The sequence below is a fragment of the Actinophytocola sp. genome (genome assembly GCF_049647105.1).
GTDB lineage: Bacteria > Actinomycetota > Actinomycetes > Mycobacteriales > Pseudonocardiaceae > Actinophytocola.
This window is the reverse complement of the sequence record NZ_JBARWZ010000120.1, coordinates 1-102,056: the sequence shown is the minus strand read 5'-3', so window position 1 is coordinate 102,056 and position 102,056 is coordinate 1. Positions and strand designations below refer to the sequence as shown.

Genomic DNA, 102,056 nt, shown 5'->3' with positions numbered 1-102,056 from the left:
GAACGAGAACCGGCACCTGGTCCGGGGCCTGCCGAGCCACCGGGGCCACCACCCGGGACCGGACCGCCGCCGACCGCGGGCCCACGCGGCACGGGCGTGAGCTGCGGTACCGGCGGTTGCGGAGGCGGAGGTGGTTGCGGCGGCTCGGCGGTCCCGCCGTACAGGTTCTTCCGCAGTGCGGGGGGCGCGAACTGCGGCACGGTCGCGTACACGTCCCGCGAGTTCGACTGGAACTGCTCCATGGTCCGGGCGGCCTGCTCGTGCAGCTCCCGCTCACGCGTCGTGTAGACCATCGGGTCGACCACGAGCGGCCTCGCGGTCACGAAGTCACCGTGGGTGAACGCCGTCAGCTGGGACGGCAGCATCACGTCGTCCAGCATCGGGTACGGCGGTGGCGGCATGTCGTTGCGCGCGTTGTTCACGTTGTCGACCTGGACGGTGACGCAGGCGCACACCTCGGTCGCGCGGATGCCGGTCTCCCGTGACCACTCCGCGAGCGCGGACACGCTCTCCTTCGCGAGCTCCGCCGCGTCACCCTCCCACGCCTGCGCGGTCGCGAGCAGCAGCTTCGCCAGCTCGTCGCCGAGATCGGCCAGCTCGTCGCCCATCCGCGCCCACGTCGCGGACACCGACATGGCGCCGGTCAGGTCGATGCCATCGTGCACCATCCGGTACAGCTCGGGGTGCGACCACGTCATCCACTCGACGCGCTCGTCGAGTGAGTCCGGCTCCGGCTCCGGCACGGGTGGCTTCGGTGGCCTGGGCCAGCTCGGCGGGTAGCAGCCACCGATCGTGATGCCCTCACCATGATGGTTCGCTCCGCTCACGACGCCTCCTCGATGGTCACGCCGAACCGCTCGATCGCGCGGCGCAGGTCGGCGGCCGCCTGCTCGTCGCTGGTCGCGTACATGCCTGCCGCGAACCGGACCGTCGCCTCCAGGTCGTCGAGGACCTGGTGGAACGCGCTCAGCACGGGCGTGACGCCGCCGTCCTGGCCGACGGCGACCGTGCGCAGCCGCTCGGACATGATCTGGCCGACCCAGTTGTCGCCGAACCTCAGCGGAGCGTCGAGCTCCACGCAGCGCTGGACCAGGTCAGCGGCCCGCAGCCGCAGACGGCCCAGGGTGGCGAGGATGACCTGCGCGGCGTCGAGGTCGATCTTCAGCGAGCCGGCGAGCGCCTGCTCCTTGACCTTGCCGACCTTGGTGGCGACCGGCGCGAGCGCGCCGGCGGCCGCACCGGGGAACGCTTCGGGTTCTGGCATGCGGCACCCCCTATGACGGATCAGAACCGGGTGTCACAGTAACGCGTACCGTCCGCGCTCACGGGCTGTTCAGCGAGGCAGCCATGTCGGAAAGCCGCTGCTCGACGCGGGCCGTGTCGCCGGGGGCGATGGTCAGCCACTCGACCCGGTCCCTGTCCACCTCGCTGTGCACGAGGTAGCGGCCGGACTCGGTGTCGAACCAGTTCAGCACCGGTGTCCTGGTGCGACGGCCGACCTGGTCGACGCTGTTCGCGGCGAGCTGCCCGCCCCCGCGCCGCCCCGACTCCAGCAGCGTCACGACGGTCCGCAGGTCGCGGCCGGTGACACCACCGCTGGTGAGCGCTCGTTCCATCCCGGCATACCCGTTCGCGGCGAACTCGTCGACGGCCGCGTCGAACACCGGCTTCGGCATCCGCGCGGCACCGCCCGGCCCCGGCTTGCGGTCCGGCAGCAACACGATCACCGCGGGCACGACCCGCGCGTCCCGCACCCACGCGAGCCGGACCTCGTCGTCGGACTGGGCGGCGAGCACACCTCGGCGGCCGTGCTTCGCCGCCAGCACGCGCAGCGTCTCGCCGACCGACAGCCGCCCGTCGACGCTGAACGTGTGCCTGCCGAGCACCGTGAGCTGTTCCTCCAGCTCGGGCGTGACCTCGGCGCCGTCGTGGAGCCCCTTGTGCAGCAGGGACTGCCGCACCTGATCACGCAGGGCAGCGCGCTCGTCCATGGTGTAACCGAACGAGCGAACGTCGAGCGGGTAGGGCCGCTCGGTGAAGCCGAGGTGCTCCCACAGGAAGTCGAACTCCTGGTGGGACAGCGAGGTCGCGGACACGCGGAGAATTATGGCGTTGTCACCGCAAGTGCGCGTCGAACCAGTTGAGAACCCGCTGCCACGCCTCGACGGCCGTGTCCGGGTAGATGTCGAACCGGTGGTCGGCGGCCGGGTACAGCACGACGTCGTTGGCCGTCTCCGAACGCTTCGCCGCGTCCCGCAGCAGCGCCACCTCGTCGGCCATCTTGTCCCCGTACAGGCCGAGCCACGGGCAGCGCAGCGTGGGTGCCGCGTCCACCAGCGCGGGCAGGCCCGGCGAGAGCGGGTTCAGTATCCCGCCGCCGCCGACGGACACGGCCGCGCCGATCGCCCGGCTCGCGGCCACCACCAGCGACACCGCCCCACCCAGCTCGAACCCGACGACGCCGATCCGGTCGGCGTCGATGCCGTGCTGCGCGAGCCAGCCGAACGCGATGTCGGTGTCGGCCAGCACGGACTCGCCGGACAGCTCACTGATCCGGTCCTGTGCCGTGACGTCGTCCACCTCGGTGGAGTCGCCGTGGTAGATGTGCGGTGCGACCGTCAGCCACCCCTCGGCGGCGAGCCCGGTGATCAGGGCCCGCATGGCGTCGGTCATCCCGCGTTCCTCGTGCAGGACCACGACACCGCCTCTGACGACAGAGTGCGGTTCCGCGAAGGTCATGCGCAGCGCACGACCGTCAGTCAGCTGAACAGGCTCTGTACGGGTGGCTGGAGACATTCCGATACCCAATCACGTCGAGGTGAACATCAGTCAACGAATCCCATCCAAATGGAGTAGTCACCGGATGAGCAACTGCAAGATCGCCACCGTGCCGACCACCACGATGGCCGCTCGTAACCAGAACGGCCTAAGGCGACGGCCGACCCGTGCCCCGATCAGCCCACCGACGATCGAGCCCGCCGCGAGCAACCCGACCACGGCCCAGTCCACTTCGGCCGCGAAGACGAAGACCACACCGGACGTGAGGTTCGCGATCGCGGCCAGCACGTTCTTCACACCGTTGAGCCGCTGCAGCGAGTCGTCCACGAGGATGCCCATGAGCGCCAGCAGGATCACCCCCTGCGCGGCGCCGAAGTAGCCGCCGTACACGGCCGTGCCGAACACGCCGATCAGCAGCGGAACACCACCGTGCGGATGCCGGTCCGGCTTGCGTTCGGCCAGCCGCCGCGCGACCACCGGCTGGAGGACGACCAGCACGAGCGCGACGACGATCAACACAGGCACGACGGCCTCGAACGCACCGGGCGGCAGGGCGAGCAGCAGCAACGCACCCCCGACCGCGCCGACCGCGCTCACCGTCCCGAACCGCACCAGCCGCCCGGTCTGCCCGGCCAGCTCCCTGCGGTAGCCGATGGCCCCGCTCACCGACCCGGGCACGAGCCCGATGCTGTTGGAGACGTTGGCCACCACCGGCGGATACCCGAGCGCGAGCAGCACGGGAAAGGTGATGAGCGTGCCGGACCCGACCACCGAGTTGATGCCCCCGGCGAACAACCCGGCCGCCACGATGATGACGACGTCGAGCGCGGTCAACGCGGTGCGAACACGCAGAACTCGTTGCCCTCTGGATCAGCGAGCACGTCCCACTCGAGCTCGCCGTCCCGGCGGCGCACCACCGTCGCACCGAGGCCCAGCAGTTCCTCGGGATCCCCGAACACGTCGAGGTGAACCCGGTTCTTGACGGTCTTCTCCTCGGGCACCGGCACGATCCAGAACAGCGGCCCGGCTCCATCGGGGTCGACGATCGGCACCGGCCAGTCATCCGGCCGCACCCACCCGTCCTCGGGTGGCTCGTGCACGTCCTTGCGCACGTAACCCATCGCGACGCACCACCAGTCGGCAAGCGAGTGGTGGTCGAGCGCGTCGATGACCATGTCCTTGAAACGTGCGGGCATGACGGCATGGTCGCACGCACCACCGACGCGGCGTTGGAGGACGCTTCGGCGCGGTTCAGACAGCTCTCTCCAGGACCCCTTCGCAGAGCGCCGCCAACGCGTCGCGCGCACGGCAAGGCACCAACGTGGACAGTGCCGACCGAGCCAGCTCCGCGTGCCGCCGAGCGTCAGCCCGGGTCAGCCAGGGCCCGGGCCCCTCCCGAAGCAGCGAAAGAGCCTCGGCATGCAGATCCGGATCAGTGACGGCACCCGCGACGAGCAGCACACGCAACCGATCAGCGGCGGCGTCACCGGCGGCCAGCGCATGCAGCACCGGCACGGTCACCACTCCGGCACGCAGATCTGTCCCGGGTGTCTTCCCCGACTCGGCACCCACGATGTCCAGCACGTCGTCCACCAGCTGGAACGCGATCCCAAGATGCTCGCCGTAGGCGGAAAGCGCAGCACACACCGCGTCGTCCGCCTCGGCGACCCTGGCCCCCAGTTCGGCGGCCATGGCGAACAGGGAAGCCGACTTGTCGGCCATGACCTCCAGACAGAACGCCATCGGATCGGCCGTCCTGGGACGCACCGTCTCCATCAGCTGACCACGTACCAGCCGGGCCAGGGTCGCGGTCTGCAAACGCAGCGCGGCCATGCCGAGATCGGCCCCCAGCTCGGCGGCACGGGCGAGCATCAGGTCACCGAGCAGAATCGCCCGGTTGTTGCCCCACAACATGTTCGCGGTCGGCACACCGTGACGAACCGGCGCACCGTCCATCACATCGTCGTGGTGCAACGTGCCGACGTGCACCAGCTCGGTCAGCACCGCCGCGTCGACGACCTTGTCCTGGCGTGGCCCGAACTCCGCACCAAGAACGACCAGCTCCGGCCGCAACCGCTTGCCGCCCGCGTCGATCAGATGCGTGGCTCCGTCGAACCCGGCCAGCACCTCGCGCAGCCGATGCTCCACTTCGGACAACACATGGTCCGTGGTGATCCCCATGTCACAGAGCGTCCCGCAGGACACCCCCGCGCCGGATCCCGCGAACGTCTCACCCCACTCACTCCTGGGAGGGAGATTTCTCCAGCCACAACCACTCACCGTCCACAGCGACCCGGTACCCGCCCCGCCGGAACAACGCCAGCGAGGCGCCGTTGTCGCGGTGCACGTTGGCACGGATCACCCCGGGGCCCAGCGCCCGCTCGGCCGCCAGCAGCATCGGCACCGCGAGCCTGCGCCCACGAGCCTCTGGCGCGACCGTGATGCTGACCTCCCACACCGGGCCATCGCGATCGAACCGGACGGTCCCGACCGGACGGCCGTCGTGCTCAGCCACGTACAACAACCGAGCCGGATCGGCCAGAACCCGAGCCAGCCACGCCTTGTGCTCGACCGGCGAGACCGGATCGGAGGTGCGTGACCAGCGGCGAGTCTCGGCGTCGTTGCGCCACGACAGCAGCGACGCTGCGTCGGCCTCGGTGGCAGGCCGGACCGTGGGGTCGAAGCCCATCGCGTCCAGGATCCGGTCGGCTCCCCTGCCATCGACCGTCGTCCTGGCCCGTTCGCCCATGGCGTGCCGGGCGGCTGAGTCCAGCAGCAGCGCACGCAGCGCGGGCACGTGCTCGCGCGGGTCCGTGCCCAGCCCGGCAGCGAGGCCCCGCCCCACCGCCGCCTCGTAACCGGCCGCCTGGTTGTCCGCGATCCGCACCAGCGCGGTCGGCACCCCGATGCAGCACAGCTCCATCAACGTCACCCCGGCCGCGCTCACCACCAGGTCCGCCGAGGCGAACAGGGCGGGCACGTCGGGGGTCGGCGGCGTCACGTCGAACCCGGGCACCGGCGCGGCCGAGATCGCCACCACCTCCGATGGCACACCGGTGTCCCGCAGCGCGGTCAGCGCGGCCGCCACCGACGACGGCGCCGCGCCGCCACCCATCACCACCACGACCCTTGGCGGCACCGAACCACCGCGCCGCGCGGCCCGCGCCGCCCGGATCTCCGCACGCAGCGGCGCGTACGCGGGTCCCCGCAGCACCACCGGTGACCCGTCGTCCTGCCGCGGCACCTCGTACAGGTTCGCGTCCACCACGACGTCCGCCCGCCTGCGCCCGAACGTGCCGTCCTCGATGGACACCACGAGCCCGTCGGCCGCGAACTCGCCGATCCCGTAGTGGTCCACCAGCACCGCGTCGGCGGGCTCCGGATCGGACACGACCGGCAGCGTGCCGATCAGCCACTGGCCGGCGGTGAACGACCCGCACAGCGCCACGTCCCAGCCGCGGGACCGGGCGGCCGTGGCCAGCGCCACGCAGCGGGACAGGTGCCCGACACCCATCGACGGTGCGGCGTCGGCACGCAGCAACAGCGAGGTCATGCCGAGGGCATGGTGTTCTGCTCGACGCCCGCGTTCAGCGCCACCAGGTCGGGCCGCGACCGCAGCAGGGCGACCACCTCGTACCACGACGGCACGCCGTCACCGAGCGCGTCCACGACGGCGTCGAGGAGCTTCGCGTCCTCCTCGGTGTCCAGCGTGACGCGCAGGTCGGAGTTGTCAACACCGGTCACCACGCCCGCGCACCGGTACACGTCGGGCTGTGTGTAGATGTTCGACGTCACGTGCTCGCGGTGCCCGCCGGTCGCCACCCGGTCCTGCTCCTCAAGTACCGCGGCACGCACCAGCTCGGCGTCGAGGCCGCGCGGGAAGCGCCGCACGACGATGTTCGACACGTGGTCGAGTGACGGGTCGGCCGTCCACATGCCGACGAGCTGCGCGATCAGGGCCGGGTCGTGCAGCGGGCAGTCGGCGGTGAGCCGCACCACGGCGTCGCACGGGTGTTCGCGGACGGCCATTGTGTACCTGGCCAGCACGTCGTCCAGTGGCCCCCGCACGACCGAGGCGCCCCAGCGGGCGGCCTCGTCGGCTACCGGGTCGTCATCGGCGTCGTCGGACGTCGCGAGGATCACGGTGTCCACGTTGTGTGTCTCCTGGGCGGCACGGATCACCCAGCTCAGGACGCTTCTGCCGCCCAGCGGCCGGAGCACCTTGCCGGGCAGCCGGGCGGAGGACAACCGTGCCTGGATGACCGCGTTGACTCGCACGGGTGCCATGATGGCGCACTGGCGACGACCCAGACCGCGGAGGTAAGACCATGGCGCTGCTCGAGGGGGCGGGCATCCTGCTCACGGGCGGGACGGGGTCCTTCGGCAAGGCGTTCATCGACTACGCCCTGAAGCACCTGGACCCACGGCGTCTGGTGATCCTGTCCCGTGACGAGCTGAAGCAGTACGAGGCACGCCAGCTGTTCGGCGACGATCCCCGGCTGCGCTGGTTCATCGGCGACGTCCGGGACCGGCGCAGGCTGGAGCGCGCCATGCACGATGTGGACTACGTGGTGCACGCTGCGGCGCTCAAGCAGGTCGACACGGCCGAGTACAACCCGTTCGAGTTCGTGCAGACCAACATCACCGGGTCGCAGAACGTGATCGAGGCGGCCATCGACTGCGGCATCAAGAAGGTCGTGGCGCTGTCGACCGACAAGGCGTCCAGCCCGATCAACCTGTACGGCGCGACGAAGCTGTGCGCGGACCGGTTGTTCATCTCCGGCAACCACTACGCGGCAGGCCACCCGACCAGGTTCTCCGTGGTCCGGTACGGCAACGTGATGGGCTCGCGCGGCTCGGTCATCCCGTTCTTCAGGTCGCTGGCCGAGCGCGGCGAGGCACTGCCGATCACCGACCTGCGCATGACCCGGTTCTGGATCACGCTGCCGCAGGCGGTCGAGTTCGTGGTGAACTCGTTCGACCGGATGCACGGCGGTGAGCTGTACGTGCCGAGGATCCCCAGCATGCGGCTGGTGGACCTGGCCCGCGTGATCGCGCCGAACAGCCCCATGAAGGAGGTCGGCATCCGGCCGGGCGAGAAGCTCCACGAGGAGATGATCGCCCCGGACGACTCGCGCCGGACGCTGCTGCTCGACGACCGGTACGTCGTGATGCCGCACATCGCGGGCTGGGGCTACGAGCCGCCCGCCGACGGCAAGCCGGTGCCGGAGGGCTTCGCGTACCGATCGGACACCAACGACCTGTGGCTGTCCGACGATGACCTGCGGACACTGGTGGCGCAGTATGGGTGACCTGCTCCCTTATGGACGTCAGTCCATCGTCGAGGAGGACATCGAGGCGGTCGCGGCGGTCCTGCGTGGTGACTGGCTGACCACCGGGCCTGCCGTGCGCCGGTTCGAGGAGGACCTGTCCGCGCTGATCGGCGGGGTGCCGACGGTCGCCGTGACCTCGGGGACCGCCGCACTGCACGTCGCGTACGCGGCGGCGGGCATCGGCGCCGGTGACGAGGTCGTGTGCGCGCCGATGACGTTCGTCGCGACGGCCGCGACCGCGGTGGCGCAGGGCGCGACCGTGGTGTTCGCGGACGTCTCGGCGGAGACCGGGAACCTGCTGCCCGAGGCGGCCGCGGCGGCGATGACGGCGAAGACCCGGGTGGTGTCCTCGGTGGACTACGCGGGGCACCCGGCGCCGGTGGACGAGCTGTCGAAGATCGCGCACGACGGCGGCGCGCTGCTCCTGGAGGACGCCGCGCACTCGATCGGCGGCACGTGGCAGCGGCGGCCGGTCGGCTCCCTTGCGGACCTGACGACGTTCTCCTTCTTCCCCACCAAGAACCTGACGACCACCGAGGGTGGCGCGGTGGCGTCGCCGAACCCGGACCTCGCGCGGCGGGCCGCACAGTTCCGCAACCACGGGCTGGTGCGCGACAAGAGCCGGATGCGGTTCCCCGACGAGGGCGGCTGGCACCAGGAGGTGCACGAGTTCGGCCTGAACTACCGGCTGCCGGACGTGTTGTGTGCCTTGGGTTCCAGCCAGCTGAAGCGGCTGGCGTGGTTCAAGGAGCGGCGCACGGAGATCCATGCGCGCTACACCGCGGGACTGTCCGATGTGGACGGCGTGCGGACGCCGGTGACACTGCCCGGCGCGGACCCGATGTGGCACCTGTACGCGCTGCGGGTGCTGGACGGGCGGCGGCGCGCGCTGTTCGACCACCTGCGGGCGAACGGGATCGGCGTGCAGGTGAACTACATCCCGGTGTACTGGCACCCGGTGTTCGCCGACCTCGGCTACCAGCGCGGGATGTGCCAGAACGCGGAGCGGTTCTACGCGGAGGAGCTGTCACTGCCGCTGTTCCCGGACCTGTCGGACGACGACGTGGACCGCGTGATCGAGCTGGTGCGCGAGTATTTCTAGTGGATCTCGCACCGTGGGGCTCGCCCAGGGTCCTCGCGCGGCTTGGCGGACACCGCAACGAGGTCTTCCGGCTCGAAGGCGACCTGGTGGCACGCCGGTCCCGCCGTTCGACGGCCTCCCTCGAATGGGAGCTGACGCTCCTCGATCACCTGGGGCGCAACGGTTTCCTCGTGCCCGAGGTGGTCCCGGCGGACGGGCGATCGCACGTGGACGGTGTGGTCGTGCAGCGGTGGCTCCCCGGCCACGAGCCGGTCGACTGGGCACCGGTCGTGGCCGAACTGCGGCGCCTGCACGAGCTGATGGTCGGCTGGCCGCCCAGACCGGACCTTCCCGGCACCCGCGACCTGCTGACCCTCGACCGCGGCGGCGACGTGGACCTGACCGCGATGCCGGACGAAGCGGTCGAAACGTGCCGTGCCGCGTGGCGCGCGCTGGACGGTCCGTCGACGGTCGTCCACGGCGACCCGTGTGCCGCGAACGTCCGCGTCGACGGCGACCGGGTCGGCTTCCTCGACTGGGACGAGGCCCGCCTCGACCACCCGTGGCTGGACCTCGGGGATATCCCGGACATTCCGGACATGGGCCTGCCGCCGGCCGCGCGGGCCGCCGTCGACGCGTGGGAGGCCGCCAACGGATGGCTGGTCGAGCCGCACTACGCACGTGTGCGACTCGCAAGAATCGCCTGTGGATAACCCTGTGGACAACATTCCGCCCGGTGGGCAAGGCGTGAAATGCCAAGCGTTTGCGACGGGTTGTCCTGTGGACAACTAAACGAGATCCCAGGTAAGTGGGGTCCCTTTCACGGCCGAGCTCCGGAAGCGCCTGCCGAGCACGATGGACAGGTCAGCGGGGGCGAGACCACCCGACGGGCGGATCGATCGGACGTTCGCCGCCGTCAACTCGTCACCCTCGGCCACGTCCTCGACGACCCACAGTGAACGGCGGAGCCTGCTGACCTCGCGCTCGCTGTCCTTGGGTCCGATGCGGGTCGTCCCCAGCGCCTGCCAGGCCCGCTCGGTCTCGGTGACCAGCGCGGTCAGCTCGGCGGGCTCGAGCGAGAACTCGCTGTCGACGCCGCCGTCGACACGCTTGAGGGTCACGTGCTTCTCGATCACGCAGGCGCCGAGCGCGACGGCCGCGATGGGCACGCCGATGCCCATGGTGTGGTCGGAGAGGCCCGCGATGACGTCGAAGGCGTCACGGATGAGCGGGATGCCCCGCAGGTTGCTGTCGGCGGGATCAGCCGGGTAGGACGCGGTGCAGCCGAGGACGATCAGCTGGTCGTTGCCAGCGCGGCGGGCGGTGTCGACGGCCGCGTGGATCTCGGCGATGTTCGCCATCCCGGTGGAGATGACCAGCGGCTTGCCGGTCCTCGCGGCCAGCTCGATGAGCGGCAGGTCGACGATCTCCGCGGAGGCGATCTTGTAGGCGGGCGCGTCGAGCGACTCGAGCAGCTCGATGGCGGTCGCGTCGAACGGGCTGGAGAAGACGGTGAGCCCCTGCTGGGCGGCGCGTTCGAAGATCGGCCGGTGCCACTCCCACGGCGTGTGGGCCTTCTCGTACAGCGAGTAGAGGTTCTGCCCGCCCCACAGCTCGTGGTCGTCCGAGATGCGGAAGGCAGGGCTGTCGACGTCGATCGTGATCGTGTCGGCGCGGTAGGTCTGCAGCTTCAGCGCCTGCGCACCGGACCTGGCGACCTCGTCGACGATCGCCAGCGCACGGTCCAGGTCCCCGTTGTGGTTCCCGGACATCTCGGCGATGACGTACGGCCGGTGGTTCTGCCCGACCGTGTGCTTGCCGATGGTTACTTCACGCATGACCCCAAAGTACCGGGCCTACGACGCTCGCCAGGCCGCGTCGCCGTGTATGTCCGCGAGCAGGTCACCGAAGATCAACAAGCAGGCCAGGCACCGTACGCCGTCGTCGGTGCAGGATAGCTTGTCGTTCGGTACGCAGTGCTCGCAGAGAGCCTCACCGAAGTCGCGTCCGGCCTCGTCGTTGCCGAACGCGTGTACTCGGTTGTCGTAAGCCGATAACCACCACTGGACATCTACCATGACCCCGACCTCCGCGCCTGTATACAGCTCAGGGTCCACGAATGGAGTAACACGCAACAGAGTTGACCGGATGAAGACAACAAGTCAACAATTCACATTTGAAGGTTCAACTGTGAATACTGGCAACGGAACGTGATACGTGGACCCTTACGGCTACTCCGCGCGATCTTCGAGCTTGCGGAGCCGATCCTCGTACTGGGCGACCGCCGTCAGGCGCACCCGGATCTGACTGTGCTCCCTGCGGACCTCGTCGATCAGCGTCCGCGCCTCGTCGATCTGCGGCTGGTCCGCGGCGGGCACCGCGGCGATCTTCTCGCGCAGCGACTCGAGCTGCGACTCCTGGGCGGCGACCTGCGGGATGATCCGCTCCAGCTCGTTGGCCGACCAGCGCTGGATCTTCTCGACCTCGTGGAAGCGACGCTCCAGGTCGGCCAGCCGTCTGCGCATGTCCTCGACGACGTCGGAGTGGTCCCGCGCGAGCTGGTCGACGGTCCGGTAGTAGTCCTCGAGGCGATCGTTCGGGATGCGCTCGTTGATCCGGTAGTCGATCAGCCGCTTGATCCGGTCCGACACGACCGGACGGGCCCCGAACAGGTTCCGGAAGCTGTTGTCGTTCAATGTTTGTCCCTCAGCGAAGCAACTTGGTGCGGCCGGTCTTGGTCCACGAGTCGAGCAAACGCCCCTCGGCGGCGATCTGGTGCTCGGGTCCGACGATGCAGGAGTCACCGGCGGCGTGCATCCAGTGCGTCTGGTTCGGGTTGTCGATGAACGAGTACCCGGTCAGCAGGAGTTCAGCCTCCGGATAGCAGGTGCGCGCGATCCACGCCGCCATCGTGCCGGTCGTCGCCCACGTGCCCTCGACCCGCGACGGCAGGCCGAGCGCGTCCGACAGCGGCAGCGTCACCTCGGCGTTGTTGACCGGCACGAGCCCGAGGTCCGCCGGCCACCAGCCCGGCATGTGGTCCGGTTCCCAGTGCAGCCTGCCCGGCTCGACCATCAGGTACAGGCGTCTGCGGTAGTCCTGGAACACGTACTTCGTCGCACGCAGCGCGCGGTTGAACACCACGACATGTGTGCGACTTCCCACAGTTGGCGGGCTACCGGGCTCGTCGGTGACGAAACCGTTGACCCGGAACACCAGGTCGCAGGCGTCGATGGCCTTGGCCCGTTCCACGTCCGGCGGCAGCGGCATGTTGCCGACGACAGCGACGGACCGTGGCTCCGAGTGTTCGGCATAGACGTCAATCAGGGCGCGCATGACGCTCTGTGCAGGGGCGACGTCGACCATGAGCGCAGAAGTTACCAGGAGCGGATGATCTTCTTCCGTGCGCAGGGTCTCGGTGTGACAACACTCTGCGAGCCCCGTCCCCTGCGGCGCCCGCTGTGGCCGCCGGTAGTCTCGACAGCCGTGTCAGTAATGAGCGCTGCCGAGCAGGAGCAGGCACCCCCGCCTCCCCCCTCCACCCGTAGCTGGTCACGGGCGCGGGAGGACATCGTCAAGGGCTTCAAACAGCGGGTGCTGTGGGGGCATCTCGGGTGGCAGGACATCAAGCAGCGTTATCGCAGGTCGGTCATCGGACCACTGTGGATCACGCTCTCGATGGCCATCACCGCGATCGGCCTCGGACTGCTCTACTCCCAGCTGTTCGACGCACACATCCAGACATTCCTCCCGTACATCACCGTCGGGTTCATCGTCTGGAACTTCATCAACGGCTGCATCACCGAGGGCACCGACACCTTCATCCGCAACGAAGGCCTCATCAAGCACCTCCCGGCGCCCCTCACCGTGTACGCACTGCGCACGGTGTGGCGGCTCACGCTGATGTTCGCGCACAACATGCTGGTGTACTTCGTGGTCGTGGCCGTCTTCTGGTCCGACCTGACCGAGCCCTACCAGATCACCGTGCCGGACGGCACCGTGCAGCCAGGCATCGGCTGGAGCGTGCTCCTCGCCATCCCGGCGTTCGTGCTGATCGCGGTCAACGGCGGCTGGGTCACGATCCTCTTCGGCATCATCTCCACGCGGTACCGCGACATCCCGCAGGTCATCAACAGCCTGATCCAGCTCGTGTTCTTCATGACGCCGATCGTGTGGACCACCGACATCCTCACGGCCAACTTCGGCGACGGCGCGAGCGACCGGGCGCTCATCGCCGAGCTGAACCCGATCTACCACTACGTGCAGATCCTGCGCGCGCCGCTGATCGGCAACAGCCAGAGCTGGCACAACTGGGTTGTCGTCGGCGGGTTTACCGTTGTGGGGTGGGCCCTGGCCTTCGTGGCCATGCGTAACTACCGTTCGCGCGTTTCCTACTGGGTCTGAGTGAGGCGACAACGACATGGTCAGCATCAACGTCTGGGACGCCTCGGTCGACTTCCCGATCTTCGACGCGAAGAGCCGTTCCCTGAAGAAGGCCGTCCTCGGCAAGGTCGGCGGCAAGATCGGCACCGCGCAGAAGGTGCCGATCATCGAGGCACTGCACGACATCACGCTGTCGCTGAAGGAAGGCGACCGCATCGGGCTCGTCGGGCACAACGGCGCGGGCAAGTCGACGCTGCTGCGCCTGCTGGCGGGCATCTACGAGCCGACAAGAGGCTCGTCACGGATCGTCGGCAAGGTCGCGCCGGTGTTCGACCTCGGCGTCGGCATGGACCCGGAGATCTCCGGGCTCGAGAACATCATGATCCGCGGCCTGTTCCTCGGCATGACCCGCAAGCAGATGGAGAAGCGGGTCGACGACATCACCGAGTTCACCGAGCTCGGTGACTACCTGCAGATGCCGCTGCGCACGTACTCGACGGGCATGCGGGTCCGGCTCGCGCTCGGTGTGGTCACGTCCATCGACCCGGAGATCCTGATCCTGGACGAGGGCATCGGCGCCGTCGACGCGGCGTTCCTCGCCAAGGCGCGGACCCGGCTGGTGGATCTTGTGAAGCGCTCCGGCATGTTGGTGTTCGCCTCGCACCAGGACGACCTATTGTTCGAGCTGTGTAACACGGCCATCTGGATGGACGAAGGTCACATGAAGCAGCATGGCTCACTGCGCGAGGTCCTCACCGCCTACAAGGGCAAGGACCCGTTCGAGAGCATGAGTTCGGAGACGCTTCAGCGCCTCGGCATCGAGCCGGCACTCACGACGAAGAGCGGCGAGGTCTGATGGCTCTCGATGGGCAGTTGCCGACGAACGCGGTGGTGGCCGTGGTGGTCACCCGCCACCGCCGGGAGCTGCTCGCCGACTCGCTGAAGATGATCGGCGCGCAGACCAGGCCCCCTGACCACCTCGTGGTGGTGGACAACGGCCCGGACGACCCCGTGCGCGACATCGTCGAGAGCTGCCCGGTGCCGTCGACCTACCTGGCGTCGCACCGCAACCTGGGTGGCGCGGGCGGCTTCGCGCTCGGCATGCTGCACGCGCTGTCCCTGGGCGCGGAGTGGGTCTGGTGCGCCGACGACGACGGCCGTCCCGCCGACGAGAACGTGCTCGAGGTCCTGCTGGCGGAGGCCGGGAAGCGGAACCTGGCGGCGATCTCCCCGGTGGTGTCGAACATCGAGACCCCGGCGAAGCTCGCGTTCCCGATGCGCCGTGGCCTCACGTGGAAGCGCAGCGCCGCCGAGCTCGGCACGGACTTCCTGCCGGGCATCGCGTCCCTGTTCAACGGCGCCCTGTTCCGCGCGGCCACGCTGGATGTCATCGGCGTCCCCGACTACCGCCTGTTCTTCCGCGGCGACGAGGTGGAGATCCACCGCCGCATGGTGCGGTCGGGGCTGCCGTTCGGGACGTGCCTCCGGGTGGCGTACCTGCATCCGGACGGCTCGGACGAGTTCAAGCCGATGCTCGGCGGCAGGTTCCACGCGCAGGACCCGGAGAACGAGGTGAAGCGGTACTACACGTACCGCAACCGCGGCTACCTGCTGTCGCAGCCAGGCCTCCGCAGGATCGGCATGCTGGAACTGGCCCGGTTCGGCCTGTACTTCATCGGCACGAAGCGCGACCCGAAGGCGTTCATGCAATGGCTCAAGCTGGTGCGCCAAGGACGCAAGGAACGCTTCTTCCGCTTCTAGTCCGCCTCCCCGGAATTTAAAAGTGTTGGTATTGACCCAGCGACAGCTCGGATCGCAGGTGGTTGGTGGCCGGCTGCCGTCACGTTCCCCTGAGGTCACTGTTGGTCAGGTCAGACTCTCGCACAAAGATCCATGTGGCAGGCCCCGGCGTCCCGCGGTTTTGCTTTCGGTGAACTGGCTTGCCGCTGACCGGCGACAATGCTCATGTTGTGTCATGGCTGACTCGAAACGCGCACTCGTTCTGCACCTCGCGGGCGGCGGCGAACCACTGGTGTTCGCCCTGTCCGACGAGGGTGTGAAGGAACTGGAAAAGAAGCTCCCCGAGCTGCTGTCGGGCGGCGCGGTGGGCACCCCGGCCCTGGCAAACGGTTCGACCGTGGTGGTGAACTTCGCCCACGTGGTGACCGCCCACCTTGACGAGCTACCCCCACTGACGAGGGTCTACGGCAGCGACCTGCCCAAGAAGCACGGCTTCGCGACCTGAGAGAGCTGGACTGCCCCTGAAGGGACCCTGCCCGGGGTGCCCTTCAGGGCGTGTGCCGGGTGCGGAAGACCACGGTGCGGAGCATCACGAAGTTGATCACCGTGGCGGTCCCCTGCGCGACCACCCAGGCCAGCGTGATCCGCCACCCGAACGACGACGGGAGAAGGTGCAGCATCAACGCGTTGATGCCGACGTTCACGAAGAACGTCACCGTGTAGAGCAGGGCGAACCCACCGACCTGCCCGGCCCCACCCCGCCCGGCGGCGAAGGTGAACCGCCGGTTCAGGAAGAACGCGGTGGTGGTCCCGGCGACGAAGCTCAGCGCCTTGGCCAGGTGAACCCAGAGATCGAGCGCCAGCAACGCCTGATAGACCCCGAAGTCCACCAGCGCGCAGAATCCACCGATCAGCACGAACCGCACGAGCTGGCTCACCAGTCGCGGGGATGCGTCCACGGCAGTCACGGAGCCAGTGTAGGAGCCCCCGGACACCCGGTTACCCTCGGTGCGGTGAAGCCAGAAAAGCTCACAGGCTGGGGCCGCACCGCCCCCACGAGCGCGCGGGTGGTCCGGACGGACGACGTGCACGCCATCGCCGACGCCGTGAAGCACGCAGGCCCCCGAGGGGTGATCGCCCGCGGCCTCGGCCGCAGCTACGGCGATCCGGCGCAGAACGCGGGCGGCACCGTCATCGACATGACCGCGCTGCACCGCATCCACCGGGTGGACGCCGAGGCGGGCACGGTCGAGGTCGACGCGGGGGTCTCGCTCGACACCCTGATGCGCGCACTGCTCCCCTTCGGCCTGTGGCTCCCGGTACTCCCGGGTACCAGGCAGGTCACGGTGGGCGGCGCGATCGGTAGCGACATCCACGGCAAGGCGCACCACGTCGAGGGCAGCTTCGGCGACCACGTCCGCTCGCTGGACCTGCTCACCGCCGACGGCGAGATCGCCACCCTGACCCCCGACGACGACCTGTTCTGGGCCACCGTCGGCGGCATGGGGCTCACCGGGATCGTGCTCAGGGCGACCCTGCACCTCAACCACGTCGAGACGGCGTACTTCCTCGTCGACACCGAGCAGATCGGCGGCCTCGACGAGCTGATGGCGCGCCAGAGCGTCGACGACGAGTCCTACGTCGAGTCGGTCTCCTGGTTCGACGCCGTCACCACCGGGCCGCATCTCGGGCGCGGGACCCTCACCCGCGCCAACCACGCGACGATCGAGGACCTGCCGGAGAAGCGCCGGGGGAACCCGCTCAAGTTCGACGCGCCGCAGCTGCTGACCGTCCCCGACGTCTTCCCGCCCGGGATGCTCAACAAGCTGACCGGCCGGATCTTCAGCGAACTCTGGTACCGCAAGTCCCCGACGAGGAAGGGCGCGGTCCAGAACATCACGCAGTTCCTGCACCCGCTGGACATCGTCGGCGAGTGGAACCGCGGCTACGGGCCGCAGGGGTTCCTGCAGTACCAGTACGTGGTCCCGTTCGGCGCGGAGGACGTCATCCGCCACACGGTCCGGCGCATGTCCGAAACCGGGCAGGTCTCCGTGCTGAACGTGCTCAAGCGCTTCGGCGAGGGCAACCGCGCACCGCTCTCCTTCCCGATGAAGGGCTGGACGTTGTGCATCGACCTGCCGGTCCGCGGCGGCGTGCACGAGCTGTGCGAGGAGCTGGACGAGCTGGTGCTCGCCGCGGGCGGGCGGCACTACCTGGCGAAGGAGTCCCGAGCGACGCCAGAGGCCATCAGGCGTGGCTACCCGCGCCTCGACGAGTGGCGCAAGATCCGCGCGGCCGTCGATCCGCAAGGAAAGTTCGCATCGGACATGTCGAGAAGGTTGGAACTGCTGTGATTGATGCGGTGGGAAACCCCCAGTCGCTGCTGCTGCTGGGTGGCACCTCGGAGATCGGCCTCGCGATCGCCATGAAGTACGCGAAGCGCCGCCCGCTGCGGGTCGTGCTCGCAGGCCGTCTGTCCGAGCGCCTCGACAAGGCAGCGGAACAGCTGACCGATGCCGGCGCACTGGTGTCCACTGTGGAGTTCGACGCGCTGGACTTCGACGCGCACGCCGCCGTGCTGGACAAGGCGTTCGGCGATGGCGACATCGACGTCACGGTGGTCGCGTTCGGCCTGCTCGGCGACGCGGAGCAGGCCTGGCAGGACCACGCACGCGCGGTCGAGCTGGCGCAGGTCAACTACACCGCGCCGGTGTCGGTCGGCGTGCTGCTCGCGGAGCGGCTGCGCAGGCAGGGACACGGCAGGGTGGTCGCGCTGTCGTCGGTCGCCGGCGAGCGGGTGCGGCGCTCGAACTTCGTGTACGGCTCGACGAAGGCCGGCATGGACGGCTTCTACCTCGGTCTTGGCGAGGCGCTGCGGGGCGAGGGCATCACGGTCACGGTGGTCCGGCCAGGGTTCGTGCACACGAAGATGACCGAGGGCATGAAGCCCGCGCCGCTGTCGGCGACGGCCGACCAGGTGGCGGACGTGGTCGTCAGCGCGGTGGCCAAGCGCAAGGAGCTGGTGTGGGCGTCCCCGCCGCTGCGCGTGCTGCTCTCGATCATGCGCCACATCCCGAGGCCGATCTTCCGCCGCCTGCCGATCTGACGCGCACAGGGTCGTCCACCGGCAGTTCGCCGCACTCCGGTGGACGGCCCGTTCCGCAACTTGCAGTTCGCAAGTAATTACTCAGCGTACTCTCGGAGCCGTCGCGGCGACACCCCTCTCCCGGGCCAGCGGTTCACTGAGCGTGACCGACATGCCGAACCAGCGTCCTTACTGACACCACGATCCGAAGGAGACGGGAATGACGAAGAACGCGGTGATCTACGGCGGCGGCGGCGCGATCGGCTCGGCGGTGGCGGCGGTCCTGGCGAAGCAGGGCGTGCGGGTCCACCTGCTGGGCCGGACCCTGGAGCGGCTCAAGGCGGCGGCCGCCGGGATCGAGAACGCCGAGGTCGCGGTCGTCGACGCGGTCGACGAGGCGGCCGTGGTCGAGCACGCCGAGTCGGTGGTGGCGCGGTTCGGCAGCCTGGACATCTCGCTGACCGTCATCGCACGCGGTGACGTCCAGGGCACGCCGCTGACCTCGCTGCCCGTCGAGGACTTCGTCGCGCCGGTCACGAACGCGGCACGCGCGGGCTTCATCACCGCCCGCACCGCCGCGCGGCTGATGGCGGCTCAGGGCAGCGGCGTGATCGTGGCGCTGAACAGCGGCTCCGGCCACGCTGGCAGCCCGATGATGGGCGGCACCGGCCCGGCCGACGCCACGATCGACTCGCTGGTCCGCAACCTGGCGATCGAGACCGGCCCAAGCGGGGTGCGCGTGGTGGGCGTGTGGGTCGCCGGCATCCCGGAGACGCTGTCCGCGGAGGCGCTTGGCGCCGTCAACCCGGACCTGGGCACTCCGGAGGCGCTGCAGGGCGTCCTGAACCACCTGGACTCCCTGCGCATGACGAAGCGCTCGCCCCGGCTCGCGGAGGTGGCGGAGACGGTGGCGTTCCTCGCCTCCGACCACGCCCGCGGCATCACCGGCACGTTCGTGAACGTGACCGGCGGGATGTTCAGCTGACCGGCACGTACCGCAGCGAGACCGTGCCCACCCCGCTCGTCGCGCTCCCCGCGAGGGTCCACGACGAGCGCGGCACGCTGTCGAACAGGCGCAGGCCGCCGCCGACGATCTCCGGCATGAGGTTGACCCGCAGGTCGTCGACCAGCCCGGCGGCCAGCAGCTGCCGGATGACGCTGGCGCTGTTGAGCACCATGATGTCGCGGCCGGGTGCCTCCTTCAGCGCACGCACCTCGCCGAGCAGGTCGCGGGCGACGCGGGAGTTGCGCCACGTGGTGGTCTCGAGAGTCCGGGAGACCACGACCTTCTCCACGTCGTCGAGCCAGCGGGCAAGGTCGGCGTCCCTGGGGTCGGCGCCGGGGTCGGCGGCGGGGTCGGCGGCGACGGCGGGCCAGTAGGCCTCGAAGCCGACGAAGTTCGTGCGGCCGATGACCGCGGTGTCGGCGCCGCGCCACAGCCCCTCGAACACTGGGGCCAGCGCGGCGATGTGCGGCCCGAGCCAGCTCATGTCATCGCCGGGACCAGCGCTGAAACCGTCGATGGACACGTTCACGGATGCGATCAGTGTTCTGGTCATGCTCACGCGTCGAACAACGCGCGGTCACTTCGACACGTCAGTCCTCGCCGAGCCAGTCGATGTGCATCTCGCCGAGCGGCGAACACCGACGGCCCCGTCCTCACCTTCCCAGCCGATAGCTGGACCGCCTTCCTCCGCTAGAGCCGGTGATGAACGGGCGAATCAGCTCCACGGTCCGTTCCATGCCATAGCGAACAGCGAGAACATCCAGAACCTCCTCGGCGCTGCGCCGAGGGCCGATCCGGCCCGATCTGGCCACGATTGCCTGGATCGCGGCCACAGCCAGCGACAGCAGGAAGTCACGCTGCAGGCTGGGCCAGAGGACGCACGTGTCGAGGAGAGCCGTGAACATCCCGACATCCTGACAGGACCAGGATCAGCCAGCAGGCTCACCGCGGTGCCGCTTGGCTACCTCTCGACGGGCCGCACGGAGGTTCCGGAGGGTGTCGCCGAGATCGTCATCGACGTCCACAGCGGTGGCCTCGAGCACGAGGTACTGCGCGGTCCTTCGCTCGTCCCGGTAGGCAAGCAGGTCCCGAAGCTGAATGCGCCGATGGCTGCCGACCTTCTCGTGCGGGAGGTGACCCTCATCGATCAGCCGGACCACGGTCGGCCTGCTGACGCCGAGCAACTCCGCGGCCTGCTGGGTCGTCAAGGTCTGCGTGGCCGGTGCGATCGTGACGGCGAGCCCAGCCTGCAACACCTGGACGACTTTCCGCAGCACCCGGTACAGCTCCTCAGGAAGTTCCACACGGTCGCCCGGGTCCTTCCCGCTGAGGAAGTACGGCACGTCGGGCCGCCCACGTCCCGTTTCCTGATGCGCCGTCAGGAAATCGTGTACCTGCGCGACCTGCTCCTCGTCGACATCCGGCAGATAGGTTTCCTGCCGCACTGACACACCCATGACAACCTCCTAGACGAACAAAACGTAACATCTTTCGTTTTGTTCGTCTAGCTGCTCGACGGGTGGGCGACCTCTCCCATGGGGCAACCCAGTAACCATGGGACACGTCTGTACATTCTTATGTACACTTCTCCCATGGTCATCGATGGGGATTTGGCACGGGTCGGCATTCGGGAACTGCGTGACAACCTCAAGGACGTACTGGACAGGGTGGAGCTCGGCGCGACGGTCGAGGTCACCAAGAACGGGAGGACGATCGCCATGATCGTGCCGAGGCCGAGTGGGGACGGGACGGAACGGCTCATCGCCGAGGGCAAGCTGTTGCCGTCGCGCAGCGGCAGCAGCAGCATCCGGCTGCCGAGGCGCGTGCTGCCGTCGCCGGGGAGCCCGTCGAGCGGTGAGGTCCTCGACGACATGCGCGCGGACCGGCAGTGATCTGTCTCGACACGTCCGCGCTGATCAAGCTGGTCATCGAGGAGGCTGAGTCCAGCGCGCTCGAGCACTGGCTGTTGTTACAGCAGGACACCGTCGCGACCAGCGTGATCGGGCGGGTCGAGTTGCTCCGCGTGTGCCGGCGTATCGCACCCGAGGGTGTCGCGTCGGCCGAGTTGCTGCTCGCCGACCTTCCGTCCATCCCGCTGAGCGGCTGGCTCGTGGACGTCGCGGAGAACATCGGGCCGCCCGCGCTGCGCACGCTCGACGCGCTGCACCTGGCGGCCGCCTTCTCGATGAGTGACGTGCTGACCGCGTTCGTCACCTACGACAAACGCCTGCGGGACGCCGCTCTGCTCACCAACCTGCCCGTGATATCCCCTGGCGCGAGCTAGTGTCCCGAACCGGAAATCTGGCACATAATTCGGCGGCCCAGCCTCCCTCTGGCGGCGTTGCCGATCCACCCAAGTACAACCCGGTACGAGAGAGGATCGGCGCCTTGCCAGCAGAACCCTGGATCCACCGACTCACGCACCGCATTCCCGGTTCGGGACACTAGAGAAACGCCGACAGGGCCACGCACACGACCCAGGACACGCCGAGGACCTGCAGAACCCGGTCACGCAGGGCGATCTCCTCCGGCTCACCCGCGTTGCCGCCGTCCACGTCGACCGCGTAGCGCAGCACCGCGACGACCATCGGCACGATCGAGATGACCGCCCACACCGAGTTGGTGCCGGTGCGCTGGCGGATCTCGAACGCCCACAGCGCATAGGTCATGATCATGATGGCCGCGGACGTCGCCCACACGAACCGCAGGTAGCTCGCCGAGTACTTCGACAGCGACGCGCGGATCTTCGCGCCCGTGCGCTCAAACAGCACGATCTCCGCGTACCGCTTGCCCGCCACCATGAACAGCGAACCGAACGCCGTGACCAGCAGGAACCACTGCGACAGCGGCAGCCCGGCGGCGGCGCCACCGGCGATGGCCCGCAGCAGGAAGCCCGACGCGACGATGCACAGGTCGATCACCGGCTGGTGCTTCAGGCCAAGGCAGTAGCCGACCTGCACGGCCGCGTACACACCGATGACCACCAGCAGCCGCCAGCTCGACACCAGCGACACCGCGAACGACGCCAGGAACAGGAACACCGACAGCGCGTACGCCACCCGCACCGGCACGATCCCGGCCGCGATCGGCCGGTTGCGCTTGGTCGGGTGCGCCCGGTCGGCCTCGACGTCGATCGCGTCGTTGATGAGGTACACCGCGGACGCGACCAGGCAGAACGCGACGAACGCGATGCCCGCGTCGATGACCACGTCCATCCGGAACACCGGGTTCGCGGCGTACGCGGCGAACGGCGCCGCCAGCACCAGGACGTTCTTCACCCACTGGCGCGGCCGGGCCGTGCGGATCACGCCCCGCACGAGCCCGCCGCGCGGGGCGCCGGGAGAGGACACCGAGGTGTCGCTCTCCGCCGTGCTGCTCACGACTCCCCCTCGCAGGCTCCGCTCATCGGGCGCGCTTCCTGAGCACGCGGCGGACCATGCCGCCGACGACCGCGCCCAGGGTGGCGCCCGCGATGACGTCGCTCGGGTAGTGCACGCCGAGCACCAGCCTGGACACCAGCATCGGCGGCACCAGCGCGGGGACCAGGTTGCGGCCGGTCAGGCCCGAGTACACGACCGCGGCGGCCGTCGTGGACGTCGCGTGCGACGACGGGAACGACAGCGAGCTTGGCGTCTTGACCAGCACCTCGACCGACTCGTCGATCGGCCGCTGGCGGCGCACGACCCGCTTCACCGCGATCGACGCCGCGTGCGCGGCCACGACCCCGGCCGCGCCCGTGAGCCAGTCCTTGCGGCGGCCACGATCGAGCGCCGCACCGACCAGGCCGAGCGCGAACCAGCCCGCGGCGTGCTCACCGAACAGGGACAGCCCTCTGGCCGCGGCACGCACGACCGGCGGCTTGCCGATCGTGCGCTGGACCGCGGCGAGCGCCCTGATCTCGGCCGACCGCTCCGGCTCTGGAGGCGGGGTGCCGGGTTCGACTACGCGCAGGCGAGCCGGAGCGGTGGTCGTCATCAGCCTTCCAGTGAACCGTCGAGCGGCGCGCCATCGGACAGGTGCGGCGCCACCTTGTTGTCGAACACCGACAGCGCCGACCCGATGGCCATGTGCATGTCGAGGTACTTGTACGTGCCGAGGCGACCACCGAAGATGACGTTGCGCTCCTTGGCCTCCACCGCGGCCAGCTCCCGGTACCGCTCGAGCTTGTCGCGGTTCTCCGGGGTGTTGATCGGGTAGTACGGCTCGTCGTCGTCCTTCGCGAAGCGGGAGAACTCGCGGAAGACGACCGTCTTGTCGGCCGGGTAGTGCTTGCGTTCCGGGTGGAAGTGCCGGAACTCGATGATCCGGGTGTACGGGACCTCTTGGTCGTTGTAGTTGACGACGGAGGTGCCCTGGAAGTCACCCGTCGGCACGACCTCGGACTCGAAGTCGACGGTGCGCCAGGTGAACCGGCCCGCGGAGTAGTCGAAGTAGCGGTCGAGCGGACCCGTGTAGACGGTCGGGGTGCCCGCCGGGATCCGGTCACGCACGTCGAAGTAGTCGACGTTGACCCGGACCTCGATGTTCTCGTGCTCGGCCATCTTCTCGAGCCACGCCGTGTAGCCGTTGAGGGGCAGGCCCTCGTAGGTGTCGTTGAAGTACCGGTTGTCGAACGTGTACCGGACCGGCAGGCGCGTGATGATGTTGGCGCCAAGCTCCTTGGGGTCGTTCTCCCACTGCTTGGCCGTGTACCCCTTGATGAACGCCTCGTAGAGGGGGCGGCCGACCAGCGAGATGGCCTTCTCCTCGAGGTTCTGCGCGTCCTCGGTCCGGTATTCGGCGGCCTGCTTGGCGATCAGCTCGCGCGCCTCGTCCGGGGTGTGCGACTTGCCGAAGAACTGGTTGATGAGACCCAGGTTCATCGGGAACGAGTAGACCTGGTCGGAGACCCTGGCGAACACGCGGTGCTGGTAGTTCGTGAACTCGGTGAACTGGTTCACGTACTCCCACACGCGCTTGTTCGAGGTGTGGAAGAGGTGCGCACCGTACTTGTGCACCTCGATACCCGTCTCGGGCTCCGGCTCGGAGTACGCGTTGCCGCCAAGGTGCGACCTGCGCTCCAGCACGAGGACCCGCTTGTTCAGCTGGGTCGCGACCCGCTCCGCGACGGTCAGACCGAAGAAGCCGGAGCCGACGATGACGAGGTCGTAGCCGGTGTAGTTGTCAGAGTTGTCTGCTGGGACGCTCACGGCGACTCAGGCTACCTGCGTAGGCGGCGCACAACGCAGCCGAGGTCGGTTGGTCACGCCGCGTGCGGCTCGGGCCACGACCCCCGGAACGCCGAAGACCCCCGCATCTCCCCGATACGAGGGTCCTCACCCCTGGCATTCCCTACTCCGGCTCTCGCCTCGCTAGTAATGACGCGCTGGGGCCCCCGTACGTTCCCGTGCCGTGGGTCACGTTCCGGACACTCGTCAACCGCGCATGTGAGGCGCGGTCCGCAGCTCCGGCAGGACGGTGGCCGCGACGGCTTCCAACGTGTCGACGCGGGCCGCGTAGACGCCGTCCTCGCGTGGCCAGTGGCTGACGACGTCGGTGAAGCCGAGCTCGGCGGCGCGGCCCGCCGCCTCCCGGAAGTACGCCACGCTCGACAGGGAGAGCACCGGCGCGGAGTCCAGGCTCAGGTAGCGGTCCTTGCCATCGCTGCCCGGGATGTCGGTGAACTTCGCCGCCAGTTCGGCGACACCCGCCCACCACTCGTCGACGCTGTCCCCGCCCTTGCCGGTGGTCAGCCAGGCCTGCCCGAACCGGGCGGCGATCCGCATCGAGCGGGGACCGTTGCCCGCCACCACGAACGGCGCGCGTGGTTGCTGTGCGCAGCCGGGCGCTGAACGGGCCTCGACCGACGTGTAGTACTCGCCGCCGATCGACGTGCGCTCGGCGGTCAGCAGCGAGTCGAGCTGCTCGACGAACTCGCCGAACCGGTCGACGCGCTCTCGTGGCCCGAGCCCCTCGCCGCCCATGACGACGTTGTCGTACCCGGCCAGGGCGCCCGCGCCGACACCGACCAGCAACCGCCCGCCCGAGATGTCGTCGAGCGAGAGCAGGCTTCGCGCGAACGGCACCGGGTGCCGGAAGTTGGGCGACGCGACCAGCGTGCCGAGGCGGATCCGCGTGGTCACCATGGCCGCGGCGGTCAGCGTCGGCACCGCGTCGAACCACGGGCCGTCGACGAGCGAGCGCCAGCCGATGTGGTCGTAGGTCCAGGCGTGGTCGAAGCCGTACGACTCGGCCGCACGCCACTTCTGTTCGGCCAGCGGCCATCGGTACTCGGGCAGGATCAGGATGCCGAAGCGCACATCCGCACGGTAGCTCAGTACTGCCGCGGGTACCCGGGCTGCGGCGGATACGGCCGAGGCCCGCGCTTACGCATGGCGCGGCCCGTCGCGGGCAGCACGGCGACCACGGTCGCGCCGAGCCACAGGACCCACGACACCAGCGCCATGGCGATGAACTCGCCGCCGTCGTTGGAGAGGATCCAGATGATCGCGTACAGGTAGTACGCGGTCATCAGCGCGCCGATGACCGCGAGGATCCAGCGCACGAACTCCAGGCGCGCGAACATGACCAGGCCGAACACGATCGACGAGCACGCGACCGACATGGTCGCCGAGATCGCGAAGTCCACGTTGCCGGTGAGGTCCTCGGTGAACGCGACCCCCACGAGGCCGGCGATCATCGACCCGTTGTCGGCCGAGCCGTCCCAGCCGACGATCGCGAGCAGGAGCGCGAGCGCACCGCAGATGATGAACGCGATCGCGGTGAGGTAACCCAGTGCGGGACTGGGCGGCCCATACCCATACGGTCCGTAACCGGGTGGCGGCGGCCCGTACGGCTGAATGCCCTGCGGTCCGTAACCCTGTGGTGGGTAGCTCACGAAACGCACCGTAGTCCATTCGGGCCAGGGAAGATGGTGTTGTGCACCGACCCGATCTCGTGGCCTCCGACGTGGATGGCACCCTGCTGGACCCGGCCGAGCGCATCACCGCCCGCACCGGACGGGTGATCTCCCGCGTACTCGCGGCCGACATCCCGTTCGTGCTGGTCACCGGTAGGCCACCCCGATGGATCCCGCGGGTCGCGGAGGCCGCCGGGCTGACCGGGTACGCGGTGTGCGCGAACGGCGGGGTCGTCTACGACATCGGCAACGACGAGGTCCTGCACGTGCGGGACCTGACGCCGCTACAGCTCCAGGACGTGGTGCGGGCCGTCGAGTCCGCCCTGCCGGAGGCCAGGATCGCGGCCGAGCGGACCGCGCTCGGCCGGGACCAGCCTCAGCCGTTCGCGATCGAACCCGGGTTCCTGAACCCGTGGGGCCTCCCGGAGGGCGAGACCGACTCGCCGGACCTCGCACCGAGGGCCGAGGTGGTCGGCAAACCGGCCACGAAGCTGCTCCTGCGGCACGGCGGCATGACCAGCGGGCAGATGGCCGAGGCCGTGACCGCCGTGACCTCGGACATGGACCTCGAGGTCACCTACTCGTCCAACAGCGGGCTGATCGAGATCTCCGCGAGCGGCGTGACCAAGGCGTCCGGGCTCGAATGGGTGTGCAGGAAACTGGCCGTTGACCAGGAACGGGTGATCGCGTTCGGCGACATGCCCAACGACGTGCCGATGGTCGGCTGGGCAGGGCACGGCGTCGCGATGGCCAACGCGCACGACGACCTGCTGGCCGTCGCCGACGAGGTGACCGCCCCCAACTCCGAGGACGGCGTGGCACAGGTGCTGGAGCGCTGGTTCTAGCCTCCCATGGATCTTTGTGCGGGTCTGGGCCTGACCAACAGTGACCTCAGGGGAACGTGACGGCACCCAGCCACCAACCGCCTGCGGGTCCGAGGATGCGCTGGGTCGAACCAACACTTTGAATTCCGGGGAGGCGGACGTGCATAACATCGGGGTATGGACCGAGTTCTGGTTGTCATCCGGCATGCCAAGTCCGACTGGACCAACGATCTGCCCGACGACCAGCGGCCACTCAACCCGCGCGGGCAGCGCGAGGCGCCGCTGATCGGGCCGTGGGTGGCCGAGCACGTCGGCGCCGTCGACCTCGTGATCTGCTCGTCCGCCGTGCGTGCGCGCGAGACCCTCACCAGGTCCGGGCTGACCGCGAAGCAGGTGCGGCACGACGAACGGGTGTACGCGGCAAGCCCCCAGGATCTGATGTCGGTGGTGGACGAGGTGTCCGACGATCTGGGCACGGTCGCGCTGGTCGGGCACAACCCGGGGCTGTCCGAGCTGGTCAGGGCACTGACCACCGAGCCGGTGGAGCTGAAGACCTCGGCGATCGCGGTCCTGGGGTGGCAGGGTGGCTGGCCCGACGTGTGGGCACGCAGCGCGAACCTGGTCAGCCACGCGACTCCGCGCGGCTGACCAGGGGGGACATGGATCAGTCGACCGTCTTGGCCGCGCGCAGCGCGATCGGCGCGCCCGCGAGATCCTCCTCGTTGCAGAGGAGCTTCACGTCGTAGTACGGGCAGTCGCCGCTGTCGTCGTAGTCCAGGTGGATCGCGATGACATCTACCGGTTCGCCCAGCCATTCCTGTGTTCGCCGGAGCCACGCCGCGGAACGTTCGAGCGCGGTCGGCAGATCGTCGTCGCGGAACTCGACGGGCCGGTATGGGACGCCGTAGACCTGGTCCTCCTGGTGGGAGGGCTTGGGGAGGTCGACGGAGACGCCTGCCTCGTCCAGATTCAGTGCGATTGATCGGGGCTGGTCACTAGCGAGCTCGCTCACGTTACGAGCGTCTCCCAGCACGTGAAGAGCCGCAACCCTTCTAGTGCGTTCAGTCTGCTACCTGTGGTTCACTGTCCATGGTCGTAATGGGTGCGTGGCCAGTGCACGAACCCATTGCGGGCGAGCGGTTTGACTCTCCGAGTCGAGTCGTCTCCCAGCACCGGCCAAGGGTTGTCGCGACCGCGGCGGCTTGCACAGCAGTATCAGGAGATATGCAGTGACACAGGGAACTGTGAAGTGGTTCAACTCCGAGAAGGGCTTCGGCTTCATCGCTCCGGACGACGGTAGCGCTGACGTCTTCGTTCACTACTCGGAGATTCAGGGCAGCGGCTTCCGCAGCCTGGACGAGAACCAGCGCGTGGAGTTCGAGATCGGCCAGGGCCAGAAGGGCCCGCAGGCCACCGGCGTGCGCGCCGTCTGATCTCGCCAAGTTGCGAATGATTGAGGCCGCCAGGGTCTGACCCTGGCGGCCTCTCTCGTGTCCGTACTCCCCGTCACGCAAGCTTCGCGTAGACGATCACGTTGTCCCGGTAGCTGTGCGCGGCCCGGTCGAACGAGCCCCCGCAGGTGATCAGCCGCAGCTCAGGGCCCTCGGTGTCGCCGTAGACCGCCTCGGTCGGGAAGTCCGCCTTCGGCACCTGGTCGACCCGGGTCACGGTGAACCGCGCGACGGTGCCGTCGGTGCGCCTGATCCGGATCTCGTCGCCTTCGGCCAGCTCGTGCAGCCGGGCGAAGATGCCCGCCTGGCCACCGCCGTTGACGTGACCGAGGACCACCGCGGGGCCTGGCTCACCGGGCTTCGGGGATCCGGTGAACCACCCGGCCTGCATCGGCTGCTCGACCGGCGGCACCTCGACGCTGCCGTCGGCGGCGAGCCCCAGCCCGACCAGCGAGGACGTCACGTCGATCCGAGGGATGCCGATCCCGGCGGGCTCCGCGACGGCCGAGTTGGCGGTCGCGGTCGTGCTCGGCGGTGGCGTGCCCAGCGGCGGCGCCGAGATGTTGGGCACCGCGCAGCCGGTCAGCAGCGCGGTGGCGGCGAGCACGACCGCCACCGCCGCGGCACCGAGCCGGGTCATCAGGACCGCCCGCGACTGCGGTACGCCGTCACGCCAACGCCACCCGCGAGGAGCAGCGCCGTCGCACCCGCGCCGACGACCACCCCGACATCGCTGTTCCCGGCGGGCGCCGCCTGCTCCAGCGAACCGGTCTCGGGTGCGCCCTTGGGCTTCACCTGGACCTGGGCCTGCGGCTTCGGCTCGGGCAACTTGTCGGCGACCACGGTGAACTCACCGGCCACCTCCCGGTCGACGCACATGAAAGAAATCGGATAGGTGCCTGGCTTCGCGTCGGCGTGAATTCGCCCCATCGACATGAGCACATTGTCCACGGGTGCTCCTTTTTCCCGCACGAAATCGGGTGCGGTCAGGACCGGGGAACTGATTTTCGAACCGACGAATTCCTCGGTCTGGCAACTCGCGGCGACCCGCACCTCCTGCCCGGCAACGATGACGTCGTCGTCGACGCCGATCGCCGCGTACGGCTCCTCGGCCCCGTCGGCCTCCGCCGCCGCCGCGTTGCCCGCGCCGAACGCCGTCAGCGCGAGTCCGGAAGCAACGCATGCCAAAACAAACCGAGCCTTCATGATTTTCTCCCCCAGGAAATGCAATCGCGGGCTTTCAGCTCCGCGTGCTCATTGTTTCTACGCCAAGGAAGACGCCCCGGGGTCGGATGGGTTGCATCGGTGCGAAAAAAAGAACGGGGCCGCATGAAGCGACCCCGTTCTCCTGACGGCCACTAGTCCGAGAACACCTTGCGCCACGACTCCGTCGAGGTCAGCTCCGGCACCGCCGCCTTGTACTGCTCGACCAGCGCGGGCCACTCGGCGATCAGGCGCTTGTAGGTCTGCGTCGCCCGCACCGCCAGCTCGCGGAACACCTTCGGGTCACGGCGGCGGAACGCCACCCCGCTGCCGTCCGGGTTCGAGACGGTCGCGCTGTCCAGGTTGCCGAGCAGGAACCACGGCGCGCTGCTCGCGGACAGGTTGACCTGCGGCCGGTCCGCGGAGTCCGGGTTCGGTGAGCGCAGGTTGTGCACCAGCGCCTTGCCCGCCCGCAGCGCGATCTTCGCCGGGTGGACCGGCGGGTGCATCATCTGCTCGGCGCGCACCATGTCGAAGCTCGGCGGCGGGAACTCCCGCGCGGACGGCGCGAACTGCGCGTCGGTGTACTGCTTGCGGACGGCCTGGACCTCGGACAGCGCGGTGCCGAGCTTGTCGAACAGCTTGTCCGGCCCGGCCATGAAGTCGTCGAGTGCCTTGAGCTCCAGCGCGACGGTCGAGTACTCCATCGACAGCAACCGCCGGACCGCGGACCGCGCCCCCTGCTTGAGCAGCGTCTTGCGCATGTCGTACGGGCTGTGCAGCGCGGCCATGATCAGCCGGTTGCGCAGGTGGAAGTAGACCGTCCAGTCCTTGGTGTCGTTCTTGTCGGTCCACGGCTCGTGCCACACCGCGGAACCCGGCAGGGTCACCGTCGGGATGTCATGCGCCAGCGCGCGCAGCGAGTACTCCGCGTCGTCACACTTGATGAACAGCGGCAGCGGCAGGCCGACCTTCTCCACGACCTCGCGCGGGAACAGGCACATCCACCAGCCGTTGTAGGTGGAGTCGATACGCCGGTGCAGCGGACGGGTCTCCCGCAGCGAGCCGGTGCCGAAGTCGTGGTCGGTGATCGCGCCCGGCGCCGGCCGCCACACGCACGAGGCCAGGTCGACGATCTCGCCCATGGTGTGCAGGCGCGACTTGGCCTGCAGGTTCAGCATGTGGCTGCCGACGATCACCGGCTTGGCCGCCGCGCGGGCGAACGCGTTGGAGCGCAGGATCGAGTCCGGCTCAAGCGCGATGTCGTCGTCCATCAGCAGGATCTGGTCGACGGTGCCCGGCTTGGTGTGCTCGATCGACTCGAACAGCGCACGGGTGAAGCCGCCGGAACCACCGAGGTTGCCCTGCGCGATGACGTTCAGGCGCTCGCCGAGGGCCGCCTTGACCTCGCCGTACCGCGCGTGGTCGACGATCTTCTTCGGGCCCTGGTCTGCGACGTAGACCTTGGCGATCACGTCGAGCACCACGGGGTCCTCGCCAAGCGCGAGCAGCGACTCCACGCAGTCGTCGAGGCGGTTGAACGTGGTGGTGCCGACCGCGAGCTTCTTCATCGGCAGCGGTTCGTCGGACAGCCAGTCCGCCGCACCGACGGTCAGCTCGACGTTCTCGGTGTACACGTCGAACCACAGCCAGCCGCCGTCCTCGAACGGGGCGAGCGTAGTGCGGAACTCGAAGGTGTCCCAGTCCTTCTCCGCGTGCACCGGCGCGCCGGTCAGGTGGACGACGTCGCCGTTTGGCTTCGAGCGGTACAGCTCGATCCGGCCAGCGCCCTTCACCCGCAGCCGCAGGGTGACGTCGGAGATCTTCGTCCAGCGCTTCCAGTAGCTCGCCGGGAAGGCGTTGAAGTAGGAGGCGAACGAGACCCTGGCCGACGCCGGGATGACGACCTCACGGCGGGACGCGACATGGCTGTGCACGTTGTCCGGCTCGTCGAGGTACAGCGGACGGACATCGAGCGGGTCGCGATCCCTCGGCAGGATCACGCGCTGCAGCACGCGATCGCTGTCAGCCGCGCGGTCGGTCGCCTGCTGGGCCACGGTTCTGCTCCTCCAGTGTGGGGACTAGGACGTGCGGTCGGCGACCAGCACGAACTCGTTGTAGGTGAACGCCTTGCCCGCGAACCTGGGCAGGGGGAAGGACTGCCTGTCGGTCTTCTCGAAACCCAGCTGGTAGGCAACGTCCGTCAACGCGTCGAAGTCGGAGAACGCGACGTGCGTGCTGTCGCTGGCGTAGCCGCGCTCCTGCGGGCAGATCAGCACCAGCCGCGCGTCGTCGGCCAGGTACTCGAGGTAGCCGGAGAGGATCTTGATCGCGTCCTCCCTCGGCATGTGCTCGACGAGGTGGGCGGCGAGCATGCCGCCGAAGCGGCCCGGCTTCGCGTACTCGGTCTCGGCGAACTCGTCCGTGGTGAACGCGGTCAGCCCGCGCTCGCGGCACGCCTCGACGGAGGTCTTGTTGTGGTCGACGCCGACCCCGCGCGGGGCGAGATGGGAGAGGCAGCGGCCGATGCCGCAGCCGACGTCGAGCACCTCGCGGTCACCGAACAGCCTGCGGATGTTCCACCGGTAGGGAGCCTGGACGTCCAGGACCCGCTTCCACATCGGCAGCTCGAGCCGCTTGAGCCGGTCGGTGTACTCCTCGCCCTCGGTCGATTCCAGGGAAGCCATGGCGAAAGTCCTATCCGAATAGGGTTGCGCGAAACGAGGATTTTGGGACGCACGGGCATGGTAACCACGCGGGTCCTACGCCCAGAACCCGCGTGGCCACGCGTCAGTCGCGGTTGTAGAGGCGGCGCCAGTTGTCGCGGCTCGTCAGGTCGGGGGCCGCGGCGCGGTACTCCTCGCGCAGGCGGGGCAGCTCGTTGATCAGGCGGCGGGTGAGCCTGCCGCACTGCTTGGCCAGCTTGACCGTCACCTCACGGTCGCGGCGCCGGACCCGCACGCCGCCCTGTGAGCCGTCGGTGACGACGACCGTGTCGAACTGCGAAAGGTGCCACCACGTGGCGTCCTTCTGGGTGACCGCGCCGATCTGGTGCACGGTCTTGCCCATCGCGAAGTGGATGAGCCGCTTGATCAGCACCAGCCGCGCCTTGCTCGGCACGGGACCGGCCTGGACCATCGGCACCGAACCCGGCAGGCCGGGGATCTCGCTGGCCGGGTGCATGACCGTGTCCGGGTAGTCGGCGCGGACGACGTGGATCTGCTTGGCGGCGGCCGCGCCACCGTCGTGCAGGAAGTCAGGCCCCTTGAGGAAGTCCTCGACGGCCTGGATCAGCGTGGCCGCGAGGCCGTACTGCATCGACAGCAGGTAGCGGCTGACCCGCGACACGAAAACCCGCGCGGTCTGCTTGGGGTCGATCTCGGCGTGCAGCGACGTCACGATCATCGCGTTGCGGACCGCGAAGTACTCGTTCCACTTGTCCGCGTCCTTCCAGTCGAAGTCCGCGTGCCACAGCCCGGCGCCGGGCAGCGTGACGGTCGCGAACCCGGCGTGGCGGGCGCGGTAGCCGTACTCGACGTCGTCCCACTGGAAGAACAGCGGCATCGGCAGCCCGATCCGGGCGATCACCTCGGCCGGGATCAGGCAGGACCACCACGCGTTGTAGTCGGCGTCGACGCGGCGGTCGCCCCGGTTGGGCTTGCCGGTCGGCACGCCGTCCTCGTCCTCGGCCTCGGCCGTCAGGTCGACGTCGTCGAGCGCACCCTTCACGACCTTGCCCGGCACCATCTGCGCGAAGTTCGCGTACTCGGCGCCGGCCAGCAGGATCGTGGGGTGCAGCAGCCGCAGCATCTGGCCGCCGACGATGGTCGGCTCCGGGGTGCGGTTGGCGAACGCGGTGAGCCGCACGGCGATCTCCGGCTCGCACAGCACGTCGTCGTCCATCAGCAGCACGTTCGCGTGCTCGGAGCCGTGCTCGGTGACCTCGTACATGCCGCGGCCGAAGCCGCCGGCGCCACCGAGGTTCGGCTGGCGGAGGTAGCGCAGCCGCCCCGTGAGGTCCTTCTCGATCTGCGGGAACGCGTCCCGCGACGCGACGGTGTCGGTGCCCTGGTCGACCACGTACACGGCGTCGAGCACCTCGAGCGCCTCGTCGTCGGCGGCGAGCGACTGGAGCGTCTTCGTGCAGTCGTCGGCCCGGTTGTACGTGCAGATCACCACGGCCGTCGGGCGCAGCAGCTCCGGTGCCTCGACGGTCCAGCGGAGCCGCTCGACGACCAGGTCGGACTCCGGCGCGGCGAACTCCATCCACAGGAAGCCGCCGTCGAGGTACTGGTTGAGCGCCGCGCGCAGCGTGACCTGACCACCTCGCTGACCGGTGACCTCCTTCGCGGCGACCGTGCGGGTCTCACCCTTTGAGTCGGACGCGACGAGTGCGATCCGGCCGGAGCCGGACACGGTCACCTCGACGTGCACCTCGGACACGACGGTCCAGCGCTGCCAGTAGCTCGCCGGGAAACGGCCGAAGTAGGTGTCCATCGACACCTCGGCGCCGGTGTGCACCACCAGCCGCTGCCGCTCCCGCGCCGCGTTGCCGAAGGTGATCTGTGCGTAGAGGTCGTCAGGGCAGACCGGGTCGGGACCGCGGAACAGTCCGCGCTGCGCGACCAAACGGCCGCTGGGCGCGTGCTCCACAAGCCGCTCGTCCGGAGCCGACGCCTCGCTCGTGGTCGGGGTGCTGCCGAGCATTCGAGTTCAGTCCTCCAGGGTCGTCAGGCCGACCAGCGTACCTGTGCAGCCGCACATGATTACCTTTAGGTCACGATGGCACACTGACGCCCATCGACCACCTGTCACCTGCGCCGATGACCGCGGGTAGGCGGTCGGCAGGGGCGACTCTCGTCGCCCCTGGATCACACGGTGTGAGCCGAGCGTAGCGCGCGGACGTGCGCAGAGCCCGGCGCGAGGTCCGTGCTCCCGGCGGGGCAGCGCGCCAACCGGCGGCGTCGCTCGACGCATGGCCGTGTCCTTCCCCGGTTACTTGACGAGGTAGGACGTGCCGCCGCCGCTGCCGACCGCCGTGACGCCGGTCTGGCCGGTGACGGCAGCAGGCACCGCGCTCACCTCAACGTGGCCGACCTGGCCCTGCGGTGACTTACCCCAGCCGTAGGCCACGCCGTCGGAACGCACCGCCAGCACGTAGCCCGCGCCGCCAGCCACCTCGGTGACGCCGGTCAGCAGGCTGACCGGGCCGGGCGTGGTGCCGACGCAGTCGGGCGTCGCCGGGTCAAGGCACTCGGCGGGGTCGGTGCCGTTGCCGAGCTGGCCTTCGCCGTTCCAGCCCCAGGACAGGACGGTGCCGTCGGTCCTGATCGCGTAGGTCGTCCTGATGCTGCCGGACGCGACCTCGGCGACGCCGGTGAGACCGGGGATCTGGACCGGTGCGAGCACGGTGCAGTCCTGGCCACTCGGGTTGTCGAAGCACGCCGGGCCACCCACGGTGCCGATGCCCAGCTCGGCGTGGGCGTTGAAGCCCCACGTCCAGACGGTGCCGTCGGACTTGACGGCGAAGGCGGCGTTGCGGGTGGCGGCGATCGACGCGACACCGGTCAGGCCGGGCACCTGGATCGGCGTGACCGCGCGGCAGCCGGGGCCGACCGGTGTGGTGTCGCAGCCGGTGCCGTACATGCCGTTGCCGAGCGAGCTGCCGTTGGCACCCCACGCCCACACCGTGCCGTCGCTGCGCAGCGCGTACGCCGTGGTGTAGCCAGCCGCGACCTGCGTGATGCCGCTCGGGGTGTTGACCCGCACCGGCGAGTAGCGCGGGCTGACGGTGCCGTCGCCCAGCGATCCGTCACCGTTGTAGCCCCACGCCCACACCTCGCCGTTGCCGCGCAGCGCGTAGCCGTTGTAGACACCGGCCGCGATCTGCGTGACGGCGGTCAGTGCCCCGACCCTGCCCGGCGCGGGGTTCAAGCCGTAGGCCCTGCCGTTGCCGAGGCCGCCCAGGTCGTTGCTGCCCCATGCCCACACCTCGCCGTTGCCGCGCAACGCGTAGCCGTTGATGAAGCTGCCGGTCACCGCCTTCACCCCGGACAGTCCGTCGACCCGGCCGGGAACGGTGGAGAAGCCGCCGGTCGTGCCGACCCCCAGCTGGGCGTCGGCGTTGTCCGCCCAGCTGTGCACACAGCCCGTGGCGCACGCGGCGGGCGCTGGCGCGAAGTAGCCCGCGAGGTCCATCAGGAAGTGCGTGCTGCCCGCGAGGTTGAACACGTCGACCGAGCGGTTGCCGAGGGCAACGGTCACCAGGTTCGCGGCGGTCTGGCCGGGAACCAGGTTGAGGTTCGAGGCGTTCGGGCGCGCCGATGCCGTCGGGTACGCGGTCAGGTACGTCGACGCGGACGGCGCGGTGCCGGTCAGGTTGAACGTGACCGCGGAGGCCGAGGCGGGCAGGTCCGTGTCCAGCGCGATCGTGCCGTTGGACACGGCGGGCAGCGGGTCGCCGTAGCGCGAGTCGACCACGCGGACCGGCGCCAGCTGGTAGTACGGGTCGCCTCGGTCGGTGGCGTAGTAGCCGGCCAGGTCGGCGACGAGGTGCGTGCTGCCCGCGTGGTTGTACAGCGCCACCTTCCGGTCCGCGCTGAGCGAGACCGTCACCTGGTTGGGCGTGACCTGCCCTGGCACCAGGTTGAGCGTCGACGCGGTCGGGCGGGCGGCGCCCGCCGGCCACGCCGTGACGAACGTGGTCGCGGTCGCGGACGCGCCGGTCAGGTTGAACGTGACCGCGGTGGCGGTCGCGGGCACCCTGGACGACAGGTCGAGGACGCGGGTCGCGCCGGCACCGAGCGCGCCGCCCGCGCCACGGGTGTCGAGCACCCGCAACGGCGACCGCGCCGTGAACTTCGAGCCCGTGCCCGCCGTGTAGTAGCCGGCGAGGTCGACGACCACGTTCGTGCTGCCGCTGTTGTTGTAGACGTACAGGTCCCGGACCGGGCCGTTCAGCGCGACGGTCGCCGCGTTCGCCCTGGTCTCACGGGCACGAAGGTTGAGGTTCGACACCTCGGGCCGGTCGGTGCCCGCGGGCCACACGGTCACGAACGTGCCCTGGGTCGGGGAAACACCGGTCACGTTCAGCACGACCGCGGTCGTGCCCGCCGGCACGTGGTGCGTCAGCGGCAGCAGCGTGAACGCACCCGGCCCCAGCGGGGCGCCCGCCCGGGTGTCCAGCACGCGGACCGGGGTCATCGGCACGTACACCGAGCCGCTGCCGTCGACCGCCGTCGCCTGGGTCGCGGCGGTCCTCGCCCCCGGCCGCGTGGCGGGTGCGCCGTCGGTCACCGGGGTCCTGCGCGCGTCCTCGAAGCCGACGGGCGCGACACCCCGCGCGGCCGCCCCGCCGAGATCGACCCGCTCCTGCGCGGCCACCGCCGTGGTGCCCTGTGCGCCGAGCAGTGCGGCCGCGACCACGCAGACCAGCAGCAGGTTTCCCTTGTGTCTCACCATGTTCCCCTTCAGTACCGCCGGTCGGTGACGCGACCGGTAGCCGATTCGTAGAAGACGTAGCCGCCCTGGAAGTCGCTGCGGCGGCCGCCGCTGACCGCGTACTCGCCGCTCTTCGGGAAGCCGAGGTAGGACCGCTCCCAGCCCAGCGCGAAGTAGCGGGCCCGGATGGCGCCGAGGACCTCCCGCGCGCCGGTCGCGGCCGACCAGAGGACGGTGCCGCGCTCGAAGTGCTGGTAGCGGCCCGTTGCGTGCTGGGTGCCGGTCTCGGCGCCGGTCGGGAACCCAAGGCCCGCCGCGCCGCCGAGCGCGTTCCAGCGGCCCAGGATCGCGCCGAACAGCTCCCACGCGCCGTGGTCAGGCGTCCAGTAGAGGGAGCCACGCTGGAAGTGGTTGAACCGGCCCGCCGGGGCGCCGCCCTCGTCGGTGGCCGGGTAGCCGAGCGCGGAACCCTCCGCGCCGATCGCGCGGTAGCGGGTGTGGATCGCCCCGGTCACCAGGTGCGCGCCCGTGGCAGGGAGCCAGTAGAGGCCCTGGTTGCGGTCAAGGAGCTGGTAGCGGCCGCCACCCGCGCCCGCCTGCTCGTCGGCGGCGGGCAGGCCGAGCGTCAGGTGCCCGCCCAGTGCCAGGTACCTGGCGAGCACCGCGCCAGCCATCGCGTGCACACCGGTGGCGGGCGACCAGTACAGGCGGCCGCGCTGGTAGCTGCGCCAGCGGACCTTCGTGTCGCCCTGCTCGACGTCGGTCGGCGCGCCGAGCGCGGTGCGCAGCGCCGTGTCCGAGCCGTACCTCTCGTCGATCGGGGTGGCGTAGAGGACCTCGTACACCTGGTCGGCGTCGGGCAGGACGACCTCGCGGACCCGGTTCGTGCTGCCCTCCGCCCACTGCGCGAACGTGCCGACGCCGTCGAGCGCGTGCTCCGGCGCGGTGATCGTGAGCGGCGTGCCGACCGTGAACAGGCCGGACGACGTCGTCTCCTCGCCGATCGTGAACTCGGCCACCGCCGTGCTGTTGAGCGTCACGCGGTGCTGCATCGGCCGGACCACGAACGTGCCGGTCGTGACCGCGCCCTTCGAGTCGGTCGCGATCGCGGTGACCTCGAGCCTGCTGTCGCCGGGGTGCCCGTCGAAGGTGAGCCGGAACCGAGGGCCCTCCTGGCGGGCGCCCGGGTGCTGGTGGCAGTCGGCGGGGGCGGCGCAGTGGATGATCTGGGTCGCCCAGGTGATGCCCACCTGGCCGTCCTCGGCGTCGGTCGCCGTGGCGTCGGCGGCGACGAGGTCGCCCACCGCGAACGTGACGGCCGGGTCCGGCGCCCGCAACGACAGTGCGGGCGGGTGGTTGCCCGGGTGGACGGTCGCCGTCGTGGTGGTGCTCGCGCCGCCGGGGTCGCGTGCGGTGAGCGTGACCTCGAAGCTCTCCCGGTCCGCCGCGTAGGTGTGGCTGAGAAGCTCACCGGTGCCGGTCTGGCCGTCGCCGAAGTCCCACGCGTAGGTCAGCGGGTCGCCGTTGGGGTCGGTGGACTCGCTGGCGTCGAACGACACCGTGCGGGTCGCGGGTTCCACAGTGGACGTGATGACCGGGTCCGGCGCCACGTTGCCAGGCGCGTAGACGATCCTGCGCAGCTTCCCGGACGCGATGTCGGCGTAGACGATGTCGCCGCCGGTGGGCACGGAGCCGAACTTCACCGGCGCTCCGATGTCGGTGCCGAACCCGCCGGACTCGGGCGGCGTGGTCAGTTCGCCACGCTCGTCCCACCGCAACGTCCACATGATCCGGTCGGCGTAGTCACCGAAGAAGTACTTGCCGTGGTACTCGTGGGGGTAGGTGTGTCCCGTGTAGACCACGCCGCCGGTGACGCTGCTGCCCCCGACGTGCGGGTAGGCGTAGACCGCCCGCGCCGAGGCAACGCCCGCGCACTCCGCGTAGGTCCTCCCCCACGCGGTCTTCACGGTGCCTTCCCAGCACGGCCAGCCGTAGTTGTTGCCAGCCGCGACGATGTTGATCTCTTCGATGGCACCGTTGCCGACGTCGCCGAGTACCGGCCTTCCGGTGCCCGGTTCGAGGCTGAACCGGAACGGGCTGCGGAAGCCGCTCGCGAAGACCTGGCTGCGCGGCGAGCGCGGCGCGGCCGGGTCGAAGTACGGGTTCGTCGGCACGCCGGTGCCGTCCGGGCTGACGTGGATCAGCTTGCCGTGCAGGTCGTTCTGGTCGATCGCGCGCAGCGACTCACGCGGGACGCCGACGTAGTTCGCGTTGTCGCCGATCGAGGCCCACACGGTGCCGTCTGGCGCGGCGACCAGGCCGGAGAGGCCGTGGATGTAGAAGTCGGCGTAGGTCTGCACGACCGTCTGCTCGTTCGAGAGGCCCGTCGGGTCGCCCGCCGCGTCGGTGGTGACCGTCCAGCGGCTCACCCGCAGTACGCCGTTCGCGCCGGTGCCCTGGCCGGTCGCGGTCACGGCACGCGCGGTGTAGATCGCCCCGCTGGTCGCGAAGTCGGGCGCGACGGCGAGGCCGTTGAGGCCGAGGTCGCCCGCGCCGTTGGTCGGGAGGTTCGCGATCTGCCTCGGCGCGCCGGTGCGTGGCAGCCACATGACCTTGCCGTACTTGCCCGCGACCAGGATGGTCTCGTCGGGCAGGTACGCGAAGTCGGTGAGGCCGTCGCCGAGGGTGCCGCCGGAGATGCCAGCCAGGCCGGTCTCGATGTCGCGGAGCACGAAGCCGTCCGCGAGCCTCGGCGCGGCCCCGGCCGGTGCGGCGGCGGGCAGGACGGTGAGCGTCGCGGCGACCGTGGCGAGCACGGGTAACAGTGCGGCACGCCCCAGGGCGGATCTGACACGTCGGCGACTCATGGCCGTCCCCCAGGTGAATCGACGGCCAGACGGCCGGATATTGCTCTTCGTTGCGGCCTATCGCCCATGTGGGTGATGGCGTTTCACCTGAACAGGTCGACTATGCGAAATCGTCAGAAACTTTCGTGCGTAGAGTGCGCTCTTTGCCGGTTCGACGGAACTACGCGATGGGTGACCGAGACCACCCGCGGCCCGCTTCCTAGAATCAGCCCGCCCCATGGCTTGGGATCCCCGCGAGTAGACGAGGTTGCGTCCGCGATGAACTGGTTCGATGCCGTGCCCGGACTACTGGTCACCGCGGCGTGGCTGCTCGTGCCCGGCGTGGCGGTCAGCTACCTGGTCGGCCTGCGCGGCATCGCCGCGTGGGGCCTCGCGCCCATCACCAGCCTGGCGATGATCGCGTCGAGCGCCGTCGTCCTCGAGATGGCGGGGGTCGACTGGAGCGCGCTCGCCGTGCTCGTCGTGTGCGTCGCGGTCGCGCTCGTCGTCGGCGTCGTGGCGTTCTTCCTGCGGCGCCGCCGGATCTTCACCGCCGAGGCCGACCCGCGCGCGGTGTCCGTCGCCGGGTTCGTCGGGCTGCTGCCCGGCATCGTGCTCGGGATGATCACGATCGTCATGGCCATCGGTGCGCCGGACACCCTCAACCAGACCTACGACGCGCTGTTCCACTACAACGCGCTCGCCTACATCCAGGACTCGCACCAGGCGTCCTCGCTGACGCTCTCGACGCTCGGCAACACCGAGGTCCCCGGCGTCTTCTACCCCGCGGCGTGGCACGACCTCGGCTCGCTCGTGATGATGTCGACCGGTGCCTCCATCCCGGTGGCCGCGAACCTGGTGACCGTGGTCGCCACCGTGGTCGTGTGGCCGCTGTCCTGCCTGCTGCTCGCCCGCCAGCTGTTCGGCCGCCACGTCGGCGCGCTCGCGATCACCGGCACGCTCAGCGTCGGGTTCGCCGCGTTCCCGTGGGACCTGCTCGGGTTCGGCGTGCTGTGGCCGAACCTGCTGGGCATGGCGTTCGCGCCTGCCGCGCTCGCGGCGGTGTTCACGGTCACCAGGTGGGTCCGGGACGACGCGATCGGCCTCGGCCGGGGCTGGCTGGCGGCCGCGGTCGCGGTCGCCGCGGCCGCGCTCACGCACCCGAACGTGCTGTTCTCCGTCGGCGTGCTCGCGCTGTTCCCGATCGGCGCGCGCCTCGGCGCCCGCGCGTGGGAGCTGCACAAGTCCGGGAAGACCGGCCGCGGTGTCGTCGAGACCGTCGGCGCCGTCGTGCTCTTCGGGCTCGTGTGGTGGTACACGGCCACCACGCCCGCGTTCGCCAACACGCGTGACCAGTACTGGCCGCCGTTCGAGACCCCGGCCAACGCGGTCGGGGACGTGCTGCTGAACGCGACGCACCGGCACGAGGCGCTGTGGATCCTGTCGATCGTGGTGATCCTCGGCGTGTTCGCCGCGCGCCGCGAGTGGCCGGTCCTGCGGCTGATCCTGGCCGGGCACCTGGCCACCACGTTCCTGTACGTGCTGACCGCGGCCATCAACCGGCCGGACACCAAGAAGTTCACCGGCTACTGGTACAACGACGCGCACCGGCTGGCGGCCATGCTGCCGATCACGGCCGTGCCGCTCGCGGTCGGCGGCATCCTGTTCATCGCCGCGAAGATCCTCACCCGCAGCGCGGAAGGTGCGCAGGCCCCGACCGGCTGGCGCGCCAGGATCGCGACGACGTCGGCGACCACGCTGGTCGTCACGCTGGCCGCGGCGCTGGTCGTGGTGACCGGCGGCCTGTACCCGAAGGACCGCGAGGCCAGGGTCGCCGCGGGTTACGCCGTGCCGGAGCCCGCGCAGCTCGTCAACGAGGAGACGCAGGCGTTCTTCCAGCGGATCAAGGACGTGATCCCCGACGGCGCGGTGGTCGCCGGCAACCCGTTCAACGGCAGCGCGATGCTGTGGACGCTCGCCGACCGGCAGGTGCTGTTCCCGCACTTCCGCAGCTCGCAGAGCCCGGAGCAGGACCTGATCGCGGGCCACCTTGACGACGTGGCCTACGACCAGGAGGTCTGCGAAGCGGTCACCGACCTGGGCATCGACTACCTGCTGGTCGGCGGCGGCGAGTTCCGCACCTCGGACATCAAGTGGGAGTACTACCGGGGCCTTGACGACCCGTACGCCACCCGTGGCTTCGAGCTGGTCGAATCCGACGGCGACAGCAAGCTGTACCGCATCACGCCGTGCTCGCCGTCCTCGGACGACGAAGGCTGAGCGAAGCGCTGGTCATGCGCGCCCGAAGGTGTGCCTGACCAGCGGCTTCACGCCGTTGCGTGACTTGAGCGCCTGCGGCAGCTTGGTGAGCGCGAAGATCCGTGACGACAGGTGCAGCCTCGCCACGCGTGCCGCCCGGTGCCAGCCGTGGGCGGCCATCCTGTCGGCCACGTCGTTGAAGAACTCGCCTGCCTCGGTGAAGCGGGAGCCGTCGAACGCGGTGGCCGACGACTCGCTCGCGTCGTGGCGGCGGTACTCGAAGGCCACGCTCCGGTCCGCGACGAGTTTCGCGCCGCGCTGGATCACCTCGATCAGCAGCGCAAGGTCCTGGATGACCTTCAGCTCCGGCCGGAACCGCAGGCCCTTGACCACCTCGGTGCGCCAGCAGATCGACGGGAAGTACAGCCAGTCACCACGCAGCAGGCTGACCGCCAGCTCCTCGCCCGACAGCTCGGCCCTGCGGTCGAACTTCGGCGCGTAGATCCGCCGCTTGGCCTCGTCGACCAGCGTCTTCGACTCGTTGCCTTCGCCGTCGATCACCCGCACGCCGGGCTGGATGATGCCCACGTCGGGGTGGTCGGCGTACACGCCCTGCACGACGCCGACGTAGTTGGGCAGCATCAGGTCGTCGCAGCCGATGAGCGTCCACAGCTCGTGCTCGACCAGCTCGAGGCAGCGGTTGAAGTTGCCGGTCAGCCCCAGGTTCTCCGGGTTCTTGACGTACCGCACCCGCTCGTCGTCGATGGTCGCGAACCACTCCGGCACGGCCGGGTCGTTGTCGTCGTCGACGACCGTGAGCCGCCAGCGCGGGTCGTCCTGCGCCATGACGCTGCGAACGGCCGCCTGCATCATCGGGACGTCGCCGTAGAACGGCATCATGATGTCGACGGTGGCCATTACTCGGCCACGTTCCCGCGCTTGTCCCGCGCCAGCTGCTCCACCTCGAGCCGCAGGATCGCCTGGTCCTCGGCGAGCTTGCGGGTCTCGTTCTCCAGCCGGGACACCTCCCACGACAGGTGCAGCACCACGCCGACGAGGAACAGGATCCCCACGAAGAACATGAGGTTGGTCGGCACCGCGACGCCGAGGCCGCTCGCCAGGCCGGTGAGCAGGCCGGGGAACACCGTGAAGATCAGCAGCAGGATGCCGACCACGAGCCACAGCACGGCGTACTTCTCGCCGAGCTGACGCCTGCGCAGCAGCTCGATGATGCCAAGGAGCACGAGCACGCTGCCGACCAGCGCGACCAGGTAGGTGTTGCTCATCGGACGACGCCTTCCTGCACGGCGGGACGGGCCTGCTTGTGGTCGACCTCGGCCGCCGTCTCGTACCGGCGGATCAGGGCGAGGAGCAGGGCGAAGCCCGCGCGGAAGAGATAGATCATGGACTTGATCGGCCGGTGGCTGGGGGTGCCGCCGCGCCGGGGCCGCATGTGCGCGGGCACCTGCGTCACCTTGCAACCGGCACGCACCGCGATCACCAGCGACTCGACCGTGTCACCCAGGTACTCGACCGGGTAGTGCTCGGCGAACACCGGCAGCGCACGGCCACCGGTCGCCTTGAACCCGGAGGTGGCGTCGGTGAGCTTGGTCTTCGCGAGCTTCGACAGCACCTTCGACAGCACGACCATCGCCCACTTGCGGGGGCCACGCACCTTGTAGGTGTCGTCACCGTCGGAGAACCGCGCACCGATGACGATGTCGAACTCCGACAGCTGCGCCAGCAGCGCGGGGACCTCGTTCGGGTCGTGCTGGCCGTCCGCGTCCACCTGGACCGCGGCGTCGTAGCCGTGGCGGACGGCGTAGCGGAACCCAGCCCGCATCGCACCACCGACCCCGAGGTTGAACGGCAGCTCCAGCACGAGCGCGCCCGCCTCGCGGGCGACATCGGCGGTCCGGTCGGTCGACCCGTCGCTCACGACGAGAACCGGCAGGTCGGGCGTCGCGGCACGGATCTCCCGTACCGTCTCACCGACCGTCAGCTGCTCGTTCCAGGCGGGAACAACGATGATCGCGCGGGCCGCAGGCACCTTGCTTGACACGAGGATTAAGACTAGGGCCTGTCCCCTGGATCTTTAATTCCGGGGAGGCGGACTGGCTACCACTCCGGTACCGGCCGTCGCCGCCGCGGGCGCGGTTCCGCCACGCAGCGCTTTCGACAGGGCACGCAGCATGATCGCCACGACGAGGGCGGCACCGGCGAGCTGCGCGAGCACACCGGCCCGGATCGGGTCACCGGGCAGCGCAAGCAGCGCCACCAGCACCACGGTGCCCGCCAGCCAGGCGATGGTCACCGACTTGTGCGCGCCGAGCGCGACGAGTCCCGGCTGGAGTACCAGCGCGGTCATCAGCCCGACCGTGCTGACCCCGAGCAGCCCGACGACCACGGCCGAGAGCCGCACCTCGGCGCCGAACAGGACCTGCACGGCCCACGGCCCCACCGTGAACGACGCGAGCACGCCGAGCAGGCCGATGGCGAGCACAGCCATGATGATCACCCGGAGCCTTGCCCGCACGCTCGCGAAGTCGTGCGCGGCGGCCGCCCTGGTCAGCGACGGCAGCAGCATCGCCTGGACGGGGGCGAACAGGAACAGCGGGATGCGCGCGAGCACGAACGCCGACGCGAACGCGGCCGCCGTGACCGCGTCGCCGGTCAGGCGCCCGGTCACCACGATGGGCGCCACGTTCGACACGACCAGCATCAGCACGGTGCCGCCCACCAGCAGCGACAGCGCCCGCGCCATGTCCTTCACGGTCGGCGGCGCCGCCGTCACCGCCGCCATTGCCGTCGCCTCTGGCACCTCGACGGGTGCCTTCGAGCCCCGCAGCCAGAACAGCCCGGCGACCGCGCCGAACCCCGAGCCTGCCGCGAAGATCAGCGCGTACCCGGTGGAGTCCGGCATGCCAAGCGCCGCGATCACGATGCACGGCAGGATCCGCGCGAGGCCTTCCGCGGCGAGCGTGGCCGAGTAGCCGGTGAACCGCTGGAGACCGCCGAGCAGGCCACGCACCACGTACACGGCGGCCGAGGTGACCACGCTCAGCAGCACGGCCACGAACAGCCCCCACTGCCCGGCGAACGCCCGGTCGGTGAGGATCGGCGACACGAGCACCAGCACCACCAGCACGGCGGCGAGCAGTGCGGAGGCCAGCAGCCACGCGTGCCGCATGACCACGCCGGTGCCACGGCCCGCGGCGGCCTCGGTGCTCACCGAGCGGCTGGTCTCCTGCTCCAGCGCGGAGAACACCCCGGGCCCGATGATGTTGACCATGAGGTAGAGGCTGGCGAGCGCGGCCGCGTGGGCCGGGTCGAGCGTGTGCCCGGCCAGCGCCACGAACCCGTAGCCCGCGGCGCCGACGAGCGCCAGCCCGCCGCCCATGTAGATGGCGGGGCCGAGACGTGCACGCAGGCTGACCACGCGCCAACCGTACGGAACACCCCGGCCCCGGCCGTCACGGGTGCCGGTCGCAGGCCGTGATCCGGTACAGCCGCGTCTCCCCTTCCCGTGCCACCAGTTCGAAGCCGTCCGCGTCGGTGACCCCGGGGATGCCGCCGAAGCGGCCCTCGATCGTGTTCGCCTCGTCCTTGCCGATCAGCACGTGATCGACGTGGTAGCGCGCCAGCTCACGGCACACCCTCGGGTCCGACGCCGCGTGCTCCAGATGCCTGCCGAGATAAGCCTGCCCCGGGCTGGTGGCCGCGAGGAAGTGCGGGAAGAGCACCTCGCGGTCGGCCAGCGCCCACAGCAGGACGCTGCCGTCGAACGGGTTGCCGATCACGCGGCTGCCCGCCGGGATCTCGTCGGCCGTCCGTTCGTAGAAGTCCCGCATGTCGTCGGTGACCAGCTTGTGTTCCTCGACGCGCGGATAGGTGACCATGATCCGGAGCTCCCGGTCGGCGGGGTGCAGGCCGCCGGTCAGCACGACCAGTACGGCCGTGAGCACGATGGCGGGCCGCGGGATGTTCACCCTGGTCTTCACCGCGGTGGCGATGAACAGGATGCCCGCGATCGCGAGCGGCACGCCGGTGATCGGCAGCATGGCCGCGAGCCGGTGCGAGTCGTTGTACCAGTAGCCGGTGAGCATGCGGGTGTCCGGCCGGTTGAGGCCCGCCGCCAGCACGTACAGGAGCGCGGTGACCGCGTGCGCGCCCAGGACCCACCGCATCGCGGGGAACCGCTTCACCGTGCACATGCCGACGACCACCACGGCCGACAGCAACCACAGCGCCTCCCGGTGGTTGGTGGCACCCAGCAGGACCTCACCGACCGCGTTGGCCGGGGTCTCGACCGCCTTCCAGTCCCAGTTCCTGGCCTTGGCGAACGCGGGCGACGTGGCCGACCACAACCAGCCCCCGATGACCACGACCGCGAACACCACGAACTCGACGACCCCGCGCCTGCCCTGCCGCGCCCGCAGGAACAGCCGCGCGCCGACCGGGAACAGCGACAACGCGACCAGCGAGAACAGCACGTTCGGGTGCGCGAACCCGGTCGCCACCACGGCCACCGCGAGCAGCACCCACGCACGGCGGGTGCCGATCGCGTCGTCACGGACCCAGCCGGTCACGGTCAGCACGAGCGCGAACACCGCGGGCGCCAGCGTCATCCCGAACAGGTTGGGCCACAACACACCCCAGCCGAACAGGTCCCACGGGAACGCGGGGAACGCGACGCTCAGCACACCCGTGATGGCCATTGCCGCGGTGTTGCGGCCGAACAGCTGGCGCGCCAGCAGCAGGCACGACAGCGGCCACAGCAGCACGGTGACGACCGCGCACAGCACGTTGGCGGCGACGGGAACCGACGCGCCGGTCGACATCATCACCAGCGACCCGAAGTCGTGCCATGCCGCCGGGTAGAACACGCCGGGCAGGTCCGGGTTGCCCAGCGAGCCGATCGTCAGCGACGACGCCTGGTGCGTGTCACGGATGTAGGCCAGCGCGTTGTAGTGGAACGGCGTGTCGAACACCTGCGAGATGCTGTCCGGCGGCCCGATGGCCCGCATGACGCTGACCGTGGCCAGCAACACCGCGGGCGCCAGCCCCACTGCCGCGACCACCCCCAGTCGCAGCGGATCCGGTGCGAAAGCCCTGCGCCGCACGAAGAACGCGGCCACCGCCAGCACCGCCGACGCGGCCAGCGGCACCAGCACCGACCAGCCGACCCCCACCAGCTCGGCGCCCACCGCGGTCGACGCGACCACCGCGATGCTCACCACCGGCGCCAATGCGACCGCCGCGATTCCCCGTAATCCCAGCAAAAGTGTCACCGGCAGACCCGGCAACCACAGCCATCCGACCGTGACGAACACGATCGGGGCGACATCCAGCCAATTCACGCGAACCCCCAGGAGACAGTTGGTGCGTGCCCGCGAAACGAGTTCTGTGCCGTCCCCCGACGTCACGTGACACGAGCCACACTTAGAAGGCGTGTGGGATCGCGTCAGGTTGTGTGATGTCCCCCGATCGGGTCCCTCACCGGACCGCTATCTACCGGACCTCGCGCGCCGTACGCTTACTCGTTGTGCGTCATGTGGTGGTGGTCGGCGGCGGCATCCTCGGACTGGCGACCGCGCGGGAGCTGACCTCGCGCGGCGACCGGGTGACGGTCCTCGAGAAGGAGGACCACTGGGCCGGGCACCAGACCGGCCACAACTCCAACGTCGTGCACGCAGGCCTGTACTACGCGCCGGGGTCCTTCAAGGCCCGCATGTCGGTCGCGGGCAACCGCTCGATCGTGGAGTTCGCCCGCGAGCACGGCGTGCCGGTGGAGGTGTGCGGCAAGCTCGTTGTCGCCACCCGCGAGGAGGAGTTGCCCGGCCTGCACGCGCTGGCCGCCCGCGCCGAGGCCAACAACGTGCCCGCGAAGCTCATCGAGCCAGCGGAAGCGCATGAACGCGAACCCGAGGTCGCCTGCCTGTCGGCACTGCGGGTGGAAAGCACCGGCATCATCGACTTCCCGGCCGTGTGCGCGGCACTCGTCCGGCTGCTGGCGGAAGCGGGCGCCGACCTGCGCCTGTCCACCCCCGCCCTCGGCATCCGGGAGGGCAGGAACGGCGGCGTGGAGATCGCCACCGGCAGCGAGGTACTGCGTGCCGACGTGCTGGTCAACTGCGCGGGGCTGCACGCCGACCGGGTCGCGCGGCTGGCCGGGCTGGCCCCCTCGGTCCGGATCGTGCCGTTCCGCGGCGAGTACTTCACGCTGCGCCCCGAGTCCGCGCACCTGGTCCGTGGCCTCATCTACCCGGTGCCGGACCCGACGCTGCCGTTCCTCGGCGTGCACCTGACGCGGATGCTCGACGGCAGTGTGCACGCCGGCCCGAACGCCGTTCTCGCGCTGCGCAGGGAGGGCTACCGCTGGCGGGACGTTTCGGTCGCGGACCTGGCGGAGGTCGCGCGGTTCCCCGGCATCTGGAAGCTGGCGCGCAAGTACCCGCGCACGGCAGCCGACGAGGTGGTCAGGTCGCTGTCCCGCCGCCGGTTCGCCCGCAGCCTCGCGCGGCTGGTGCCCGCGGTCGGCCGGGAGGACCTGGTGCGGGCGGGCGCCGGGGTGCGCGCACAGGCACTGCTGCCGGACGGGACGCTCGTCCAGGATTTCATCATCGAATCCGCTCCCCACCAGGTCCACGTGCTGAACGCACCCTCACCAGGCGCGACGTGTGCGCTGGAGATCGCCAAACACGTCGCGGACCGGACCTCCTGAGGCAACCCTGCGCACGAACGGTGCGTGTGATGAGTCGGTTACTCTTCCCGTTTCGGGGAGCCTGTGCTAGCCGACGCTGGGGGACGTACGAGAGTGGACACGGTCATCGAGGAGCGCCGGACCGGGGGCGCGCCGCCGTCCGACGCGGCCCGTGCGACCGCCTTCCGAACCGACATCCAGGCGCTGCGTGCGATCGCCGTGCTCGCCGTGGTCATCAACCACCTGTCGGCCGACTGGCTGACCGGCGGCTATGTCGGCGTCGACGTGTTCTTCGTGATCTCCGGCTTCCTGATCAGCTCCCACCTCGACAAGGAGATCGTCCGCACCGGGCGGGTCAGGCTCGGCCAGTTCTACGCGCGCCGCATCCGCAGGCTGCTGCCCGCCGCGCTGCTGGTGCTGGGTCTGTCAGTGGTGGCCGCGTACCTCCTGCTGCCGTACGCGCGCTGGGAGGCGACCGCGCACGAGGCCGCCGCGAGCGCCATGTACTGGGAGAACTGGCTGCTGGCGGCCAAGTCGGTGGACTACTCGGCCGCGAGCTCGGCGGCCAGCCTCGTGCAGCACTACTGGTCGCTGTCGGTGGAGGAGCAGTTCTACCTGGTCTGGCCGCTGCTGTTGCTGCTCCTGTTCACGATCCGGCGGCGGCGCGCGCAGGTGGCGGGGATCGCGCTGGTCGGGGCCGCGTCGTTCGCGTTCAGCTGGTACTACACGCAGGCGTCGCCGAACGAGGCGTACTTCGTGACGCAGGCGCGCGTGTGGGAGTTCGCGCTGGGTGCGCTGGTCGCGCTGGCCGCCCGCCGACTGGTGCTGCCGAGGGTGGCGGCGGGCCTCGCGTCGTTCGCGGGCTTCACGATGATCATCGGCGCCGCGGTGCTGTACGACCACCACACCCCGTTCCCCGGCTACCTGGCGGCGGTCCCGACGGTCGGCACGGCGCTGGTCATCATGGCCGGCCTGCGCCAAGGCAGGCAGTGGCACACGACGGTGACCGCGTCGTCGCCGGTGCAGCTGGTCGGCAACATCAGCTACTCGCTGTACCTGTGGCACTGGCCGCTGATCCTGCTGGCCCCGTTCATGCTGGGCGACGCGCTCGACGCGGGCCGGATGACGTGGCCGTACCTGCTGGCGGTGCTCGGCGCTTCGCTGGTGCTGGCGTACCTGTCGAAGATGCTGGTCGAGGACAAGGGGATCTCGTTCCCCCCGCTGAAGCGCAGCACGAAGCTGACGTTCACGGCGATGGTCGTCGGCGTGCTGGTGGTGGCGCTGGCGGCGGCGGGACTGAACTGGACCTACGACCGGCACGCGGCACAGGCCGAGCAGGAAGTGGGGGCGTACAAGCAGACCCCGTGCCACGGCGCCCCGGCGATGGTGAACGACTGCCCCGACCCGCTTGGCCCGGCCAAGATCGTGACGATGGGCCCGGCGAACCAGTACTACAACACGCCGAAGGAATGCCGCCAGATCGACGAACACCGCGCGGGCGACACCAAGACGGTGTCCATCTGCGACTACAGCCGGGGCACCCCGAAACCGAAGACGGTGTGGCTGCTGGGCGACTCCCACGCGCAGCAGTGGCAGACCCCGCTGTTCGAGCTGGCCCGCGAACACCACTGGGTACTGAAACTGGCCCTGCTGGGTGCCTGCCCGTTCGCGAAGATCGACTTCACCGGCTACCGCACGGTCGCGTCGGAGGAGAAGCGCACGACCTGCACCGACTGGACGGCCCACATGACGGACGTGGTCGCCGAGGACAGGCCGGCCATGATCTTCGTGTCGTTCTACGCCCGCGAGGAGTTCGCCGACGACGGCTCTGGCCGCTCCCAGACCGACCAGTACCGGGAGGGTCTCGAGCCGTACTGGCAGCGCTGGTCGGACACCGGGGCGAAGGTGGTGGTCCTGGCGGACCCGCCGCTCAACCGCAACGTGCGCGCACAGGACTGCGTGGAGCTGAACCCCGCGAACCCGCTGGCCTGCGCGGTGGACCGGCCGGTCGCCCATCCGGCGGACCCACTGACCGAGGTGGCGAAGACCACCGAGGTCCGTGGCGTCACCGCCGTGGACCTGACCAGGTACTTCTGCGACGAGGACAAGTGCTACGCCGTGGTCGGCAACGTGGCCGTGTACTTCGACAACGACCACATGAACCTGGAGTTCAGCCGCAGCCTGAAGCCGATGATCGCGAAGGCCGTCGGCCTGCGTTAGGCGGCCGGGCGGAGGACCTCCACACCGAGGAACGGCCGTAGCGCCGCCGGCACCCGCACCGAGCCGTCGGCCTGCTGGTGGTTCTCCAGCAACGCCACGATCCACCGCGTGGTCGCCAGCGTGCCGTTCAACGTCGCCGCCACCCTCGGCTTGCCGTTCTCGTCGCGATAACGCACCGACAGCCGCCGCGCCTGGAAGGTCGTGCAGTTCGACGTCGACGTCAGCTCCCGGTAACGCCCCTGCGTCGGCACCCACGCCTCGCAGTCGAACTTCCGGGCCGCGCTCGTGCCGAGGTCCCCGCCCGCCACGTCGATCACCCGGTACGGCACCTCGATCCTGGCGAGCATCTCCTCCTCCCACGCGAGCAGCCGCGCGTGCTCGGCCTCCGCGTCCTCCGGCCGGCAGTAGACGAACATCTCGACCTTGTCGAACTGGTGCACGCGGATGATCCCCCGCGTGTCCTTGCCGTAGGACCCGGCCTCCCGCCGGAAGCACGACGACCACCCCGCGTACCGCTTCGCGCCAGCCGACAGGTCCAGGATCTCGTCGGAGTGGTACCCCGCCAGCGGCACCTCCGACGTCCCCACCAGGTAGAGGTCGTCGTCGGCGAGCCGGTACACCTCGCTCGCGTGCGCGCCGAGGAAGCCCGTCCCCGCCATGATCTCCGGCCGTACCAGCACCGGCGGGATCATCAGCGTGAACCCGTTCGCGGTCGCCTGCGCCGCGGCCAGGTTCAGCAGCGCGAGCTGCAGCTGCGCGCCGACGCCGGTCAGGAAGTAGAACCGCGACCCGGACACCTTCGCGCCGCGTTCGACGTCCAGCGCCCCGAGCCGGACCCCGAGGTCGAGGTGGTCGGCGGGCTCGAAGTCGAACACCGGCGGCGTGCCGACCTCCTTGACCACCACGTAGTCGTCCTCGCCGCCGGCAGGCGCGTCGGGGTGCACCACGTTCGGCACCGCCACGTGCAGCTCGGCCAGCTCGTCCTCGGCCGCCGACTGAGCGGTCTCGGCCGCACGCACGTCCGCCGCGAGTCGCTTGCCCTTGGTCAGCAGCGCGTCCCGCTCCTCACCGCGCGCCTGACCGACCTGCTTGCCCAGCCGCTTCTGCTCGGCACGCAGGGTGTCGGCGGCGGCGACCGAGGACCGGCGCCGTTCTTCCGCGGACAACAGCGCGTCGACCAGCGCCTCGTCCTCGCCACGGGCGCGCTGGGAGGCACGCACCGCCTCCGGATCCTCACGTAACGTCCTCAGGTCGATCACGGCCCCTGAGCGTAGCCGCCACCCTGTTTCTCGTCACAAGTCGATTCCGCCCGTGCGACCGTGCGTGACGCTGGCATCATGGACGTGATGTCTGCACGGGTCGGGTTGTCGCGCTCCAGGAGGAGCACGCTCAAAACACGGTTGGTGATGGCGGGCGCCTTCGTCGGGGCGCTGGCCGTACTCAGCATGAGCATGGTGTTCTCGTGGCCGGTCTCGGTGAAGGGCGCGGCCGACACCGCGGCGGAAGAGGCCGCCGCGGCGTTCGACTCGCCAAGCGGCACCTGCCTGGACTGGCCGAACGACGCGCCTCAGAACATGCGCCGGGTTTCATGCGCGAAGTCGCATACCTTCGAGGTGACCGACAACGTCGACATCGGCAAGGACTATCCCGGGGACGCGCCGCCGCCGAACGCCGAGGGCTGGCAGCAGATCGTGACGGAGAAGTGCACGTCCGTGGGTACCAGGTACCTGGGTGGCAAGCTCGACCCGTTCGGCAAGTACACCGTCGGTGCGCTCAAGCCCAACGCCGACCAGTGGCGTGACGGCGACCGCAAGCTGCGCTGTGGCCTCCAGCGGGTGACCCCGTCCGGCAAGCGCCTGCTGTCCACCACGGGCAGCGCCGCCAAGCAGGACCAGTCCAACGTGCACGACCCTGGCACCTGCTTCGCCCTGGTGAACAAGAAAGAGGTCGGCGACCCGGTCGACTGCGCCAAGGAGCACTCCTACGAGGTCGTCGGCAGCATCGACCTGTCGCAGACGTTCCCCGCCGAGTACCCGAACGAGGCACTGCAGCTCGAGAAGACCGTGGACCTCTGCCCGCCGGTGGCCGCGCAGTACTCGGGCAACAAGGACCTGGCAGCGCTGGGCCTCTCGCTGTACTCGGACACGCTGAAGGCGGAGAGCTGGACCGCGGGCTCGCGGAAGGTCGACTGCAAGGTCGGCGCGCTCGAACCGGACCAGACACTGCGCCCCGTCCGTGGCAGCGTGAAGGCCCAGCCCGTGAGCTCCAAACCGCCGGCCACCCCGAAGCCGGGCGGCTGACGTGGCGTTCGCCATGACCCGCCAGCGTTTCGAAGAGCTGGTCGGCGACGCGCTCGACCTCATCCCGGAAGAGTTCGCGCGGGCCATGGACAACGTGGTGATCCTCGTCGAGGACCGCAACCCCGAGAACCCGACGCTTCTCGGCCTCTACCACGGCGTCGCGCTGACCGAACGCACGTCGCAGTACGGCGGCGTGCTGCCGGACACGATCAACATCTACCGCGAGGCCATCCTCGACATCTGCCGGACCGAGGACGACGTGGTCGAGGAAGTCGCCGTCACGGTCGTACACGAGATCGCCCACCACTTCGGCATCGACGACGCCCGCCTGCACGAACTGGGCTGGGGCTGAACGGGCTTCTACTTGCCTCGCAGCTTTGCGGAGGCCCTGCCATGCCTCGGGGCCGAAGTAGACAACTCCAGCCTCGCGGGCCTTGCTGTCGCGGACGGCTGCGCCCTTGCGTGCCGTAGGGACGCACTCCACACACTGTGCGTTGCCGCCGGCACCGATGACGTGCGCCATGGGCCGACGATCATGTCAGAGATCATTGCTTCGGTTCTCCAGTAGTACGCGGGAGTCCTTCTCGGACAGCGCGCGGTCTTGCGCATCCTCGAACGCCGCGACCGGCGCGCCAAGGTTCTTCACGAACGACGTACCGGTCAGCGACTCCATGTAGGCCACGCGGAGGTCCACGGCGTCGACAGCAAGCAGGGTGAACGGGTTGGACAACCCGGCCGTCTCGCCCGCCGAGTACAGAACAAACGAATGGACACGTGGTCCAAGTCCGCGAACTTGAGCAGCCGCTCAAGTTGGTGTTTCAGTGCCTCCCGGCCACCGTGCTCACGGTGCGGAGCCTCCTCGCCAATAATCGCGATGACGCGGCAGTCTGTCCTCTTCATGAGCGCGTCGCCCCGCTTTTCGCGGGTCTCGGCCTGGCTGTCGGCCTGAGCGGACGGGACGATGGGTGAGCGGCGGATCTGCTCAGCTCAGCAGTCACTCAGCCTCGACAGCATGCCGGTTCAACACAGCCCAAGTTCTTACTCGCTGACCTCCATCGCGCCTGGTTGATTAGCGGTGGTTGTCTTTTGGGTGCGTCGCCGGCGAGTTCAGCTGCGATCGTCGTCAGATCGTCACGCGGAGGTGAGCGTGTCGTCGGATGCGGCTTGCAGGGCGGCGGTCTCGGCGTCTTGCCAGCGGCTGATCCGGAGGATGACAAGGGTCAAGGGAATGGCGGCGGCGACCGTAACCGCCGTATCGATGGCGATCCATTCCATGGCGGCTTGGCGCGGGTCGGTGCTTGGGAGACTGGGTTGCAGTAGTTCAAGCGCTGTGACGCAGAGGAGGGCGGCCCACAGCAGTCCCCACAGACCGAGCAGATTGCTTCCCGGTGCCTCGTCGCGCAGGTTCGACGCGTTGGCCGGGGTGTCGGGTCTGCTGGCGCGGTACACGTCGTCCAACACCATGAACGGGTACCAGAGGTTCGCTCCGAGGCAGAACCAGGACCACACGACCCACTCGCGCCCGCGACGGTGCGGAGCCGTGCAGATCAGCTCGGCGTTCACCCGCGCACGCCACAGCCAGCTCAGGAACACGACAGCCGACGCCGTGACGAGAAGAAACCCGCTCCAGAAGGCGAAATCGAGTAACTCCCGCACGTCCCTGGCAGCGTAGTACGACAGTTCCCCGCCGTCGGCGTCCAGGTAGTAGGTCCAGACCGACCACGCGAACGCGGCCCTGCCGACCGCGACCACGCCGACCAGGACCGACGCCACCACGCCCAGACCCAACAACGGTCGCGGCTCCGTGTCACCCACCGGCGATCCCCCCTTCCTCAGGTTCAACCCGTGCTCCGCCACCCGCCGCACCTCCCCGGGGCACCACCGATGGTCCCAGACCTGGGGTCGTGACACGCGCAACCCCTTACAAGGAACCGCCGCGCGCCGACGACGTAGCGGCTCCGCGCCATGCGGAGTGAGCGTGCTTTCAGGATTGATCAGCGAGGACAAGGCCCCGGTACCGAATCGACGAACGCCGCGCTGCGCTGGGTGGAGTACCGCCTTACCCAGTAGGTCTCGAGCGGCGACACTGGTAATTTGACACTGTCATCAAACACTGTCATCATTGCCGCATGAGCGACGAGCTGTACACCCTCGAACAGCTTTCGGAACGTGTCGCCGACCTCCTGGCCGATGACTACGACGGTCAGCGGAGCGGCCGGGTCCGTGAGCTGCCGAACGGGCGGACCATCCGGTGGTACACGACCATCGGACTCGTCGACCGTCCGCTCGCCACCCGGGGCCGGGTCGCGCTGTACGGCGAGCGGCACGCACTGCAGCTGGCGGCCATCAAGAAGCTGCAGGCACGGGGACTGGCACTGGCCGAGGTGCAGGAGCGACTGCTCGGTGCCACCAACGCCGAGCTCACCGTCCTGGCCGAGGTCAAGGCGAACGTCGCCGTGGACATCGGCCACGGCCGGAACGGCGACGCGCCGGAACCGGGCACTGTCACGAATGTCGTGCCTGCGTTCCGTATCGATGACACTGTCACGGTAGTGCTGGACGGTGTCACCAGAAATCTCGACCACGCCGACATCGCGGAACTGACCACGGCCGCGGCACCACTGCTCGACGCGCTCGAGCGGCTCGGTCTGACCCCACGAAAGGAACGCCGATGAGCACCGACATCGAGTTGATCGACCAGGCGGAGGTGGCCGCCCGGCCGACCGACGACGACGGGCTCGGCTGCCTGCGGACCAAGCACGGCAACCTGCCGCTGGAGTCGATCGACGTCCGCGCCAGGATCACCGGCCTCGCGTCGCACACCGAGCTGACGCAGGGCTTCCGCAACTCCTACGACGAGCCGCTCGAGGCCACGTACGTCTTCCCGCTGCCGCCACGCGCGGCCGTCACGGCGATGCGCATGGCGGCCGACGGCCGGGTCGTCGAAGGCGTGCTGAAGGAGCGCGGCGAGGCACGCGCCACCTACGACCAGGCGATCCAGGAGGGCAAGCGTGCGTCGATCGCCGAAGAGGAGCGGCCGGGCGTGTTCACCATGCGCGTCGGCAACATCCTGCCCGGCGAGCGGGTGACCGTGCACCTGACGCTGGCCGGTGCGCTGTCCTACGAGGACGGCGAGGCCACGTACCGGTTCCCGCTGGTGGTGGCGCCGAAGTACATCCCCGGCCAGCCGGTGGACGGCGAGCAGGTGGGTGACGGCACCGCCATGGACACCAACGAGGTGCCCGACGCGTCCCGCATCTCGCCGCCGGTGCTGCTCCCCGGCTTTCCCAACCCGGTCGGCCTCTCGCTGGAGGTGGACGTCGACGCGGCCGGTCTTCCGCTGGCGGGGGTGCGCTCGAGCCTGCACGCCACCGCGACCGAGGACACCCCGGGCGGCATGCGGATCCGGCTGAACCCCGGCGAGCGCGCCGACCGCGACTTCCTGTTGCGGTTGACGGTCGGCGACGAGTCGGCGGTGAGCACCGCGCTCGCGGTCCTGCCGGACCAGGACGAACAGGGCGGCACGTTCGCGCTGACCGTGCTGCCTCCCACGGGTGCGGCGCCGGAGCGTGGCCGCGACGTGGTGCTGGTCCTGGATCGTTCCGGCTCCATGGGTGGCTGGAAGATGGTCGCGGCCCGGCGGGCGGCGGCCAGGATCATCGACACGCTCGGTGGTGCCGACCGGTTCGCCGTACTGGCGTTCGACCACCAGATCGACACCCCGCCCGGCCTGCCGAACCTGCTGGCGGAGGCGACGGACCGCAACCGTTTCCGCGCGGTGGAGTTCCTGGCGACCCTGGACGCGCGAGGCGGCACCGAGATGCTGTCCCCGCTGCGCCGCGCGGCCGACCTTCTGCGCGAGAACGCGGGCCATGAACGCGTCCTCGTGCTGGTCACGGACGGCCAGATCGGCAACGAGGACCAGCTCCTGCACGAGCTGTCGCCGAAACTGACCGACGTCCGCGTACACACGGTGGGCATCGACAGGGCGGTCAACGAGGGCTTCCTGCAGCGGCTCGCGGGTTCGCGGGGCCGCTGCGAGCTGGTGGAGTCCGAGGACCGCTTCGACGAGGCGATGCACAACATCCACCGCAGGATCGGCCACCCGCTGGTAACGGAACTGCGGGTCACGCAGGACGGGCTGGCGGTGGACGCGGCGACGCTGGCACCCGCGCCGCTCCCGGACGTGTTCCCTGGCGCGCCCGTGGTGGTGATGGGCCGCTACTCGGGCTCGCCGCACGGCGCGGTGACGGTGAGCGGCCTGCCGGACCTTCTGGCGACGCTCACGGCCACCCACAGCGACAACCCGGCCCTCGCGGCCCTGTGGGCGCGAGCGAGCATCCGCGACCTCGAGGACAAGTACGTCACCGGCCAGACCTCGCTGGAAGACCGCATCGTCGAGACGTCACTGAAGTTCGGCGTGCTGTCGCGGTTCACCGCGTTCGTGGCGGTCGACCAGCGAGTGGTGAACGAGGGCGGCAACACCCGCCAGGTCACGCAGCCGGTGGACCTCCCGAGCGGCTGGGATGCCCCTGCCCTGGGCGGCGCCCCGGCAATGCAGGCGGCCATGCCGGTCTTCGGCGCGGCGACCAATCTCGGCCTGGCCGGAGGCGGCTACGGCCAGGCCACCTTCAGCGCACCTCCCGGCGACGCCTTCGGCAGCCCCGCACCGGGCATGCCGATGCCTGCCCCACGCGCCGCCGCCCCGAGGCCAGGATCGGCGGCGCCACGCAAGCGGGCCGCCCGCCCGACGCCGGCACCACCCGTGCCCGCTCCGGGCGACGGCGAATCGCTGGCAACGTTCGTGCGGGAGGAGCTGACACGCCTGCGCGGCAACGAGGGCCAGGACGTGTGGCTGCGAGCGGGCCTGCTGGCCGCGCTGTCGGAACGGATCCGGGTCCTGCTGACGGTGTGGCAGCAGAACAACGAACCGCAGGACGCGCGCACCGCGCTTGGCACCCTGTCGACGGAACTGGCCGTCCCCACCTCGGACCCGGCCGACGTCGACCGCCGCTGGCAGCAGGCGATCACCACGCTGGAGTCCCTGGCGAACGGCGGCCACACCAAACCCCGCCGCGCGTTCTGGAAACGCTGACACGGGCGAAAGGCGCGTTCGGGACGCTCGCTGTCCCGGACGCGCCATTCGGTTTCAGCCCTTGACGCAGACGACCTGCTTCAGCTTCGCCACGACCTCCACCAGGTCGGCCTGGTTGCGGATCACTTCGTCGATGTCCTTGTACGCGGCCGGGATCTCGTCCACGACGCCGTTGTCCTTGCGGCACTCGACGCCAGCGGTCTGGGTGGCCAGGTCCTCGGCGGTGAACCGCTTGCGGGCCTTGTTCCTGGACATCCGGCGTCCGGCGCCGTGGGACGCCGACTCGAACGAGTCCGGGTTGCCGAGGCCCCGCACGATGTAGGACCCCGTGCCCATCGAGCCCGGGATGATGCCCATGTCGCCCCGGCCCGCGCGGATCGCGCCCTTGCGGGTCACCAGAACCTCCTCGCCGAAGTGGGTCTCCTCGGCGACGTAGTTGTGGTGCGCCGAGATCGGCTCCTCGAACCTGACCCGAGGGAACTGCTTGCGTAGCACGTCGCAGATCAGCCGGAGCATCACCGCCCGGTTGCGGCGGGCGTAGTCCTGTGCCCAGAACAGGTCGTGGCGGTACTCCTTCATCTCCCTGGTGTTCGCGAGGAACACCGCAAGGTCCGGGTCCGGCAGGGACTCGTTGTGCGCCAGACCGCGCGCCACCTCGATGTGGTGCTGCGCGAGCAGGTTGCCGATGCCGCGGCTACCCGAGTGCAGCATCACCCACACGTCGCCGTCCGTGTCGAGACAGATCTCGATGAAGTGGTTGCCGCCGCCGAGGGTGCCCATCTGGTGCAGTGCCTTGGCGGAGTTCGCCTTCACCGAGGAGGTCAGGTGCTCGAAGCCGCGCCAGAACGTGTCCCAGTCGGCCGCGTCGCGGTCGGAGAACGCGGTCGCGCGGTGCTGGCCGAAGCCGACCGGGACCGCGCGCTCCAGCTCGGAACGCAGGCGCCGCAGGTCATCCGGGAGATCGGCCGCGCGCAGTGAGGTACGGACCGCGGTCATGCCGCAGCCGATGTCCACCCCGACGGCGGCCGGGGACACGGCGTCACGCATCGCGATCACCGAGCCGACCGTGGCGCCCTTCCCGTAGTGCACGTCCGGCATGACGGCGACGTGCTTGAAGGTCCACGGCAGCGCGGCGATGTTCTGGAGCTGCCGCATCGCCTGTTCCTCGACCGTCTCCGGCCGGGTCCACATGCGAATGTCGACGTGCTTTCCTGAAATCGTGGTCGCTGCCATGAGTTCAAGAGTAGGGAACGGAACCAACCCATTAAATGAGATGGGCGCGTTTCCAGATGGCCTTCGACGGGCCGCCGATCATGCCGACCTCGTCGAGGAACGCCACGATCTTCTCCGCCATCCACCGGCGTGACTCGTGGTGGTGCGGGTTCGCCAGCGCCACCTTCCGTGCCTCGCGCGGGTCGAGGCCCACCGCCGCGTACGAGCCGGGGTGCACGAGGATGTCCATCACCGTCGCCGCGACCACCGCCGTCACCAGGCGGTGCACCTCCAGCGCGGCCCTGCCCAGCTTCTCGAGGCCGCGCACCAACTCCTCGCGCGCGTACCGGACGTGCCTGGCCTCCTCCACCACGTGGATCCGGTTGATCATGCGGATCATCGGCTGGACGCGCTCGTCGTCGAGCATCGAGCGCTGCAGCCGGTCCGTGGTCTCCTCGACGACCAGCACCGACGCGAACATCGCGGGGCCGCCGATGACCGCGCCGAACACCTTCGCAGGCACCCGCACCACCCGCGGCGGGCCGTAGGCGGGCAGCCCGAGCCGCGCGATGCCCTTGCCGAACATGATCGCGTGCCTGGTCTCGTCGCCGATCTCGGTCAGCGCGTAGTGCGTGTGCGGGCTGCGCGGGTCCAGGTCGGCCGCATACCGGGCGAGCAGCTGCATCAGCACGATCTCGGTCCACAGCCCGACGCTGGTGATGCTGCCGATCTCGTGCTTCGACAGCTCCAGCCGCTGCTCCGGGGTCAGCCGGTCCCACAGGTGGGTGCCGTACAGCGACACCCGTTCCTCCGGCATGAAGGCCTTGCCCTCGACCAGTGGCGCATCCCAGTCGATGTCCACATCGGGGTCGTAGGAGTTGCGCATGGACGAGTCGAGCAGCCGCTCTGCGGTGACGTCCCGGTCCTTGGGTTGCAGCGCTCGCGCCATCGCGGTCCTCCCAGACAAGTACCTGTTACTTCACGTAACAGTCAGGCTGTACCGCGACGGTGGCCCTGTCAAGCGTCCTGGCGGGTCAGATCGCCGATCAACTGCACGATCTCCCTCGTGACCGGTCGCAGCAGCCGCAGGCGCGACAGGCCGATCACGCGGTCGAGCAGCGGGACAGTGCGGTCCACGAGCATCCGCGTGCGCCGGCAGTCCGGCGAGCGGTCGTGCACCCAGAACAGCACCACGCCCATCTCGTACAGCCACAGCAACTCGGGCAGCTCGGGCCGCAGCTCGGGGTCGACCTTCGCCGTCGACCCTTCCAGCACCCGCCGGAACAACGCGATCTGCGCGTCGCGAGCGGGGCTCGACTCGGTGGAGAACGGGCTCAGCGGGCTGTCCGGGTCGGCGGCGTTCACGAAGAACTGCGTGCCGAACTCGTGGTAGGGCGCGGCGACCTCCAGCCACCTGACCATCACCGCGCGCAGACGTCTGGCGAAGTCGCGTTCGGTGGCCAGCACCTCGGCGCACGCCTCGTCGTGGAGCTGCGTTATCCGGTCGTAGAAGCCCTGGACCAGCTGATCCTTCGACGAGAAGTAGTAGTACGCGTTGCCGACCGAGACCCCCGCCTCCTTGGCGATGGCCCGCATGGTCGTCTTGTCGTAGCCGTTCTCCTGGAACAACCGCAGCGCCGTCTCCACGATCAGCGTGCGAGTCGCCTCGCTCTTGGGGGTTCTGACGTCCGCCCCTGGAGATTCCGCCACCCGTTCACCGTATCCCTGACCAACCGGCCGAACCCGTACTTCGGCACCGAGGACTCGACGTGCTGATCAGCAGGCGGTAACCGGCAAGGCACGTCCTGTGCAGGGGTGCTGCCCAATGGGGCAACGCTTTGGTTCCACGGGGATCTGATTTCGCCTGCGACGTATTTGTGCAGCCTGTTCGTGCTCTCTTGAGTGAACACAACAGCCGGGGGGCACAGGAGGCACGCGATGTTGTGCACGGCAGAGCCAGATTTCGACCTCTCACAGCTCGAGGCAGAGCTGGCGGGTGTGACCGCGCCACCGGTCACCATTCCGGCATGGTCACGCCCGGTGACACGGGTGAACCTGGACGATGTCGCGGTCGCCGCGTCCGCCGGGGACCAGGCCGCGACCGACGAACTGCTCGGCTACCTGCGCCCGATCATGGTGCGGTACTGCCGCACGAAACTGGGCCGGGTGCGCCCGATCAGCTCGGCCGACGACGTCGCGCAGGAGGTGTGCATCGCGGTGTTCCGCGCGCTACCCACCTACCGGCACCTCGGCCGCCCGTTCCTGTCGTTCGTGTTCGGCGTCGCGTCCCACAAGGTGGCGGACGTCCACCGCGCCGCGGCACGGGACCGCTCGCTGCCGACCGCGGAGACCCCGGACACCGTGCTCGACGACGCGAGCCCCGAACAGATCACGCTGCGCCGCGAACTGGTCGAGCAGGCAGGCGACCTGCTGCGCACGCTACTGCCGCGCCAGCGGGAGATCGTCGTGATGCGAGTGGTGCTTGGCATGTCCGCGCAGGAGACCGCGGACGCTGTCGGCACGACCGCGGACGCGGTCCGCGTCGCACAGCACCGGGCACTCAACCGGCTGCGCAAGACCGTCACCCGCTAGTGGCCCGGCTCAGAACGTTGGCCGTGTATCGGCGGGTCCACGGCGTGGCTGGGCGGGGCGACGGGACGGCGCGCGTACCGGGTGTACTCGGCCGTTCCGGCAACCCGTCCAGGCGCGTCGTGGGCGGGTCGAGACATGGTGAACGTTCTGGGCCGGGCCGCTAGGGACCTCGGCGGCGCGGACAGCTGCAGGGGGCTGCCCGCGCCGCCGATTCACGTCACGACCTCGCCACCTGCCCCTCGATCAGCGGCCAGGGTAGAGTCTTCGTTAAGTATCGAAAAGACTGAGAGGTCTGCCTGGCATGCCGATCGGGCGGTGGGCGCCGCTTTCCCATCCGGACGTCGAGTCCGTCGAGGTCGACGACGTGCTCCGGGCGCTGGCCGATCCCACGCGGCGGCAGATCATCCGGCTGCTCCTGTCCGACGGCGACCGGCCCTGCGGCACGTTCGGCCTGCCGGTCGCCGCCTCGACGCTGAGCCACCACTTCCAGACGTTGCGCAAGGCGGGCATCCTCCGCCAGTACGACGACGGCAGGCAGCGGATGAACACGCTGCGGCTGGACGAGTTGGACGGGCGCTTCCCCGGCCTCGTCAGCATCGTCCTCGCCGCCGGTTAGCCGACCGGGTGGGCGATGCGCTGCGCCACCGGCGCCTCGCTCTTGCTCTGCCGCTTGGCGGCGATCCGCTTCTTGTCGCGCCGCCGCTCGAACCACGAGTCGATCTCCACGATGACCGGGCCAAGCGCCATCACCAGCAGCAGTCCGATCGCCAGCACTGCCCCCGACCACACCAGAACCGCCTGCAGCATGTCTTCCTCCTCCGGTGAACTTGCTGGTCACAGCTTCTCTCCGGAGACCTGTCCCTCGGATCGGTCGAACAGCCGCGCCCACCCGGCCAAGCGGTCACCGCGCCGAGGGCGCGTACTGGCCGATCGGCCGACCCCCGCCCGCCGGTCGGCCGAGGCGGAACGCTCGTCGCTGTCCTAGTTTGAGCCGCATGACACCGCAACCGGTGCCGCATCGCTGGCTGGCCACCTTGCTGGGCGTCGCCCTGCTGCTCGACTTCACGATGATCGTCATGGGCACACCGGCGACCGCCCGGGAGCTGATGCCGCTGCCGGGGGCCGCGATCTTCGCCGCGTGCGCGTGGCTGGGTGTCAACCGCCCCGCGATCGCGTCGATCGTCGGCGCGCTCACGCTGACCTCGTCGTCGCTGATGATGCGGGCCTTCGACGTGAGCACACAGTCGATCGCGCTGTCCCACATCATGCTCACCGAGCTGATCGCCGGAACCGTGCTCGTCGTGCTGGTCGTGTGGCGGGCCGCGCCGGTCGTCGCGTTCGCCTGCACCACGGCGCTGGTCATGGCGTGCCTGGCATCGATCGCCGTGCGGCAGCCGTACTGCGGGTACTACTACTGCGACAACTACCCCGGCTCGTTCGTCCGGCTCATCTCGCCGACCGACCTGATCCAGTCGCTACTGTTCGGTTTCGTGCTGCTGGTCGCGGCCGTCGGCACCGGCCTCTACCTGCGGCGGACCGCGAAGCAGCGGGTCGAGACCGAGATGGGCGCGCTGGTCCGCAAGCAGTGGCCGCTCGGCGCGGCGCTGGGCGTGCTCGCCATGCTGGAGCTGTCCCAGGGCGGCATCCACAGCGTCGTCGGGCTGGCCGGGTCGGCCGTGGCGGGCATGTGCGCGTTCTTCGCGCCGAAGTACCCGCTGCGGAACACGTGGCTCGCGGCGGGTGCGCTGCTGTTCAGCGGGCTGGTCGCCGCGATGTACGGGGGGCACGGGCTGCCGGTGTCCTTCACCGGACTCGCCGCGAGCATGGCGCTGGTCGCGTTCGTCGTCCGGTACGCGGAACGCAGGCAGGCGGTGTGGGCCACGGCCGGGCTGGCGACGGCGAACGCACTGGCGATGGCGGTGCGGGACGTCTCCACCATCACCGACGCCAACTTCTCGCTCATCCTGATCTTCCTGCTGCTCGTGTCGATCGCCGCGGGGGTGTACTTCCGCGCGCGGGACCGGGAGCGGAACCAGACCGTGAAGGCGGCGGTGACGTCGGCGCAGCAGGGCGAGCGGATGGCGCTGGCGCGCGAGCTGCATGACGTGGTCGCGCACCACGTCACCGGCATCGTCGTGCAGGCGCAGGCCGCGCTGCTGGTCGCCGGGAAGAACCCCGAGGTGGCGGTGCCATCGCTGGAGAAGATCGAGCGCAGCGGCACGGAAGCACTGAAGGCCATGCGCACGCTCGTCGGCAGCCTCCGCGACGGCACGGCCGCGTGGACCGCAGGCAACACCGACATGGCGGAACAGGCGACCACCGACCTCGCGGGCGACCTTGCCGGGCTCGCCGAGAACTTCGCGGGCCCGCCGGTCGAGATGGAGCTGAACCTGCCGGACGAGCTGCCGCACGAGGTCGGCCGGTCGGTGCTGCGGCTGGTGCAGGAGTCGCTGACGAACGTCGGCAAGCACGCGCCGGACGCGAGCGCCGTGCGGGTACTGGTGGCCACGACGCCGAGCGGCACCCTGCACATCCGGGTAGCCGACGACGGTTCGCAGCGCCCGGTGAACCCGGCGGGCGGTTCCGGCGGCTACGGTCTGGTCGGCATGCGTGAGCGGGTGGAGCTACTCGGGGGCCGGTTCGACGCGGGGCCCAGCGGATACGTCGGCTGGAGCGTCGAGGCGTGGCTGCCGCTGCGGAAAGAGGGAACGTGATCCGGGTACTGATCGCAGACGATCAGGAGATGGTGCGCGCGGGTTTCCGGATGATCCTGGAGACACAGGACGACATCGAGGTGGTGGCGGACGTCGCCGACGGAGTGTCGGCGGTGCGGCGCGCGAGGGAGCTGCGGCCGGACGTGTGCCTGCTGGACATCCGCATGCCCGGGATGGACGGCCTCGAGGTGACCAAGACGCTCGCCGGGCCGGGGGTGGCGGACCCGCTGAAGGTCGTGGTGGTCACGACCTTCGATCTGGACGAGTACGTGCACGCCGCGCTCGCGGGCGGCGCCAACGGTTTCCTGTTGAAGGACGCAGGCCCGGCGCTACTGCTCGAGGCGGTCCGCGCGGCCGACCGCGGCGACGCGCTGGTGTCGCCGCAGATCACCGTGCGGCTGCTCAAACACTTCTCGACGGCGAACGCGACCGCGCCGGCCAAGTCGGCGACCGAGCCGCTGACCGACCGGGAACTGGACGTCGTGAAGGCCGCCGCGCGCGGGCTCACCAACACCGAGATCGGGACAGAGCTTTACCTGTCGCTCTCGACGGTGAAAACCCACCTCGCCGCGGTGCAGGCCAAGATCGGGGCCCGCAACCGCGTCGAGGTGGCCGCGTGGGCGTGGCGCACCGGCTTGATAAGCGGCGAAGGCTAGGCGCCGCCGCCCGTGCCGCTCTGAACCGTCGCGACGGTCAGCTGGTTGCCGGGCGGGGTGCCCGCGCAGCCCATGCCCGTGTTGGGCAGGAACATCGAGTCGTAGTCGTGCGGCGGGTAGATCCGCAGCCCACGCACCCCGGTCGGCTTGCAGGTGGCCGGGTCGAAGTTCTCGACCCGCACGAACCCGACGTCCGCGAAGGCACTGCTGCCCGGCTTCAACGTGACGACCGGACCCTTCTTGCCGGACCGGAACGCGGCGGGCCCGACCTGGTGCCCGTCGTCACCGGCGACGTACGAGACGCCCGGGAAGCCCTGGATGGTGCAGGTACGACTGCCCTTGTTGGTGAAGACGACGCTGCGGTAGGTCGTGCCCGCGGCCGAGTCACCGCCGCCGAGACTCAGCTTGAGATCGGCGACCTTGCACTCTGTGCTGGCGGGCTGAGTGCCCCCGCCGACACTGGGCGGCGGCTGCTCCGCCTTCGCCGTGCTGGGCGCGGTCGTCGCGGGCGGCGGCGCCTCGGCCGCCGACTGGGAACTGCTCTGCTGGATGGTCGGCACGTCCGGATCACCCGAACTGGCCGTCCCACCCGTGTTGCAAGCGGCGAGCAGCAGCACCGCGCCGCTGATCATCACGCCTGCGCCGATCCTGGACCGCAGCATGGTCATCGCCTCCACCTGGCCCCGACACCACTGGACGCACTTCTGACATCTACTCGCAAGGACGTTCCACCGCGCCCTGGGTTGCTTCCAACCAGAACTACCCCGCATTGGGTAAGAACAAACGAAACATCTTCACGGACAGTGAGAAGCTGTCACGCGCAGCGGAGCAACCCGGCCCGTTCCACCGGCCGATGCGTCAGCGGATTCGCGCGTCTCGCGGGCGTTGGGCGGCGTGCGTCGTCAGTGCACGGATGATCCTGTCGCGCTTGCGGCGGGTGTCGGTGTAGGAGCGGGGGCGCTGGATCAGCGCCCCGTCGGTCAGTGCGTAGCGGGTCCACACCTTCGCGACGCTGCGGCCGTTTCGGTCGGGGATTTCCGAGATCGACACGTGGATGACGTTGCGGGCGCGGATGTGCCTCGTGCGCAGGCCGTTGTCGGTGAACTCCACTTCCCACAGGACACCTCGGGCAGCGGTCGCGGCCGTCAGCATGGCGCGGGAGCGGCCACACGCCAGCTCCAGTGAATAGTCCCGGTCCAGTTCCCAGGTGCGCCGCTTCCCCGCCACGAACCTCGTGACGAAAACCAGAACCACGACACTCCCCAGCACGATCAGAAACGTGTTCATGATGCCCACACCTCCTGCCGTCATGCCGCCCAACCCCCGGTGGACGGCGTGGTGCTGCGGCAGGTCGACCCGGCAGCGCCGACGGGTCATCAGGTCATCCGAAGCACCTCACACCGTTCCCGGTTTGTTGCGAATCCACTTGCTCCATCAACATCCATTAGCGCTGAGCATCAAGGATCCGTCAAGTATTTCGGCGAAACTGGTCCTTTACCGGAAAGGTTCCTGCTTGACCTAAAGCTAGGTGGAGCGGTCACTGTGTACCCATGGACACCGACACCGTCGACCGGTACCTCGCCAGGATCGGCGCCCCGCGGCCCGCCGCGCCGGACGCCGCCGCGCTCCGGGAACTGCACCGGCGGCACCTCGAGGCCGTGCCGTTCGAGAACCTGTCGCTCCACCTCGGGGAACCGGTCTCGCTCGACGAGGACGCGCTCGTCGACAAGATCGTCGCGCGGCGGCGCGGCGGGTTCTGTTACGAGCTCAACGGGGCGTTCGCCGCGCTGCTCACCGCGCTCGGGTACGACGTGCGCATGCTCGCCGCCGGCGTGTTCGGTGGCGACGGCACGCTCTCACCCGCCTTCGACCACCTCGCGCTGCTCGTCGAGCTGGACGAGCGGTACCTCGTCGACGTCGGGTTCGGCGCGCACTCGACCTACCCGTTGCGCCGTGACTGGCCAGAGGCGCAGGAGGACCCGGCGGGCTCGTTTCTCGTCCTCGACGCGCCCGGCGGGGACGTCGACGTGCTCATGAACGGCGTGCGCCAGTACCGGGCCGAGCCGAGGCCGCGCAGGATCACCGACTTCGCGCGCCCGGCCTGGTGGCACGCGAACTCGCCCGAGTCGCACTTCCGGTCCGGACCGCGGTGCTCACGCGCGACCGAGAGCGGGCGCGTCACCATCCTCGGCAACCGCCTGCTCGAGACCGCGCACGGTGAGCGGACCGAGACCGCACTCGCCACCGACGATGAAGTCCTTGCGGCGTACGAGAAGCACTTCGGTTTCGCGCTGCCGCGCGTGCCTACTTGCTAGCCACCCTCCGGTACTTCGCCACCGACCACGGCACGAACACCGCCAGGATCGCGAGCGACGACAGCACTGCGTACAACACGGCGTTGTCCGCGGGCCAGCCCTGCGGCGGCGCCATGTTCGGCGGCGCCTCGTTGCCGAACAGGTCACGCACCGCCTGGATCACCGCCGTGAACGGGTTCCACTCCGCGATCACACCCAGCGGCCCCGGCATCGTGCCCGCGCCGACGAACGCCGAGGAGATGAACGACAGCGGGAACAGCCACATCAGGCCCGCGCTCTGCGCCACCTCGACGCTCGGCGCCGACAACCCGATCAGCGCGCCGATCCACGACATCGCGAAGCCGAACAGCAACAGCAGCAGGTAGGCCAGCACCGCGTCCAGGAAGCTTCCCCGGATCCGCCAGCCGACCACCAGCCCGCACAGCGACATGATCAGCAGCGCCATCGACGAGACGACCAGGTCAGACGTCGTCCTGCCCAGCAGGACCGCGAGCCGCGACATCGGCAGCGAGCGGAACCGGTCGATGATGCCCTTCTGCAGATCGTTGCAGAGCCCGATCACGGTGAACGCCGAGTTGAACGCGATCGTTTGCACGAAGATGCCCGCGATCAGGAACTCGCGGTACTGCTCGCCGCCGAGCGCGCCGCCGAACACGTAGGCGAACAGCAGCACGAACATGATCGGCTGCACCACCGCGGCGAACAGCCAGTCGGCGTTGCGGCGGACGTTGAGCAGGTTGCGCCACGCGACGATGCCACCGTCGCGCAGGCCCTGGGTCAGCACGGTCATGCGGTCTCCTCCGTCGCGCGGCCGGTGAGCGACAGGAACACGTCGTCGAGTGTGGGCCGGTGCAACCCGACGTCCAGGACGGTCACGCCCTCGACATCCAGCCTGCGCAACGCCTCCACCAGCGACTTCGGCCCGCCGTCGACCAGCACCTGCACCCGTTTGCCGTGCCGGTCCACGGTCGGTTCCGCCGAGCCGACCTCGGCGAGCACCCGGCTCGCCACCGTCACCTCGGCCTCCTCCGCGACCACGATCTCCAGCCGCTCGCCGCCGACCTCGCTCTTCAGCTTGTCGGCGGTGCCGCCCGCGATGACCTTGCCGTGGTCGATCACGAGGATGGTGTCGGCCAGTTGGTCGGCCTCCTCCAGGTACTGCGTGGTCAGCAGCACGGTCGCGCCGTCTGCCACCAGCTCGCCGATGACCTCCCACGTCTCGAGCCGCCCGCGCGGGTCGAGCCCCGTGGTCGGCTCGTCGAGCAGCACCACCTGCGGCTCGGCCACCAGCGCGCCAGCGAGGTCGAGGCGCCTGCGCATGCCGCCGGAGTAGGTCTTCGCCATTCTGGCCGCCGCTTCGGTGAGCCGGAACCGGTCGATCAGCACGGTGGCGCGGGCACGGGCGTCCGGCTTGTTCATGCCGTAGAGCCGGCCGACCATGTACAGGTTCTCGAAACCGGTGAGGTTCTCGTCGACGGCCGCGTACTGGCCGGAGAGCCCGATCGCCTTGCGTACCTTGTGCGGCTCGGCCAGCACGTCGTGCCCGGCGACCCACGCGCGGCCGGAGTCCGGGCGCAGGAGGGTCGTCAGGATGCGGACGGCCGTGGTCTTTCCCGCGCCGTTCGGGCCGAGCAGGCCCAGCACGGTGCCCGTCGGTATCTCCAGGTCTATGCCGTCGAGCGCGCGGGTGGACCCGTAGGTCTTCACCAGCGCTTCCGCACGGACGGCCGGGTCGGTTGACATGCGCTCCCCTGGTTCTTCGGCGTGACGGGGCGCACTGTAGACCGGGGCACCGACAATCTCGCGTGCTTTTGCGGAGGGTCTAGCGCGCCGACCCGTCCGTGCGGCCGTCGCACAACCTGGCCACCCAGTCGGTGGCGGCCGTGTAGTCCGCGTCGGTGTTGTCCGTGCCAGCGAGGGTCGGCGTGCCGTCGGCCTTCGGGTAGGAGCCGAGGAAGCGGACCTCGTGGCAGCGGCGGTGCAGCGCGGCGAGCGCGTCGGCGACCCGCCGCTCCGCCACGTGGCCGTCGAAGTCCAGGTAGAAGCGGTACTCGCCGAGGCGGCCCTTCATCGGGCGGGACTCGATCCGGCTCAGGTTGATGCCGCGCAGCGCCAGCTCGGTGAGCATCTCGGCGAGCACACCGGTGCGCTGGTAGGCGGCGACGGCGACGACCGAGGTGCGGTCCGAGCCGGTCGGCGCGGGCGGGGTGCCGGGCCGCTGCAGCACGAGGAACCGGGTGACCGCGTCGTCGACGTCCGCGATGCCGGTCTCCAGCACGTCCAGCCCGTAGTGGACGGCCGCGACGGGCGCGGTGATGGCGGCGTCGCAGTGGCCGTCGAGCACGCCGACCGCCGCGCCCGCCGTCGAGGTCGCCGCGAGCTGCGTGGCGTGGCTCAGGTGCTTCGCGAGCCAGCCCTGGACCTGCGCGAGCGCGTGCGGGTGGCTGGCGACGGACTTGATGTCGGCGAGGGTCGAGCCGGGCCGCGCCAGCAGGGAGAACCGGACCGGTAGCACCACCTCGGCGACCGCGACCAGCGGTTCGTCGACGGCGAGCGCGTCCATGGTGGCGGACACCGCGCCCTCGACGGAGTTCTCCACCGGCACGCACGCGAGGTCGGCGCGGCCGTGCCGGACCGCGGCGAGTGCCTCTGGCACGGTCGCCTCCGGCACCAGCGTGTGGTCCGGGCGGTTCGCCGCGAGCGCGGCCTGCTCGGAGAAGGTCCCCCGCGGTCCGAAGTACGCGATGCTCGGCACGAGAGCACCATAGTCCGGCGCTCCGCTTGCCACCGCGCCCGATCGGGTGCACGGAGACTTAACCTTTCAGGTGCTACCAGTTACCAGATGACGGTTACGCGCGGTGCCCTCCGGATGCCATGCTGAAACCCGTGACCGCCGCCGAAGAGGCTTCGCAAGCGGGGACCGCGACGAGGGAACCGCTTCGGCTTGTCCTGTGCGCTGTCGAAGATCCCCTGGCCGACGCGTGGGCGGCCGCCGCTGACGGACGGCAGGAGGTCTACACGCATCGCGGCTCGACGCTGGACGTGCCCGCGGAGGCGGTGGTGAGCCCGGCCAACTCGTTCGGGTGGATGCGTGGCGGGATCGACGCGGTCTACGCCGGGGCCTTCCCCGCGATCGAACAGCACGTGCGCAGCGCCGTGCTGGCCTACCACGGCGGTGAGCTGCCGGTCGGCCAGGCCGTGATCGTGCCGACCGACGTCGCGGCGCCCGCGTGGCTGATCAGCGCGCCGACGATGCGGGAGCCGGGAGAGCGCCTGCCCCAGGACACCGTGCACCCCTACCTCGCGGCACGCGCGGTGTTCCGGATGTGGCGCGAAGGCAGGCTCGAAGACGAACGGCCGGTGCACTCGGTGGTGTCGACCATCGCCATGCCCGGCCTTGGCACCGGGGTCGGCGGCGTGCCGCCCGAGGTGTGCGCACGACAGGTGATGGCGGCGTGGGACGAGGTGTTCGCCCCGCGCGAACAGGATCAGTGACGGACCGCGGCGCGAGTTCACCAGCCCGATGGCGCAGTTGCTGAACCAGAGCCCAGAATTGGTCAACTGCTGAGAAAGGGGAGCCTCGCGGCTCCCTTTTCGTCGCGTGACGTACGCAGCTATTGCAATTCCATGCTCAGTTCCAGTTCGTCCCGGATGGGAATGTCGTCGAAGCCGCGTTCAGGGATTTCCGGTTTGCTTTTCCGCGCCTGCGCGACCGCGCCGGGGCGCAGCGCGGTCAGGTGGAAGCCGGCACGCTGGTAGAAGCGCAGCGCCCTCGTGTTGTCATTCGTGGTGGTCACGTGGATGGCGCGGATCCCATCGGCCCGGCAGTACCCGGCCAGCTCCGCCAGCAGGGCGGCGCCGACGCCACCACCCGCGAACGCGTTGATCGTCACCAGCTCCGCCACGTCGTCGCGGACCACGTACGTGATCAGGCCCACCACCTCGCCGTCCGCCTCCGCGAGCCAGCCGGGCAGCGTCGAGGCGTCGACCACGCCACCAAGTGACAGGGCCACCACCTGGGTCGAGCCCCACTCGCGCACGAGGATCGGCGTGACAACGGGCCTGTCGGCGGGAGTGAGCGGCCGGAGCGTGTAGTGCGTCACAGTGCTCACGGTGCCACGACGCCCTAACGTTTGTTGACGTGGCGGTGAAGACCCGCGACACCAGTCCGTACGTGGAGCTGCGTCGCGACCAGTGGCGGGAGCTGAGGCGTGCCACCCCGCTGACGCTCACCCTCGACGAGCTGGTCCGCCTGCGCGGGCTCGGCGATCCCGTCGACCTGGACGAGGTCGTCGACGTCTACCTGCCCCTTTCGCGCCTGATCAGCCTGCGGGTCGCCGCGCATCAACGCCTGTACGCGGACACGACGTCGTTCCTCGGCGAGCGGTCGCAGCGGGTGCCGTTCGTGATCGCGATCGCGGGCAGCGTCGCCGTCGGCAAGTCGACCACCGCGCGTCTCCTGCAGACACTGCTGGCCCGCTGGCCGGATCACCCGCACGTGGACCTGGTCACGACGGACGGGTTCCTGTGGCCGAAGGCGGACCTGATCCGGCGCGGCATGATGAGCCGCAAGGGGTTCCCCGAGAGCTACGACCGGCGCGGCCTGCTGCGGTTCGTGTCCGACGTGAAGTCCGGCGCGCCCGAGGTGCACGCGCCGGTGTACTCGCACCTCGCGTACGACATCGTGCCTGGTGAGACCCAGGTCGTACGCAAGCCGGACATCCTCATCATCGAGGGCCTGAACGTGCTGTTGCCAGGGCAGGGGCTCACGGTGGCGGACCTGTTCGACTTCTCGATCTACGTGGACGCGCACACCGAGGACATCGCGCGCTGGTACGTGGAGCGGTTCCTCACGCTGCGCGACACGGCGTTCGCCGACCCGGACTCGCACTTCCACCACTATGCCGGGCTGACCGACGACCAGGCGCGTGCCGAGGCCGCCAAGCTGTGGCAGAAGATCAACGAGCCGAACCTGGTGCGGAACATCCTGCCGACACGACCGAGGGCATCCCTGGTGCTGCGCAAGGACGCCGACCACCGGATCTCCCGGGTTCGACTACGCAAACTCTGAGCTGGTCTCGCGAGCGGAGCGAGCAGCGCAGGAGGAAAACGCCGGGCCAAGAACTCCCGAGTGAGCAGCGCAGGGAGGGAAGACGCCGGGCCAAGGGCCCGCGAGCGCGAGCGGAGCGAGCAAAACCAACCGAGCGGGCCCGCCGGCGTCTGGACTGAGCGAGCAGCGCAGCGAGCTCGGCCACGAGCGAGTGAGCAGCGCAGGGAGGGAAGACGCCGGGCCAAGGGCCCGCGAGCGCGAGCGGAGCGAGCAAATCCAACACTGTCGGTGCTCCGTGGTTGGGTTGTCGCCGTGGACGAGCAGAGATTCCTGGAGTGCCTCGACGCCGACTTCACGCGGCTGCGTGCGGTGGTCGAGGGTGCCCTGGACGCGCCGGTGCCGCCCTGTCCCGGGTGGACCGGCGCCGACCTCGTGCGGCACCTGGCCGAGGTGTACCTGCACAAGACGGAGACCATGCGGCAGGGGGTCTGGCCCGCGCCGTGGCCGCCCGCGTTACCCGACGCCGCGCTCGCCGCGCTCGACGACGCCTACCGGCAGCTCCTCGGCGAGCTGACCGCACGCGACGTCGCCGACCGGGCGCTGACCTGGTACGAACCGGACCAGACCGTGGGGTTCTGGCTGCGGCGGATGGCGCACGAGACCGTGATCCACCGGCTGGACGCCGAACTGGCGGCCGGGGTGGCGCACGACCCGATCCCGGCCGACCTCGCGGAGGACGGCATCGACGAGGTGCTGACGTGCTTCCTCGCGTACGCGTCGGCGGAGTACCCGGACGAGCTGGGTGAGCACCTCGGCGAGTGCGACGGGCGGACCGTGCAGATCGCGACCGAGGGCGCGGGCTGGCAGGTGCAGCTCGGACCGACCGAGGTGACGGTGGTGCGTGGCGAGTCCGACCCGGAGGCGGGTGTGTTCGGCGAGCCGGGGGCGGTGCTGCGGTGGGTGTGGCGGCGCGCGGGCGACGGCGCGGTGCAGCTGGACGGCAACCGGTGGGTGATCGGCAAACTCAGGGCGATGCTGGGAGTCACCACGCAATAGGCTGACCGGCATGGCCGTGAGGGTGGCGCTCGTCGACGACCACGAGGTGGTGCGGCGCGGACTGCGTGACCTGCTCGACGGCGAACCCGGCATCGAGGTGGTGGCCGAGGCAGGCGGTGTCGAGGAGGCACTGGCGCGCGTCGGCAAGACCCTGCCGGACGTCGTGGTGGTCGACATGCGGCTCCCGGACGGCGACGGGGTGGAGCTGTGCCGTGCGCTGCGGCAGCTGGACCCGCCGCCGAGGTGTCTGGTGCTGACCGCCTTCGACGACGAGCGCGCGCTGCTCGAGGCGATCATGGCCGGCGCGTCCGGTTACCTGCTGAAGCAGGTCCGCGGGCAGGACCTGGTGGACGCGGTGCGCGAGGTCGCGGCCGGGCGGTCGCTGCTGGACCCGGTGACGACGGCACGCGTCCTGGAACGCATGCGCCGCGACGCCGCGACCGACGAGCTGGCGGCGCTCACCGACCGGGAGCGGGCCGTGCTGGAGCTGATGGGCGAGGGCATGTCGAACCGGCAGATCGCGGAGCGGCTGTTCCTGGCGGAGAAGACGGTCAAGAACTACGTGACGTCGGTGCTCGCGAAGCTCGGCATGGAGCGGCGCACACAGGCGGTGGCGTGGTTCGCCCGCCGCCCGCAGGGAACTAGCCGCCCGCCTCCCCGGAATTGACAGGACAGGCACGGTAACGCGACTGCGGGCGGCCCCGGTGGGACCGCCCGCAGTGCTTCGGCCGCGTCAGGCGGGTGCGACAGCCGCCTCCACGGGCCGGGTCCGGAGACCGACCCAGGTGGACACCAGGGTCGAGCCGAAGGTGAGCAGTGCGGCCGCGCCGACCACGGCCAGGTAGATCTCGATCGGGCCCTTCGGCAGCAGCGAGCCGTCCGTGACCAGCGTGAAGGGCATCAGCGTCATGCCTGCGACCAGCGTGCCCAGCGCGACGCCGATGACCGTGGACATGCCTGCCTCGACCGTCATCATGCGGAGCACCTGCCCCCGGGTGGAGCCGGTCAGGCGCTGTAGGCCGAACTCGCGCCGCCGGGCACCGGTCGACATGACCAGGCTGTTCACCACCGAGATCGCGGTGTAGGCGATGATCATGCCGGCCATCAGGTAGTTGATCCACGCGCCGAGTTCCTGGTCCTTGGCGTGCCCCGACACGAGCGCGTCGCGGCCCACCACCGACAGGCCGGGGTGCGTGGCAACGACGTCGCCGAGTGCCTTCGTCACCGCGGCCGGGTCGGCCGTGCGGACCATGATCTGCGACGGCAGACCGGACGTGGTGTGCGACGCCACCAGCGACGCGGGCATCAGCAGCGTCTCGAAGCCCTCGCGCGCCGGGTACAGGGCCACGATCTCGACCGGCACCTCCGCGCGGTCGCCCATCGTGACGGTGATCGTGTCGCCGATCCCCCGGCCCAGGGTCGCCGCGTGCGTCTCGGGCAGGGCCACCGTGTCGCCGGTCAGGTCCGCGAGCGAGCCCGAGGACGGGGTGACCGCGGTGGTCTCGGTGGCCGCCGAGCCGCTGACGCCCTGCACCGACCAGCCGTCCTCCGACAGGGACGAGTCGTACGGCTTCATCACGAACACCGTGCTCGTCGCGAACTCGGCGGCGGCCGTCACGCCGGGCACCGACCGGACCTCGTCGACCACGCCGGACGGGATCCCGCCGGTCGCGGAGGTCAGCACCAGGTCGGCCCGCAGGTTGTCCGCGAACGCCGCGTTCGCGACCTCGGTCGACGTGGTCTGCAGGTAGATGTTGGCCGTGGCCATGCCGGTGGCCAGCATGATCGGCGTGACCACGGCCGCCACCCGCACCGAGCGGGTCTTCGTCGACAGCGTCGCCAGGTACCCCGCGGTCCCGGTGAACGCACGCACCGGCCACCTCAGCACCGCCAGGAACACCTTCGTGACCCCCGGCGACACCAGCGCAAGCGCGATCGCCCACAGCATCACCGACGGGCCCGCCGTGCTCGCCGCGATCGGGCCGGTCATCACCGCGATCGTCACGATGAACAACGCGATCCCGCCGCCGAACGCGAGCACCGCCAGCACGACCCGCACCCAGGACAGCCACTTTCGCTGGATCGACGCGTCCGCCAGCGCCTCCGTCGGCCGGGTCCGCGCCGCCTTGCGGCCCGCGACCAGCGCACCGAAGAACGATCCGAGCAGCACCGCGCCGGACGCGATGACCATCGGCAGCCAGCCCGAGTGGTGGGTCATCGCCGTCGGCACGATCCCGTTGTCCGCCAGCCGTTCGAACAGCCACTCCCCGAACACGCCGCCGAGCAGCAGGCCGAACCCGGCCGCGAACAGCGCCATGAACAGCGCCTCGCCGATCACCATCCGCCGCAGCTGGCCCGGCGTGGTGCCGATCGCCCGCAGCAGGGCCAGCTCGCGCTGCCGCTGCTGGATCGACAGGCCCAGCGTCGTGGACACCACGAACAGCATGACCATCGTCGCGAGCCCGCCGAACACCGCGGACAGCACGATCAGATTCTCGCTCGCCTTCTCGGCTCCGGCGAACTCGGCGAGCCCGCGCTCCTCCCCACCGAGCAGCGTCGCGTTCCGGCCGGGCAGCAGCTTGCCGATGCCGTCGGACACGGCGGCCAGGTCGGCACCCGGCTCGACGCGCACCCCGATCAGGTCGACCTTGCCAGGGTGACCGGCGAGCCGGGCGACCTGGTCGTCGGCGAAGTACACGGCCTGCCCTGGCACGAGGCCCGACACCGTGAACGTCTCCGCGCTCCCCCGAACGACCAGCTCGACCCGCTCACCGACGGCCGTGCCTGCCCCCTGGCCGAGCACGACCTCCCCCGTCGCGGGTGCGGTTCCCGACACCAGCGACACCGGCGTCAGCGACGCCGACGACCACCCGTGCGCGGTAGCGGTCCCCTGCCGCCCCGCCAGCACCGGCACCGACACGTCCCCCACCGCGGCCGCCACCCCCGGCACCCGCGACACCTCGTCCACCAACTCGTCCGGCAGGCGCACGCGTTCCGGCAGGTACGCGGCCTCGCTGTCCTCCTCCTGGTCGGCCGGGTTCTCCTTCGGCAGCGCCAAGGTCTGGCTGCCGGTCACCACGAAGGGCGCGGCCGCCAGCCGCTGCGCGGGGACCTCGCCCCGGATACCGGTCTCCATCAGCCCGGCGCAGGCCAGCACCAGCACGGCGCCGAACGTCATCGCGAGGAACGTCGCGACGAACGCGCCCTTGCGGAACCGCAGTGTCCGCAACGCGATACGCAGCATCACCGCACCGCCGCGGGCTGCTCGGCCCACGCACCGAGGTGCGTCATGCGCTCGGCGACGGCCTCCGCGGTCGGGCGGTGGAGCTCGCCGACGAGCCTGCCGTCGGCGAGGAACACGACCCGGTCGGCGTAGGACGCGGCGACCGGGTCGTGGGTCACCATGACGACGGTCTGCCCGCCCTGATCGACCGACGCACGCAGCAGGTTCAGCACCTCGCGGGCGGTGCGGGTGTCCAGCGCCCCGGTCGGCTCGTCGGCGAACATGACGGCCGGGCGGGTGATCAGCGCGCGGGCGATCGCGACACGCTGCTGCTGGCCGCCGGACAACTCGCCCGGCAGGTGCTTGCGCCGCTCCGCGAGCCCGACCTGCGCCAGGACCCTGGCAACGGCCTCGCTCCTGATCCGCTTTCCCGCGAGCCGAAGCGGCAGCGTCACGTTGTCCTGCACGGAGAACGCGGGCAGCAGGTTGAAGGCCTGGAAGACGAACCCGACGCGCTCGCGGCGCAGCTTGGTCAGGTCGGCCTCGGAGAGCTTCGACAGCTCCTCGTCCTCGATCAGGACCGAGCCGCTGGTCGGGCGGTCCAGCCCGGCGGCGCAGTGGAGGAACGTGCTCTTGCCGGACCCGGACGGGCCCATGACCGCGGTGAAGCTGGCACGCGGGAAGCCGATGGTCACGCCGTCGAGGGCGGTCACGCCGTTGCGGCGCCCGCCGTAGGTTTTCCGGACGTCCGTAAGCCGCACCACGTCCGGGGTCATGGGGTTCCTCTTCTCTTGTCGCACAGGAGAAGCCTCGCTGGTCGGCACGCCATTAACACTGGTGCGGACCGGCGAACCGGAGGTGGGGGTAGCCCTACCCCAGCGGAACGGTCCAGGTCACGGTCGTGCCCGTGGGCGAAGAGCGCACGACCGAGCGGCCGCCCGCCTGCCGTGCGCGCTCTTCCAGGTGAGTGAGGCCGCGATGGGTGACGCCCTCGGGAATGCCGCAGCCGTCGTCGGCGACGACCAGCCGCAGTGCGCTGTCGAGGCCGATCCGGACGGTCACGTGGTGGGCGCCGGAGTGACGGACCACATTGGACAGTGTCTCCCGCAGCGCGGCGCGGGCGTGGTCGGCGAGCGCGGCTGGCACGTCGGTCAGGTCGCCGTCGATCTCCAGCACCGGCGGGAAACCGAGCAGTTCCCCGGCGATCGCGACCTCGGTGTGCACGGACTCGGCAAGGTCGGCCACCGCGTCGTCGAGGTCCGGGTTACGCAGCGCGCGGACCACCGAGCGGACGTCCTCGATGGACGCGTCGAGCTGGTCGATCGCGTCGGCGAGCCTGCGTTCGTCCTTGCGGGCGAGCTTGCGGGACGGGCGGCGGGCGAGCAGGTCGAGCTGCATGCCTGCCGCGTAGAGGCGCTGGACGAGCACGTCGTGCAGGTCGCGGGCGATGCGTTCGCGTTCCTGGTAGAGCGTGAGGCGGGCGCGGGCGGTGGCGCCCTCGGCGAGCACGAGGACGAGCCCGGCCTGCGCGGCGAACGCGGTCAGCACGTCGACGGCGGCCTCGGCGAACGGGCGGGCGCCGCGGTGCCGGTAGACGGTGAGCGCGCCGAGCCTGCGCTGCGTGGTGCCGAACGGCGCGGCGGCGAACGGCCCGAAGTTCCGCAGCTCGCGGGGCACGAAGGGCGCGGTGCGCGGGTCGGCGGCCACGTCGTCGACGACGACCGCGACGCCGCTGCGGGCGGTGCGGGCCGCGGAGCTGCGCGGGGACAGGACCAGGCCGACCGGGTTGGTGAAGGTGGGACCGGGGCTGCCGTGCGCGGCCTCGACGGTGAGCGAGCCGTCCTCGCCTCGGGTCATGACGAGGCCGAGGTCGGCCTCCGCCAGCTCGGCGGCGTGCCGCACGACGAGGCGCAGCACCGCCTCGGGGTCCTCGCCGGAGAGCGCCGCCGTCGCGATCTCGGTGGAGGCACCGAGCGCCTTCGCCGCGAGTGCCGGTTCGATGCCGCCTCCCCGGAGTTCACCATGTCGGTCACGTCCCGGCGAGGATCGTGGCCTGCGTCCCCCCGAGGTTACGTTGATCGGCGCGAGACGGGGCGCCGTCACCGTCGCGCCCCGGTGAGGTCGAGGACCGCGTCGGCGGCGGCCGCCTCCTCCGGTCGATGGGTGACGTGCACGATCGTGCGGCCCTTCAGGTTGGCGAGGACGCGGGCCGCGGTCGGTTCGTCGAGGTGCGCGGTGGGCTCGTCGAGGAGCAGCAGGTCGGCGTCGGCGAGCAGTGCCCTGGCAAGGGCGATGCGCTGGGCCTCGCCGCCGGAGGCGGTGGTCGGGTCGTCGTCGAGGCGGTCGGCCCACGCGGGCAGCTCGGCCAGCGCCAGCGCGGCGCGGAGCTGGTCGTCGGTGGCGTGCGGGTCGGCGATCCGCAGGTTCTCGCGCAACGTGGTCGCGACGAGGTACGGCTCCTGCGGCACCCACGCGGCCCTCGGCAACGAGACGCCGCCACGTTCGGCGGGCAGCAGCCCGGCCATGAGCGCCACGAGCGTCGACTTCCCGGCCCCGGACGGCCCGACGACGGCCAGGTGCGTCCCGGGCGAGACGTCGAGGGTGACGTTGCGGAGTGTGGGCGCCGCGGCCCCCGGCCACCGGATGTCCACACCCCGCAACGCGACCCCCCGGTTCTGTCGGTGCTCGCCGCTACGCTGGATTTCGGGGGGCCGAGGGCCGCGCTCGGCCAGCGCGGCACGCAGCGGCGCCACCTGCCGCACCGCGACGGGAAGCGGCGCCAGCGTCTCCGCCAGTGCCAGCGGCACCAGCGCCAGCACCGGTACCAGCAACGGGTCCACCCCGCCCGCCAGTCCCAGCGCCACCACGCTCGCGACCCCCAGACACAGCGTGATCAGCGCCGACGCCGCTCCCGCGCTCAACGCCTGGCGCCGCGCCTGGCGGGCCAGCGTCGCGTCCTCGGCCGCGACCTCCGCACGGTGCCGCACGTGCGTGCCGAACGCGATCAGGTCCGGCGCCGCGTCCAGCAGCGCGAGCACCCGGTCCGCCACCCGGCGACGGCCCGCCGAGAGCGCCAGGGTGGCGTACCGGTCGACCGCGAGCGCGACGGCCGGTGCACCCAGACCGGCCGCCGCGACCGCGATGGCGAGCGCGAGACCGGCAGCGGGCAGGATCGCCCACTGCACGGCCACGGCCGCCACGCACACGACCGTCGCCACCAGCGGCGGCAGGACGACCCTCGGGGTGAGGTCGCGGACGGTGTCCACGTCGGTGGTGAGCCGCCGGTAGTCCTCGGTCCGCCACAGCCGCACCCGCCGCCGCGACGCGGCACGGAACGCGGCGTCGTGCGTCACGAGCCGTTCCGCGTACCGCAGCCCCGCCCGCGCCAGCCCGAACGCGCGGACCCCCACGACCGCGACGCCCAGCAGCAGGATCGGCGGCTGCGTGGCCGCCTTCGCGATGAGCCACGCGGACGTGGCGGTCAGCGCGACCCCGGCCAGCAGCGCGGCGGCCCCCAGCGCCGCACCCACGAGCAGGCGCGGCGTGACGAGCGTGCGCAGCGGAACACGTTGGTACGACTCGCGATTCGTGGTGTTCACGGCCCGCACCGGCACGGGTTCCGCTGCCGCCTCAGCCACGCGGTGGCTCGCGATGACCACCGCCGCACCCGTGGCGGCGATCGCCGCGTGGATCCGCGCCGCGTTGGCGGGGTCCTGGTGTGCGGTCGGTTCGTCGAGCAGCAGCACGTCCGCGTCCCGGCACAGTGCCCGCGCGACCGCGACCCGCTGCCGTTCCCCGGTGGACAGCTCGGCGATCGGCCGGTCGAGCACATGCGTGAGGTTGAGCAGGCCTGCGAGGTCACCCACCTCCTCCCGCACCGTGCCACCGGTGAACCGGGGCGTCTGCGGCACCCACGCGACCCGCCGCCGCCACGCCTCGATGTCCACTTCGGACAGTTCATGGGCGCCGACCAGGATGCTGCCCGACGATGGCGCCACGAACCCGAGCACGGCCGCGAACAACGTCGACTTGCCGGACGCGCTCGGCGTGTCCAGGTGCACGACCTCCCCCGGCCGCGCCGTGAACGTCACCCCGTCCGGCGCGAAACCGTCCCGCCTGCGCACCCGCAGGCCGGTCACCCGCAGCGGGCCGACCGGCGCCGAGGTGCCGAACACGCGTGGCGGCGGCAGCTCGGCGATCTCCCGCACCGCCCGCATCCCGGCCTCGCTCGCGTGGTGCGCGGCGCCTGCCTGCCGCAGCGGCAGGTAGCACTCCGGCGCCAGGACCAGCACGAACAGTCCCACCGCGAGCGAAAGGTCGCCGCCGATCAACCGCAGCCCGATCAGCACCGCCACCAGCGCCACCGACAGCGTCGCCACGAGTTCGAGCGTGAGCGCCGACGCGAACGCCACCCGCAGCGTGCCCATCGTCGACCGCCGCTGCGACTCCGATAGCCGCCGGATCGTCTCCGCCTGCGCGTCGACGCGCCGGAACGCGGTCAGCACCGGCCGCGCGGCCACCAGCTCACGGAGGTGGTGCGCCACCCGCTGTTCCGTCGCGGACGCCTCGGCGACCCGGTCCTTCGTCCGCAGCCCCACCAGCGCGGCGAACAGCGGCACGAGCGGCAACGTCAGGCCAACGACCAGTGCGGACGGCCAGTCCACCGCCGCCAGCACCACGCCGATCCCCAGCGGCGCCACGGCCGCGCTCACCAGCGCGGGCAGGTACCCGGTGAAGTAGTCGTCGAGCGCGTCCAGCCCCTTGGTCGCGAGCACGGTCAGCGCGGGCCCGCGTGGCACCGTCCACTCCGGACCCAGGGCGAGCGCCTGGTCCAGCAGCCGCGCCCGCAGCTCCTCCTTCGCCCCCGCCGCGGCACGGGCCGCGACCACCTGCGTCGCCCACACCAGCAACGCCCGCGCCACCACGGCACCGGCGAGCACCCCGAGCCCGCCGGAGCCCGCGACGACGGCGGCCAGCGCCCATGCCTGCACCACGAGCGCGCCACCGCTGAGCCCGGCCAGTACCGCGCACCCGGCGAGCGCCCGGCGTGCCGCGCGAGAGAGCCGGGGCAAGGCACCCAACGGGCTCACGCCATCACCCGCTTGCGGAACACCCAGTACGTCCAGCCCTGGTAGACGAGCACCGAGGGTGCGCCGAACCCGGCCACCCACGTCATCACCTTGAGCGTGTACGGGCTGGACGCCGCGTCCACGACGGACAGCGAGTACGCCGAGTCCACTGTGGACGGCAGCACGTCCGGGTACAGGGCGCCGAACAACGCCAGCACGGCCGCGCCAAGCGCCACCCCGAGCAACGCGAACGCGCGCCCCTCCCGCCCGGCCTCCAGGCACACCCATGCGCACACCGCCGCCACCAGCACCGCGAACACGGCGAGCCACGTCCACTCCGCACCCGACCGCAGCACCACCACCACCGCGAGCAGCATCAGCGGCGACAACCCGACCGGCACGAACAGGAGCGCGAACCCGCGTGCCCGGTGCCGCAACGGCCCTTCGGTCTTCAGCGCCACGAACACCGCGCCGTGCACCAGCGCGAACCCGGTCAGCGCCAGCGCACCCAGCGCCGTGTCCCACCGCAGCGCGGCGAACGGCGACCCGACCCGGTTGCCGTTCGCGTCCAGCGGCAGGCCAAGCACGTTCCACGACAGGACGAGCCCCACGCAGAGCGTGGCGACCAGCGAGCCACCGGTGATCACGGCGTCCCACACCGACCGCCACCGGTCCGTGTCGACCTTGCCACGCCACTCCAGCGCGACGCCCCGGCCGATCAATGCCAGCAGCAGCAACAACATCGGCAGGTAGCCCGCGCTGAACAGGCCCGCGTACCAGCCGGGGAACGCGGCGAACGTGGCGCCCGCGGCGACGATCAGCCACACCTCGTTGCCGTCCCACACCGGGCCGATGGTGGTGAGCATCGCGCGCCGGTCGCGCTCGGTGCGGCCGAGCACGCGCAGCAGCATGCCCACCCCGAAGTCGAACCCCTCGAGGAACAGGTAGCCGAACCACAGCACGGCGATCGCGACGAACCAGAAGGTCTCCACCACACGCTCCTCAGTACGCGAACGTCAGGTTGTCGTCGCCGGACTTCTTCTCCGGCGAAGGTTCTTCGATCCCGGCCCGCACGTACCGCCGCATCAGCACGATCTCCACGACCGCGAGCACGCCGTACACCAGCGTCAGCGCGATCAGCGACGTCAGCACCTCGCCGACGGTCAGCCAGGACACGGCTCGCGCGGTGAACATCCACACACCGTCCACACCGGACGGATTGGGCGCGACCACGAACGGCTGGCGGCCCATCTCCGTGAAGATCCACCCGAAGCTGTTGGCCAGAAAAGGAAGCGCGATGCTCGCCAGCGCGAGCCTCGGGAACCAGCGCGATCGGGGCACCCGCCCGCGACGGGTCAGCCACAGCACCGCCAGCCCCGCCGCGGTCCCGATCGCGCCGAGGCCGATCATGAACCGGAAGCTCCAGTACGTCACCGGCAGGTTCGGCACGTAGTCGATCGGCTTGCCGGACAGTTCGCCCAGGCGGGGATCGACCGGATAGTTCGAGCCGTACTGCTCCTGGTACCGCGCCACGAGGTCCTCGACCCCGGTCACCTTGGCCTCGAAGTCGCCGTGCGCCAGGAAGGAGAGCAGCGCGGGCACGGTCACCGACTTGACGTTCTCGCAGTCCGGATCGGACACGTCACCGATCGCGAACACCGAGAACCCGGCGGGCTGTTCGGTGTGGCACAACGCTTCCGCGGACGCCATCTTCATCGGCTGCTGTTCGAACATCAGCTTCGACTGCAGGTCACCGCTGACCGCGAGACCCGCGAACGCGACGACGCCGACCCACGCCCCCAGCCGCGCCGACGCCCGCCACACGCCCTCGTCCGCCTTCGACCGCCACAGCCGCCACGCGCCGATACCCGCCAGGAACGTCGCCGCCACCGCGAACGCGCCGAAGATCGCGTGCGGGAACGCGGCCAGCACGGTCGAGTTGCCCAGCACCGCCCAGATCGACGTCAGCCGCGGCCGCCCGTCGACCAGCTCCACGCCGACCGGGTGCTGCATCCACGAGTTCGCGGCGAGGATGAAGTACGCCGAGAAGACCGTGGCCAGCGAGAACGCCCACACGCACGCGAGGTGCACTCGCTTGGGCAGCCGGTCCCAGCCGAACATCCACAGGCCGAGGAACGTCGACTCGACGAAGAACGCGACCAGCCCCTCCATGGCGAGCGGCGCCCCGAACACGTCGCCGACGAAGCGCGAGTACTCGCTCCACGCCATGCCGAACTGGAACTCCTGGACGATCCCGGTGACCACCCCCATGGCGAAGTTGATCATCAGGAGCTTGCCCCAGAACTTCGTCATCGCCAGGTAGCGCGGGTGCCCGGTGCGCACCCACGCCGTCTGCATGCCGGCGACCAGCAGCGAGAGGCCGATCGTCAGCGGCACCATCAGGAAGTGGTAGACGGTCGTGATGCCGAACTGCCACCGCGCGAGGTCGAGTACTTCCACGCCGTCCAGGCTCGTCCTGGCGAAGGCCGCGTGGCAGGTCCCCGGGTCCTGTGCGGACAGGACCTTCGTCCCGTGACGACGGTCAGGAAGCGGGTCACCGGTGCCGGGGTACACTTGCGGTGCCAGAGGGGAGTAGTTCCCGTGGCGGGCTCCAGAGTTCGCCCGGCGAGAGCATCGACATACTGACTCGTTTACGGGTCCGGTGCCTCACCCGCCTCCACCGCAGTGGTGCGAACAGCGGGCGAACGAGACCTCCGGCCAGGTTGAAACACGCCTGGCCGGAGTCAAGCTGCCTCCGCCCAGGCCCGACGCGGAGGGATTCCGTCCACATGGGTCACTGGCTTCTCGCATTCGTCTCGGCATACGGCGCCGTCTTCCTCCTCGAACTACCGGACAAGACGACGGCGCTGACCCTCGTGCTGTCCGGCCGCTTCCGCAGCAGGGCGGTGCTGCTCGGCGCCGGCCTCGCGTTCGCGCTGCAGGCGGTCATCGCGGTCTCGCTCGGGAGTGCGATCACCCTGCTGCCGGAGCGGGTCGTGGCCGCGGCGATCGCGGTCCTGTTCGGGGTCGGCGCGTTCCTGCTCCTGCGGGAAAGCCTCGAGTCCGACACCGGCGAGGCCGACGGCGCGAGCGCCACGCGCCGCGACGCCACCCCGTTCGTACGGGCCGCGACGATCTCGTTCGGCACGCTGTTCCTCACCGAGTGGGGCGACGCGTCGCAGATCACCGCCATCGGCGTGGCCGCGCGGTACGCGAGCCCGGTCGCGGTCGGCATCGGGACCTTCCTCGCGCTGATGAGCGTGACCGTGCTGGCACTGCTCGTCGGCAGGAAGCTTCGTGCGAAGGTCCCCGCGCACGTCATCCAGCGCGGCGCGGCGGCCGTGTTCACGGTGTTCGCGGTGTTCGCGCTGTGGCAGGCGATCTTCTGACCCGCTGTCGACCGTTTGGCGGATACACACCGTGTTGACCGCGGAGTTAGAGTTTCCTCGAGTAATCAGCTGTGCCCAGGACCCGGCACCCGCTTCCAGAGCCCGCCGAGGGATCATGAGCTGGGACGATGAAGAGCCGGTCGACGCGTTCGTCGTTCAGGCCGGGCTGATCAGCGACCGCCTGTTCCGCGCCGCGCTCGACATGACGGTTGCTCTCAGTGACACCGACGGTGCTGCCCGTGCCCGTCTCGAACAGGCCATCGGAGGCCTCGACCAGACCATCCGGGATGTACACCTGCTGGCCGCGAGCCAACTGCGCCTGGGAGACGGCTGGCGTCAGGCGTAGACGCTCACCACGAGACGAGCGCGTCACCCCCGTTGCCTGCGCAGCGCCGCCGCGAGGTCCTCGGTGGTACGGACCATGGCGACGAGGAAGTCCACGAGGTGCGCGCGGGTGATGTCCAGCTCGCCCCGCAGCCAGGAGGCGAACAGTTCCAGGGTGCCGTGGACGAGCGTGAGCGCGGCCAGCTCGCGGTCCATCGGCGGCGCTGCCTGCTCGCCCAGCATCGCGGCGCCCTGGTCGGCGACGACCCGCGCCATCGCGCGGATGCTGGCCTGACGGGCTTGCCGCAGCTCCTCGGTGGCCTGTGACTGGATCAGCAGGTTGCCGCGACGCGGGTCCTCGGTGAAGAAGTCCACGAGGGCGACGACGACCGCGCGGACGCGGACGGCCGGCTCCGGTGCGGTCCTCGTGATCGCCTGGTTGATCGCCGCAAACGCTTGCGCGGTCACCTGTTCACGCACGGCCAGCAGCAGTGACGCCGGGTCGCGGAAGCTCTCGTAGAAGTAGCGGTCGTTGAGTTTCGCGTGCGTGCAGACCCCGCGCACGGTGACGCGCTCCTGCCCGCCATCGGCCAGCAGGTCGAGGGCGGCGTCGCACAGGGCGGCGCGGCGCTTGGCCGCGCGCTCCCCGGGGGTGGCGCCACCGTAGGTCTTCATGCGAACCTATGTTATCTGGTGACGTCCTTCACCAGAAGGGAGCGGGGTCATGCGGCAGCCGATCGAGCCGGGTACGCGCTTGTGGGACGAGACCGGCCTCGTCACGTTCTCCCTCACCACCGGCGCGGCCTTCGCGTTGCAGGTGATGCACCCGACGGTCGGTGCGGTCGTCGGCGAGCACTCGGTGTTCCGCACGGACGCGATCGGGCGGGCGGAACGCTCCATCGCGTCGGTGATGACGTGGATCTACGGCGGACCGGAGGCACTGACCGAGGGCGACCGGCTGCGGGAGCTCCACGCCCCACTGAAGTCCACCGTGGACGGAGTGACGCACAAGGCGCTCGCGTCCGGCCCGTGGGCGTGGATCATCCTGACCGCGCCGTACGCGTACCGGATCGGCGCGCGGTACTTCTCGCGGCGGCCGCTGACCCGCGCCGAGGAGGAGGCGTACTACGCGGAGATCGTGCAGCTGGCGCGGAACCTGCACGTGGCGGAGAAGGAGATCCCGCCGACCTACGACGCGTACCTCAAGTACTTCGACGACATGATCGACGAGCAGCTCGTCGCCCACCGGACCGCGTACGAGTTCCTCGAGACGACGCGGCACATGCCGCCGCCACCCGACCTGCCACCGGCGCTGCGGCCGCTGTGGCGGCTCGCGACGGCCGTGCCGGGACGGGTGCAGCACTTCGTCACCGTGGGCACACTGCCGCCCGCGGCACGGGAGAAACTGGGGCTGTCGTGGACATCCCGCGACGAACGCGCGTTGCGGCTGCTTGGTCGCGTGGTCGGCCGGGTGGTGCCGCTGCTGCCGGAGAAGTTGCGGTACTTCCCCATCGCGTACGAGGCACGGCGGGCCGACCGCGCGAAGCGGGCGCTCAAGCGGGTCCTCGAGGCGCGTCCACTGTGAGCCGGGCGCACTCACCTCAGCGCGGTGGCCACCATGGCCGCCGCCGCCAGGACCTTCGGGCCCACCACCTCGCCGTCGAGTGACTCGAAGCTGATCACGCCCACGCTCGCCCGCAGGCCTGGGACGCCGCGGACGGGGGCCGCGATGCCCGACGCGCCGGACTGCAGTTCGCCTGTCGTCGCGAGCCAGCCGGGGTCCTCAGAGCGCAGGCCGATCGCCTTGCCCGCGGCGCCGCGGGACAACGGGTGGCGCGTGCCGACGCGGTATGCCACGTGATAGGTCGTCCACGATGGTTCGATCACCGCGATGGCCTGGGCTTCCTCGCCGTCCGCGACCGTCAGGTGGGCCGTCGCGCCGACGGCCTCCGCGAGTTCGCGCAGTGCGGGCAGTGCCGCGAGGCGCAGCTGCGGGGTGACGCTCGCCGCCAGTCGCAGCAAACCAAGCCCCAGCCGCACCTTCGAACCGTCGCGGCGCACCAGGCCGCGTTCCTGCAGCGGCACCAGCAGCCGGTACACCGCCGCGCGGGACGCACCGATCGCCGACGCCAGGTCGCTGATCGTCGGGGCCTCCGACTCCGAGTCCGCCACCGCCTGCAGCAGTGCCAGGCCGCGTTCGAGCGTCAGTGAGCTCTCCCGGCCGGTCCCCGCCTGCGGGCGGGCCGCAGGCTGGATGGGACGGATCGGGCGGGCCATCTCAGAGGTCCACCGCCGGCAGCACTCTGCCCGCCACCGGTGCGATGCCGACGACCGAGCCGTCCTCGCCCGGTGCGGTCGCGGTGATCACGACCTCGTCACCGTCCTCGAGGAAGGTCCTGGTCACCCCGTCCGCGAGGGTGATCTCCTCCTTGCCGCCCCACGACAGCTCCAGGAAGCAGCCGAGCCGCGTCTTGTCCGGACCCGAGACCGTGCCCGACGCGAACAGGTCGCCGGGGCGGACCGTGGCGCCGTTGACCGTCATGTGCGCCAGCTGCTGCGCGCACGAGTAGTACATGTCCGAGAACCGTGGCCGGGACACCACGGTCCCGTTCCACTCGACGGCGAGCCGCAGGTCGAGCCCCCACGGCGAGTCCTCTGTGAGGTAGGGCAACCGGGGGTGCCCAGGGTCGGGGACCGGCACCCGCGCCACGGCCAGCGCGTCGAGCGGGGTGATCCACGCCGACACCGACGTCGCGAACGACTTGCCGAGGAACGGGCCGAGCGGCTGGTACTCCCAGCCCTGGATGTCGCGGGCGGACCAGTCGTTGACCAGGACCACGCCGAAGATGTGCTCTGTCACGGCCGAGGTCGGCACCCGGCGGGAGAGGGGGCCGCCGCACACGAACCCGACCTCCGCCTCGATGTCGAGCCTGCCGCTCGGCCCGAAGTGCGGGCCCGACGAGCCGCGCCGCTGGCCGTGCGGGCGCTCGATGTCCGTGCCGGAGACGACGACCGTGCCCGACCGGCCGTGGTAGCCGACGGGCAGGTGCGTCCAGTTCGGCAGCAGCGGCTCGCTGTCCGGCCGCATGATCCGGCCGACGTTCTCCGCGTGGTAGCGGGACGAGTAGAAGTCGACGTAGTCACCGACGGTGAACGGCAGCGCCATCCGCACGTCCGTCAGTGGCACCAGCGTCGCGCCCTCGGGTGCCGAGGACTGTGTCACCAGCTCCACGAGCCGGGCCCGCAGCGCGCTCCACTCGACGCGCGTCGCCGCCAGTAGCGGGTCGAGCGACGTGCCGGACACCAGGCCTGCGACGTCACCGAGGTCGTTGGCGACCGACCGCAGCGGCAGCGCGTGGTCGCCGAGCCGCACCGCGACCCCCGGGCCGTCGCCCGCGTCGACCACGCCGTAGGGCAGCGTCTGCTGGCCGAACGGCTGGTCCCGCGCGAACGCCGGGTCCCGCACCCAGGAGTCGGTCACAGCAGTCCCAGTTCCTCGAGATCGGCGACCGGGTCGGTCAGCGAGCACGACCCGTAGGAGGCGAACACGCCGCGCACCGAGAGCGCCTCGTGTTCGGTCATGTTCTGCGCCTCTTCCGCGAGCGCCTTGCCGTCGGTGGACTCGAGCGCCGCCCGCACGTCGTCGGCGTCCGCGCCTGCCAGCAGGCGGCCGGTGGCGATCAGCAGGTTGAGGAACCCGTGGTGGGTGAAGCCGGTGTCCTCCGCGGTGTGCCGGACCGCGTTGTGCAGTCCCGCGGTGGCCTTGAACGACGCGCCGCCCGAGTTGATCACCCCGAGGAAGGCGGTGACCTCGTTGGTGCCCGGGAAGTTCTCGGTGGACAGGCCGCCGCAGCGGAGCTTGGGCCAGCTGCCGTGCTCGATGACCCGCTGGATGCCCTGCAGCCACTCCGCGCCGCCGCGCCGTGGCTCGATCACCCGGATCACGTCCTCCGGCACGAACTCCGAGACGCGCTCCAGCCACACCTCGTCGACGTCGGAGGGGGCGGGCATCTCGACCATGCGCAGCGCGAGCAGCTCGGCCCGCGACTCGACGATCGAGAGGGCCTTCGGCACGCCGCCGAGACCGGTGTCGATGACGAGCGAGAGCTCCACCGGCTTGGCCGGCTTCACCTTGATCAACTCGGTGATGAGCTCGGGCAGGCGTGATGCGGGACAAAGGAAGAGTCCCACCAGATCGGAGTGCTCCCCCGATCTGCCCGCGAGGTGCAACCGCACCGCGTCGGGCACTGTCGCGCTGCCCGGCGGGAACAACGCGGCGTCGTCGATGAGGCGAGCGAGCAGGGAGGGCACGTCCCGCTGATCCGATGCGGGCTGGGGTGCGGCGCTTGACACGGCTGACACGCTAGTAGCGTATCGGCAACTGAACAAAGATGTCCGACTATCGGACACCTTGGAGGTGCCCATGCCTTACTACCGCCGCGTCGGGGGGATCCCCCGAAAGAGGCACACACAGTTCCGCTCACCGGACGGCAAGCTCTACGCCGAGGAGCTGATGGGCGTCGAGGGCTTCTCCTCCGACTCGGCACTCCTGTACCACCGCCACCTGCCGACGGCGATCGTGAACGCCGAGGCCGTCGAGGACCACCGGGGCACGCTCACGCCCAACCATCCCCTGCTGCCACGGCATTTCCGCGCCCAGGACCTCAAGTCGGAACAGCAGCACGATGTCGACGCGGTCACCGGTCGGCGGACCCTGTTCGGCAACAGCGACCTGACGATCGCGTTCGCCGTCGCGACCGCGCCGAGCCCGCTGTACCGCAACGCGGCGGGTGACGAACTCCTCTACGTCCAGACCGGTTCGGCCACCATCGAGACCATCTACGGCGTGCTCGAAGTCACCGATGGTGACTACGTCGTCCTGCCGACCTCCACGACCTACCGCGTGCTTCCCCACGGCGAGGCACGCCTGTACGTCATCGAGGCGACCGGTCACATCGGCCCGCCGAAGCGGTACCTGTCCACGAAGGGTCAGTTCCTGGAGCACGCGCCGTACTGCGAGCGCGACCAGCGCGGCCCGGACGAGCCGTTCACGCAGGACGGCACCGACGTGCCGGTGCTGGTCCGGCACCGCGCCGGTCTCACCCGGTACACCTACGCCAACCATCCGTTCGATGTCGTCGGCTGGGATGGCTGCCTCTACCCGTGGGTGTTCAACATCCGTGACTTCGAGCCGATCACCGGTCGCGTGCACCAGCCGCCGCCGGTGCACCAGACCTTCGAGGGCCCGAACTTCGTGGTCTGCTCGTTCTGCCCGCGCAAGGTGGACTATCACCCGGAGTCCATCCCGGTGCCCTACAACCACGCGAACGTCGACTCCGACGAATTGATGTTCTATGTCGGCGGAAATTACGAGGCGCGAAAAGGTTCCGGTATTGGCATCGGGTCGCTGTCGCTGCACCCATCTGGCTTCACACATGGCCCCCAACCGGGTGCCGCCGAAGCCTCCATTGGAGTGGAATATTTCGACGAAACCGCGGTAATGGTCGACACATTCCGGCCCCTGGAGCTGGGTGAAGCGGCCGTCACCTGCGAAGACCCGGGTTATGCATGGACGTGGTCGGGGCGCGGACCGGGCAACTCGATCAGGTGAAACAGGTCGGCCGCACGGGCCGACTGTCCTGGCAGCTAACTGCCTGGATTGGGGGAACCCGTGCGACTCCGCCTTACTTTGGCGCGCCCGAAAACAAACCTGCTGGTTACCGCAGGTCTCGTGGCCGGGGTGCTGACCGCACTCACGCCGACGACAACCGCCGGCGCCGCGGTACCCGCTGGATTCACCGACACCGCGGTGATCAGCGGACTGAGTTCACCGACCAACGCGGTGTTCGCACCCGATGGCCGGGTGTTCGTCAGCGAGAAGAGCGGTCTGGTCAAGACGTTCGACTCGATCACCGACACCACCGCCACGATCACCGCCGACCTGCGCACACAGACGCAGGACTTCTGGGACCGCGGCCTGCTCGGCCTCACCCTGGACCCGAGCTTCCCCACCCGGCCCTACCTGTACGTCCTGTACACCCACGACGCCGAACCGGGCGGCACCGCGCCCCGCTGGGGTGACCAGTGCCCGACCCCGCCCGGCGCGACCGAGGAGGGCTGTCTCGTCACCGGCCGCCTTTCGCGGCTGACGATCGACGCGACCGGGGTCGCGACCGGCGGCGAGCAGGTGCTGCTCACCGACTGGTGCCAGCAGTACCCGTCGCACTCCATCGGCTCGGTCACCTTCGGCCCGGACGGCGCGCTGTACGTCGGCGGCGGCGACGGCGCGAGCTTCAACTTCGCCGACTGGGGCCAGCGCGGCAACCCGTGCGCCGACCCGCCGGGGTCGGCGGGCACGAACCTGTCACCGCCGGGTGCCAGAGGCGGCGCGCTGCGGTCGCAGTCGGTGCGGCGGCCAGCCGGTGAGCCGGTGTCGCTGGACGGCACGATCATCCGGATCAACCCGGACACCGGCGCGCCCATGCCGGGCAACCCGTTCGCGAGCAGCACGAACGCCAACGCGCAGCGGATCGTCGCGTACGGCCTGCGCAACCAGTTCCGGTTCGCGTTCCGGCCGGGCACGAACGAGCTGTGGGCCGGTGACGTCGGCTGGAACGTCTGGGAGGAGATCAACCGGCTCCCGAACGCGACCGACAACGTCGCCGAGAACTTCGGCTGGCCGTGCTACGAGGGCAACGCCACGCAGTCCGGCTACGACGGCGCGAACCTGACGCTGTGCGAGTCGCTGTACGGCACCGGGCAGACCGCCCCATACCACGCGTACAACCACAGCGCGTCCGTCGTGAGCGGCGACGGCTGCCCCACCGGGGGCTCGTCGATCAGCGGCATCGCGTTCGAGTCGACCAGCAACTACCCGGCCGCCTACGACGGCGCGCTGTTCTTCGCCGACAGCTCGCGTGGCTGCATCTGGGCCATGCAGCGCGGCTCGAACGGCCTGCCGAACCCCGCGACGATCGTGCCGTTCGTGACCGGCGTGAACGTCCCGGTGCAGGTGCTGACCGGCCCCGGCGGCGACATGTACTACATCGCGCTCGGCGCGGGCCAGCTGCGCCGCGTGAGCTACCCGGCGGGCACGAACCAGCCGCCGACCGCGGTGGCGACCGCGAACCCGACGTCCGGCAACGCGCCGCTGACCGTGCAGTTCAACGGCGCGGGCTCGTCGGACCCGGAGGGCGGCACGCTGGCCTACGCGTGGGACCTCGACGGCGACGGCGCCTACGACGACTCGACCGCCGCCAACCCGTCCTACACCTACCTCGCGCAGGCACAGGTGCAGGCGCGGTTGCGGGTCACCGACCCCGGCGGCCTGACGGGCACCACGTCGGTGACGATCACGGTCGGCAATCCACCGAACAACTCACCGGTGGTGACCATCGACAACCCGACCGCGGCCACGCAGTGGAGCGTCGGTGAGACCATCCCGTTCGCGGGGCGGGCGGCCGACGCGCAGGACGGCAACCTGCCGGCGTCCGCGCTGTCGTGGCAGCTCACGCTGCAGCACTGCACGACGCCGACGAACTGTCACGCGCACAACGTCCAGTCGTGGAACGGGATCGCGGGCGGCAGCTTCGTGGCGCCGGACCACGAGTACCCGTCGTTCCTCGACCTGACGCTGCGGGCGACCGACTCGGACGGCAACACGACGGCTCAGACGGTGCGGCTGAACCCGCGCACGGTGAACCTGACGTTCACGTCCAACCCGAGCGGCGCCCGGCTGGTGGTCGGCACGGTCGAGCAGGCAACGCCGTTCACCCGGACGGTGATCGTCGGGTCGAGCAACTCGGTGAGCGCACCGAGCCCGCAACAGCTCACGTTCGGCCTGCGGTTCCGGTTCGCGAACTGGTCCGACGGTGGCGCGCAGAGTCACAACATCACCGCGCCGGTGAGCCCGGCGACCTACCGCGCGAACTATCAGCTGTGCCTGTTCAACTGCGGCTGAGCACAGCTACCGGCTGATCGCGATCCGCACGCCGATCCCGGCCAGCAGGGTGCCCATCACCGTTCGTAGCACGGTCACCACGTTCGCGAGCACCGTGAACCAGACGCCTGCGATGGTGAGAGCCTGGGTCACGTGCTGCCGACGCGCCGACTGTCGTTTCGCCGATAGTTAGGTTAGCCTAACTGCGGAGGTGCTCCTTGACCGATCGGCCCCCGAGTCCCAGCCCGGGCGAACGCGCCAGGACCATCGCCGCGCGTGGCCCGGCGACCCTGCTGCCGCCCATGCCGTCGCTGCCGCCGACGGGCGCGGTGGTGGACCGCGTAACCCCGCTGCTGCACCACGTACACGGCGACGGCGTGGTGTCGGTGCTGCTGCCAGACGACCACGACTTGCCAGCCGCGCTCGCCGACGGCGTGCTCACGTCGATGGTCGAGGTCGTCGACATGGCGCCGGTGCCACTGCGGGAGTCCGTACGCGGGCTGCTGTGGATCACCGGGCAGCTTTCGGTGCTGCCACTGCCCGCCGCCCGCGGGGTGGCGCTGACGATCGCGATCGACCGTCCGGACCCACGCCTGCTGGACCTGGGCCACGGCGCCTCGTTGCTCCAGCTCACGCCGGTGTCGATGGTGATCGCCGACGCCGACGGCACGCATCCGGTCACGCAGGCCACGTTCGCGGCGGCCGAGCCGGACCCGTTCTGCCACGAGGAAGCCGGCTGGCTGCGGCACCTCGAGCTTTCGCACACCGAGGTCGTGCACACGCTGCGCCGCCACCTGCCGGAACGGCTGCAGGGCGGGCACCTGAGGCCGCTTGGCCTCGACCGCTACGGCCTGCGGCTGCGGGTCGAGGAGATCGAGGGCGACCACGACATCCGCCTCGCGTTCTCGCGGCCGATCTCGACGCTCGACGAACTGTCCGACGAGCTGCGCAGGATGGTCGGCTGCCCGTTCCTCGCGCTACAGCACGGGGGCTAGCTCGAGGTCCAGGCTGTCGAGCGGGACACCGACGGCCCGCGCGATCGAGACCACCGTGAAGAACGCGGGCGTCGGCACCCGCCCGTGCTCGATCTTGCGCAACGTCTCGACGGAGATCCCCGCCTGCGCGGCGACCTCGACGGTCGTACGGTCACCGCGGGCGGCCCGCAGGATCTCACCGAGGCGAAGGCCACGCTCACGGTCCTGTTCACTCAACGGGGGTCGCACCATGGCCCCAATACTAATCCCGTGATACAAATACTGGGATAGTTATTGGGAGGAATCATGGTCGAGCTGAAGACCGCCGCCGAGCTGGCGATCATGCGTGAGGCGGGCAGGGTGGTCGCCATGGGGTTGCGTGCCTGCCGCGACGCGGCCGCGGTGGGGGTGTCGCTGCTGGAACTGGACGAGGTGGCCGCCGCGGTCCTCGCCGAGCACGGCGCCACGTCGCCGTTCAAGGACTACCTCCCGCACTTCGCCCCGACCCCGTTCCCGGCGGTCATCTGCGCCTCGGTCAACGACGTGATCGTGCACGGCATCCCCGGCGGCTACCGGCTGCGCGACGGCGACCTGGTGAGCATCGACTTCGGCGCGGGCCTTGGCGGCTTCCACGGCGACGCGGCGGTGTCGTTCACGGTCGGCACCGCGGCGCCCGCCGACGAGGAGCTGATCGCGACGACACAGCGGGCCCTGGACGCGGGCATCGCCGCGGCCCAGCCGGGCGGCCGCCTCGGCGACATCGGCCACGCCGTCGGCACGGTCGGCCGCGCGGCGGGCTACGGCATCCCGCAGGACTTCGGCGGCCACGGCATCGGCAGGCGCATGCACGAGGACCCGTCCGTCCCCAACGAAGGCAGCCGCGGCCGCGGCCTCCCCCTGCGCGAAGGCCTGGTGCTGGCGATCGAGCCGATGTTCATGGCGGGCGGCCAGGACAAGTACACGACCGACGACGACGGCTGGGCACTGCGCACGCCGGACGGCAGCCGGGCGGCGCACATCGAACACACCGTGGCGATCACCGGGGACGGCCCGGTCGTGATGACCGCGCTGTAGGTCCCGTCAGTCCGGTTGCTCAGGGAGCTTCGGGCGTTTCTTCACCAGCAACGGTTTCAGCAGGTCGCCGTGCTCCTCGACGCGGGTCAGCACGTTCTTCGCCGTGAAGGTGAGGTCGTTCGGGTGGCGGCAGCCGGCCACCTCGTCCCACGTGATGGGGGTCGACACCGTCGGGGTCTCCCTGCCGCGCAGGGAGTACGGCGCGATCGTCGTCTTGTAGCGGTTGTTCTGGCTCCAGTCGATGAACACCTTGCGCGGCCGCAGGTCCTTCGCCATCCGCGCCACGACCAGGTCCGGATGCTCGCGCGACAGGTGCTCCGCCACCACCTTCGCGTACTCCGACGTCCGCTCCACCGCGCTCGTCGTGATCGGGGCGTACAACTGCATGCCCTTGTTGCCACTGGTCTTCGCGTAGACCTTCATGCCGTGGTCGGCCAGCGCCGCCCGCAGGAGCAACGCCACCCGGCAGCACTCGACGATCGTCGCGGGCGGGCCAGGGTCCAGGTCGAACACCAGCAGGTCCGGGGCGCGCCGCTCCCCGTCCCCGTCGACCGTCCACTGCGGGATGTGCAGCTCCAGCGCCGCCATGTTCGCCGACCACACCAGGCTCGGCAGGTCGTTCAGCAGCACGAAGTCCAGCGTCTCGTTGCCGCGGGTGCTGCCCGGTGTCTCCACCCGCACCGTGGGTAGCCAGTCCGGCGCGTGCCGTGCCGCGTTCTTCTCGTAGAACGGCTGACCCAGCACCCCGTCCGGCCACCGGCGCAGCGTCACCGGGCGATCTTTCAGGTGTGGCACCAGGAACGGCGCGATCCGGCTGTAGTAGTCGATCACCTGCGCCTTGCTGAAGCCGGGGTACAGCGCCTTGTCCAGGTTGGACAACCGCAGACGCCTGCCTTCCACCTCGACCAGCACGTTCTGCGGTTGCGGCTCCTCCGGTATGTCGTCCTCCTCCAAGGTCGGTTCGTCGTCGGCCACCGCGTCCGGCGCGGCCTCCGGCTCCAGGTCCGCCGCGTCCTTGTCCGAGCGCAACCCGCGCCACGACGGGGCGCGTAGGCGGCCGTCCGGCGTCCAGTTGCGGAACTCGACCTCGCCGACGACCTCCGGCGACACCCAGGTGGCACCCTTCGCCCGCTCCCTCGGCACCTCGTTCAGGAACGGGCTTGCCTTGCGCACCAATGGTTTCAACCGCTCGTGCAGCGCGGCCAGCGCCTCGTCGGTGAAGCCGGTGCCGACCTGGCCGACGTAACGCAGCCCCGCGTCGGTCGGCACGCCCAGCATCAGCGAGCCGATCGTGCCCGCGCGCCTGCCCTCGCCAGGACGCCAGCCGCCGACCAGCACCTCGAGTGTCAGGACCTCGGTGATCTTCACCCAGTCGGCGGTCCGCTTGCCGGGGTAGTACCGGGACGACCGCCGTTTCGCGATCACGCCTTCCAGCCGCTGGTCCCGCGCGGTGTCCACCACCGCGGCGCCGTCACCCGCGAACGACGGGGACACGAGCCAGTTCGGGCCGCGCAGGTCGAGTCCTTCGAGCAGCTCGCGGCGTGCCGAGAACGGGAGGTCCACACAGGACTTGCCGTCCAGGTACAGCACGTCGAAGACCAGGTACGTGACCGGCACGGAGTTCATCAGGCTCCGCGCCTGCCGGTCGTTCTGTACGTGCATCCGTTGCTGCAGCGCGGGAAAGCTGGGCCTGCCGTCCTGCAGCGCGACGATCTCGCCGTCCAGCCACACCTGCGTCGCCCCCAGCTCCTCGCCGAGCGGCCGCAGCTCCGGATAGGTGACCGTGATGTCGTTGCCCTTGCGGGAGTGCAGCCGCAGCCTGCCGCCCTCGACCCTGGCGAGCGCGCGGACGCCGTCCCACTTGAACTCGTACGACCAGTCCCCGTCGTCGGCAGGCAGCGTGCCCGGCGACGCCAGCATCGGCTCCACCAGCTCCGGCAGCCGCACGAACCCGGTCCGCAGCGGCGGTTCGGACCGGCGGACCATCCAGTCCTTCGAGTCCCTGCCGCTGCGGAAGAACGTGTACCGGCCCTTGGCCCGCTCCCCGGAGAACACCACCGCGACCTCGCGGTCGGACCACTTCAGCGTCTCGTAGTGGCCGCGGTCCCAGATGAACATCCGGCCGCCGCCGTACTCACCCTTCGGAATCTCCCCGGAGAACGTCGCGTACTCCATCGGGTGGTCTTCGGTGTGCACCGCCAACCGGATGTCACCAGGTACGTCCGGCAGCCCCTTGGGCACGGCCCACGACACGAGCACGCCGTCCCGCTCAAGGCGCACGTCCCAGTGCAGCCGGGTGGCGTGGTGCTCCTGGATGACGAACGTGTCGTTGTTTCCGGTCGGCAGGGGCTCGTCGACGGGCACCGGCTCCGGGGTCTTCTCGGGATCCCGTTTCCTGCGGTACTCGTCGAGGCCTGCCATGACCTATTCGTACCTGTTCGGCGTCACGGCAGCCAGGAGACGCGGCCACGCAGTATCGCGTAACCCACGAACGCGACGAAGTCGATCAGGAAGTGCGCCAGCACCAGCGGCCACAGCCGGTTCGTCCGCTGCCACACCCTGCCGAACACCAGGCCCATGATCACGTTGCCGAGGAACCCGCCGAAGCCCTGGTAGAGGTGGTAGGACCCGCGCACCACCGACGACACCAGCAGCGACGTGTTCTCCTTCAGGCCCAGCTGCCGCAGCCGCGTGATCAGGTAGCCGACGACCAGCACCTCCTCGGCCCACGCGTTGCCGAACGCCGACAGCGGCAGCGTGAGGAACTGCCACCAGTGGTCCAGCGCGGTCGGCACCACCGTCAGGTTCGCGCCGACGGCCCGCGCGATCAGGTAGAACCCGAGGCCCGGCACCCCGATCAGCGCGGCGAGCCCCGCGCCGCCCGCGAGGTCGCGCCAGAACCGGCCGCGGGCCATGCCGATCTGCCGCAGCTGGATTCCGGCCCGCCACAACAGGTACAACCCGAGCGCACCCCAGGCGAACAGCTGCGTCGCCGACAGCAGCTGGCGCAGGAAGTCGAGGACCTGGTTGGTGGCCTGCGAGACGTTCAGCGCCACCGCCTGGTCGGCGAGCCGCTCCTCCCGCAGCAGTGAGTCGACGAGCGACAACAGGCTGCGCAGCCCGGAAAGCCCCAGCGTGATGGCGAAGACGATCACCAGCTCGACGATGATCCCGCGCCGCTCACGCGGGTCGGCGACCGGTTCGGGGAACTCCGGGCGCGGCGGGTTCAGCCAGGTGCGGATCACGGCAGAACGCTACCTTCCGACGTAGGCTGGTGTCCGTGCCCAAGATCGCCACTGCCGACCGGGTCGACCGCGCAGCACTGAACGACTTCGTCAGCCGGCGCCACCACGCCGTGCTCGTGACCACGCGCGCCGACGGCAGCCCGCAGATGTCGCCCGTGACCTGCGGTCTGGACACGTCCGGCCGGCTCGTGATCGCCACCTATCCGCAGCGGGCCAAGACACGCAACGCCAGACGCGACCCCAAGGTGTCGGTGCTGGTCCTGTCCGACGAGTTCAACGACGCGTACGTGCAGGTCGACGGCACCGCGGAGGTGCTGGACCTGCCCGCGGCACTCGAGCCGCTCGTCGAGTACTTCCGCGTGATCTCCGGCGAGCACTCGGACTGGGACGAGTACCGGGCGGCCATGCGCAGGCAGGGCAAGTGCCTGATCAGGGTCACCGTCGAGCGCTGGGGCCCGGTCGCGACCGGCGGCTTCCCGCCGGAACTCGCCTAGTGTCCCGAACCGGAAATCTGGCACGCAATTCGGCGGCATTCCCGGTTCGGGACACTAGAGCGCGAGCGCGGCCGAACCGAACGCGACGTTGAAGCGATCGCACCAGATGACCGCGCTCCGCAGGCCGGTCAGGTCGGCGTCCGCCGGGATCGCGTAGTTGTGGTTGCCATCGGTCGCCTTGATCTCGCCGAGCGCCACGAACCGGCCGTCGTCGTAGGAGTGCCAGTCGCCACCGGCGGTCGCCTCGGACAGCCAGACGTGCACGTCCGGGCCGTCGGAGGTGGAGAAGCCCTCCAGGCGCAGAACCCGGGAGCCGTCGCCCAGCTCGAGGACGCTGGCGGTGCCGCTGGTGTCGTGCTCCTGGCTGACGAACGCGCCCTCGGCGAGAACCACCGGCTGGGGCGGCGCGGCCGGGGTACTCATCGAGCTGGTGGTGGCGCTGGGAGCCATGCTCTCCGGTGCCGCGGCCGGGACCGGCTCGTCCAGGTTGCTGCTCGTGAACGCGCGCCAGGGTTCGAACAGGACCAGTCCGATCCCGAGTCCGATCAGCGCAACGGGCACACCCACCCAGATCAGCAGTCGTCGCATGGGTCCATCGTGGCGGAGGTGGACGCGACAACCTACTTACCGAGTTATTACGCTCGCGGGCGTGACCGCACCTGATCTCGAAGTTCACGAGCAGCCCCGGGTGGAAAGCGAGGTCGGGCCGCTGCGCGCGGTGCTTCTGCACCGGCCGGGGGCCGAGCTGAAGCGCCTCACGCCGCGCAACAACGACCAACTGCTGTTCGACAGCATCCCGTGGGTCGACCGCGCACAGGAGGAGCACGACGCGTTCGCGGAGACCCTCAAGTCCCGCGACGTCGACGTGCTGCTGCTGGTGGACGCGCTGGTCACCGCGCTGGGTGACGAACGCGCCCACGCCGCGGCCGCCGACACGGCCGTTGACCGGCGGCGGGTGGGACACGAGCTGGCCGACGCGCTCAGCTCGCACCTGTCGTCGCTCACGCCGGCCGGGCTCGCGGACGTGCTGATGGCGGGCATGACGTTCGAGGAACTGCCCGCCGCCGAGGGCGCTTCGCTGGTGCGCAAGATGCACCACCCGCACGACTTCGTCGTCGACCCACTGCCGAACCTGCTGTTCACCAGGGACTCGTCGGTGTGGATCGGCAACCGGGTGGCGATCGCGTCGCTCGCGCTGCCCGCGCGGGACCGCGAGACCGCGCTGCTGGACCTGATCTACGCGTACCACCCCAGGTTCCGGTCGGCTGGCCGCGCGTACGGCGCCCACTCGGCGCCGGTCGAGGGCGGCGACGTGCTGCTGCTCTCGCCAGGTGTGCTGGCGATCGGGGTCGGTGAGCGCACGTCCCCCGCGGGTGCGGAGTCGCTCGCGCGGTCGGCGTTCGCGGACGGGCTGGCGCACACGGTGCTGGCGGTGCCGATCGTGCAGGACCGCGCGACCATGCACCTGGACACCGTGTGCACGATGGTCGACCGGGACGCGGTGGTGATGTACCCGGCCGTGCGGGACACGCTGATCGCGTATCCGCTGCGCCCCGACGACGCCAAGGGTGTGCGCGTGGCCGGGCCGGTCCCGTTCCTGGAGGCGGCCGCGACGGCGATGGGCATCGACCGGCTGCGCGTGATCGACACCGGCCTCGACCCGGTGACGGCCGAACGCGAACAGTGGGACGACGGGAACAACACCCTGGCCGTCGGCCCGGGGGTCGTCGTCGCGTACGAGCGGAACGTGGAGACGAACGAGCGGCTCGAGGAAGCCGGGATCGAGGTCCTGCGAATCCGCGGCTCGGAACTGGGCAGCGGCCGAGGCGGCCCCCGCTGCATGTCGTGCCCCATCGTCCGAGCACAGCTGTAAATCCCGCGAACCGCCGGTGCCCAACCCCCACCCTGTCCCGGGGGCGTCCCGCCATGCCAGTCTACCGGGGCGTACCGACAGGCCGGGGGGTTCGCGTTGACTCATCGAAAATGCCCGGGAAGGTGAGTCGTTGCCTCACGTAAGGATGCCCGTGTAGCGGCGTGGCGTCCGTCGTGGACTGGGGCGGTGACTCATCGTGATCGATGGGATTG

General features: G+C 70.2%; 101 protein-coding genes and 2 pseudogenes. 40 read left to right on the top strand and 63 right to left on the bottom strand.

Going from position 1 to position 102,056, the window contains the following annotated elements; genetic code table 11:
* The 9 genes from WBA97_RS14675 to WBA97_RS14635 form a co-directional block, all read right to left on the bottom strand.
* On the bottom strand, positions 1-827 hold an 827-nt coding region (locus WBA97_RS14675), incomplete at its 3' end, for a PPE domain-containing protein (RefSeq protein ID WP_424231346.1).
* The gene (locus WBA97_RS14670; protein WP_424231345.1) at positions 824-1,264 is read right to left on the bottom strand and encodes a hypothetical protein; all 441 of its coding nucleotides are present in this window, start codon (positions 1,262-1,264) and stop codon (positions 824-826) included. The genes WBA97_RS14675 and WBA97_RS14670, both read right to left, overlap by 4 nt.
* 58 nt (positions 1,265-1,322) lie before the next feature.
* The gene (locus WBA97_RS14665; RefSeq protein ID WP_424231344.1) at positions 1,323-2,096 is read right to left on the bottom strand and encodes an ESX secretion-associated protein EspG; all 774 of its coding nucleotides are present in this window, start codon (positions 2,094-2,096) and stop codon (positions 1,323-1,325) included.
* A gap of 19 nt (positions 2,097-2,115) precedes the next feature.
* Positions 2,116-2,739, bottom strand: a complete 624-nt coding sequence (locus WBA97_RS14660) for a dienelactone hydrolase family protein (RefSeq protein ID WP_424231343.1) — start codon at positions 2,737-2,739, stop codon at positions 2,116-2,118.
* Positions 2,740-2,856: 117 nt separating this feature from the next.
* On the bottom strand, positions 2,857-3,612 hold the full coding sequence (locus tag WBA97_RS14655) for a sulfite exporter TauE/SafE family protein (RefSeq protein ID WP_424231342.1): 756 nt from the start codon (positions 3,610-3,612) through the stop codon (positions 2,857-2,859).
* A complete protein-coding gene (locus tag WBA97_RS14650) occupies positions 3,609-3,974 on the bottom strand; it encodes a VOC family protein (protein WP_424231341.1) in 366 nt (121 codons plus the stop codon). Before WBA97_RS14650 ends, WBA97_RS14655 begins: the two co-directional genes overlap by 4 nt.
* Before the next feature lie 55 nt (positions 3,975-4,029).
* Complete coding sequence (locus tag WBA97_RS14645) at positions 4,030-4,959, bottom strand: polyprenyl synthetase family protein (RefSeq protein WP_424231340.1); 930 nt, start codon at positions 4,957-4,959, stop codon at positions 4,030-4,032.
* Between the two features lie 58 nt (positions 4,960-5,017).
* Complete coding sequence (locus WBA97_RS14640; RefSeq protein ID WP_424231339.1) at positions 5,018-6,331, bottom strand: GNAT family N-acetyltransferase; 1,314 nt, start codon at positions 6,329-6,331, stop codon at positions 5,018-5,020.
* Positions 6,328-7,056, bottom strand: a complete 729-nt coding sequence (locus tag WBA97_RS14635) for a cytidylyltransferase domain-containing protein (protein ID WP_424231338.1) — start codon at positions 7,054-7,056, stop codon at positions 6,328-6,330. Before WBA97_RS14635 ends, WBA97_RS14640 begins: the two co-directional genes overlap by 4 nt.
* Before the next feature lie 50 nt (positions 7,057-7,106).
* On the opposite strand from WBA97_RS14635, the gene pseB reads away from it, so the two are divergent.
* The 3 genes from pseB to WBA97_RS14620 are packed head-to-tail and all read left to right on the top strand — an operon-like array spanning position 7,107 to position 9,905.
* The gene (gene pseB, locus WBA97_RS14630) at positions 7,107-8,090 is read left to right on the top strand and encodes a UDP-N-acetylglucosamine 4,6-dehydratase (inverting) (RefSeq protein WP_424231337.1); all 984 of its coding nucleotides are present in this window, start codon (positions 7,107-7,109) and stop codon (positions 8,088-8,090) included.
* Entirely contained in the window at positions 8,083-9,213 is a 1,131-nt protein-coding gene (locus WBA97_RS14625) for a DegT/DnrJ/EryC1/StrS family aminotransferase (protein ID WP_424231336.1), read from the top strand. Before pseB ends, WBA97_RS14625 begins: the two co-directional genes overlap by 8 nt.
* On the top strand, positions 9,213-9,905 hold the full coding sequence (locus WBA97_RS14620) for a phosphotransferase enzyme family protein (RefSeq protein ID WP_424231335.1): 693 nt from the start codon (positions 9,213-9,215) through the stop codon (positions 9,903-9,905). Before WBA97_RS14625 ends, WBA97_RS14620 begins: the two co-directional genes overlap by 1 nt.
* A gap of 75 nt (positions 9,906-9,980) precedes the next feature.
* Here the strand turns inward: WBA97_RS14620 and pseI are convergent, their stop codons facing one another.
* The 3 genes from pseI to WBA97_RS14605 all read right to left on the bottom strand — a co-directional run bounded on the left by pseI (position 9,981) and on the right by WBA97_RS14605 (position 12,528).
* A complete protein-coding gene (gene pseI, locus WBA97_RS14615) occupies positions 9,981-11,030 on the bottom strand; it encodes a pseudaminic acid synthase (RefSeq protein ID WP_424231334.1) in 1,050 nt (349 codons plus the stop codon).
* 393 nt (positions 11,031-11,423) lie between these two features.
* The gene (locus tag WBA97_RS14610; RefSeq protein WP_424231333.1) at positions 11,424-11,888 is read right to left on the bottom strand and encodes a hypothetical protein; all 465 of its coding nucleotides are present in this window, start codon (positions 11,886-11,888) and stop codon (positions 11,424-11,426) included.
* 10 nt (positions 11,889-11,898) lie between these two features.
* The gene (locus WBA97_RS14605) at positions 11,899-12,528 is read right to left on the bottom strand and encodes a hypothetical protein (protein ID WP_424231332.1); all 630 of its coding nucleotides are present in this window, start codon (positions 12,526-12,528) and stop codon (positions 11,899-11,901) included.
* 159 nt (positions 12,529-12,687) lie between these two features.
* Between WBA97_RS14605 and WBA97_RS14600 the strand changes: the two genes are divergently transcribed.
* The 4 genes from WBA97_RS14600 (at position 12,688) to WBA97_RS14585 (ending at position 15,820) form a co-directional block, all read left to right on the top strand.
* Positions 12,688-13,596, top strand: coding sequence for an ABC transporter permease (locus tag WBA97_RS14600; RefSeq protein ID WP_424231351.1), 909 nt, complete (start codon positions 12,688-12,690; stop codon positions 13,594-13,596).
* A 16-nt stretch (positions 13,597-13,612) separates the two neighbouring features.
* Positions 13,613-14,431 (top strand): ABC transporter ATP-binding protein, encoded by an 819-nt coding sequence (locus WBA97_RS14595; protein WP_424231331.1) that lies wholly within the window; start codon positions 13,613-13,615, stop codon positions 14,429-14,431.
* Positions 14,431-15,336 carry a glycosyltransferase gene (locus WBA97_RS14590; RefSeq protein WP_424231330.1) on the top strand — a complete coding sequence of 302 codons (906 nt, stop codon included), beginning with the start codon at positions 14,431-14,433 and terminating at the stop codon, positions 15,334-15,336. Before WBA97_RS14595 ends, WBA97_RS14590 begins: the two co-directional genes overlap by 1 nt.
* 214 nt (positions 15,337-15,550) lie before the next feature.
* On the top strand, positions 15,551-15,820 hold the full coding sequence (locus tag WBA97_RS14585; RefSeq protein ID WP_424231329.1) for a hypothetical protein: 270 nt from the start codon (positions 15,551-15,553) through the stop codon (positions 15,818-15,820).
* Positions 15,821-15,863: 43 nt separating this feature from the next.
* Here the strand turns inward: WBA97_RS14585 and WBA97_RS14580 are convergent, their stop codons facing one another.
* Positions 15,864-16,283 (bottom strand): GtrA family protein, encoded by a 420-nt coding sequence (locus WBA97_RS14580; protein ID WP_424231328.1) that lies wholly within the window; start codon positions 16,281-16,283, stop codon positions 15,864-15,866.
* 45 nt (positions 16,284-16,328) lie between these two features.
* Here WBA97_RS14580 and WBA97_RS14575 point away from each other — a divergent pair, with 45 nt between their 5' ends.
* The 3 genes from WBA97_RS14575 (at position 16,329) to WBA97_RS14565 (ending at position 19,385) form a co-directional block, all read left to right on the top strand.
* The gene (locus WBA97_RS14575) at positions 16,329-17,669 is read left to right on the top strand and encodes an FAD-binding protein (protein ID WP_424231327.1); all 1,341 of its coding nucleotides are present in this window, start codon (positions 16,329-16,331) and stop codon (positions 17,667-17,669) included.
* Complete coding sequence (locus WBA97_RS14570) at positions 17,666-18,421, top strand: decaprenylphospho-beta-D-erythro-pentofuranosid-2-ulose 2-reductase (RefSeq protein ID WP_424231326.1); 756 nt, start codon at positions 17,666-17,668, stop codon at positions 18,419-18,421. The genes WBA97_RS14575 and WBA97_RS14570 overlap by 4 nt, the downstream gene beginning before the upstream one ends.
* 199 nt (positions 18,422-18,620) lie before the next feature.
* On the top strand, positions 18,621-19,385 hold the full coding sequence (locus WBA97_RS14565; protein ID WP_424231325.1) for an SDR family NAD(P)-dependent oxidoreductase: 765 nt from the start codon (positions 18,621-18,623) through the stop codon (positions 19,383-19,385).
* Here WBA97_RS14565 and WBA97_RS14560 read toward each other — a convergent pair.
* From WBA97_RS14560 to WBA97_RS14550, 3 genes are all read right to left on the bottom strand, one after another.
* Positions 19,378-19,959, bottom strand: coding sequence for a dihydrofolate reductase family protein (locus WBA97_RS14560; RefSeq protein ID WP_424231324.1), 582 nt, complete (start codon positions 19,957-19,959; stop codon positions 19,378-19,380). The two genes, WBA97_RS14565 and WBA97_RS14560, sit on opposite strands and share 8 nt — an antisense overlap.
* A 100-nt stretch (positions 19,960-20,059) precedes the next feature.
* Positions 20,060-20,311: a hypothetical protein gene (locus WBA97_RS14555; RefSeq protein ID WP_424231323.1), complete on the bottom strand. Its 252-nt coding sequence runs from the start codon at positions 20,309-20,311 to the stop codon at positions 20,060-20,062.
* 24 nt (positions 20,312-20,335) lie between these two features.
* Entirely contained in the window at positions 20,336-20,863 is a 528-nt protein-coding gene (locus tag WBA97_RS14550) for a helix-turn-helix domain-containing protein (RefSeq protein ID WP_424231322.1), read from the bottom strand.
* A 135-nt stretch (positions 20,864-20,998) separates the two neighbouring features.
* Here WBA97_RS14550 and WBA97_RS14545 point away from each other — a divergent pair, with 135 nt between their 5' ends.
* Entirely contained in the window at positions 20,999-21,298 is a 300-nt protein-coding gene (locus WBA97_RS14545; RefSeq protein ID WP_424231321.1) for a type II toxin-antitoxin system Phd/YefM family antitoxin, read from the top strand.
* Positions 21,295-21,690 carry a type II toxin-antitoxin system VapC family toxin gene (locus tag WBA97_RS14540; protein ID WP_424231320.1) on the top strand — a complete coding sequence of 132 codons (396 nt, stop codon included), beginning with the start codon at positions 21,295-21,297 and terminating at the stop codon, positions 21,688-21,690. Before WBA97_RS14545 ends, WBA97_RS14540 begins: the two co-directional genes overlap by 4 nt.
* A gap of 160 nt (positions 21,691-21,850) precedes the next feature.
* Here WBA97_RS14540 and WBA97_RS14535 read toward each other — a convergent pair whose 3' ends face one another.
* The 5 genes from WBA97_RS14535 to WBA97_RS14515 all read right to left on the bottom strand — a co-directional run bounded on the left by WBA97_RS14535 (position 21,851) and on the right by WBA97_RS14515 (position 26,283).
* The gene (locus WBA97_RS14535) at positions 21,851-22,786 is read right to left on the bottom strand and encodes a decaprenyl-phosphate phosphoribosyltransferase (protein WP_424231319.1); all 936 of its coding nucleotides are present in this window, start codon (positions 22,784-22,786) and stop codon (positions 21,851-21,853) included.
* A 22-nt stretch (positions 22,787-22,808) separates the two neighbouring features.
* Positions 22,809-23,381, bottom strand: coding sequence for a phosphatase PAP2 family protein (locus WBA97_RS14530; RefSeq protein WP_424231318.1), 573 nt, complete (start codon positions 23,379-23,381; stop codon positions 22,809-22,811).
* A complete protein-coding gene (gene glf, locus WBA97_RS14525) occupies positions 23,381-24,595 on the bottom strand; it encodes a UDP-galactopyranose mutase (RefSeq protein WP_424231317.1) in 1,215 nt (404 codons plus the stop codon). Before glf ends, WBA97_RS14530 begins: the two co-directional genes overlap by 1 nt.
* A gap of 225 nt (positions 24,596-24,820) precedes the next feature.
* Positions 24,821-25,705: an LLM class flavin-dependent oxidoreductase gene (locus tag WBA97_RS14520; RefSeq protein WP_424231316.1), complete on the bottom strand. Its 885-nt coding sequence runs from the start codon at positions 25,703-25,705 to the stop codon at positions 24,821-24,823.
* Positions 25,706-25,719: 14 nt separating this feature from the next.
* Positions 25,720-26,283 (bottom strand): hypothetical protein, encoded by a 564-nt coding sequence (locus tag WBA97_RS14515; RefSeq protein WP_424231315.1) that lies wholly within the window; start codon positions 26,281-26,283, stop codon positions 25,720-25,722.
* A gap of 41 nt (positions 26,284-26,324) precedes the next feature.
* Here WBA97_RS14515 and WBA97_RS14510 point away from each other — a divergent pair, with 41 nt between their 5' ends.
* Both WBA97_RS14510 and WBA97_RS14505 read left to right on the top strand, forming a co-directional pair.
* The gene (locus WBA97_RS14510; protein WP_424231314.1) at positions 26,325-27,149 is read left to right on the top strand and encodes an HAD family hydrolase; all 825 of its coding nucleotides are present in this window, start codon (positions 26,325-26,327) and stop codon (positions 27,147-27,149) included.
* 156 nt (positions 27,150-27,305) lie between these two features.
* The gene (locus WBA97_RS14505; protein ID WP_424231313.1) at positions 27,306-27,776 is read left to right on the top strand and encodes a SixA phosphatase family protein; all 471 of its coding nucleotides are present in this window, start codon (positions 27,306-27,308) and stop codon (positions 27,774-27,776) included.
* A gap of 16 nt (positions 27,777-27,792) precedes the next feature.
* Here WBA97_RS14505 and WBA97_RS14500 read toward each other — a convergent pair whose 3' ends face one another.
* Entirely contained in the window at positions 27,793-28,140 is a 348-nt protein-coding gene (locus WBA97_RS14500; protein ID WP_424231312.1) for a hypothetical protein, read from the bottom strand.
* Between the two features lie 217 nt (positions 28,141-28,357).
* Here WBA97_RS14500 and WBA97_RS14495 point away from each other — a divergent pair, with 217 nt between their 5' ends.
* Positions 28,358-28,561 (top strand): cold-shock protein, encoded by a 204-nt coding sequence (locus tag WBA97_RS14495; protein ID WP_424231311.1) that lies wholly within the window; start codon positions 28,358-28,360, stop codon positions 28,559-28,561.
* A 73-nt stretch (positions 28,562-28,634) separates the two neighbouring features.
* Here the strand turns inward: WBA97_RS14495 and WBA97_RS14490 are convergent, their stop codons facing one another.
* From WBA97_RS14490 to WBA97_RS14460, 7 genes are all read right to left on the bottom strand, one after another.
* The gene (locus WBA97_RS14490; RefSeq protein WP_424231310.1) at positions 28,635-29,219 is read right to left on the bottom strand and encodes a class F sortase; all 585 of its coding nucleotides are present in this window, start codon (positions 29,217-29,219) and stop codon (positions 28,635-28,637) included.
* Positions 29,219-29,809 (bottom strand): hypothetical protein, encoded by a 591-nt coding sequence (locus WBA97_RS14485; RefSeq protein ID WP_424231309.1) that lies wholly within the window; start codon positions 29,807-29,809, stop codon positions 29,219-29,221. The genes WBA97_RS14490 and WBA97_RS14485 overlap by 1 nt, the downstream gene beginning before the upstream one ends.
* A 128-nt stretch (positions 29,810-29,937) precedes the next feature.
* The gene (locus WBA97_RS14480) at positions 29,938-31,839 is read right to left on the bottom strand and encodes a glycosyltransferase (RefSeq protein WP_424231308.1); all 1,902 of its coding nucleotides are present in this window, start codon (positions 31,837-31,839) and stop codon (positions 29,938-29,940) included.
* A gap of 24 nt (positions 31,840-31,863) precedes the next feature.
* On the bottom strand, positions 31,864-32,469 hold the full coding sequence (locus WBA97_RS14475; RefSeq protein WP_424231307.1) for a class I SAM-dependent methyltransferase: 606 nt from the start codon (positions 32,467-32,469) through the stop codon (positions 31,864-31,866).
* Between the two features lie 103 nt (positions 32,470-32,572).
* Positions 32,573-34,489: a glycosyltransferase gene (locus tag WBA97_RS14470; protein ID WP_424231306.1), complete on the bottom strand. Its 1,917-nt coding sequence runs from the start codon at positions 34,487-34,489 to the stop codon at positions 32,573-32,575.
* Between the two features lie 288 nt (positions 34,490-34,777).
* Positions 34,778-37,243, bottom strand: a complete 2,466-nt coding sequence (locus WBA97_RS14465; protein ID WP_424231305.1) for an RCC1 domain-containing protein — start codon at positions 37,241-37,243, stop codon at positions 34,778-34,780.
* Positions 37,244-37,251: 8 nt separating this feature from the next.
* A complete protein-coding gene (locus WBA97_RS14460; protein WP_424231304.1) occupies positions 37,252-40,089 on the bottom strand; it encodes a PQQ-dependent sugar dehydrogenase in 2,838 nt (945 codons plus the stop codon).
* Positions 40,090-40,347: 258 nt separating this feature from the next.
* Here WBA97_RS14460 and WBA97_RS14455 point away from each other — a divergent pair, with 258 nt between their 5' ends.
* The gene (locus WBA97_RS14455) at positions 40,348-42,348 is read left to right on the top strand and encodes a DUF6541 family protein (RefSeq protein WP_424231303.1); all 2,001 of its coding nucleotides are present in this window, start codon (positions 40,348-40,350) and stop codon (positions 42,346-42,348) included.
* Positions 42,349-42,360: 12 nt separating this feature from the next.
* Here the strand turns inward: WBA97_RS14455 and WBA97_RS14450 are convergent, their stop codons facing one another.
* Genes WBA97_RS14450 through WBA97_RS14430 form a run of 5 tightly spaced genes read right to left on the bottom strand, consistent with a single transcriptional unit; the run spans position 42,361 to position 47,687 of the window.
* The gene (locus WBA97_RS14450) at positions 42,361-43,245 is read right to left on the bottom strand and encodes a glycosyltransferase family 2 protein (protein WP_424231302.1); all 885 of its coding nucleotides are present in this window, start codon (positions 43,243-43,245) and stop codon (positions 42,361-42,363) included.
* Positions 43,245-43,613, bottom strand: a complete 369-nt coding sequence (locus tag WBA97_RS14445) for a DUF2304 domain-containing protein (RefSeq protein WP_424231301.1) — start codon at positions 43,611-43,613, stop codon at positions 43,245-43,247. Before WBA97_RS14445 ends, WBA97_RS14450 begins: the two co-directional genes overlap by 1 nt.
* A complete protein-coding gene (locus tag WBA97_RS14440) occupies positions 43,610-44,389 on the bottom strand; it encodes a glycosyltransferase family 2 protein (RefSeq protein WP_424231300.1) in 780 nt (259 codons plus the stop codon). Before WBA97_RS14440 ends, WBA97_RS14445 begins: the two co-directional genes overlap by 4 nt.
* 33 nt (positions 44,390-44,422) lie before the next feature.
* On the bottom strand, positions 44,423-45,766 hold the full coding sequence (locus WBA97_RS14435) for a lipopolysaccharide biosynthesis protein (protein WP_424231299.1): 1,344 nt from the start codon (positions 45,764-45,766) through the stop codon (positions 44,423-44,425).
* Positions 45,767-45,800: 34 nt separating this feature from the next.
* Positions 45,801-47,687, bottom strand: a complete 1,887-nt coding sequence (locus tag WBA97_RS14430) for a DUF6541 family protein (RefSeq protein ID WP_424231298.1) — start codon at positions 47,685-47,687, stop codon at positions 45,801-45,803.
* A gap of 185 nt (positions 47,688-47,872) precedes the next feature.
* Between WBA97_RS14430 and lhgO the strand changes: the two genes are divergently transcribed.
* Together lhgO and WBA97_RS14420 are read left to right on the top strand one after the other, a co-directional pair.
* Positions 47,873-49,051 (top strand): L-2-hydroxyglutarate oxidase, encoded by a 1,179-nt coding sequence (gene lhgO, locus WBA97_RS14425; RefSeq protein WP_424231297.1) that lies wholly within the window; start codon positions 47,873-47,875, stop codon positions 49,049-49,051.
* Between the two features lie 93 nt (positions 49,052-49,144).
* Positions 49,145-51,250 carry an acyltransferase family protein gene (locus tag WBA97_RS14420; protein WP_424231296.1) on the top strand — a complete coding sequence of 702 codons (2,106 nt, stop codon included), beginning with the start codon at positions 49,145-49,147 and terminating at the stop codon, positions 51,248-51,250.
* Here WBA97_RS14420 and serS read toward each other — a convergent pair.
* Complete coding sequence (gene serS, locus WBA97_RS14415) at positions 51,247-52,509, bottom strand: serine--tRNA ligase (RefSeq protein WP_424231295.1); 1,263 nt, start codon at positions 52,507-52,509, stop codon at positions 51,247-51,249. The two genes, WBA97_RS14420 and serS, sit on opposite strands and share 4 nt — an antisense overlap.
* Positions 52,510-52,596: 87 nt before the next feature.
* On the opposite strand from serS, the gene WBA97_RS14410 reads away from it, so the two are divergent.
* Entirely contained in the window at positions 52,597-53,550 is a 954-nt protein-coding gene (locus tag WBA97_RS14410) for a septum formation family protein (RefSeq protein ID WP_424231294.1), read from the top strand.
* A 1-nt stretch (position 53,551) separates the two neighbouring features.
* Positions 53,552-53,902 (top strand): metallopeptidase family protein, encoded by a 351-nt coding sequence (locus tag WBA97_RS14405; protein WP_424231293.1) that lies wholly within the window; start codon positions 53,552-53,554, stop codon positions 53,900-53,902.
* A 27-nt stretch (positions 53,903-53,929) separates the two neighbouring features.
* Here WBA97_RS14405 and WBA97_RS14400 read toward each other — a convergent pair.
* The 3 genes and pseudogenes from WBA97_RS14400 to WBA97_RS14390 form a co-directional block, all read right to left on the bottom strand.
* Positions 53,930-54,073 (bottom strand): annotated as a pseudogene (locus WBA97_RS14400) (DUF397 domain-containing protein); the annotation flags it as partial.
* Between the two features lie 15 nt (positions 54,074-54,088).
* Positions 54,089-54,513: pseudogene (locus tag WBA97_RS14395) on the bottom strand (Scr1 family TA system antitoxin-like transcriptional regulator).
* 168 nt (positions 54,514-54,681) lie between these two features.
* The gene (locus WBA97_RS14390; protein ID WP_424231292.1) at positions 54,682-55,407 is read right to left on the bottom strand and encodes a DUF4328 domain-containing protein; all 726 of its coding nucleotides are present in this window, start codon (positions 55,405-55,407) and stop codon (positions 54,682-54,684) included.
* Positions 55,408-55,679: 272 nt separating this feature from the next.
* Between WBA97_RS14390 and WBA97_RS14385 the strand changes: the two genes are divergently transcribed.
* Together WBA97_RS14385 and WBA97_RS14380 are read left to right on the top strand one after the other, a co-directional pair.
* The gene (locus WBA97_RS14385) at positions 55,680-56,225 is read left to right on the top strand and encodes a MerR family transcriptional regulator (protein WP_424231291.1); all 546 of its coding nucleotides are present in this window, start codon (positions 55,680-55,682) and stop codon (positions 56,223-56,225) included.
* A complete protein-coding gene (locus tag WBA97_RS14380) occupies positions 56,222-58,645 on the top strand; it encodes a VIT domain-containing protein (RefSeq protein ID WP_424231290.1) in 2,424 nt (807 codons plus the stop codon). The genes WBA97_RS14385 and WBA97_RS14380 overlap by 4 nt, the downstream gene beginning before the upstream one ends.
* Positions 58,646-58,699: 54 nt before the next feature.
* On the opposite strand, the gene WBA97_RS14375 is transcribed toward WBA97_RS14380, so the two are convergent.
* The 3 genes from WBA97_RS14375 to WBA97_RS14365 all read right to left on the bottom strand — a co-directional run bounded on the left by WBA97_RS14375 (position 58,700) and on the right by WBA97_RS14365 (position 61,567).
* Positions 58,700-59,878, bottom strand: coding sequence for an RtcB family protein (locus tag WBA97_RS14375; RefSeq protein WP_424231289.1), 1,179 nt, complete (start codon positions 59,876-59,878; stop codon positions 58,700-58,702).
* 31 nt (positions 59,879-59,909) lie between these two features.
* The gene (locus WBA97_RS14370) at positions 59,910-60,806 is read right to left on the bottom strand and encodes an AurF N-oxygenase family protein (RefSeq protein ID WP_424231288.1); all 897 of its coding nucleotides are present in this window, start codon (positions 60,804-60,806) and stop codon (positions 59,910-59,912) included.
* Between the two features lie 68 nt (positions 60,807-60,874).
* Positions 60,875-61,567 carry a TetR family transcriptional regulator gene (locus tag WBA97_RS14365; protein WP_424231287.1) on the bottom strand — a complete coding sequence of 231 codons (693 nt, stop codon included), beginning with the start codon at positions 61,565-61,567 and terminating at the stop codon, positions 60,875-60,877.
* Positions 61,568-61,795: 228 nt separating this feature from the next.
* On the opposite strand from WBA97_RS14365, the gene shbA reads away from it, so the two are divergent.
* Both shbA and WBA97_RS14355 read left to right on the top strand, forming a co-directional pair.
* On the top strand, positions 61,796-62,449 hold the full coding sequence (gene shbA, locus WBA97_RS14360) for an RNA polymerase sigma factor ShbA (protein ID WP_424231286.1): 654 nt from the start codon (positions 61,796-61,798) through the stop codon (positions 62,447-62,449).
* 301 nt (positions 62,450-62,750) lie between these two features.
* Positions 62,751-63,065 (top strand): ArsR/SmtB family transcription factor, encoded by a 315-nt coding sequence (locus WBA97_RS14355; RefSeq protein WP_424231285.1) that lies wholly within the window; start codon positions 62,751-62,753, stop codon positions 63,063-63,065.
* Here the strand turns inward: WBA97_RS14355 and WBA97_RS14350 are convergent.
* On the bottom strand, positions 63,062-63,256 hold the full coding sequence (locus WBA97_RS14350) for a hypothetical protein (protein ID WP_424231284.1): 195 nt from the start codon (positions 63,254-63,256) through the stop codon (positions 63,062-63,064). The genes WBA97_RS14355 and WBA97_RS14350 overlap by 4 nt on opposite strands.
* A gap of 188 nt (positions 63,257-63,444) precedes the next feature.
* Here WBA97_RS14350 and WBA97_RS14345 point away from each other — a divergent pair, with 188 nt between their 5' ends.
* Positions 63,445-65,163: a sensor histidine kinase gene (locus WBA97_RS14345; protein ID WP_424231283.1), complete on the top strand. Its 1,719-nt coding sequence runs from the start codon at positions 63,445-63,447 to the stop codon at positions 65,161-65,163.
* Positions 65,160-65,819 (top strand): response regulator, encoded by a 660-nt coding sequence (locus WBA97_RS14340; protein ID WP_424231282.1) that lies wholly within the window; start codon positions 65,160-65,162, stop codon positions 65,817-65,819. The genes WBA97_RS14345 and WBA97_RS14340 overlap by 4 nt, the downstream gene beginning before the upstream one ends.
* Here WBA97_RS14340 and WBA97_RS14335 read toward each other — a convergent pair.
* Both WBA97_RS14335 and WBA97_RS14330 read right to left on the bottom strand, forming a co-directional pair.
* Positions 65,816-66,487 carry a DUF4232 domain-containing protein gene (locus WBA97_RS14335; RefSeq protein ID WP_424231281.1) on the bottom strand — a complete coding sequence of 224 codons (672 nt, stop codon included), beginning with the start codon at positions 66,485-66,487 and terminating at the stop codon, positions 65,816-65,818. The genes WBA97_RS14340 and WBA97_RS14335 overlap by 4 nt on opposite strands.
* 190 nt (positions 66,488-66,677) lie before the next feature.
* Positions 66,678-67,106, bottom strand: coding sequence for a hypothetical protein (locus WBA97_RS14330; protein WP_424231280.1), 429 nt, complete (start codon positions 67,104-67,106; stop codon positions 66,678-66,680).
* A 263-nt stretch (positions 67,107-67,369) separates the two neighbouring features.
* Here WBA97_RS14330 and WBA97_RS14325 point away from each other — a divergent pair, with 263 nt between their 5' ends.
* A complete protein-coding gene (locus WBA97_RS14325; RefSeq protein ID WP_424231279.1) occupies positions 67,370-68,134 on the top strand; it encodes an arylamine N-acetyltransferase family protein in 765 nt (254 codons plus the stop codon).
* On the opposite strand, the gene WBA97_RS14320 is transcribed toward WBA97_RS14325, so the two are convergent.
* The 3 genes from WBA97_RS14320 to pheA all read right to left on the bottom strand — a co-directional run bounded on the left by WBA97_RS14320 (position 68,124) and on the right by pheA (position 70,889).
* Positions 68,124-68,924 carry an ABC transporter permease gene (locus WBA97_RS14320; protein ID WP_424231278.1) on the bottom strand — a complete coding sequence of 267 codons (801 nt, stop codon included), beginning with the start codon at positions 68,922-68,924 and terminating at the stop codon, positions 68,124-68,126. The genes WBA97_RS14325 and WBA97_RS14320 overlap by 11 nt on opposite strands.
* Positions 68,921-69,877, bottom strand: a complete 957-nt coding sequence (locus tag WBA97_RS14315) for an ATP-binding cassette domain-containing protein (RefSeq protein ID WP_424231277.1) — start codon at positions 69,875-69,877, stop codon at positions 68,921-68,923. Before WBA97_RS14315 ends, WBA97_RS14320 begins: the two co-directional genes overlap by 4 nt.
* Before the next feature lie 79 nt (positions 69,878-69,956).
* Positions 69,957-70,889 carry a prephenate dehydratase gene (gene pheA, locus WBA97_RS14310; RefSeq protein ID WP_424231276.1) on the bottom strand — a complete coding sequence of 311 codons (933 nt, stop codon included), beginning with the start codon at positions 70,887-70,889 and terminating at the stop codon, positions 69,957-69,959.
* 119 nt (positions 70,890-71,008) lie between these two features.
* On the opposite strand from pheA, the gene WBA97_RS14305 reads away from it, so the two are divergent.
* Complete coding sequence (locus tag WBA97_RS14305) at positions 71,009-71,629, top strand: macro domain-containing protein (protein ID WP_424231275.1); 621 nt, start codon at positions 71,009-71,011, stop codon at positions 71,627-71,629.
* A gap of 119 nt (positions 71,630-71,748) precedes the next feature.
* Here the strand turns inward: WBA97_RS14305 and WBA97_RS14300 are convergent, their stop codons facing one another.
* Positions 71,749-72,246 carry an N-acetyltransferase family protein gene (locus WBA97_RS14300; protein WP_424231274.1) on the bottom strand — a complete coding sequence of 166 codons (498 nt, stop codon included), beginning with the start codon at positions 72,244-72,246 and terminating at the stop codon, positions 71,749-71,751.
* A 35-nt stretch (positions 72,247-72,281) separates the two neighbouring features.
* On the opposite strand from WBA97_RS14300, the gene coaA reads away from it, so the two are divergent.
* The 3 genes from coaA to WBA97_RS14285 all read left to right on the top strand — a co-directional run bounded on the left by coaA (position 72,282) and on the right by WBA97_RS14285 (position 74,907).
* Entirely contained in the window at positions 72,282-73,205 is a 924-nt protein-coding gene (gene coaA, locus WBA97_RS14295) for a type I pantothenate kinase (protein ID WP_424231350.1), read from the top strand.
* Between the two features lie 291 nt (positions 73,206-73,496).
* Complete coding sequence (locus WBA97_RS14290) at positions 73,497-74,240, top strand: maleylpyruvate isomerase family mycothiol-dependent enzyme (protein WP_424231273.1); 744 nt, start codon at positions 73,497-73,499, stop codon at positions 74,238-74,240.
* 10 nt (positions 74,241-74,250) lie between these two features.
* A complete protein-coding gene (locus WBA97_RS14285) occupies positions 74,251-74,907 on the top strand; it encodes a response regulator (protein ID WP_424231272.1) in 657 nt (218 codons plus the stop codon).
* Positions 74,908-74,973: 66 nt separating this feature from the next.
* Here the strand turns inward: WBA97_RS14285 and WBA97_RS14280 are convergent, their stop codons facing one another.
* The 6 genes from WBA97_RS14280 to WBA97_RS14255 form a co-directional block, all read right to left on the bottom strand.
* Entirely contained in the window at positions 74,974-77,484 is a 2,511-nt protein-coding gene (locus WBA97_RS14280) for an FtsX-like permease family protein (protein WP_424231271.1), read from the bottom strand.
* Positions 77,484-78,239, bottom strand: coding sequence for an ABC transporter ATP-binding protein (locus tag WBA97_RS14275; RefSeq protein WP_424231270.1), 756 nt, complete (start codon positions 78,237-78,239; stop codon positions 77,484-77,486). Before WBA97_RS14275 ends, WBA97_RS14280 begins: the two co-directional genes overlap by 1 nt.
* A 94-nt stretch (positions 78,240-78,333) precedes the next feature.
* Positions 78,334-79,464, bottom strand: a complete 1,131-nt coding sequence (locus WBA97_RS14270; protein ID WP_424231349.1) for a GAF domain-containing sensor histidine kinase — start codon at positions 79,462-79,464, stop codon at positions 78,334-78,336.
* Positions 79,465-79,562: 98 nt separating this feature from the next.
* Positions 79,563-82,553 (bottom strand): thiol reductant ABC exporter subunit CydC, encoded by a 2,991-nt coding sequence (gene cydC, locus WBA97_RS14265; RefSeq protein ID WP_424231269.1) that lies wholly within the window; start codon positions 82,551-82,553, stop codon positions 79,563-79,565.
* Positions 82,550-83,524 (bottom strand): cytochrome d ubiquinol oxidase subunit II, encoded by a 975-nt coding sequence (gene cydB, locus WBA97_RS14260; RefSeq protein ID WP_424231268.1) that lies wholly within the window; start codon positions 83,522-83,524, stop codon positions 82,550-82,552. Before cydB ends, cydC begins: the two co-directional genes overlap by 4 nt.
* A 10-nt stretch (positions 83,525-83,534) precedes the next feature.
* A complete protein-coding gene (locus WBA97_RS14255; protein ID WP_424231267.1) occupies positions 83,535-84,992 on the bottom strand; it encodes a cytochrome ubiquinol oxidase subunit I in 1,458 nt (485 codons plus the stop codon).
* 329 nt (positions 84,993-85,321) lie between these two features.
* On the opposite strand from WBA97_RS14255, the gene WBA97_RS14250 reads away from it, so the two are divergent.
* A complete protein-coding gene (locus WBA97_RS14250) occupies positions 85,322-85,921 on the top strand; it encodes a TMEM165/GDT1 family protein (RefSeq protein WP_424231266.1) in 600 nt (199 codons plus the stop codon).
* A gap of 115 nt (positions 85,922-86,036) precedes the next feature.
* A complete protein-coding gene (locus WBA97_RS14245) occupies positions 86,037-86,267 on the top strand; it encodes a hypothetical protein (RefSeq protein ID WP_424231265.1) in 231 nt (76 codons plus the stop codon).
* A 23-nt stretch (positions 86,268-86,290) separates the two neighbouring features.
* On the opposite strand, the gene WBA97_RS14240 is transcribed toward WBA97_RS14245, so the two are convergent.
* Positions 86,291-86,920 (bottom strand): TetR/AcrR family transcriptional regulator, encoded by a 630-nt coding sequence (locus WBA97_RS14240; protein ID WP_424231264.1) that lies wholly within the window; start codon positions 86,918-86,920, stop codon positions 86,291-86,293.
* A gap of 49 nt (positions 86,921-86,969) precedes the next feature.
* Between WBA97_RS14240 and WBA97_RS14235 the strand changes: the two genes are divergently transcribed.
* On the top strand, positions 86,970-87,830 hold the full coding sequence (locus tag WBA97_RS14235) for an oxygenase MpaB family protein (RefSeq protein ID WP_424231263.1): 861 nt from the start codon (positions 86,970-86,972) through the stop codon (positions 87,828-87,830).
* An 11-nt stretch (positions 87,831-87,841) separates the two neighbouring features.
* Here WBA97_RS14235 and WBA97_RS14230 read toward each other — a convergent pair whose 3' ends face one another.
* From WBA97_RS14230 to WBA97_RS14220, 3 genes are read right to left on the bottom strand one after another with little or no spacing between them, the layout of a single operon-like run.
* Complete coding sequence (locus WBA97_RS14230; protein ID WP_424231262.1) at positions 87,842-88,522, bottom strand: helix-turn-helix domain-containing protein; 681 nt, start codon at positions 88,520-88,522, stop codon at positions 87,842-87,844.
* Position 88,523: 1 nt separating this feature from the next.
* The gene (fahA, locus tag WBA97_RS14225; RefSeq protein WP_424231261.1) at positions 88,524-89,726 is read right to left on the bottom strand and encodes a fumarylacetoacetase; all 1,203 of its coding nucleotides are present in this window, start codon (positions 89,724-89,726) and stop codon (positions 88,524-88,526) included.
* The gene (locus WBA97_RS14220; protein ID WP_424231348.1) at positions 89,723-90,598 is read right to left on the bottom strand and encodes a hypothetical protein; all 876 of its coding nucleotides are present in this window, start codon (positions 90,596-90,598) and stop codon (positions 89,723-89,725) included. The genes fahA and WBA97_RS14220 overlap by 4 nt, the downstream gene beginning before the upstream one ends.
* 70 nt (positions 90,599-90,668) lie before the next feature.
* On the opposite strand from WBA97_RS14220, the gene WBA97_RS14215 reads away from it, so the two are divergent.
* Both WBA97_RS14215 and WBA97_RS14210 read left to right on the top strand, forming a co-directional pair.
* On the top strand, positions 90,669-91,856 hold the full coding sequence (locus WBA97_RS14215; protein ID WP_424231260.1) for a homogentisate 1,2-dioxygenase: 1,188 nt from the start codon (positions 90,669-90,671) through the stop codon (positions 91,854-91,856).
* 120 nt (positions 91,857-91,976) lie between these two features.
* Entirely contained in the window at positions 91,977-94,205 is a 2,229-nt protein-coding gene (locus tag WBA97_RS14210) for a PQQ-dependent sugar dehydrogenase (RefSeq protein ID WP_424231259.1), read from the top strand.
* Between the two features lie 6 nt (positions 94,206-94,211).
* On the opposite strand, the gene WBA97_RS14205 is transcribed toward WBA97_RS14210, so the two are convergent.
* The gene (locus tag WBA97_RS14205; RefSeq protein WP_424231258.1) at positions 94,212-94,337 is read right to left on the bottom strand and encodes a hypothetical protein; all 126 of its coding nucleotides are present in this window, start codon (positions 94,335-94,337) and stop codon (positions 94,212-94,214) included.
* Positions 94,338-94,402: 65 nt separating this feature from the next.
* On the opposite strand from WBA97_RS14205, the gene WBA97_RS14200 reads away from it, so the two are divergent.
* Positions 94,403-95,179 (top strand): DUF2470 domain-containing protein, encoded by a 777-nt coding sequence (locus WBA97_RS14200; RefSeq protein WP_424231257.1) that lies wholly within the window; start codon positions 94,403-94,405, stop codon positions 95,177-95,179.
* Here the strand turns inward: WBA97_RS14200 and WBA97_RS14195 are convergent.
* The gene (locus WBA97_RS14195; protein WP_424231256.1) at positions 95,162-95,410 is read right to left on the bottom strand and encodes a helix-turn-helix domain-containing protein; all 249 of its coding nucleotides are present in this window, start codon (positions 95,408-95,410) and stop codon (positions 95,162-95,164) included. The genes WBA97_RS14200 and WBA97_RS14195 overlap by 18 nt on opposite strands.
* 54 nt (positions 95,411-95,464) lie before the next feature.
* On the opposite strand from WBA97_RS14195, the gene map reads away from it, so the two are divergent.
* Positions 95,465-96,232 (top strand): type I methionyl aminopeptidase, encoded by a 768-nt coding sequence (map, locus tag WBA97_RS14190; protein WP_424231255.1) that lies wholly within the window; start codon positions 95,465-95,467, stop codon positions 96,230-96,232.
* 6 nt (positions 96,233-96,238) lie between these two features.
* Here the strand turns inward: map and ligD are convergent, their stop codons facing one another.
* Positions 96,239-98,653 carry a DNA ligase D gene (gene ligD, locus WBA97_RS14185; RefSeq protein ID WP_424231254.1) on the bottom strand — a complete coding sequence of 805 codons (2,415 nt, stop codon included), beginning with the start codon at positions 98,651-98,653 and terminating at the stop codon, positions 96,239-96,241.
* A 23-nt stretch (positions 98,654-98,676) separates the two neighbouring features.
* Positions 98,677-99,477, bottom strand: coding sequence for a CPBP family intramembrane glutamic endopeptidase (locus WBA97_RS14180; RefSeq protein ID WP_424231253.1), 801 nt, complete (start codon positions 99,475-99,477; stop codon positions 98,677-98,679).
* A 35-nt stretch (positions 99,478-99,512) separates the two neighbouring features.
* Between WBA97_RS14180 and WBA97_RS14175 the strand changes: the two genes are divergently transcribed.
* A complete protein-coding gene (locus tag WBA97_RS14175) occupies positions 99,513-99,971 on the top strand; it encodes a PPOX class F420-dependent oxidoreductase (protein WP_424231252.1) in 459 nt (152 codons plus the stop codon).
* A 54-nt stretch (positions 99,972-100,025) separates the two neighbouring features.
* Here the strand turns inward: WBA97_RS14175 and WBA97_RS14170 are convergent, their stop codons facing one another.
* Positions 100,026-100,559 (bottom strand): DM13 domain-containing protein, encoded by a 534-nt coding sequence (locus WBA97_RS14170; protein WP_424231251.1) that lies wholly within the window; start codon positions 100,557-100,559, stop codon positions 100,026-100,028.
* Positions 100,560-100,659: 100 nt separating this feature from the next.
* On the opposite strand from WBA97_RS14170, the gene WBA97_RS14165 reads away from it, so the two are divergent.
* Positions 100,660-101,844, top strand: coding sequence for an arginine deiminase (locus tag WBA97_RS14165; RefSeq protein WP_424231347.1), 1,185 nt, complete (start codon positions 100,660-100,662; stop codon positions 101,842-101,844).
* The last annotated feature ends 212 nt before the right edge of the window (positions 101,845-102,056 follow it).

What these genes read in the sequence shown, in the direction of transcription:
- WBA97_RS14235 (WP_424231263.1), top strand. Translation starts at nt 86,970, where the DNA reads ATGCGGCAGCCGATCGAGCCGGGTACGCGCTTGTGGGACGAGACCGGC.
- WBA97_RS14280 (WP_424231271.1), bottom strand. Translation starts at nt 77,484, where the DNA reads ATGCTGCGTATCGCGTTGCGGACACTGCGGTTCCGCAAGGGCGCGTTC.
- WBA97_RS14555 (WP_424231323.1), bottom strand. Translation starts at nt 20,311, where the DNA reads ATGTTCACGGCTCTCCTCGACACGTGCGTCCTCTGGCCCAGCCTGCAG.
- WBA97_RS14450 (WP_424231302.1), bottom strand. Translation starts at nt 43,245, where the DNA reads ATGGCCACCGTCGACATCATGATGCCGTTCTACGGCGACGTCCCGATG.
- WBA97_RS14660 (WP_424231343.1), bottom strand. Translation starts at nt 2,739, where the DNA reads ATGACCTTCGCGGAACCGCACTCTGTCGTCAGAGGCGGTGTCGTGGTC.
- WBA97_RS14550 (WP_424231322.1), bottom strand. Translation starts at nt 20,863, where the DNA reads ATGGGTGTGTCAGTGCGGCAGGAAACCTATCTGCCGGATGTCGACGAG.
- WBA97_RS14285 (WP_424231272.1), top strand. Translation starts at nt 74,251, where the DNA reads ATGGCCGTGAGGGTGGCGCTCGTCGACGACCACGAGGTGGTGCGGCGC.
- WBA97_RS14370 (WP_424231288.1), bottom strand. Translation starts at nt 60,806, where the DNA reads ATGGCGCGAGCGCTGCAACCCAAGGACCGGGACGTCACCGCAGAGCGG.
- WBA97_RS14315 (WP_424231277.1), bottom strand. Translation starts at nt 69,877, where the DNA reads ATGTCAACCGACCCGGCCGTCCGTGCGGAAGCGCTGGTGAAGACCTAC.
- WBA97_RS14170 (WP_424231251.1), bottom strand. Translation starts at nt 100,559, where the DNA reads ATGCGACGACTGCTGATCTGGGTGGGTGTGCCCGTTGCGCTGATCGGA.
- pseI (WP_424231334.1), bottom strand. Translation starts at nt 11,030, where the DNA reads ATGCGTGAAGTAACCATCGGCAAGCACACGGTCGGGCAGAACCACCGG.
- WBA97_RS14345 (WP_424231283.1), top strand. Translation starts at nt 63,445, where the DNA reads ATGACACCGCAACCGGTGCCGCATCGCTGGCTGGCCACCTTGCTGGGC.
- WBA97_RS14490 (WP_424231310.1), bottom strand. Translation starts at nt 29,219, where the DNA reads ATGACCCGGCTCGGTGCCGCGGCGGTGGCGGTCGTGCTCGCCGCCACC.
- WBA97_RS14640 (WP_424231339.1), bottom strand. Translation starts at nt 6,331, where the DNA reads ATGACCTCGCTGTTGCTGCGTGCCGACGCCGCACCGTCGATGGGTGTC.
- shbA (WP_424231286.1), top strand. Translation starts at nt 61,796, where the DNA reads ATGTTGTGCACGGCAGAGCCAGATTTCGACCTCTCACAGCTCGAGGCA.
- WBA97_RS14545 (WP_424231321.1), top strand. Translation starts at nt 20,999, where the DNA reads ATGGTCATCGATGGGGATTTGGCACGGGTCGGCATTCGGGAACTGCGT.
- WBA97_RS14335 (WP_424231281.1), bottom strand. Translation starts at nt 66,487, where the DNA reads ATGACCATGCTGCGGTCCAGGATCGGCGCAGGCGTGATGATCAGCGGC.
- WBA97_RS14355 (WP_424231285.1), top strand. Translation starts at nt 62,751, where the DNA reads ATGCCGATCGGGCGGTGGGCGCCGCTTTCCCATCCGGACGTCGAGTCC.
- WBA97_RS14410 (WP_424231294.1), top strand. Translation starts at nt 52,597, where the DNA reads ATGTCTGCACGGGTCGGGTTGTCGCGCTCCAGGAGGAGCACGCTCAAA.
- WBA97_RS14275 (WP_424231270.1), bottom strand. Translation starts at nt 78,239, where the DNA reads ATGACCCCGGACGTGGTGCGGCTTACGGACGTCCGGAAAACCTACGGC.
- WBA97_RS14650 (WP_424231341.1), bottom strand. Translation starts at nt 3,974, where the DNA reads ATGCCCGCACGTTTCAAGGACATGGTCATCGACGCGCTCGACCACCAC.
- WBA97_RS14475 (WP_424231307.1), bottom strand. Translation starts at nt 32,469, where the DNA reads ATGGCTTCCCTGGAATCGACCGAGGGCGAGGAGTACACCGACCGGCTC.
- ligD (WP_424231254.1), bottom strand. Translation starts at nt 98,653, where the DNA reads ATGGCAGGCCTCGACGAGTACCGCAGGAAACGGGATCCCGAGAAGACC.
- WBA97_RS14600 (WP_424231351.1), top strand. Translation starts at nt 12,688, where the DNA reads ATGAGCGCTGCCGAGCAGGAGCAGGCACCCCCGCCTCCCCCCTCCACC.
- WBA97_RS14350 (WP_424231284.1), bottom strand. Translation starts at nt 63,256, where the DNA reads ATGCTGCAGGCGGTTCTGGTGTGGTCGGGGGCAGTGCTGGCGATCGGA.
- WBA97_RS14645 (WP_424231340.1), bottom strand. Translation starts at nt 4,959, where the DNA reads ATGGGGATCACCACGGACCATGTGTTGTCCGAAGTGGAGCATCGGCTG.
- WBA97_RS14670 (WP_424231345.1), bottom strand. Translation starts at nt 1,264, where the DNA reads ATGCCAGAACCCGAAGCGTTCCCCGGTGCGGCCGCCGGCGCGCTCGCG.
- WBA97_RS14470 (WP_424231306.1), bottom strand. Translation starts at nt 34,489, where the DNA reads ATGCTCGGCAGCACCCCGACCACGAGCGAGGCGTCGGCTCCGGACGAG.
- WBA97_RS14230 (WP_424231262.1), bottom strand. Translation starts at nt 88,522, where the DNA reads ATGGCCCGCCCGATCCGTCCCATCCAGCCTGCGGCCCGCCCGCAGGCG.
- WBA97_RS14305 (WP_424231275.1), top strand. Translation starts at nt 71,009, where the DNA reads ATGCTGAAACCCGTGACCGCCGCCGAAGAGGCTTCGCAAGCGGGGACC.
- WBA97_RS14380 (WP_424231290.1), top strand. Translation starts at nt 56,222, where the DNA reads ATGAGCACCGACATCGAGTTGATCGACCAGGCGGAGGTGGCCGCCCGG.
- WBA97_RS14250 (WP_424231266.1), top strand. Translation starts at nt 85,322, where the DNA reads ATGGGTCACTGGCTTCTCGCATTCGTCTCGGCATACGGCGCCGTCTTC.
- WBA97_RS14530 (WP_424231318.1), bottom strand. Translation starts at nt 23,381, where the DNA reads ATGACGACCACCGCTCCGGCTCGCCTGCGCGTAGTCGAACCCGGCACC.
- WBA97_RS14240 (WP_424231264.1), bottom strand. Translation starts at nt 86,920, where the DNA reads ATGAAGACCTACGGTGGCGCCACCCCCGGGGAGCGCGCGGCCAAGCGC.
- WBA97_RS14215 (WP_424231260.1), top strand. Translation starts at nt 90,669, where the DNA reads ATGCCTTACTACCGCCGCGTCGGGGGGATCCCCCGAAAGAGGCACACA.
- WBA97_RS14505 (WP_424231313.1), top strand. Translation starts at nt 27,306, where the DNA reads ATGGACCGAGTTCTGGTTGTCATCCGGCATGCCAAGTCCGACTGGACC.
- WBA97_RS14465 (WP_424231305.1), bottom strand. Translation starts at nt 37,243, where the DNA reads ATGGTGAGACACAAGGGAAACCTGCTGCTGGTCTGCGTGGTCGCGGCC.
- WBA97_RS14560 (WP_424231324.1), bottom strand. Translation starts at nt 19,959, where the DNA reads ATGACCAGAACACTGATCGCATCCGTGAACGTGTCCATCGACGGTTTC.
- WBA97_RS14595 (WP_424231331.1), top strand. Translation starts at nt 13,613, where the DNA reads ATGGTCAGCATCAACGTCTGGGACGCCTCGGTCGACTTCCCGATCTTC.
- WBA97_RS14375 (WP_424231289.1), bottom strand. Translation starts at nt 59,878, where the DNA reads ATGGCAGCGACCACGATTTCAGGAAAGCACGTCGACATTCGCATGTGG.
- WBA97_RS14330 (WP_424231280.1), bottom strand. Translation starts at nt 67,106, where the DNA reads ATGAACACGTTTCTGATCGTGCTGGGGAGTGTCGTGGTTCTGGTTTTC.
- WBA97_RS14445 (WP_424231301.1), bottom strand. Translation starts at nt 43,613, where the DNA reads ATGAGCAACACCTACCTGGTCGCGCTGGTCGGCAGCGTGCTCGTGCTC.
- WBA97_RS14590 (WP_424231330.1), top strand. Translation starts at nt 14,431, where the DNA reads ATGGCTCTCGATGGGCAGTTGCCGACGAACGCGGTGGTGGCCGTGGTG.
- WBA97_RS14565 (WP_424231325.1), top strand. Translation starts at nt 18,621, where the DNA reads ATGACGAAGAACGCGGTGATCTACGGCGGCGGCGGCGCGATCGGCTCG.
- WBA97_RS14460 (WP_424231304.1), bottom strand. Translation starts at nt 40,089, where the DNA reads ATGAGTCGCCGACGTGTCAGATCCGCCCTGGGGCGTGCCGCACTGTTA.
- WBA97_RS14585 (WP_424231329.1), top strand. Translation starts at nt 15,551, where the DNA reads ATGGCTGACTCGAAACGCGCACTCGTTCTGCACCTCGCGGGCGGCGGC.
- WBA97_RS14385 (WP_424231291.1), top strand. Translation starts at nt 55,680, where the DNA reads ATGAGCGACGAGCTGTACACCCTCGAACAGCTTTCGGAACGTGTCGCC.
- WBA97_RS14605 (WP_424231332.1), bottom strand. Translation starts at nt 12,528, where the DNA reads ATGCGCGCCCTGATTGACGTCTATGCCGAACACTCGGAGCCACGGTCC.
- WBA97_RS14625 (WP_424231336.1), top strand. Translation starts at nt 8,083, where the DNA reads ATGGGTGACCTGCTCCCTTATGGACGTCAGTCCATCGTCGAGGAGGAC.
- pseB (WP_424231337.1), top strand. Translation starts at nt 7,107, where the DNA reads ATGGCGCTGCTCGAGGGGGCGGGCATCCTGCTCACGGGCGGGACGGGG.
- WBA97_RS14195 (WP_424231256.1), bottom strand. Translation starts at nt 95,410, where the DNA reads ATGGTGCGACCCCCGTTGAGTGAACAGGACCGTGAGCGTGGCCTTCGC.
- WBA97_RS14320 (WP_424231278.1), bottom strand. Translation starts at nt 68,924, where the DNA reads ATGACCGTGCTGACCCAGGGCCTGCGCGACGGTGGCATCGTCGCGTGG.
- map (WP_424231255.1), top strand. Translation starts at nt 95,465, where the DNA reads ATGGTCGAGCTGAAGACCGCCGCCGAGCTGGCGATCATGCGTGAGGCG.
- WBA97_RS14455 (WP_424231303.1), top strand. Translation starts at nt 40,348, where the DNA reads ATGAACTGGTTCGATGCCGTGCCCGGACTACTGGTCACCGCGGCGTGG.
- WBA97_RS14245 (WP_424231265.1), top strand. Translation starts at nt 86,037, where the DNA reads ATGAGCTGGGACGATGAAGAGCCGGTCGACGCGTTCGTCGTTCAGGCC.
- WBA97_RS14325 (WP_424231279.1), top strand. Translation starts at nt 67,370, where the DNA reads ATGGACACCGACACCGTCGACCGGTACCTCGCCAGGATCGGCGCCCCG.